Source organism: uncultured Nonlabens sp. (assembly GCF_947495285.1).
In the GTDB taxonomy this organism is placed as follows: Bacteria; Bacteroidota; Bacteroidia; order Flavobacteriales; family Flavobacteriaceae; genus Nonlabens.
In genome coordinates this window covers 1-115,343 of sequence record NZ_CANLXZ010000001.1, presented here as the reverse complement: position 1 = coordinate 115,343, position 115,343 = coordinate 1, and the positions used below count along the sequence as shown (strand labels likewise).

The window sequence follows — 115,343 nt, the reverse complement described above, 5'->3', positions numbered from 1 at the left end:
TTTTAAAAACCGCTTTATAGCGGTTTTTTTATGCCCTATTTTTAAATAAAAGTAAAACACACGCTAGCCATAAATAATTAGAGTTCCATACATAACGGCACTAACTCAATGTTTTATAAATAGCTATAAATAAAAAAAGCTCCTCATAACTGAAGAGCTTTTCTTTTGTGCGGATGACAGGAATCGAACCTGCACGCCGTGAAGCACTAGATCCTAAGTCTAGCATGTCTACCAGTTCCATCACATCCGCTTACTGGTGTCCCTATTTGGGACGGCAAATATACACTCTTTTTAACAATTACAAATTCTTTATTGAAAAAATTTTCAACCTTTCTTATCTTTACCTCAAACACAATAGAAAATGGATACCAAATCATACGTTGATAAACATAAAGATCGCTTTATAAATGAGCTTATAGAATTACTTAAAATCCCATCTATAAGTGCAGACCCTGCATATAAAGATGATGTAATAAAAACTAGCGAGGTGATAAAAAACGCTCTTCTAGAAGCAGGTTGTGACAAAGTAGAAATTTGTGAAACTCCAGGCTACCCTATAGTTTATGGAGAGAAAATAGTAGATCCTAACCTTCCTACAGTATTAGTCTACGGTCATTACGACGTGCAACCGCCAGATCCTATCAATCTATGGGATAGCCCACCATTTGAACCTGTAATTAAAAAAACAGATCTACATCCAGAAGGAGCTATTTTTGCCCGCGGTGCTTGCGACGATAAGGGACAAATGTACATGCACGTCAAGGCTATGGAATACATGACAGCAAATAATGAGCTCCCATGTAACGTTAAATTTATGATAGAAGGTGAAGAAGAAGTAGGTAGCGAGTCCCTAGGCTGGTTCTTAGAACGCAACAGAGAGAAACTTGCAAATGATGTGATCTTAATTTCAGACACTGGCATGATAGCAAAAGACGTACCTAGTATTACAACAGGACTGCGCGGCTTAAGCTACGTAGAAGTAGAGGTTACAGGACCTAATCGCGACCTACACTCTGGACTTTATGGAGGTGCCGTAGCAAACCCTATCAACATTCTTTGTGACATGATCTCGCAATTACAAGATGAGGATAACCGCATCACCATTCCTGGATTCTATGACAAAGTAAAAGAACTAAGCGCAGAGGAGCGTGCACAAATGGCCAAAGCTCCATTTTCTCAAGAAGCTTACAATAAAGCCCTAGACATCGCACAAGAACATGGTGAGAAAGGATATACCACTAATGAGCGCAACAGCATAAGACCTACACTAGATGTAAACGGTATTTGGGGTGGATATACTGGTGAAGGAGCTAAAACTGTAATTGCAAGTAAAGCCTATGCAAAAATCTCTATGCGCTTAGTACCAGATCAAGACTGGCATGAAATTACAGATCTTTTCAAAAAACATTTTGAAAGCATCGCTCCAGCAGGTATAAAAGTAAAAGTAACACCTCATCATGGCGGTACTGCTTATGTAACTCCTATAGACTCTTTGGGATATCGCGCAGCTAGCGCCGCTTATAAAGACACTTTTGGTAAGACTCCTATTCCACAACGCAGTGGTGGGTCCATTCCTATCGTAGCCCTATTTGAAAAAGAGTTGAACTCTAAATCCATTTTAATGGGATTCGGCCTGGATAGTGACGCTATTCACTCTCCTAACGAGCATTTTGGAATATGGAATTACTTAAAAGGAATCGAGACTATACCTCATTTCTACAAGCATTTCACTGCACTTAAAAGATAACCTCTTAATTTATTATTAATGATTTGAGTTGTTCTTTTTTAAAAAAATCCCATTCGTATCGAGTGGGATTTTTTTTTAAAGCTTTCGCTAAAGCGAGATTTAGCAATCATTTTTCTTTAATTATAATGCCTTATGAGTTCTAGTTATTAAAAATCTTATATCATAAATATCCATAGAATCGGTCGAAGATATTTTAACCGTTCCACCATTTGCCTCCCAGACACCATCAGTATACGCATTAAAGGAATGCAAGTAATGATGCTCTACACCACGTGCTTTTGTCATAACAAAGTCATTGGAATAAATTTCTCCAACAGCACCACCTACATCTATTGCTACTGTCACTCTTGCTTCAGATTGCGTATTAGGCCTTAACTTAAATTCAATAAGTATATTTATACCATCACCATTCTCACCTATAATTTTTTGATTAGAAGCATTAAAAAAAGTTGCAACATCTGCTGGCAATTGATTGTCTACTACACTACGGGCATCATTAGACAGGGTCACTTTATTAGGCGAGAGGCCGCCAGTTCCTCTAGCCGCTATAGTTAATGGGCGAGCCGAAGTATAGGTACCATCCTTATACTCTGCCCAACCTGTAGAAGAACTAGATGCACCACTTACTCCAAAGGAAACCCAAGCTACACCATTATAAAAAACAAAACTATTTAATGTTGTATCATAAACAATTAAGCCAGTCGCTGGGTTAACTATAGCTTCTTTTTGAGCAGTAGACATTCTCGGCATTAACAAACCTTTATCTGTTGAAGAAATATCTAACACAGCGCTGGTATCTGGTAAATTAGTATTTATTCCTACCTGTGCAAATGACACTACACAAAATAAAAATATCAATGAAGTAAAAATAGTTTTCATAATAAATGTATTTGATTCAAATATATACGTTTCTATGATACAGAACATCAATATATTGATCTTTTGTTAATTTATTTTACTTTTTACTGTATTTTGTCGATTTTAATAATCATTTTAATACACTTTATCGATTATAAAAATAATATACATGCCTAATTACTTATTAATACCGTTATCTGCGCCTCTGCTTTTTTAAAATCCATAGATATGGTTTAGCATAGAAATAATAACGTTTAAAAAAATCACTTATTAGGATACAAATATTGATAATCAATTGATTAAATACTATTTAATAATAGAGTTGAACAAACTCATGACTCAAATATATTTTCGCAAAAAAATGCTCTACACTTGTAGAATTAAAATATTGTTCTACATTTGTAGAGTTAGATTCTAAAAAAAGTAGAAATGAAATTATCAAAAACTGAAGAAGATCTTATGAGTCATTTATGGAAGCTAGAAAAAGCTTTTATGAAAGAACTGTTAGAAGAATATGAAGATCCTAAACCTGCAACTACAACTATTGCCACTCTTTTAAAACGTATGACAGACAAAGGTTTTGTAGGCTATGAACTATTTGGTAAAAGCCGTCAGTATAAACCACTGGTTAAGAAAAGTGATTATTTCTCTAAACACGTAAATGGGTTGATTAAGAACTTCTTTAATGATAGTGCTTCACAGTTTGCATCTTTCTTCACAAAGGAAACTGATCTAAGCAGAGAAGAACTGAAAGAATTGAGAGAAATCATAGATAAGCAAATTAATAACAAATAGTTATGGAACATTTTTTAATTAATTCCGCAGCCTGTTTATTTACATTATGGTTAGCTTATAAATTATTGCTGGAGAACACGTCATGGCACAATTTTAAAAGGTTCTATTTGATAGGTGCACTTATCATATCGTTGATCATACCTTTTATAGTTGTAAAAACTGTAGTTATACCTATGGAAGAGATTCCATTTGTAGATTATAGTTCTCTAGTACTAACAGAAACTATGGTAGATCAGCCTAGTTTTGAGATCAATTGGTTTTATGTATTCAGTGGTATTTACATTATAGGTGTTGCAATTATGCTGTGGCGTTTTGGCAAGAATTTGAGCTCTTTTAGAATCCAACAGGAAGATGAGATCAGTTCTTACAAAGCTTATCAACTTATCTTGCGCAATCAACTGACTATACCGCATTCCTTTCTCAAACGCATTTTCATTTCAAAGAAAGACCACGAGTCCAACAATATACCCACGGTTATTCTAGAACATGAAAAAGCACATTTAGATCAAATGCACTCACTAGACATACTATTTATTGAGTTGCTTTTAATTGTCCTATGGTTCAACCCATTGTTATACATCATTAGGTATTCCATAAAGCTGAATCATGAATTCCTTGCAGACAGCGCTGTTTTAAACCAGGGAATATCTACGGTATCCTATCAAGAGGTTTTATTAAGGCATGCTACCACTAGCTACCAGCAGGCTATGGCAAACACATTTACATTTCCTATCATCAAAAAAAGATTTAACATCATGAAAACACATACATCAAACACGAGTCTAGTCTTAAGAGGTCTAGCACTTATACCTATTCTAGCATTACTTATTATAAGTTGTGGTAAAGAAGAAACCGAATTTATAGAAGTAGAAGAAATTGTTATCGTAGAAGACGATTCAAACAAAAAGTACATTATAGTAGATCCTAACGATCCTGAAGGAAAAATCACTATAAACGGAGAGCCTCATTACTATAAAATCAATGGTGATCAAATCGATATTTATAATAAACTGGACGAACTTCAGGATTTTGAAAGTCAAGGTTATGAAATAAGAAGGACAGATGAAGAGATAGAAATCATTGAAATTCTTGAAAATGTAACTTCTAAAGACATTGAAGAGTATAATTTCCAGGCAAAAAAGCATCAAAAATTTATAGAAGAAAAAGGTCACGTAGTAGTTTTTGAAGAAGACACAAAACGCATGCAACTTATTTTTAATTCTATGAGTGAAGAACAACGTGCTCAAAATGAGCCGTGGCCTTATTTATATTGGGATAATGACATCACACCAGGTGATATTCCTCCTCCGCCGCCACCTGCTCCTGCAGACCCTGACAAGCAATTGGGCTATTTAAACGTGAATGGTAAACTTCATTATTATAAAGCAAACGATAATGGACGCATGGAATTCTATGATACTTGGGGTTTAAAAGTGGACATAACTGGTAAAGCAGTTGAATATCTAGATAATAAAAACATGCCACCACCGCCTCCACCCAGAACTCCTATGGACTACATAGAAAATGTAGGAAATAGAATGAATTACTATATCAATGACCTAAAAGTCACTAAGGAGAAGGCAAAGGAATTCATAGAAAAAAACGGAAACAACGGCGTGCAAATCATGCCAGTCAATGGAGTGAACAGTTTGAAGATGTTTTCTAAGAATCAAAGAGTTGGTGCAAAGAGTAATTCTTGGAAAGACGTAGAGAAGCATTTGAAAGCAGGGATTGTAGATAGTCCAGAAAAACCAGCACAGCTGTCAAAAGATTATTCTTCAAGAAAGACTTTTCTATTGTCTGCATCACGTCAACAAGAGCCTGTGAAATTTGAAATAGATGGTAAAAAAGCAGATCTTCAAGAAGTAGAATCGTTAATTAAGAAATATAACAACGTTCCTTTTAGTATCTCTACCCAAAACGGTAATGAGCATACATTTAGTTATTCAACTAATAATCATATGGAAATGTCAGAAGAGACTTTGAATAATATGTATTCGTTATTATTTGAAACCATTGATCCTGATAAAAATTCTAAGCAGTTTATCGTTTCTCAACCTGGCGAATAAACTTAATTTCAGTTAAAGTTTTCGTTTCTAAACGGTAACAATACACAATTTCAAACGTTTATAAAAGACAACCCTTTTATAAACGTTTTTTTATGCAATCTTTTTTTATCTTTTGTAGTGGTGCTGATGCTGAGTTACTGGACCAGTGCAGCGCTGGCGAGCGTAATAAGTATGCCGGTATAGGCGCAACGGTTTTCTTTACTGCACTTATGGCATTTTTTGCGGCCAGTTATGCGCTATTTACCGTTTTTGATAATTACTGGATAGCAGGTGCTTTTGGTTTGGTTTGGGGTTTATTGATCTTTAATCTCGATCGTTATATTGTTTCTACACTTAAGAAAAGTGATCGTAAAATCAATGAGTTGTGGCAGGCGGCACCGCGTATTGTTTTGGCACTTATTATTGCTGTTGTGATTTCAAAACCTCTGGAATTAAAGATTTTTGAGAAAGAAATCGATCAGGTTCTTCTGGAAGAGAAAAATGCGATGACCTTAAATAATCAAGAGCAAGTTGCTAGTTTATTTGCTGTTGAGGAGTCCGCTTTCGCGAAAGCGATACAAGAATTAAAATATGAAATTACCACAAAAGAAGTCCAAGTAGAAGCCCTATACTCCACGTATATCGCAGAAGCCGAAGGAACATCTGGAACTAACAAGCTAGGAAAAGGCCCGGTTTACAAAGAAAAACGAGAAAAGCATGATGCTGCACTAGAAGAACTTAAAGAACTAAAAGCTTTAAATGCCGATAAAATAGCGGCCATAGAATTACAACTAGCCGACTTAAAAACTAAAGAAACTTTACAGCTGGCCGCATCGCAGCCTATTATAGAAAACGTAGACGGACTTATGGCGCGTATTGAAGCCTTAAAAAAATTGCCATTTATAACCTCATTCTTTATCTTCTTACTTTTTCTAGCGATAGAAACATCTCCTATTATTGCCAAATTATTATCGGCCAGAGGAGAATACGATTACAAATATGCAGAGCGAGAAGACCTCGTTATATCATGGGTAACACAACAAAGGCAACAGCAAACCATACTTACACAAACTGATAAAGAATTAAATAACAGAGTCTATAAAGACATCGCAGACGAGGACGAACTGTATACCTACAAAAAGAAAATAGCTAGAGAGCTCATGCAAAAACAAGCCGATGCTTTTTATAAAAAACAGAATGGGATTTTAGGGTAAAATATTGAGGATTAACGATATCTGATTTTTGATTTGTCATTCTGCTACAGAGCGGAATCGCTATAAATAAATCTCGATTCCTGAATCTCATTTCTTGAATCTCATTTCTTGAATCTTCTTTGGAATTGAGCTTCTTACACAATCCATCCATTCTCACGAGCGTGAGTAACGGCTTCTTTAGATTCTTTTACTAATAACATAGGACATATGGTAAAACCGTCGGCTATGGATTTTACTCTCAACATTTTCTTTTTGTGATCTACAGACCTTAAATAAATAGCCATAATGCGGTCAGGAAATTGTTGTGCGACATCTTTGTAATAATCTGCATCGTGCTCACCACTATCACCTATAAGAATAAACTTCATATGTGGATAGTGTTTCAATATGTTGATGAGTTCGTGCTCTTTATGAGGTCGTTTTAATTTGGGCGTTCTATCCCATGGTGTAGGAAAATCTCGCAATAAAATAGGGCCTTTAGGAAATCCATGAAAGTCAAGAAATTTCTCTAAGTATTTATATAAATTCCATGGACTATTACTTAAATAAAACATAGGATTTTGATCATTACTTGACGAGCCTCTATGCAATAATTGATAAAAACTAGCAGCACCTTTTAAGGCTAAACGACGGTCATAATTCTTAAAAAAGGTATTAAAAGCCACACGCATTTTAAGAAAGCTGGTCACACCAGTATGCATTATAGTATCGTCTATATCACTTATAACACCATAAGCCGCAGTTTCTAGGGGTATTAATGACTCTCCAGAGAATTTATTTATTTTGAGTCGTTTTTGTCGTTTCGCTTTCGCGAAAGCGGAATTATCTTCATCAAAACTAACCGTAAAGGATAAGTACCCTTCTTTATCTGTTAAGGCATCAAGGTCTATATCCGTTTTTATATTAAATAGAAAATAGCCTTCATGATCTGCTTTTACTTCAAAAAACTTACCGTTAGGCAAGGTTAATTTTACCTGAGCGTTTCTTATCTCGTCTGTAGCAAAAGTACGCCAGGTATTACGCAGCGTCTGGTACAAAGTCTGTTGCTCATAATGTTTTAATGGCTGGTCTTCTAGGGCGCGACCACGTATATATAAATGGTTTGCACCACTATATGTACGATAAATATCGAGAATCCAAGGATCACGTTTAAAAATTGCCATATTGTGAAATTAATCGTTTTATGCCGACTGTCTTAAAAGAACGCTGGTTATAAAAGTTTAAAAACTTACCTGTTTACCTGTTGCTCCTTAATTGCCTTAAGGCATACCATATGGCCATTAAGAATAAAAAGCCGAACCAGATAAAACTTCGGTTTTGTTCACCGTCAGCGATTTTATAACCTAAGATACACAGACTTAAGACACACATAACAATAAGTAATTTGTAAAACCAGTTAGGGATCATTTTCATTAATTGATTAACGTGTAATTTCTACAATCTATTTTAAAAATGCAAGTGTTCTCTGTAATTCTTACCTATTCCTTAGATAATTACATAAAACACCATAAAAACAGAATGTAATTATAAAAAGTAAGTAAGATGAGAATACTATCTACAAAAGAAGGTTTTCTTGTACTTAAATACCTGATTTTTAAATTATCTAGTTAAAACGATAGAACCAAATAGACCCTGCATTTCACATAGTTCTCGTATAAATTACATCATAATTCTTAATAGACTTTATTTAAGAAAACAGGTTAATTGGTTTACCCTGGGATAACCTTTCCTTATCGGGCAGGATCTCCATATTATCCCAAAGACCAGTACCTAGAGTAGTTGCATATTCATAAGGCAGTTCATTTTTTTTCATCTCATGAATCGCTGTTAAATAATCATAAGACAGCTGGATGTGTTCAAATTCAAAACCGCTAGAATCATCTATAACCATCGCCCAGGTTTTGATTTTACCATTATTTGCAGGCATTCCTATAACTCCAGGATTAAGCCATATTTGACTTCCCTTTTGATCTACAAATGGCAACCCACAATGTCCCGCCACAATCACGCTAGCGTCTAGTGCCATCATGCTAGAATGCTTCTCTATCCATGGAGTAGATTTAAAAACAAAGTGTGAGACGTTCTCATAACTGCCATGTACCACACCTATTTTCTTTCCTGCATAGTTAAATATAATATGGTCTGGAATAGTATTAAAAAATTCTAACGAGCTTTTAGATAGATTCGCTTTCGCGAAAGCGTACCATATCTCACTAAATCCATCACAACGAGATCCTTGAGTAAAATCACAACCACAGTCGTCTTGATCATCTCGCAACTGAATTTCTACATTACCTAAAATACTATGTGCGCCCCATGTTTTAAACAAATTTAATGTCTCTTTAGGCTGCCCACAATAACCGATAATATCGCCAGTACAAATGCAGTTTTCTGGTGGGATATCATGCTGTTGAGCAATTTGCATCAAGCTCTGTAACGCTTGCAAATTGCTATACACACCGCCGAAAAGCAGCATTTTTCCTTTTTTATTTCCTAGATCTAAAATCTTTTTATCCATGCCGGTATTAAAAATAAAAGGAAACTAATTAATATTCCATAAATGTTAATCCATAAGAGAACTGAGTATCTTCCTGAGGTAAAAATCAAGCTTTCTGGCAACCAGCCCAGAACGAGTAAAGTACCAAAAACTAGCCCACAAGTTACCGATAGAAAATAACTTACTCTAGGTACTTTCATTTTCCATAAAACAAATACTGGTGTTAAACCTATAACCATAGTACCACTTATGGTAGTGGCACTTAATATTTCTGCATCAAGGAATACAGGAATAGTACCTAGAACTGCGACAAGAATCATCATGATTCTACCGAATGAAACTGTTTTCCCTAAATTTAAATCGATCGTTAGCATTTTTGAAAAGCTAGAAAAAGTACTATCTAAAGTACTTGCTGCGCTGGTAATCATAATAAAATTGATAATGAGTAACAAAACTACTCCTAACTTTTTTGCTACCTCAACTGCTGCCTGACCTTGTAATCCTGATTGTTGTGCATACACACCTACCAGACTAAATAAAACAATACATATACCGCCTAAAACTGCTGCCCAAAGATAACTTTTGCGCATAGTTTTAGCATCGGTTATAAAACCGCGATCTGTTAATACTGGATCATGAAACGGATAACTAAAACTTTGTAAAATTGCGGCAAAAAACAGGTTCAATCCTAATTCCATGGACCAAGTACCGCTAGTCATCATTCTACCTACATCTGTAGATGGCTGGGCAAAAATGACTCCTAGAATGATCATTAATAATATAGAAAACAAAACCATCTGAATGACATCGGTAAAAATCGAACTGCTTAATCCTCCTTTTAAAGTATAGGCTAGTGTCATTACTGTAAACACAATTATCGCAGCATAATAAGCTGTAGTTCCCATTTCTCCAAAGTAGGTCCCGATAACCATCGTATTAGACCAGACTTCATTGAACAGTCTAAAACTAATAAGAATAGAAAATAAACCTACGGCTCGTTTACCATATTTATCGGTTAAAAAATGATGGATACTGGTATAGTTACCTTGTGTTCTTAATTGATATATAATAATTCCTGCTACTGCAAAGGAGAGATAATAACCAGCATAAGCGACGCCACCGACTAGACCAAATTCTAACCCTAAGTTAGCTGCATTAGTAATACTTTTTGCAAAAATCCAAGAGATAATCAAACTTCCTGTAAGCATGACCATATTAGGTTGCTTGCCGCGATGCTGTGCCTTAAAGAATGTACCAACATCTTTTGCATACGGCGCCAGTATGAAAAATATCACACTACTCGCTATTATGATTAACCATTGTAAGGTTGATGTCTGGGTTAGGAAATCCACTTTAAGTTTAAGTTTAAGTTTAAGTTTAAGTTTAAGAAAATGTCAATTCGAGCGCAGTCGAGAATGATTTTTTAAATTACTTATTCAATGTTTATCACACAATTTCATTTGTTAATTTTGAGTTTCGGCACTTAATACAGAATCTAATTTAATTGTCATTCTGCCGCAGGGCGCAATCGGTTTCTACCTTTATCGATTTGTAACCAGATGCTTTTTTAAAAGAGTAAAAATCAAAAAACATTCATTACAAGTCCTGAATCTTGAATCTCGACATGTATTTGTTCTCGACTCTCGCTCGAACTGACATCATTTTTCAAATCAATCTTTATGCTTAAAACCTGTGAGGTTGCCTAAAAAGGTTCTTTTTTTAATTTCAAACTTCTAAAAAGGTCAAAACCTCACAGGTTGGTTCTTTGCTTTTAACTTTCTCGACTCTCGCTCAAATAGGTGTTTTATTTTAATTTGAAAACCGCATTTCGCTTGCCTCAATGCTCACTCTTTTAAATTCGAGTTCAAGTTCTTATTGATTTTTAGTTTTGTTTTTATTTTTTCCTACTCATCCCACCATACTGGCGCGTTAATACTATTAACATTAGTTGCTCCAGCAGCAACATTATAATTATCAGTATTAAGAGATGCCTCCTCTGCAGGATAAGGCATTCTTACTGGGATTAAGTTGTTATTTAAACTTGCTTGAAGTGTTTTTAATACAGGAAAACCTGTACGACGGTATTCAATCCATCCTTCATAACCGTTGATCATGCTTGAGAGCCACTTTTGTGTAATGATCTGTTCTATAGGATCATTACCATTTGCTCCATAAGCGGCTTCTGTATTCAGATAGTTTGCTGGTAAGGTGGTATTCCAATATTCGTGAGCTTGTGTCACTCCTGTTTCATATAGCGTTTGAGCAGATGCTGAGATAAGACCTCTTTCGGCTGCCTCAGCAAGTAGAAAGTTAGTTTCCCACGCGGTCATGTAATTAGCATCTAGCATACCTGTATTTTCTCTAAAAATAGTTCCTGCTTGAGAGAAATCTCCAAAATCTGGTGTACTAGATGATGCATCTATACCATTGAGAATTCCATTAAAATCTTCGCCATTGCCATTATTAACTCTAGGTCTAAAAAGAACGTTGATACGTGCGTCGTTTAAACCTTCTAGTATTTCTTCCATCGTCTCACTCATAGCAAAGTTTCCAAAATCTCCAGCTCTCAATCGCGCCATACGGAAATTATTTGGCTCATTATCTGAGAAGTTAAACACTGCATTTTGTGAGTTTGTACTGATGTAATTCTGGTCATCAAACAAGTTCTGTAAACGTGCATTGACGTTTTCTCTTGCTGATATACGCATTAACGCTTTTATCTTCAAACTGTTTGCAAATCGTACCCAACCATCCAGATCACCGTTAAAAAGAACATCGCCTTCTAATGCAATCGCACCAGTATAATTTTCTATTGCAGCAATTCCTTGATCAAGATTATCTAAAATCCCTCCAGGTTGTAAATACACATCTTCTTGAAGATCATATTTAGGCTGTACTATACCGTCCAGACCTCTGAAAGCCTCAGAATAAGGAACGTCCCCAAAAATATCAGTCAACGCTGCACTCATATATGCTTTGTAAATCAAGGCAGGACCTTCATAAACAGCAAATGCTGGCGTCTCTCTTGACTGAGTGATGATTAATTCATTATCTCTCAAGTTTCTGTAAAAGATAGGCCATGGATTACCACCTAATTGCGGACTTTTTAAATCATGCCTACCGAATAGGTTAAAATCAAAAGCTGTCATGTGCTGGCTCAGCAAGCCACCAGCGACAAAGCCTTCATAAGACATTTCTTCTCCATAATTATAAATTACCTGCCTTAGTAAAAAGCTAGGTTGCACGCTTACTGGCGCATTAGGGTTGGTATTTATTTCTTCAAAATCAGCGGTGCAGGAAATGATCACTACGCTTATAAAAGCTAGAAGTAATAGACTGTATTTTGTTAAGTTTTTCATTTTTATATTGTTTAAATGCTTGGTTGAGCGATAGTCGAAACCTCTTTATAGATTCTCGATCATTAATCGTTCTCGACTCTCGCTCGAACTGGCATTAATTTTATTATTCTCTGTTGTTTGATGGTTGTTCTGCTTTCGCGAAAGCGGAACACGTATCCATCTTTTAAAAGTTAATTCCAGCCTTGATACCAAAACTTCTCGTTGAGGCGTAAGACATGTCTTCTACACCACTTACAAAACCTTGACCTTGAACGGCAAGCTGCTCTGGATCAAAATGTGGAATCTCGCTTATTGCGAAAAGGTTTCTTCCTATTAAAGACACTCGCATTTCAGCACCATTATTAAATAGTCCCAAAGCGCCTTCGTTTAAATTAAAACTGTAACCTATAGAGAACTGACGTAATTTTAAATAACTCGCGTCATACGTATTGTTCTCTTCTTCATTACGGTTATAGAAATCTCTGTAATAGGTTTCAGGCGATAGTGCGATAGTGTTTTGAACAAAATTTGGATTTTCTGCTGTACCAGTATTAATTACGCCATCGATAGTGATATTTTGAGATCTGTTTGCGGTTTCTTCTAACTGTCCACCTACACCAGCAAGTGCAAGAGTTCTAGAAACGATGATTCCACCATGTCTCCAGTCTAATAAAAATGAAGCATCCCAATTCTTGTATGTAAAAGAATTATTGAATCCCATTGTAAAATCTGCATTATAATTTCCTAATTTCTTAAGCTCAGGATCTGATATAAAACGTCCTTGATCGTTTAAAACAAAATCTCCATTTTCATTTCTCAAATAACCAGTTCCATAAAGGTCACCAACACGACCACCTTCTTCTACCTGATGCCACACGGTTTGATTCTGACTGTCATAAACTCTGGAGTAAGCAAGAGTTAATCTTCCTTCATCTTGTGGTAATTCTTCCACAATTGCTCTACTACTTGCAAAGTTTACGGTAGAACTCCATTCAAAGTCCTGAGTCCTCACTGGAATCGTGTTTAAAACGATCTCCACACCTTGCGTTCTAACAGCTCCTGCATTTACAACCTGCTGACTGAAACCTGATGCAATACCTATAGGCAATGAAAGTATTTGATCCTTAGTTAAAGCATTATAATAAGTGAAATCTAAATTCACACGTTGTTTTAAGAAACGAACGTCAAAACCTATCTCCACACTAGAAGTAGTTTCTGGTCTTAAGTTTTGATTAGGTATAAAATCTTGATTACTGAAAGTAGGCTGTGAGTTTACATTAGTCTGTGAGATAAAAGTTCCTTGCGTCTGGTATGGGTTTGTGTCATTTCCTACTTGTGCATAACTGGCTCTGATTTTTGCAAAATCAATTGCTTTAGGTAAGTCTACCATATTGCTCAATATAAAACTTGAAGAAACTGAAGGATAGAAAAAGGAAGTATTATCTGCCGTGAAAGGTGTTGCGAGTGCGCTGGACCAGTCGTTACGTGCCGTTACGTCTAGGTATATAAAATTTTTGTATCCTGCTTTTGCAAATGCGTATAAACTATTAATCCTTTTCTCACTTCTAAATCCAAAACTCTCGATAGGACTCGCCGCATTATTTAATGAAAAGATTCCCGGCAGCGCAAGACTTGTTGTTTGTGACTGAGAAGTAGAGGCATTTTGTGACAATCTATTTCCACCTACACTCGCGTCAAATTTCACATCACCAAATTGCTTTTTATAATTAAGTAAGAAGTCTGTGTTGATCTCTCTGTAAAACACATCATGCTCTGCATAAGCTCCATTTCTAAAACGGTTTGTAGAAAAATTACGTTTAAAACGACGTTTCTCACTACTGTAATCCATTCCTGTGCGCACAGTTGCAGTAAGCTCTGGTGTTAGCTGTCGCGAAAGCGAGATATTACCAAACAATCGATCACGACCAAAACTGTTCGTGTTTTCATTTAATATAAAAAACGGATTATCAAAGAAAGAATAGTTAAATGAGTATTGCTGCGATCCTTCAAGACCTGGCTGCCAGTAATCTCTCAGGCTATCTATATTTAAAGAACGTGGACCCCATGCGACAAGCGAGTAGTTTACGTTTTCACTTCCATAACCATTAGATGGACGGTTACCAGATGCACTATTCACATAGTTGATACTGGATCGTATGGTAGTTTTATCGCCAGGCATGAAATTGAGCTTTGCTGCCACCGTCTGACGATCTAAGTCTACGCCTGGAATTATACTCTCACTACGTAAATCTGTAAAACTTAAACGGTAATCACCTTTTTCAAAACCGTTAGACACAGCAATGTTATTAATAGATGTATAACCGGTATTATAAAAATCCTTAAGATTATCTGGATTACTTCTAAACTCTGTAGGTGTAATAGGTAATCCACTGTATAAAGAAGTGTCCCCACCGCGTACTACTGTTCCATCTGGTAAGGTCACAGGACTATCAAATTGCGGTATCAAAATGCCTTGATCTAATCGTGGGCCCCAAGAATAGGTGATAAAATCACTGGTTCCACCACCTAAACCATCGACATATTCAAAAACGCCACCTTGCCCTTGACCGAATTCATTTTGAAATTCTGGAAGTTTAAATGCGCTATCTACAAAGAAACTTGTGTTATAAGAAACACCCATTCCTTTTTGCTTTCTACCAGATTTTGTTTCAATAATAATCGCACCATTTGCTGCACGAGTTCCATAAAGTGCTGCTGCTGCTGGACCTTTAAGAACAGAAACACTAGCGATGTCGTCTTGATTTATTTCACCAGCTCCATTACCAAAATCTACTTCTTGAAAACCAGCTGCAGCCTCATTAGTAAAATTAAAAACCGTATTGTTATTTACAGGCGTTCCATCTACAATAAATAGCGGATTGTTATTAGAAAAACTCGCCTCACCACGTATCGTGATTTTAGAAGAAGATCCTACACCAGTTGCTCCAGGCGTTACGGATATTCCTGCAACTTTAGCTTGTAAATTATCTACAAAGTTGACTGCCTTTACTTCTTGAATTTGTTCTGTATCCAGAGTTTGTACTGCATATCCTAACTCGCGTTCTTGTCTTTTTACACCTAGTGCTGTTACTACTATTGCGTCTAGAGCATCTCCTTCTTCTAGGACTATGTTTAATGCCTCTCCCGCAACTACTGGTGCGGTAAAAGTCTGATATCCTATATAAGAAAAGACTAGTATCGCATTATCATTTACTATAATGGAATAAGTTCCATCGGTTTGTGTAGTGGTACCGTTCTGTATACCGCGTTCTGATACATTTGCAAAAGCAATAGGCTCACCTGCGCTATCAGTTACAGTTCCTGTAATTGTAATTTGTGCTGCTCCTAAGTAACTGCATAGGAGTAGCATGAATAGTGTAATTCTTTTCATGGAAAATTTTAAAAATATGGAAATCAAATGGCTTTATGCCGCTACTTTAAAGTTTAGGCAGCTACTGGTGATCCTTTATTTAAATGCTGTTTCAAAGAGATAGAAACAGTTTGATGTGTGTATAATTTGTAGATATTCAGCTTATGCAAAAGCGTACTAATCAATAATCTAATTAATCTATTGCGAGCATCTTTACCTGCAAGAAAGTTTTCTAGATCTTCTTGTGTATCAATATCGGCAAGTGGCTGTAATACCTTTAATTCACGGTTTTGTGCTGCAATGAAATCATGAAAAGCAATCGCAAGAAGAGAAGACTGCCATGGTAAAGCTTTAAAAGCTGCCACATCAAAGTTATCTTTTTGTAAACCTATTAAATAAAGACCTCCATCAAAGGATTTCCCTTTTACCGCTTTGCCTTTATTTAAAGCAATTGCAGCAGCATTAATAAGTTGAGCGGTAAGTAAAGGCGTGTCGTTACCTAGACAAATAACAGATGTGTACCCTTTATTAAAAACATCTTGAACAGAATTTGAAAAGCGTTCTCCAAATCCTAAACCGCGCTGTTCGTTCTCTGTAAAATGATAATAGTCTATTCCAGTTTCTTCTACTGTTTTACGCACATTTTGATTAAGCACATCCATAAGGTCGCTGTTGTGAGCAAGCGGTTTATGCAATGCGTCTTGCTTTGCTGTTTGTGCAAAGAGAAGAATAGCTGTATTTGAATACTGTTTTTTGATAGCTACTTTGTTATTTTTGAGAATTTAGCAACATCCACCACCATCGTAATGAAAGGTAGATTCACTGAAGTAGATATCATCACGCCCTAAATCTTTGAGTGCTTGAGCTGTTTTATCACAAACGGCTAGTGGCTGATTTTGTACTAACACATGACCATTACCGTCATCAAACTGACGGTCTTCTCCATAATAAATGGCCGCTTTTCCTGTAAATATACAAGGGCCATCTTCTGGCATAGGATCTTTTATTGCAGCAACTTCAATGGATTCTATATAAATTAACTCTTCTGTAGGATAATGTTTAGGATCTAAAATACGGTATGGCTTTCTAGCTCTTATTTCGATAGTTCCAAAACCGACATCAGTTAATGCTTTTACATATTTATTTATAGGTAACGAACCGCTTAAACACAATGCTCTTAGACGATCATCATTTCTTAAGGTGTCATTCATTTCCTGCTCACAAGTAGGATCGCTCATTACCAGACGACCGTGTGGTTTTAAAACTCGGTACATTTCTTCAATGGCTTTCTTTAAGTCTTCTTCTTTAAAAATGTTAAAAAGGCAGTTTTGAGCTGCTACATCTATAGAATTATCCTCTACCGGTAAATGAAGTGCATCACCTTTGTAGAGTTCTACAAACTCACTTTTAAACCAATCGTTCTCGTCCTCAGCAATTTTAAAATTTTTACGGGAAGCTTCTAACATTTCTGGAACTACATCGACACCTACTACGCCACCTTTTTGTCGAGAGAAATATGCAAATTGTAATAACTCCATGCCGCCACCTACTCCTACATAAAGTGTGCGTGGACTGTTCCCCAAATCACGAGCATGAACCGTAGAACCACAACCGTAATTCATCTCTTGCATGATTTTAGGAATTTTGAGACCTGGTAATTCCCAAACCGGATTTGTGGTACAACACAAACCTACATCTGGAACTAATGCGGCATCTCTATATAATTCTTCTGTGGCATTTAAGTAACTCATATATTTTTTTTACAATCTCGCTTTAGCGTAATCATTAATTACAATAAATTATTCTGATTTTATGCGGTAACCCCTTGACAACTGCTTCCTGCTCCAGCCGTACAGCCATAACAATGTTGTGAAATCTGTATATTACGATCGTTTAATAGATCTTCATTATAATCTTTAATATGCTGGATTTTGTTATCTACTTTCAAATCTAACATCTGGTTAAAATCACAATCATACAACCAGCCATCCCAAGAAATAGAAATCGTATTCTTACACATAACTCCTTCAACTGCTGCTGGGTTATAGGCTTCTACAAGGGCATACATGTAGTCCTCATAATTCTCACTAGCTACTAAGTAATCTAGAAAACGAGCAATAGGTAAATTTGTAATAGCAAATAAACTATGAAAGTGAATCCCAAAATCTTCTAATAGGGCAGCTTTCATTTCTTTTTCCATACTTGCTTGATCACCTGGCAGGTAAGCCCCACTAGGATTATAAACTAAATCTAGTCTAAGGTCACTGTCTGGCATACCATAACCGCGTTCATTGAGTTCTTGTAACGCTTTAATCGATTTATCAAAAACACCATCGCCACGTTGTTTATCTGTTTTACCTTTGGTCCAATGTGGCATTGAAGAGACGACGTGAATATTGTGTTTCTTAAAGAAGTCTGGCAGGCTGTAGTACTTAGGATTTGCTCTAATAATAGTTAAATTAGAACGTACAATAAAATCTTTTATTCCAGCCTCAGCAGCTTGTTCTACAAACCATCTGAAATCTGGATTCATCTCTGGCGCTCCACCAGTAAGATCTAAGGTGTGGGCTCCTGTTGTTTTTATTACATCAAGAATTTGTCCCATTGTCTCACGCGTCATGATCTCCTTACGATCTGGACCAGCATCTACATGACAGTGTGCACAAACTTGATTACACATATAACCTACGTTTACCTGCAGAATCTCTAAGGTGTTAGGTCTCAATGGTAATTCACCTATTTCTTTGATCTTTTTTGCAAACGATGGTAACTCACCACTAGCAAATGGTTCTCCATTGAGAATTTCCATTTGTTTATTAATATTTGCTAAGTCACTTTCTCTTTTCTTAAGAGAGGTTTTTGTGTTTACCGCCATTGTAATGGTGTGTTTTATCTTTTAATTTAGATACATAAAAAATGTACCTAAGGCATTGCATATATAGTTAAAATTTCTCACAAAATTGTCACCTAATAAGAATGAGATTTTCTACAAACCCTAAATATAGCGGTTTATGGCAAGAAGAAATTCTAAGGTAATCTCCTACCATTACTGGTTTACAAGGCTAGAAGAATCTACATCGCGTGCCGAATTACAGATTATCAAAAAAATATTTACGAATAATAAATCCTAGATAAATCGTTAAAACTAATTTCTAATATATACCACTTCTATGCTTTTGCTCAAGCAAAAACGTAAGCTGCTACATTTCTAATTTGTTAACTTTATTCATCATTTGAACACCATGCACTAATGTAGCGCCTCCTTGAATAGCACCAGCAACATGAACTGCTTCCATCATTTCTTCTTTGGTAATCCCTCTTTTTAAACCATCACTTGTATAAGCATCAATGCAATAAGGACAATGAACCGTATGAGAAACTGCTAACGCAATTAGAGATTTTTCTCTTGCAGTTAATGCGCCTTCTTCAAAAACTTTACCGTAATAATCAAAGAATTTTTCTCCTAATTCTTCACTCCACTCTGTTATTTTACCGAATTTTTTCAAATCCTTTGGGTCGTAATATGTCTTTTGCATTTTGCTGGTTTTAATGAAACGTGAAATTACTATTTACTTATCAAATAAATTATTAAAAAGTACCAAATGATTTAATAGCTTATATAAAAAGCACTACTACAGGTAAATAAAGGACTTTAAAAACTTCATGCACTCCTTTTTTTATTTATCTAATCTCAAAATACGATATCCATATGGAGTAAAATCAAGTGAATCTCCTTCTTTAAAATTAACACTACCACCGCGTATAACATCAGTTAATTTACCAGACATACCCTTTATATGTATAATCTCTATCTGTGCAGATAAATTTGCGATAAAATAAACAACATCTCCACTTTTCTCTCTCTTAATAGCATAAACACTATTATCTTTATTTGTTTCTAATCGTGTATAACTGGCAGCGTTTTTACCACCATTAAGTGCGGCATTAGTATTTTTTAACTCACCTAATTTTTTCAAAAGATCCCAAGTATTACCTTTAATTTTAGGAATTGTATCTTTTTCAAAGAATTTTAATCGGTAATCCATATCGTATTCTTGACCAGAATAAATTAATGGCATTCCAGGAATCATGTAAGAAAAGGCCAGCATGGTTTCTGCTTTGTTGCCCATACGTTCTTTTACCGACCCATTCCAGGAGTTCTCATCATGATTAGTAATGAAATTCATCAAAATATCGTCTTCTTGATAATCATTCTCGTTACGACTCATGTATTCATCCCATTTTTCAACACTAGTTTCTCCTGTGGCCAGTTGATTCATTAAATGGTGACCTTCCCAGTTGTATCCCATATCAAAGGCTTCTTTAAAAAGATCTTTCTTTTCACTTTCTGCTAGCATAAAAAGTGATTTTTGACTTTCTAGTTTCTTTGTTGCATAATTCCAAAACTCTGTAGGCACTTCATGAGCTACATCACAACGGAAACCATCAACATCATACTCTTTCACCCAGTGACTCATAGCTCCTGTCATGGCTTCCCATAAATCAGTATTATCATAATTCAAATCTGCAGTGTCCGTCCAGTCTGTTCCAGCTGGATGCATCATTTTTCCGTTAGCGTCTTTAGTATAGAAATCTGGATGAGCATCGATCCATACATTATCCCACCCAGTATGGTTTGCGACCCAATCAAGAATGACATATAATCCATTATCATGAGCCGTTTTTATGAGGTTCTTTAAATCTTCTGGAGTTCCTAGATCTGGATTCACCTCTTTATAGTCTGCAACCGCATAGTAACTGCCTAAATATTTCTCTCTTTCTTTAGGGTCCTCAATATCCTCTACCATTAAGTCCGATTTTGCTTTTCTATTCTTTTCTGAAATAGGAAAAACAGGCATTAACCAGATTACCTTAACACCTAGCTCTTTAAGTTCTGGAATATCTTTGGTAAACTCATTGAATGTCCCTTCTGGAGAATACTGTCTTATGTTTGCCTCATAAATCACAGCATTTTCTAAGTCTTGATCCTGGATAGGAGAGTATTCTTTAACCACGCTATTTTCTGCAAGTATGGGTTCTTTGTCCTCTTTCTTACAGGCTAATAATATGGTAATGGCGAGTAATCCTAAAATATATTTTTTCATTTAACTTGTATTTTATAGGTAGTTGATTCTCTTGGTCTTATGCTCCGCTCTTAAAAGTCGGATTTCTATATCTTATTTTGAAATTTTATTTTGAATGATTACAAAATTACCAGGTCGTATCTGAATATTCTTATCAGTTATTATGGCATTTATTGCGGTTCCGCTTTCGCGAAAGCGTGCATTATTCAATCCCAAATTAAGTATTAAAGAATTCTCATTAAAAAACACCTTTGTACTCTCATTAAAATAATGACGTTCTATACCTAACAAACCGTTCTCCTCCATAATGACCTGTGTCGCACCATAGATTAAGGACATGGAATTGCGTCTGAGATGAACTAATTCCTGAACTAATTCTCGCAAGTTTTGTTCCCGAGTAGAAAGGTCGTTAAACTTCATCATCCTGCGATTATCAGGATCATTTGCCCCTATAGAACCGTACTCATCACCGTAGTATATAACCGGCACACCTGGCATGGTCATATTGAATGCTTGCAGCATACCTAGTCTATCAAATGCAGTAGAATCACTCATGACTATTTCTCGAGTCCAGCCAGCTTTCTTTGCATCTTCATTAAATTTTACATCGCCACTTGCATAGCTTATGAATCTAGCACGATCTTGATTTCCTGAGATATTACCCATTAAATGGTGGTGACCGTAATATTCTAGACCTTTTTTAAGAGTCTCGGTGAGGTTTGAGTAGCTTCCATCCGCTACTGCAAAAGCGGAAACAGCAGCATCATATTGATTAAAATCAAACTGTGCATCAAGCATTCCTGTACTCACATAGCTTCTTATCAGATCATAAGAACCATATGTTTCTCCTATCTGATAAATAGGTCTATCGGTATTATTGCGTACTTTTTGAGTCAGTGTTCTCCAGTATTCTTCGGGCACATGCTTCGTAGCATCATGACGGAAACCGTCTAGCTTATACTCAGTAACCCAGTACAGAGCGCTATCGGTCATTTTTTCTACTACTTCTGGTTGTGTGAAATCTAATGTAGGTAAAAAGATGTCAAACCAGGTGGTTAATCGATGGTCGTCCCATCGCTCTGTATTTAAACTTCCATCTTCTAGATACAAATCTGTAGCCCATTCTGGATGTTGCTTGTATAATGGATGTTCTTCATGAACGTGATTTGCTACATAATCTAGAATCACGTTCATATCGCGCTTATGAGCCTCTTCAATGATTTCTTTTAAAATCTTCTCATCTCCAAATCTGTAGTCTACTTGAGTATTTGAAATAGGCCAGTAACCGTGATAACCGCTAAATTTTGTTTTAGGCTCTGGCCACAGACCATAAGCACCTTCTGGGTTTTGAGTAATAGGCGATAACCATACCGTGTTGATTCCTAATTCTTCAAAATAACCGTCTTTTATCTTTGCCAAAACACCTGCTAGATCACCACCCATATAATTGGCTTTAGGTAAAATTTCTGGATCGTTTACAGGTTTTGTATTGCTTTTATCACCATCAAGAAAACGATCTACCATCATAAAGTACAACACCTGATTATGAAAATCATTTCTAGCAAGTTGCGATGGGTCTTTTACCACCTGACCATTTTGTACCGGAATCAATAAATCGTTAGTACGACCATTTTTATCACTTGCATAAACTCTAACGAGTTGTGTTGTTGAAATACGATTTGAAAAATCTTTTTCTGGTAGGTTTACCGTGTAGGTATTATCATTTTTGCTTTTTACAGCTTCTACGAGTTGGTTTTCGTACAGAACAACTACGTTTTCTAAACTTCCTGATGTTTTAAAAGTGAATCCTTTGTCTAATATTTCTCCGTAGGACAGTTGTGCTGGATTTGCTTTACGGCTTACATCTAATAAACGATTAAAGCCACCCATTCCATTGCTTATTGCATCTGGTTCATTTCCTGTTAGTTGTTCTTCTTGATTCCCTTCTATAAATATGTATTGAAATTTACCTTGTGAAACTGTTGCGTTATAAACAATCTTACCGTCCACTACTTCCATAATTTCTGGCTTCCAATTAGTAAACTCTCCTTTAATTTTTACATTTTTAAACCTTCCTTTATATGGAATTTGAATTTGTTTGCTGTTACTCTTATAAACTGGGATGTCATTTCTGATTCCGTCTGTCCATAACGTTATATGACATAGGAACGGTGCATCATCTTTAAGTATAAAAGATTTCATGTTTTCATCAGGAGTTTTATTCTCTACAAAACGGATACCCCTAGAAAAAGTTATAGTATCCAGATTTGATTCCTTTGACAAATAATCAGAAACTAAAAACTCTGTTTTATTAAGACCAGAAGAAGCATAAATAGGTGTTGTCATCACCTCTATAACACTAGTTCTAGTATCTAGGGTAGTTTTTTCTTTGTCGTTATTATCGCAACTTATTGTAAGAATTGCGATATATAGGAGGAGTAGTTTTTTCATTTCACTTTATTTAATATTTATTGCATCGCAAACACCCTTTGTCCTGTAGATATTCTCCTCAATGGAAAACTTTAAACTAACAACTCTATATAATTTACCTCACAAGTATTGTAAACCTGTGAGGTAAATTAGTGAATCACCCGACGCAATTACACTCTAGTACTAGCTTCAAGGCCTAGGCATTTGCCATTTGAGGCTGTAAAGTAATGTGCTCGCCATTAAGGATAATATCTTGAGCTTTTTCACCTTCTAGGCTTACTTGTGCACCAGTTTTAGTTACTTGTACGTCGAGAATCTGATTTCTAAAGTTGATTTTAAAACTGAAACCATTCCATTGCTCAGGTAGTTTAGTAGTAAAACTAGGCTTATTATCAATGATTTGTAAACCACCGAAACCTTCTACAATACTCATCCAGGTTCCAGCCATACTGGTAATGTGGCAACCTTCTTCTACCTCTTTATTATAGTCGTCTAGATCTAGCCTTGATGTTCTTAAATAAAAATCATATGCCTGATCCATACGGTCTAACTTTGCTGCCTGTATACTGTGAACACATGGAGAAAGTGAGCTTTCATGAACGGTTAATGGTTCGTAAAAATCAAAATGTTTTTCTAATTGTTCTTTTGTAAAATGATCTTCAAAGAAATAGAAACCTTGTAATACGTCTGCTTGTTTAATGTAACAACTTCTTAGAATACGATCCCAAGACCATTTCTGGTTGATAGGTCTGTGAACTGGAGAAAGATCGTTTACTGGAATGATTTCTTTATCTAAGAATCCATCTTGTTGTAAATAAATGCCTAGTTCTTCATCAAAAGGTTCATACATATTATTAGCAACGTCTAACCATGCAGTGACCTCACGATCTGTAAGGTTAGTTTTTGCTATAATTCTATCGTAATCTAATTTATGATTCTCTTTTACTTTATTGATATTATCTACTGCATAGTTGATACACCATTTTGCTAGGTAGTTCGTATACCAGTTATTATTAACGTTATTCTCATACTCATTAGGACCGGTTACACCTAGTATCATGTATTTTTTTGCATGTTGAGAGAAGGTCGCACGTTGATGCCAGAATTTTGCAATAGCGATGATCACTTCAAGTCCCATTTCTGGAATGTAGCTGTAATCTCCTGTATATCTAACGTAGTTATAAATGGCAAAAACCATCGCGCCGTTGCGGTGTATTTCTTCAAAGGTGATTTCCCACTCGTTGTGAGATTCTTCTCCATTCATGGTAACCATAGGATATAGAGCAGCTCCAGAAGAAAATCCTAGTTTCCCAGCATTTTCAACGGCCTTGTCTAGCTGCTCATATCTATATCTTAATAAATTACGTGCTACCTGTTGATCTTTGGTAGCCATGTAGAATGGTATACAATAAGCCTCTGTATCCCAATAGGTAGAACCTCCATATTTCTCTCCTGTAAATCCTTTAGGACCTATGTTAAGACGAGAATCTTTACCTGAGTATGTTTGATTCAATTGAAAGATATTAAAACGTATGCCTTGCTGTGCTTTAGGATCACCGTCTATAGTAATATCTGCCATGGCCCAAATTTGCGCCCATGAATTTGCCTGCAATTTAAGCAAACTTTCATAACCTAGCTCTGTTGCTTTCTGTAAAACTGATTTTGCTGCAGAAAAAAGTTCAGAATGTTCATGATTAAGGCTAGAAGTATACCCAGCATACTTTCTTAGGGTTACGCTTTCGCCTTGAGCGATATCACAAGCCGCTTTATGTCGTATGACGGTATCATTTTTATCAAAGTGCTGTGCATATTGCACGTGCTCTCCATTAATAATGAGCTCAGATTGCATGAAGGTACCAACATAGAAGTTAGTCTTATTAGTACGGCTGCGCACAAATGCCTGATGCTCATCTGTAATGAGTTCTTCTACTTCCCAGAAAGCGTCATCCCAATTAGTATCTTCATTAGTAATTCCCGCATCCACGTAGGGTTGAAAAGATAATTTCATATCACCTTTTACCGCAGTTACTTGATAGTTAATCACGGCTAGTTCATCTATTTCTAGACTCATGAATCTTCTTGCGACTACTTTTATGACCTTGTTTTGAGAAAGATGCGCTGTAAAAGATCGCTCGTACCAGCCTTCTTTCATATTCAACTCGCGACGATAGTCTGTCACCTCCTGAATTGTGGCTAAGTCTAATTCCTCTCCATCTATAAAAACGTCTATACCTATAAAGTTAGGTGCGTTTAATACTTTGGCAAAATATTCTGGATATCCATTCTTCCACCAGCCTACTCTAGTCTTATCTGGATAATAAACTCCGGCAACGTAACTTCCTTGAAACGTATCACCTGAATATTTTTCTTCAAAATTTGCTCTTTGTCCCATTGCACCGTTACCGATGGAAAATAGGCTTTCGCTGGACTCAACTTGTGATGGCCTCCATCCTTCTTCAATTACAGACCACGCGTTTGGTATAATATACTCTTGATTCATTTCTTCTTACTTAATAATGTATTGATATAATTTTGTGGCATATCTGTAAAGTGTGCAAAAACCTCGTCTGCTGCTTTTAATATGGAGGACTCTCCTAGTCCTATGGATATCATTCCTGCAGTATTTGCTGCTTGTACCCCTGCCACACTGTCCTCAAAAACGATACTGTTTTGTGCAACATAGCCTAATTGATCACAAGCACTTAAAAAGACTTCGGGATCTGGTTTTGCTTTAGTGACATTAGTTCCATCTACTATTACATCAAATAGATCATAAATACCTAGTTTCTTTAAAATAGGACGGGCATTTTTACTAGCACTACCTAAGGCTATAGGCTGTTCTTGTTTCTTTAATTCTAGAAGAAAGTCGTGTACACCAGGCATTATGTCTGACGTGTCTAAGGTTTTTATAAGATCTAGATATTCCGTGTTTTTCTGATCCATTTTGGATTGAAAAACATCTGGAGAGATTTTTTTATTTCCCCACTCCAGAATTTTCTTTAAAGAATTTACTCTAGAAACTCCTTTAAGTTGTTCGTTTTCTTCTTCTGTAAAATTGATATCTAGAGATGTTGCAAGACGCTGCCATGCGATAAAGTGAAATTTTGCAGTGTCTACTATAACACCATCTAGGTCAAATATGAAAGCTTTTTTAATCATCTAATTCTTGAATTTGATAAGTGATAGCGTTTTTATCGGTTATTAAGAAATTACTTACACCTGCTAGAACTAGTGCTATACCTGCAACAGTCATGGCATGAATAGCACCATCACCTAATAAACTAGAGGTCCAATTAACACCACCTAAAGCGGCAATAATTTGAGGAATTACAATAAACATATTAAAGATACCCATCATTAATCCCATCTGTTTAGGATTAACACTACTGGACAACATCGCATAGGGCATGGATAAAATACTACCCCATGCTATACCTATTAAGGTGAACGATAATATTAACATAGTAGGGTCTGTGATGTAATTCATCATTAAAAATCCTAATCCACCAGCGATAAGACATGTCATGTGGACATATTTTCTATTAATTCTTCTACGAGAAGTATATAAGGTAAGTAGTAATGCAAACACCATAGAAGAGAGACCATAGATTCCCATATAACCACCCACGCTATTTGCAGCTTTTTGATATGCGGTATTTTGTGTATCAAAAGCAGCCGACTCTATCGCGTCTGACATATCAAACATACTAGCAATAGGTGCAGGTGCCTCAAAAACAGACTCTGTTAATGCTGGTGTTGCAAGGCTCCACATCGTAAAAAAAGCAAACCAAGAGAAAAACTGTACCACACCTAGTTTAATCATAGTGGGTGGTATGAGAGAATAAGACTTTGAAATACTTTCCATCATCCCTGCGTCATCATTTTCAGTCTCTCCATTGTATTTTTCCATCTCTTGAGGCGAGTATTCTTTTGTTTTAAAAACCGTCCATAAAATGGTAATTAAAAACACAAAAGCCCCTATTGCAAAGGCAACTTTTACAGATGGCGGTATAACTCCTGCAGGCGCTTCGTCAGAAACACCTAACATAGATACTAGCGCAGGCAGTGAACTAGCAATAAATGTACCGATACCTATTATGAGGGTTTGCATTACAAAACCATAGGAACGTTGAGAATCTGGCAACTTATCTGCAACTAGAGCTCTAAATGGCTCCATAGAAATATTAATAGACGCATCTAGGATCCATAAAAAGCCTGCTGCCATCCATAAAGCAGATGAGTACGGGACAAAAAACAAAGCAATAGAGCTAAGAATAGCACCTACTAGGAAATAAGGTCTTCTTCTACCTAATCGAGAAGACCAGGTTCTATCACTTAAAAAACCTATAATAGGTTGAACCAACAGACCGGTTAACGGTGCCGCTATCCACAGTAGCGGGATTTCATCCTTTACTGCACCAAGGGTTTGAAAAATACGTGACATGAATCCGCCTTGTAGGGCGAAACCAAACTGAATACCGAGAAATCCGAAACTCATGTTCCAGATATCCCAGAAACCTAACTTAGGTTTTTGCATATCGTTATCTTTTTTTTAATGACGATAAGCCTTATGACTTATCAAAACTTATTGTGTACGAAGAAGGTAAGTTTCGATCCTATGTTAAAAGTTAATCTCTTAACAAGATGGTAAATTTATATAATTAAGGTGTCGATTCTCTCTCTACTAGAGAAGTTTTTACGATAACGGTTTCGTAACTTTCATTATCAAGATGCTTAGACTCTAACTTTTCAATCAGTTTTGCAGCAGCGATACCGCCCATCTCTTCTCCTTGTTGACCTATGGTCGTTAATGTAGGACTAGCATATTTAGATAAAATACCGTCTGTAAATGCCACTATCGCAACGTCTTTTGGGATATTTTTACCAGCTTTTTGTAGCGCCTTACTAGCTGTAACGGCAAATAACTCATTTACCGCGACTAAAGAGTCAAAATCATTTTCTAATACAAAATCTTCTATTGCATCCTCGCAATTATCAATATCCTCTATTTTTAAAAACTGATGATTTTCTACGTCAAAGCCACGCTGTTGTAATGCTTCTTTAAAACCTTGAGAGCGTAACCTACCTACATTCACATAGTCAACCGTACTTATGATACCTAGCTTATTCCTACCTTTTCTCAATAAGAACTCAGCTGCTTCATGACCTGCAGCCACATCGTCTATGACTACCTTATCACATGGTATATCATTACACACACGGTCGAACATGACTATAGGCATACCCTGATTAGTCACTTCTCTCAAATGATGAAAATCTTGTTTTTCCATCGTTTCCTTAGACAGACTCATAATAAAGCCATCTATACTACCATTAGCTAGCATTTCCATATTTACCACTTCCTTATCAAAACTCTCACCAGATAATGTAATAATAACCTGGTAACCTTTTTTGTTTGCCACACGTTCCACTCCCGAAATGACCGTTGCAAAAAAATAATGAACTATTTCTGGAATAATAACACCTATTTTTTTTGTTTTCTGATTTTTGAGGCTTAACGCAATACTATTAGGTTTATAATTGAATTTTTTAGCATAATTTTTGATCCTATCTCGAGTCTCTATACTTATTTCATGAGAATCTCTTAAGGCCTTCGACACTGTTGATACAGAAACTTTTAAGTCCTTTGAAATTTTTTTTAACGTAATTTTTTGAGGCATTATAATTTATATTAGGAGCAATTAACTGTTTCGCTTTCGCGAAAGTGAAGATAATATAAATAAATAATAAACGAGTATCGAAAACGTTTTCGTAGAATATTGTTACGAAAACGTTTTCATAACCTTTAGTTTACATAATTTAGCCGTCGTGTAAGAAGAAGACATTATTAATTTTTAACTAAATCAAAAAAATGAATCAAAAATTAAAAACAGTTCTACTGTTATTTTTACTACCATTTTTTGCATTTGCGCAAAGCGTCATTACTGGTACAGTACTAGAATCTAACGGTCTACCAGCCTTAGGAGCAACTGTATCTGTAAAAGGCACATCAAATGGTACATCGACAGACTTTGATGGAAAGTACACATTAAATAATGTACCTAGCGATGCCGTAATCCTATTTTCTTTTGTGGGCTATACTACACAAGAGATCCCATTTAATGGACAAAGCTCTATTAATGTGACACTAGTAGAAGACGCATCAGAACTAGACACCATCGTTCTTATAGGTTATGGTAGCACTACAAAAGCTAATGTTACCGCAGCTCAAACTACAATAAAAACTAAAGAGTTTAACAAAGGTGCCATCACTTCTCCTGGAGAATTGATATCTGGAAAAGTTGCCGGTGTACAGGTGACCGCTGCATCTGGTCGTCCTGGTGATGGACCGACTATCAGAGTACGTCCAGGATCAACGTTAGGAGGAAATCAAGATGCGCTTTATGTAGTTGATGGCGTACCGCTAGATCAACGTAACGCGAGTCTTAACTCTATTAATCCTGCTGACATTGAATCTTTTACAATATTAAAAGATGCGAGTGCAACTGCTATTTATGGTAACAGAGCCTCTAATGGTGTTGTTCTTATAACAACTAAGAAAGCTAAAATGAGTAGCGATCTTAAATTGAAATATGACGTTCAATTTGCTGTGAACCAAGTTCAAAATTATGCTGAAGTACTAACGGCAGATGAATTTAGACAGTTAGTAGCAGATCAAGGAAGAGACGTTTCTATTTTAGGAGATGCAAACACTGACTGGCAAAATGAAATCTATCGCAACGGTACTAGAGCTATTCATAACTTTACTGCTGAGAAAGGATATGAAAATACTTCTATCAGAGCTTCTCTAGGCTATACAAATGAGCATGGAACCTTAATAAGATCTGGTTATGAAAGAGCTACATTAGGATTAAACATAAGACAAAATTTCTTAGATGGAGATCTTAAACTAGCTCTTACATCGCAGTTAGCTCAAGAAGAGTTAAGAAGAGCAGACGAAGGAGCTGTAGGTTCTGCCGTTGTATTTGATCCGACCCAGCCTGTTTTTAATAACACAGGAGCATTTGGAGGCTTTTTTGAATATACTGAAGGAGGTTTACCGACTACCAATGTACCACGTAATCCACTAGGTTTATTAAACAGTTTAGATTCTCAGTTAGATAATAAACAAGCAAGATTTAATCTTAATGCTATCTACAACATTAAACAAGTGGAAGGTTTAAAGTTTACCGGTAATGCTGGTATCGATTACAATGAATTTGATGCTTATTCAATAAGAGATTTTAATTCTGGAGCAGGCGCTAGAGGGAATAACCGTGACTTTGATTTTGGATTTAGAAGAAATCAATTAGTTGATGGACGTTTTGAATACAAAAAATCTTTAGAAGCACTAAGTACTGATATGGATCTTGCTTTAGGAGGAAGTTATCAAGATTTCACCAGAGAAAGTAGCGGTCGTGAGTCGCGAAACAATCAATTACAAGACAAAAACCTTGCTATAGACGACTCTTCATTGGTGACTGCTTTTGCAAGAGCATCTTTTGACATCAATAATCTATTAGTTGTTTCAGGAAGTGCCTCTCGTAACGGTAGCTCAAGATTCTCAGAAAATAACAGATGGGCAAATTTTTATGGTGCAAGTGCCGCAATAAAATTAACTAATACTAATTTTGTCCAAAACAGCGGTTTCTTATCTCAATTGAAATTAAGAGGAGGTTTTGGTCAAACAGGTCAGCAAGATATCGATGCTTCATTTGCATTCTTATCAGTTTTCACTCCAGGTCAACCACAAGCGGCAGTCCTATTCGGTAATGAATTTGTTACCACTATACGTCCAGAAGGCTCCATAGACTTAAAATGGGAAACAACAGATCAGTGGAATGCTGGTATAGACTTAGGATTCTTTGAAGATCGTATTACAGGTAGTGTAGACGCTTTCTATAGAGAAACTAAAGACTTACTACTATTTGCACCACTACCTGCAGGTGCATTAGAAAATGGTAGTCTACAGAATGCTGGTTCTACTTTGAGCCGAGGAATTGAAGCAAGCATTTCTACAAAAATCATTCAGGGAGAGAATATAAACTGGACCTTATCTGCAAATGCCACGGTACAAGAGATAGAAATTACTGATCTCGCTGGTGCAGACAACTCGCCTCGACAGGTAGGTGGTATTTCTGGAGGAACTGGTAATACTATTCAGGAATGGGCAGTAGGTTCTGACCCTACTACTTTTCATGTTTTCCGTCAAGTATATGATCAAGAAGGTAATCCTTTAGATGGCGTTTATGTAGATACTAACGGAGATAATGTGATTAATGATGCTGATAGAGTAAGGTACAAAAAAGCAAATCATGATGTTTACTTTGGTTTCACCTCTAACTTTAACTACAAGAATTTTGATATGAACTTTACTCTTAGAGGAGCTGCTGGTGGTTACAACTATAATAACGTGGCTTCTAATGGAGCAAACTTATCACAGATATTCAACTCTCTTAATCCAGATGTATACAACAATACTCCTGTTAGCTTCTTAGATACACAATTTACTAATCAGGAATTCTTTTCTGATTACTATATTCAAAAAGCAGACTTTATTAAATTAGATAACATATCGTTAGGTTATACTTTCCCTGGCGACAAAGTTGATGTAAGAGCCTCCATTACAGGAACTAATTTATTTACCATTACCGATTATGATGGTGTAGATCCTGAAGTGTTTGGTGGAATAGATAATAACCTTTTCCCTCGTAACAGAGGTCTGATCTTTGGATTAGGATTTAATTTTTAAAAAACAAAAATATGAAAATGTACAAATCAATAATCTTTTTGTTTTTCGGCCTTATTGTTTTTACAGCGTGTGAAGATGCGCTTACGGTAGAACCTAGAGATAACCGAGTTACAGAAGCAGAATTATTTCAAGACCCAGCCACTTATCGTGGTATTATTGCAAAGGCGTATGCTGGGCTTACCGTAGGTGGGCAAGCTAGTGGTGATGGAGATGCAGACATTTCAGGAATAGACGGTGGATTTTCTAACTACCTAAGAATATACTGGAACATGCAAGAACTTACAACTGACGAGGCAATCATTGCATGGAATGATGGAACAATAAAAGATCTTCATGGTCATGTATGGACAGACGGTAATGAGTTTATCAACGCTATGTTTGCAAGAGTAAATTATCAAATAGCTGTTTGTAATGAGTTTTTAGAGCTTAGCACAAATGCAAAACTAGATGAATATAATATTCCTGCTGATGTAAGAGCAGATGTTGCTAACTATAGAGCAGAAGCTAGATTCTTAAGAGCCTATTCTTATTACCATGGAATGGATCTTTTTGGAAAAATGCCATTCAGATTAGAAGGTTATGATCCAACAACTCTTCCGGAAGTAAGGTCTAGAACTGAACTTTTTGAATTCATCGAGGCAGAATTACTTGCTATTGAAAATGATATGGTTGCACCTCGTATGAACGAATATGGTAGAGCTGACCAAGCTGCGTTATGGATGGTTCTTGCAAAAATTTATCTAAATGCTGAAGTATATACAGGAACAGAAAGAAATACAGATGCTATCACTCAATTGAATAAAGTGATAAATGCTGGCTATACCATTCCTTCAGTTCCATACGCATATAGTTTCCAAGCTGATAATGATCGCAATGGTGCTGAAAGTGAGTTCATCTGGACGTTGAACTTTGATGGTTTAAACACACAAACCTTCGGTGGAACTACTTACTTAACCCATGCACCAGTAGGTGGAGAAATGGATCCTGCAGAATTTGGTATCAACGGTGGTTGGGGTGGAATAAGAACAACGCCACAATTTGTAGAGTTATTCCCGGGAGAAGAAAACTCTGCCGACACTAGGGAGACTTTCTTTACCGATGAACAAGAAAAGTCTATTGCAGATGTAGGTCGCTTTAAAGATGGATATGCTATTCAAAAGTTTAAAAATGTGAATGTAGATGGAAGTGCAGGTACAGATACTGTAGGTGACTTTGTAGACATAGATTTTCCAATTTTCCGTCTAGCAGATGCTTACTTGATGTATGCAGAGGCCGTAGTTAGAGGAGGTGCTGGTGGAGATATCAATACTGCCCAAGGTTACATTAACGAATTACGCGAGAGAGCTTATGGAGACAGTAATGGAAACATTACCGCAGGACAAATAGATCTTTCTTTCATACTGGATGAAAGAGCAAGAGAATTACATTGGGAAACACATAGACGTCAGGATCTTATAAGATTCGGTCAGTTTACCACTTCTAAGGTCTGGGAATGGAAAGGAAATGTTCAAAGTGGTACCACCACACCTGCATTCAGGAACATTCTTCCTATTCCAGCACAAGAATTAAATCTTAATCCTAATCTACAACCACAAAACCCTGGTTACTAATCTTATAAATAATCTAAAATGAAAAAGTTTTCTATATTAATGTTATCATTTATTGCTATTATAGCAATGGTATCATGTGATGACAATGACAGCGAAGAATTCACGATCAACACTAATACATCTGGAGATATTGCTCTTGTTCCTGGCAGCAATTCTTTTGAAGTAACTGAAAGTAATGGTGACGACCTGGCCGAGCGCTTTACCTGGAACCCAGTAGCTCTAGAAGTACCTACTCAAATTAATTATGTACTACAGTTAGACGCAGAGGCTGGTGATTTTTCTGCTCCACAAGTACTTGGAGCTACTACAGAAACTAATGTGGCTGTAACTTATGAAACTTTAAATAATGCTGTAAGTCAATTAGGTGGTGAAAATGGTATTGCTTCTAATTATAAAATTAGAGTTGTTGCCTCTGTTACAGATCCTGCAGTAGATTCTATAATTTCAAATGAAGTACTAGCGATCATAACGCCATTCACTGCTTACCCATTTACAGATCTTTATTTTGTGGGAGCTGCAACGGCACCAGGATGGAATAATGACAGTGACAACCCTGCTCTTTTTAGAGATCCAGCAAGTGACAATACATTCTACTATACTGGTTATTTTGAAGGTGATGCTTTTAAGATTTTAACTTCTCCAGGTTTCTGGCAACCACAGTACGGTGCAAATGGATCGGACGTAGGTCTTAACGACGGTGATGGTGACGACCCAGGAACATTCTCTATTCCAACTGCAGGATACTATGATTTTGTAATAGATATTACAGGAGTAACAAATACAGATGCAGGAAGCTCAAGTTTTTCCATTACAGAAAACACAGCTGCTGCTGCAGCGCCTACTTATACAACCATAGGATACATAGGTGATAGTACACCTGGTGGATGGGATGCAGACACTGATATGGTACAATCCTCATTTGATCCTCACCAGTGGAGCGCTAGAGACGTAACGCTTGTTGCAGGTGAAATGAAATTTAGAGCAGAAAACGACTGGACTACTAACTGGGGTTCTGACACAGAATTAACTGGACAATCAGAGTTGAATGGTGCAAACATTCCTATCTCTCCAGGCGTATATGACATCTTTTTCAATGATTTAGATGGCCGTTATATCTTGATTCCAGTACAATAAACATCGATTAACAAATAAAGGGCTTTAAACAGCCCTTTTTTTTGCTTTAAACTTAAGCTATGAAAAACTATACTCTGGCTTTGATGGCCTTTATGAGTTTCGCTTTCGCGAAAGCGCAAGTAACAACAACTCCATCAACACCTACACAAACAGATCAAGTAATATTAAACTTTGACGCTACTGGTACAGCATTAGAAGATGAGACCGGAACTCTATATGCCTATACCGGTGTAACCATAAATGGGCAAAGATGGCAAAATATTATCGTACCCACCTTTAACGATAATAATGGCGCGCCGCAATTCACCTATACTGGTACTGGTAATATCTATACACTAGATCTAGGTACAAGCATCAATCAATTTTATAGTGTAGCACCAGGAGATGTCGTTTCAGAAATATCACTAGTGGTTAGAAATGCCGATGCTACATTACAAACCACTCCAGATATATACCTTGATGTTTTTTTACCAGGATTAAATACAACGATCACCTTCCCACAAGATGGTGCTGTCTTTAACCTCAACCAGAGCATTACCATAACAGGTGATAGTTCTCAAAATGCAAATTTAGATTTAAGCGTCAACTCTACGAGTATAGCGACTACCACTGCTAGTACTATAAGCAGTCCATACACATTTAGCACATCTGGCTCTTATGACATTACGATAAATGCATCTAACAATACAGAGTCATCTAGCGCTAGTGTTAGCGTCTTTGTGCCTGGTACTACACAAAACTTACCACGTCCAGCAGGGTTAAAAAATGGAGTTAATGAAAACGTAGACGGTAGTGTTACCTTTTTACTGGCCGCACCACTTAAAAACGATGTGCTTCTACTAGGTAGTTTCAACAACTGGAATCTAGACACTACATATCAAATGAATAAGGATGGTGATTATTTTTGGATTACTTTACCTGCAACAGCATTTACTGCTAACACTGCGTTTATGTATCAGTACCTAGTTGATTTTGATATCAAAATAGCAGATCCTTACAGCCAGCTTATTCTGGACCCTGGAAGTGATCAATTTATCGTACCAGGAAACTATCCCAACCTACCTGCCTATCCTACTAACCAGACTACTGGCGATATTACCCTTTATACCTATCAAAAAACACCTTACAACTGGAATGTAACTAACTTCACAAAACCACAGAAAGAAAATTTAGTGATTTATGAGTTACTAGTAAGAGACTTTTCTGAACAGGACAGCTACCAGCAAGTCATTGATCGTATAGATTATTTAGAAACACTAGGAGTTAATGCTATAGAATTGATGCCTATCAATGAATTTGAAGGAGCAGACAGCTGGGGTTATAATCCTAAATTTCATGGTGCTCTAGATAAAACATATGGTACTACAGATAAGTTTAAAGAACTAGTAGATTTATGTCATTCTAAAGGAATTGCGATCATTATAGATGTAGTGTACAACCACGCTTTTAGTCAGAGTCCTCTATGTCAAATGTGGTGGGATGATGCTAACTTTAGACCAGCCACAAACAATCCTTACATGAACCCTACGGCACGTCATGATTTTAATGTAGGTTTTGACATGAATCACGAGAGCACTTTTACACGTGATTATGTAAAGCAAACTCTTCAGTTTCTAATAGAAGAGTATAAAATCGATGGATTCAGATTTGATTTATCAAAAGGTTTTACACAAAACAATACCCTAGGAAATGAACCTGCATGGAATGCGTATGATCAATCTAGAATAGATATTCTTAACGACTATCGCAATACCATATGGAATGAATATGGTAACGATGTTTATATGATACTAGAACATCTAGGAGATAATAGTGAAGAAACTGTACTGGCTAATGCTGGATTCATGCTATGGGGAAAAATGACAGATCAGTACAACCAGAACTCTATGGGATTTAGTAGCAATACAAATATTAGCGGCTCTTATTTTGGTTCACGTAATTTTAATGATCAACACTTAGTAGCCTATGCAGAAAGTCATGACGAGCAGCGCTTAATGTACAAAAACTTACAATTCGGTAATAACGCAAACACATCCTACGATGTAAGAACCTTACCTATTGCTCTAGAGAGACAAGAAGCTATCGCAGCCATGTTATACAGTATCCCAGGCCCTAAAATGTTATGGCAATTTGGAGAATTAGGTTATGAACAGGACATAAACCTTAATGGACGCACTGGTCGCAAACCTATTCCATGGACATTAGGTTATGATACTGACCCTAACCGTATGGCTTTATATAATGTGACAGCTACAATGATTAACTTAAAAACACTATATCCACAAACATTTAACTCTGTGGATAACGACCTAGATGTATCTGGAATAGTAAAAAGAATCAATCTTAATGGAACTGAATTTGATGCAGTTGTAGTAGCTAACTTTGGGATTACGGCTCAAAACGTAAATCCTAATTTCTCGCAAACTGGTACATGGTATGACTACTTCGGTAATAATACAGCTGTAAATATTACTAATACTACGGCATTGATTAACCTGCAACCAGGAGAGTACAAACTTTTTACGACTCAGCTATTACAAAATCCGCTGAGTAATGAAGATTTAATTCTCAATCGAGAATCTATAAAATTATATCCTAATCCGGCAGCAAATACATTTAAACTTTCTAAAGAAGCAGAATTAGTGCAAGTTTATAATACCTATGGTCAGCTTATTACTACTTTTAAAGGTACAAGAGATGTCTATAACATTAGCGCTTTAAAGCAAGGAATGTATGTTGTAAAAATCACGAACAAAAATAACACACAGGTAGAAAAATTAATAAAGATGTAATTCAGATCATCTTTCTAATCTTAAAAAAATATGATGTTTACAAAAAGAGGTGAACTATTAAATAAAAGGAGGTTCTTTTTTACTTTACTGAAGAGCATTGAATTGTTTACTATTTAAATTTTTAAATAATTATTTTCAGTCACCTTTATACTCTTTTCATAACACAATTAATTATATAAAGGCAGATGTCTATGTATACCAGGAGACTTTAATTTTATGATGACTTAGTAATAAGAACACACCTGTTACACTACCTTAACAGTACGTAATAAATTATGAAAAAAAATCTCTTAATCGTTTTATGACCTCTATACTGCGGCACTTACTAAAAATGAAAATTAAGACCATTTAAGTAAACACTAACTAGTTGATCGAGAACCATTATGACTTATAAGAGAATAGCGCAAATCGCCACCGTTGTATGGCTCAAAATAAAATACAATGGCAATTATGGAAGTAGATAAGTAAAGAAGGATGGTAACTAATCATTAAAAAAAGCGTGAATAATAACGCCTGACTATTAAAAAAAGCAGGCGTTATTTTATTTAAAAAGTTGTCTTTCTAAGAGGAAGGTAGTCATAACTACATCAAAGTTTTGTTGAATATCTACCGGCATGTATTTAATTCTATTTTGACCACAACGAACTCTTAATTTTTCAAAATATTCTTTTATTGCTTTTTGATAATCGGCTCTTACATTATCTGCATAAAGATTGATATGTTCTCCGGTTTCAACATCTGTATATCGTGTAGGCTTGTTAGAAAAATCAAAGTTGACCTCAGTAGCACTATCATAAGTATGAAAAAGCACCACATCATGTTTATTATACTTTAAATGCCTGAGCGCTTCAAAGAGCTCGTCCTCATGTCTATCGCTCTGAAACATATCAGTAAACAGTAAAATAAGAGACCTGCGTTTTATATTCTCTGCTATCTCGTGTAAATATTTATAGGTATCTGTAGTATGTGCACTAGGTTTTTCACTACTTACCCTAGTAAGCTGATCTAACAACATGTTGTGATGCCTCTCGCTACCTTTTTCTGGTGCATAATATTCATACTCATTTGCATAAATACTCATTCCGACTGCGTCCCTTTGCTTTTTAAGTACATTCATAATACTTGCCGCTGCAAGTGCTGTAAAACCTATCTTATTGAGGGATCCTAAGGCTTGTTTTTTAGATATAGGATAGTGCATGGAAGGACTATTATCTATGATAAGATGACAGCGCAGGTTGGTCTCTTCGTCGTATCGTTTTGTGTAGAGCTTATCTGTTTTTGCAAACAACTTCCAGTCTATATGACGCGTACTTTCTCCGGGATTATAAATTTTATGCTCTGCAAACTCTGCACTAAAACCATGAAAAGGCGATTTATGCATTCCACTTATGTATCCTTCTACCACCTGACTAGCTAGTAATTGTAAGTTTTTAAAGCCTGTGGTTTTATTGAGTTCCTTTTGTACATCCATAGTGTGAAGATAAGGAAACCATAATTATCTTAAATAATGATACTGCTGGTTTAATTTAGGAGCTTTATTTTATTCCGCTTTCGCGAAAGCGAATCCTAAAAAGGTATCCTTGTAGAGATGTTACTGATAGATTTCAACAACCCTTTTACCTCGATTTTTCCCTTCTTACAAATCAATCAATGCTTGTGGAATAGAATCAAAACCTTCTACAACCGTTTCTTCCTTTACCAGTGTCCCTTTATATAATCATTGAGATAACTGGGTCACACCTTCTAGGAAATGCTCCTGCTAATTGCTAATTTTATTTTCAAGGTAGCGCAAAATACCATAGAAAAGTATTAGGGAAATATTAAAATGATTGAACTTTTAAACAAGACTATGTTCCTTAATTCTATTCAAAAAAGAGCAAAAAAAATCCTGCTCGTACGAGCAGGATTTTATATCTTATATTCTGAATACTAGTTCAAAAGAGAATCTAGAGCATCTGTATAAGCATCTTTAGGAGCAACTCCTACCTGACGGCCTACTACTTCTCCATTCTGAAAAACTAAAACAGTAGGAATGTTACGTACACCATATTTAGCAGCAAATTCTTGATTTGCATCTACATCCATTTTACCTACTACAGCTTTATCAGCATACTCTGTAGAGACCTCATCGATTATAGGTCCTACCATACGACATGGTCCACACCATGCAGCCCAAAAGTCAACCAGTACTGGTTTATCACTTTTTAAAACTGTTTCTTCAAAATTTGCATCTGTTATTTCTAGTGCCATGTTATTTTCTTTAAATAATTTTATACAAATTTAAACAAAACTGACACCATACGCACAACTCTAGTATTGTAGTTACTTATATTGATATTTCAGTTTTTAATGCTTACTATATAATAAATACGTTAATCTCTCAAGAAAACATCAATTCACCCCATAGGTTATGTCGTTATCATCTAGCAACTGCAACAGTTGTGCAGTAACGTTTACCTTTTGTAATCTAGCAGACATATCAATAGAAATCTTTTCTTCATGATCTTTTAAATTAAAAAGAAGTCTGTGATCTCCTTGATGTTTATCTAATACGTCTTTTAATAGAGCAATGCGTTCCTCTAGTATCTCACTAACATGAAATTCTATAGTAAGTTTCTTTGCTGCTTGTGCCATGACATCTTGCAATTGTGCCATCTGAACAAATAAAATACGTGGGTCGCGCGGCTTACCAGTATTCTTATCTATCCAGCCTTGTTGTATTTTAACCTTGGCGTGTAAGAAACTATTAGGTACTAAAAAGTGTCTGAATTTTAAGTAATCCTCACCGAACATTCTGAATTCAAAGGAGTCCTCATAGTCCTCCATGGTAAAAATACCCCAGGGTTTATTTGCTTTACTCATCATATGACGTGCCTCAGATATTATCCCACAAAAGGTGAGTTCTCTATTTACTAGAGGAGTGAGGTCTTTCATGGCAGCGAGGTTTGCGTTACAAAAGAATTTCATCTCTCGTTTATAATCATCTAGTGGATGACCAGATATGTAAATACCTACTACTTCTCGTTCTCTTTTCAGCTTCTCCATCGTTCCCCAATCCTCACAAACAGGCAATTGCGGTTCTGGAATTTGTACCTCACTAGCCTCACCAAAAAGGCTTACTTGTGCACTATTCTCATTTTCTTGAAACTTCTGTGCATACTTCACTACTTGTTCTAAGAATATCTGTCCATTATCAAATTCATGAAAAAATTGAGCCCGATTCTCTCCACCTAATCCGTCAAAACCACCGCTTAGGGCTAGTGCTTCAAAAGATTTTTTATTTGCAGCACGCAAGTCTATACGTTTTGCCATATCAAAGATGCTCTTATAATATCCATCTTTTCTATTTTCTATAATAGTCATGACCGCACCATGACCTAAACCTTTTACGGCTCCCATCCCAAAACGTATCGCTCCTTTTGAGTTTACCGTAAATTTATAATTAGATTCATTTACATCGGGACCTAATACATCGAGTCCCATGCGGCGGCACTCGTCCATAAACTTAGTGACATCCTTTATCTGGTTCATGTTATTAGATAAAGTTGCTGCCATAAACTCTGCGCCATAATTTGCTTTTAGATAGGCTGTTTGATAGGCTATCCATGCATAACAGGTAGAGTGAGATTTGTTAAAGGCATAAGATGCAAAGGCTTCCCAGTCTTTCCATACTTTTTCCAATACCGTACGGTCATGCCCATTTCCTTCTCCAGCATCTAGAAATTTAGGTTTCATCTTTTGTAGGGTTGCCATTTGCTTTTTACCCATTGCTTTTCTCAAAACATCAGCATCACCTTTTGAAAAGTTAGCTAGTTTTTGAGATAGTAGCATTACCTGCTCTTGGTACACAGTAATACCATAAGTTTCTTTAAGGTATTCTTCCATGGCATCTAGATCATAAACGATCTCTTTGCGACCATGTTTACGATCAATAAATTCTGGAATGTATTCTAGTGGACCAGGTCTGTACAACGCATTCATGGCAATAAGATCGGCAAATTGAGTGGGTTTTAACTCTCTCATATATTTTTGCATTCCCAAACTTTCATATTGAAAAATGGCGGTAGTCTCTCCACGCTGGAAGAGCTCATAAGTCTTCTCGTCATCTAGCGGTATAGATTCTATATCTAGTTCTATTCCATGACGTTCTTTTATAATGGCAACGGTATCTTTAATCTGGCTCAGGGTTTTTAATCCCAAGAAATCCATTTTAAGTAACCCAGCACTTTCTACGACCTCGTTATCAAATTGAGTCACATAAAGATCTGAATTTTTTGCTGTAGCTACAGGTACAAAATTAGTAAGATCATCTGGTGTAATGATCACACCACAGGCGTGTACACCGGTATTTCTCACACAACCTTCTAGAATTCTAGCTTTCTGTATAGTTTCTGCGATAAGATCATTTCCCTCTGCAATACTTCTTAATTCGCGCACCATATCAGCATCATCCCCACGGAATTTGCTACCTATCTCATTATCTTCTAGGGCAAACATTTTCTTCAACTTAGCAAAATCAGGAATTAATTTTGCCACACGGTCTGCGTCTTGTAGCGGTAAGTCTAGCGCTCGTGCTGTATCTCTAATAGATGACTTTGCAGCCATCGTACCATACGTGATAATTTGTGCTACTTGTGACGCTCCATATTTCTCAATAACGTAGTCCATAACTTTATAACGGTTCTCATCATCAAAATCTATATCAATATCGGGCATGGATACACGATCTGGATTTAGGAAACGCTCAAAAAGCAAATCGTAATGTATAGGGTCTACATTTGTAATCCATAAACAATAGGCTACCACACTACCTGCGGCACTACCACGACCAGGTCCTACAGCCACATCCATATCTCTGGCTGCTTTTATAAAATCCCAAGTAATCAAGAAATAACCAGGATAACCAGTCTTTTTAATCGTGTCTAGCTCAAATTCTAGTCGCTCTTCTATTTCTGGAGTGATCTCACCATAACGTATTTTTGCACCTTCATAAGTGAGGTGTCTTAAATAGTTATTCTCACCATTCTTAGTATTATGAGTCGCATCATTTTCATCTACAAATTCTATGGGTATATCAAAGGCAGGTAACAGTACATCTCTTGCTAGCTCATATGCTTCTACTTTATCTACTACTTCTTGTACATTAAGTATCGCCTCAGGTAGATCTTTAAAGAGTTCTTTCATCTCTGGAGCAGACTTGTAATAATACTCCTGATTAGGTAATCCATAACGGTAACCACGACCGCGACCTATAGGTGTTGCTTGTTTTTCATTATCCTTTACACAAAGTAAAATATCATGCGCATTTGCATCTTCTTTGTGTATGTAATATGTATTATTAGTCGCTACTATTTTTACATCGTGTTTACGAGCAAAGCTTACTAACACCTCATTTGCACGGTTTTCATCTTCTTGACCATGGCGCATTACCTCTATATAAAGGTCCTCACCAAAGTGTTTTTTCCACCACAGTAGCGCTTCTTCGGCCTGGTTCTCTCCTAAGTTCAAAATCTTAGAAGGTACCTCTCCATACATGTTTCCTGTTAAAACAATTAGGTCTTGCCTATATTCTTCTACCAGTTTTTTATCTATACGCGGCATGTAGTAAAACCCATCTGTGTAGGCTTTACTTGCCATTTTTGCTAGATTGTGATATCCGTTTTTGTTTTTGGCTAGAATCACTATCTGGTATCCGTTATCCTTGTGTGTGCGATCATACATATCTTCACACACTTGAAATTCACAACCTATTATAGGTTTTATAGGTTCCTTTTCTTCTCCTTCATCAGCATCGGCCAGGGTAGCGTTATGTGTTTTTACAGCACGTACAAAATGAAACGCTCCCATCATGTTTGCATGGTCTGTCATGGTAACGGCATTCATATTATTTGCCGCAGCAGCTGTAACTAGATCTTTTACACTAGCAGTACATTGCAATATAGAAAACTGACTATGACTGTGTAAATGTGCAAAACTCGCATCTCTTAATTCATTTAAGTTCTCTTTGATTTCTGCCTTAGAAATCTCTGGACTATCGTTAGACTTTAATCTTTCTGAAGCTTTTTTAAGATTAACATGCTTTATTCCTACTGGTGCGATGGTTGTGGGGTTGCTTTCGCGAAAGCGTAAAAAATATCCATCTTCAAAACCTAGTTGTTCTAGCGAGAACTGTTCTTTTCTAAGTAATTCTAAGAAACAACGCGTTGTTGCCTCTACATCTGCAGTGGCGTTGTGGGCCTCTCCAAAGGGTTGATCAAATAGAAACTGGTGCAACTCTGTAAGGGTAGGTAACTTAAATTTACCGTATCGCCCACCGGGAATCTGACATAAATTTGCCGTGTGCTCTGTACAAGTATCTAGAACAGGTAGCTCTTGTAAATCGTTACCTATTTGAGTACGTTCAAATTCTGCTCCTGTTACATTAAGGTCAAATTTTAAATTCTGACCTACTATGAATTTTGTTTTACTAAGTGCAATATTAAACTTCTCTAACATCTCCACTAGAGGAATACCGTCTTTTTGAGCAAGTGCTGTAGAGATCCCATGTATACGCTCTGCATCATAAGGGATGTCAAAACCGTCTGGCTGTATCAAGTAATCTTGAGCCTCTATAAGGTTACCCATCTGGTCATGTAACTGCCATGCTATCTGTATAACCCTAGGCCAGTTATCTACATCTGTAAAAGGTGCGTCCCAGCGTTTAGGTAATCCAGTGGTTTCTGTGTCAAAAATTAAGTACATAAGCGAGTGTTCTAAATGATGAGATTACCTCTTTAAAAGGAATAGAAAAATTTATATATAAAACTGATTATCAATATAATGAAATCTGTAATCTAATTATTTTTCGGATTTTAAATATAGACCTTTGAGTTGCTTTTTAAAAATAGAGTTATAAACAATCTTAGTTAAAATTATAGCGATAAGAAAACTCTATAGACTACTGAAAAACAAATCTCCTTTTACTACAAGGTTACAATTATCACAATCTAGAAATAACTGGTGATATAAATGAAATGAAATCGAGAGGCTCTCGTGAATTAAAAAATCGCTATTTGCAATGTTCAAAAACAGTAAGTCCTTTTAAAATTAAAAACCCTTACTGCTTCTTATAACATCACGAACTTAATATTCAACTTTAAAATTTTATCATGAAAACAAATTTTTTATTTTCACTATTAGTTACAGTAGTATGTACATCTACTGTATTTTCCCAGGGACTAGTGGATGGTTTTTTTAATCCTAAGGGCGATCTGTCTGTTACAGCTAGCTATACGCGCAGCACTTTTGACACATTCTATGTCGGGAAAGTAAAAGCAGACCCTATACCTGCTCATAATGAAATAGAACAAGATTTATATAATCTCTATGCAAAGTATTCTATCACAGATAACCTTACTGTTATCGCAAACGTACCCTATATAAACGCTCAAGGAAATGGTGTTGCAGATCCTGTAAATGGTACGACAGAGCAATCTGATTTTCAAGATATAAGTTTATACGGTAAGTACAGAGCCTTCAGTACAAAAATAGGTAAAACAAGACTAGATGGTCTAGGTGCTGTAGGTGTTACATTACCTAGTGGTTATGAGCCTAATGGAATATTATCTCTAGGTTCTGGTGCAGTAACGAGTAACTTACATCTAGGTGCTCACTTACAAGCAGACTCTGGTTTATTTGCTACGGCAGTTGCAGGATACAGTCTACGTGGTAATGCTGACGATAACATAGGTGTGAATGGTGGTAACGATCTAGATGTACCAGATGCTTTATTATTTATGGGTAAAATAGGGTATTCTAACGCACTTTTTTATGTAGAAGCATGGATGGATTACCAGTCCTCAACAGACGGTAGAGATATTTCTGACGCAGATTTTGGTGGTAGATTTCCAGAGACAGAAGTAGATTACACACGTATAGGTGTCACTGCTTATGTACCTGTACTTCCATCATTAGGATTAAGCGCTGGATATGGAACGCTAGTCGACGGCCGCAATGTAGGAGATTCTAATTATTTTAATCTAGGAGTGACCTATTCGCTTTCAGTCGGTTCTAAGAAAGTAAAATAATTAGTTAGTTCTATTTTATAGAAGAGAACTCTTACATGAAAATCACTTCTATAAACTCTAAAAAATAGGACATAAAAAAGCTCGATCTTAAAAGATCGAGCTTTTACTATTTTACTCCTATTCTACTAGGCTATTTCTTCCATGGCGCTTACTCTAGTTAGTGCATTTTGAATAGTATCCCTATGCTTTATCAACATATTCTTTGTAGATGGCGGTAAGGTAGTCTCTGTAATGATTTGATTATATTCTTCTACAGCGGTTTTCTCACCCCTTACAGCTTCTTCTAAAATTGCTTCTTCATTATTTGAAGTAAAAGTAGACTTTAAATTCATCCAGGTGCGATGTGCATCTCCTTTTAAACTCGTTCCTTTTTCAGGACTCTCACCATAACTTTTAATTTCTTCTTTTAATTCATGTCCAAAATTGTAACGTTCTTCCTGTTGACTTGAGAAAAAACCTTTTAACCTACTGCTATTCACCTGCTCTGTTGCCAGTTTATATCCAGCCTCTGCATCATAGTTTTTAGTTAGTAAATCATTTAATTTTTGGGATACTTCTTTTGTGTAGTTCATAATATTTGTTTGTATGGTTAATAATTAATTACACCACAAACATATAACAATGAAGTAGTTACAAACGACCGATTAAGACAGATTTAAAAAAAGCTTAGTAGAGATTTAAGATTACCCTACTTTATCTCGCTTTTATGTTAAGAGATTTAAGGTTTCTAATCCAGAATTAAATAAGCACATCTATTAAAACCTATACTTAACATTGAGTAATAAGTAACGAGGCAATAATCGATAAGAAACGGTAGAAGAAGAAACATCGTTTATAGAACTGGTTCTAAATCGCTCTGTATTAGTTAAGTTTCTTGCCGTAAATGAAAAGGAAAGAGGACTGTCCTTTATATTGTATCGCGCATCGAGATCGAGAAAATAATAAGTGTTATCTCCATCATTAATATTACCGAAAAAATAACGCTCTGATTTTACTTGCATATCAAACTGCTCACTAAAAACAAAAGATAGATCTAAAAAAGAGTTGTTATCTACAAAAGAGTTATTAAAACCAGAGGATTCTACCTCGCTCCATGCCCAAGTAGTACCTATATGATAATTAAAAATACCGTCAAAGGCAGATCGCATTTCTAGACCTAGATTATAGTTAGCACTTTCTACTTCTCGCAAGCTAGAGTTATTGAGTATATTTTTAAAATCGCTTTCTGAATAACCTGCTTTCAACTTAAGATTAGAACTCAACGCGCCAAAATAATAATCCATACCTGCATTTACATTTAAATTCTCACGGTCTTCAATGACTATTTTTTTAGTTTGTGAAAAGTTGGGTTGCAATAAAGAATTTGTAGAAAAATAATCATGATCTGTTCTATAACTAGCATTTAAACTAGCAAAAAATTGATCGCTCCAGTTGCCTAATTGGTAATTAAAATTAAGACTACTTGCTTCTAACTGGTTAAAATCACCTGTTCCTTTATTTAAAGAACGGAAACTGGTTAACACGTACTGATCATACACATCTAGAATACCAGCATTAGTCGTATTGTGCGATGCTCCTATTCCTATTCTGTTTTTTCTATTAATCTTATAACTTACATCTAGTCTAGGGTTCATAAAAAACGGCTGCTCGCTATCACTGGCTCCAGACTGTTCTAAGTTATTAAATAGTTGGTGTGCACCTACCGCACCAGTTAATTTTAAATCTTCCCATTTATAGAGGTATTTTGCTTTTGCATAGAGATCATTGACACTATATCTGGTATCATTTTCATAACCTGGTAGTGGAGATTGAATATTTCCGCTTTCGCGAAAGCGTAACTCATTTCCTAATCTATCCTCACGGTATTCATTACCTAATTGCATCTCTAGCAAGTGACCGTTTTTTTTACGGTCTAGATAATGAGCGTTAAAACCTGCATAGGTCATGCTGTTTTCTATATTCTGAAAAACAGACTGCGGTTGCGGGCTCGTATTAAACAAATCTTGAAAAAAGTACTGGTTCACATCATAATTTTGAGGCGATTTCTCGTCTATAAATCTACCTGTGAGCAATAGAACACGTTGCTCATCAAAACGATTTGTATAGGTCGTGATGTGATCCAGTCGCTGCGTGGCAGTAGTTAGTGCCTCTACGGTAGAGACATCATTAAACTGCAGGTTAGAACCTGCGTCGTTAGTGCGATCGCTATAAGAAGTGACCGATTCTATACTAGAGGTTTTGGACATGTCATAATTGAGCTGGAATTTTCCAAAACCTGTAAAATACCTGTTGCGCAGCAAATAATCTTCTGTATTTGTAAAGTTGGTATTATTTCCAAAAAAGCTGCTCGTACTGTTTCTAAAAAAGTCCTTTTCATCCCAATTAAAAAAGCCCAAGGTTTTAATTTTTAGTTTCTCCGTAGGATTAAAAATCGCATTTAAAGAAAGTAACTCTGCATTATTAAAATTAGAACGGCTGGCTTTAAAATTATAGAGTCCTGCTTCTAGGCTTTGTAAATTGCTTACTTGCTTGCCATCGCCCACACGACCAGGTTCACCATAGCGCATAGGACTTATAAGATTACCTATATCACCAGTGGCGTCCTGACCTGTAGAGTTTGCATTACCGAGAAAATAAAATTTATTCTTTTTACCAAAACTCATCAAATTAAAACGTGCTTGATAAAAAGAATCTCCTTCTAGATCTTGCCCTAACTCTATATTACCGAACCACTGCCGTTTTGCGTCTTCATCTAAGGTGAGGTTAAGGGCAACTTTATCACTTTCTTCTACACCTTTGAGTAGTTTATTATTAGAATAATGTTTTAATACTTCTATTTTGTTAAGAGGTTTTGCAGGCATATTTTTGGTAAGGATTTTATAGCCTTTTTCAAAAAAGTCATCACCTTCTACCATCACTTTTTCTACCTCTTGGTTTCCTATTTTAATAGTACCGTCTGTTTCTACGGTAAGACCAGGTATTTTTTTGAGCAGGTCTTCTACCACTTCTTCATTGCCTTGCATAAAGGCTTTGGCATCTATAATAATCGTATCTTTTTTAATACGTATGGGCAGGTCTGCGTTAATGATCACTTCATTGAGTTCTAGTTGCTGCTCTACCATGGAGATATTAATGGTTTGAGGCGTTTCTAGATCTTTAATAGTAACGGGAATAGTTTGCGCCGCATAAGAAAGAGAAGAAAAAGTAAGTAAATGCGCGCCAGTTTGCTCTGGTTTTATTTTATAAAAACCTAGCTTATCAGTTTGTGTAAAAGCAACAATACTACTGTCTTGAACTGTTTTAAGAATCACAGTTGCAAAGGCCACTGGTTCTTTCTTTTCATTTACTGCTATACCAGATATTTGTGCAGTGGAAATAAAGGAAGTGAAAAATAGAAAAAGACAGATTAGGGTCTTTTTATTTTGTCGGTTAATTAAAAAAGTTATTGTCAAGATGTCAAAATATTATTTTTCTTCGAAGTATTCTAATTCCTCACCGCAATCTTTACAGTTTTTATCTATTTGAAGAGGAGCGGCACCTTGTGGAAGCCTACTTGAAAGTTTGGCTATAAATTCCTCTTGTAATTTAATTTTAGTTTCAATAAAAACTGGAACTGACATAGCAGTACTTAAATCTTCTTCCGAAAAATCAGTAACCTTCATCTGAGAATCGCTATTCACACTAATATTTTTCACATTTATTTGAAAATAATTTTTATCGTCGTGTGCCTGCAATATTAAACCACTTAAACCATGTAATTTCCATGGACCAAAGACAACTGGTATTTCGGTTGTATACCACACCGTGTACTTTCTACCTCTAAAATTAGTAGTTGCTTTCTGGCATTTATATTCCCCTATTGATTTAATTTCATTACTTAGTTCCCACTTTAACTTAAAATCTTCTTTTACAAATAGGTGCTTATTCAAAATAACTTCACTAAAGAAGAATCCTTTATCTGTAGAATTAAAATAGAATTGAGGCTTTTTATTATCCCTTGTGGCATAGAAGGTCGTACCATCTTCTTCTTTTGTTTGACTTTTTTCTAAATTTGCTTTTACTTTTTCCTCATAGTATGATTTTTCTGAATCAAAATATAAATTGTAACTTTTTAAATAGTTAGCAGATTCTATTCTTTGTTCGTAAACTATTTTGCCTTGGACATTTTTTTGACCGAACATCATAATTGAATTACAAGCAAATATTACGAGAAAAAAAATATTTAAATTTTTCATAATTAAATAAATTAAAAACATCACCAAAATATTTTTTTCGGTGATGTTAATTAAGAAATGTTGAACTTAAGCTATCTTCTTAATCTCTACAGTTCCTTTTCCATTACATGGAACATCAATCCATTCGGTACAAGTTCTAGTAGTCTCTGACGTTTGAAAACAAGCCCTTGCTTGACAAGTTTCCAATCCATTTTGATCTACAATTGTTTGAAATTCATAAAAAACCTCTAATGATGTTTCACCTTCCGCTTGTTCCATTGGACTTGTAAAACTCATTAAACCTAATGAAGCTACAACTGTTAAAGCTAATAACAATTTTCTCATAATAAAATGTTTTAATTGATTAATATGAGTACGAAGAAACTAAGAAACTAAGAAACTAAGAAAAATCCTAATTTTTTTTGAGTAATCTTATTATCATTAGTTAAATTAAATGTAAAAGTCTGTAACGCTGCTTTCTTTACAGTTATATAAAATACTGGTTTATCAGTTTGTGTAAAAGCAACAATAGTGCTGTCTTGAGCTGTTTTAAGAATCACAGTTGCAAAGGCTACTGGTTCTTTCTTTTCATTTACTGCTATACCAGATATTTGAGCAGTGGAAATAAAGGAGGTGAAAAATAGAAAAAGACAGATTAGGGTCTTTTTCTTAAATTTTGATAAGTTTTTAAATTTATTTTTTTTCATCTTCTATTTCCCATTCATAAACTGTTTCTATACCTAATCTTTTTCTTTTTGGTATGGTTGTAATAGTTCCCTTTGGCAATTTTGATAAAACTCTTGCTCTCAGTTTTTTCATATCTAAATCAACTAATTCATGATATTTTTTTAAACCCACATCCTTAGTCATCCTTGTTATTTTTGGGATCTCATAATTTGAATTCGTTGTAATTCTTTTCACACTCCATAAATAATACTTGTTCCTATCTGCTATTTGCATAATCAAACCTGGAAGACCATTAAATTTCCATGGACCATGAATAGTTGCTATATCTTGTGTAAACCATGCTGTATAAACTCTACCTCTAAAACTTGTTGTCGCCTTCTGGCATTTATAGTTTTGTATTGTCTTATAATCGTCATACAAAGTCCAATGATAAATAGGCAATTTTTCATTTACCATAAAATAATCTTTTCCGTCGTAGGATTCAAAACTACTTAAACTATTACGTTTGGTGTTTTTAAAGATATATTTATCATCAACACCACCTAACATAATGTTTCCGTTAGACATAGAACTGTCCTCAGAGTCATTTAAATTCTGTCGTACATAGTAAACGGAAGAATCCTGCTCAATTCTTAATAACGATTCAAAAGTATCATTTAACAGAGAGTCATAATAATCATATTTAACTGTAAGAGTATTCGATGAATTTTGGGATAAACCTGCAAAAGATACTAGTAATATCAATAACGAAATCAATTTCATATTAAATAAGTTAGAAAGACTTGTAAAAGAGCATTTCACAAGTCTTTACATTAATTACTATAGGTTACCTTTAATAAATGCCGCTAATGTGCGCTTACCCATTTCCGTGCAAACCTCTGGTGTATTTGCCGGTAATGAAATAGAGTAAACAACTTCACCAGTCCTTCTATTAACAATCTCTATGTTACAAGTTCCAAAATCTTCCAATTTAAAAGACTCAAAACCTACTAAACTTTCAGAAGATCTTCCTACAGAAAACCCACTACTCAACATAAATACTCCAGCAAGTGCTGCAAAAACTAATTTTCTCATAATAAAATATTTTAATTGATTAATATGAGCACTAAGAAACTAAGAAACTAAGAAACTAAGAAACTAAGAAACTAAGAAACTAAGAAACTAAGAAACTAAGAAACTAAGAAAAATCCTAATTTTTTTTGAGTAATCTTATTATCATTAGTTAAATTAAATATAAAAGTCTGTAACGCTGCTTTCTTTACAGTTATATACATACTGGTTTATCAATTTGAGTAAAAGCCACAATACTACTGTCTTGAACTGTTTTAAAAATCACAGTTGCAAAGGCTACTGGTTCTTTCTTTTCATTTACTGCTATACCAGATATTTGTGCAGTGGAAATAAAGGAGGTGAAAAATAGAAAAAGACTGATTAGGGTCTTTTTCTTTTGTCGGTTAATTAAAAAAGTTATTGTCAAGATGTCGAAATATTATTTTTCTTCGAAGTATTCTAATTCCTCACCGCAATCTTTACAGTTTTTATCTATTTGAAGAGGAGCGGCACCTTGTGGAAGCCTGCTTGAAAGTTTGGCTATAAATTCTTCTTGTAATTTAATTTTAGTTTCAATAAAAACTGGAACTGACATAGCAGTACTTAAATCTTCTTCCGAAAAATCAGTAACCTTCATCTGAGAATCGCTATTCACACTAATATTTTTCACATTTATTTGAAAATAATTTTTATCGTCGTGTGCCTGCAATATTAAACCACTTAAACCATGTAATTTCCATGGACCAAAGACAACTGGTATTTCGGTTGTATACCACACCGTGTATTTTCTACCTCTAAAATTAGTAGTTGCTTTCTGGCATTTATATTCCCCTATTGATTTAATTTCATTACTTAGTTCCCACTTTAACTTAAAATCTTCTTTTACAAATAGGTGCTTATTCAAAATAACTTCACTAAAGAAGAATCCTTTATCTGTAGAATTAAAATAGAATTGAGGCTTTTTATTATCCCTTGTGGCATAGAAGGTCGTACCATCTTCTTCTTTTGTTTCACTTTTTTCTAAATTTGCTTTTACTTTTTCCTCATAGTATGATTTTTCTGAATCAAAATATAAATTGTAACTTTTTAAATAGTTAGCAGATTCTATTCTTTGTTCGTAAACTATTTTGCCTTGGACATTTTTTTGACCGAACATCATAATTGAATTACAAGCAAATATTACGAGAAAAAAAATATTTAAATTTTTCATAATTAAATAAATTAAAAACATCACCAAAATATTTTTTTCGGTGATGTTAATTAAGAAATGTTGAACTTAAGCTATCTTCTTAATCTCTAAAGTTCCTTTTCCATTACATGGAACATCAATCCATTCGGTACAAGTTCTAGTAGTCTCTGACGTTTGAAAACAAGCCCTTGCTTGACAAGTTTCCAATCCATTTTGATCTACAATTGTTTGAAATTCATAAAAAACCTCTAATGATGTTTCACCTTCCGCTTGTTCCATTGGACTTGTAAAACTCATTAAACCTAATGAAGCTACAACTGTTAAAGCTAATAACAATTTTCTCATAATAAAATGTTTTAATTGATTAATATGAGTACGAAGAAACTAAGAAACTAAGAAACTAAGAAACTAAGAAAAATCCTAATTTTTTTTGAGTAATCTTATTATCGTTAGTTAAATTAAATGTAAAAGTCTGCAACGCTGCTCGCTTTACAGTTATATAAAATACTGGTTTATCAGTTTGTGTAAAAGCAACAATACTGCTGTCTTGAACTGTTTTAAGAATCACAGTTGCAAAGGCCACTGGTTCTTTCTTTTCATTTACTGCTATACCAGATATTTGTGCAGTGGAAATAAAGGAGGTGAAAAATAGAAAAAGACCTGTTGGGGTCTTTTTGATTTTGGATTCAGTCGGCAAAACCGTAAAAATAATTTAAAACAAAAATTTATTTGAAATTAATTTCCAAGTTATTATCCTTAATACTATTTGTTTTGACTCTTGCACCTCTAGGTAGTTTAGCCTTAATTCTATCAATATAATTTTTTACAGCGTTCTCTTTATACTTAACATATTGATCGAAAGTAATTTTTTTTCCAATTTTAGGAACTGATAAAGGCTCAAATTCATCTAAATATTTTAATTCTGAAAGCGTGAAACTAATACTTAGGTCTAGTGTAGAAGCTTGTATAATTAAGCCAGGTAAACCTTGAAATTTCCATGGTCCAAACATAGTTGGAATATCCAGGGAATACCAAACTTCATAAAACCTACCTCTAAAATCTAGTTTGGCTTTTTTGCAATTAAAGGATCCTATTTTCTTTTGCTCATTGGTAAGTATCCAATTTAATTTAGGAGTTTGCTCAGTGACAACTACTGGAATTAGAGAACCATCATTGTAAACAAAATCTCTAAAAACAATCTGTTTTCCGTTATTATAATATTGTTTACCTATGCTATCATTTGACTCGATTCTGAAACTATAAGAATTTTCTTCTTCATTATAACCATCAGTTTTTCCTATTGCTTTATGTTCAATAAATTCTGAAAAAGAATCGTCAGGGCTTATTAACAAATTTATTTTTTGGTCTTTATTATTCTTAAAATTTAAAAAATGATAAGTCACAAATAGTTGATTGTCATTTTGGCCTTTACTAATTAATCCAATAAATGAGAAAAATAAAATTAGAATTGTAGTTTTCAATATAATAAATTTTAAAAGGTGAAACCTTTCACGGTTCCACCTTTAATAAAATAATTTAGTCTTTTAATTAAATAATCTAGTCTTGCATTACTAAAACGGCAGCAGCCACTTTAGCTTTAAGAATGCCGCAGCCTAAGTAGGTAACATCTTCTATTGTAATCTCTAATTCAACTTCAACACCGTCAAATGTTCCGCTAATCGTTACTGTGCAGTCCATAACATCTGAACTCTCGATTTGAAAAACGGATTGATCACGTTTTTGGTAATCTAGAATTTCCAAATCTAATGAGTTCTTGGAAAGAACTTCTTTATTAATTGTAGTTGCAAAAGATACGGTGCTAAAAATACAAAATGCTAATGTTAATAGTAAACTTTTCATATATGATTATTTAAACTTATTTATTTGCAGCGATTTCTTTAACCATTGCTATTGAATCTTTAATACAACTTCCAGAATCGCTAGTAAACGTAATATCAAGATCAATTTCCTTTCCATCTATTGTTCCTTTAACGACTAAATGACATTCTTTAATTAATTCAACCTTTTCCATGTCTATTGAATTCGAGTCAGTCGTTAATGTAATAGAAGAATCGTTGAAAGTAGAAAACCCACTACTCAACATAAATACTCCAGCAAGTGATGCAAAAACTAATTTTCTCATAATAAAATGTTTTAATTGATTAATATGAGTACGAATAAACTAAGAAACTAAGAAACTAAGAAAAATCCTAATTTTTTGTGAGTAATCTTATTATCGTTAGTTAAATTAAATGTAAAAGTCTGCAACGCTACTCTCTTTACAGTTATATAAAAACTGGTTTATCAGTTTGTGTAAAAGCCACAATACTAATGCCTTGTGCCGTTTTAAGAATTACAACAACAGGTTCTTGCTGCGCATAAGTTACCGTAACAGATATTTGAGAATTAAGAGTGCTGCAGGTGAAAAATAGAAAAAGACCTGTTGAGGTCTTTTTCATTGAATACGTAATAAGTTTAGACTTACTTTTTTTCATTTTGAGTTTCCCATTCAAAAATAAGTTCCTGTACGTTAGAATCGAATCGATTTAGTTTTTTACCTGACTCAATTCGTGCTCCTTTGGGTAATCTCGACTTTAATATTTCTAAATATTTACTAACTTCTATTTCTTCCTTTATTGAAACGAAAGCCTTTATATCAAGTTTTTCTCCACAAGATTTAAAAGTCCTTTTATTTTCATTCTTTTTTAAATCAATGCTTACAGCTTCATAAGATACGTAGAAATCAGCTTCATATAAATGTAATATTATACCTGGTAAACCGTGAAATTTCCAAGGCCCAACTTTTTCTTTATAATGAGTAAACCATGCTATATATTTCCTGCCTCTAAATTCAGTCATAGCCTTATGACACAATAGGTTACCAATTAACTTTTGATCTTCCATTAATGTCCATTTATGATCTATGGTATTATCTAGTACTAAATAAGAATCATGTGCAATATTTGATTGAATCCATAACTCATTCCTATTAGTTTGTGTCTTAATCCAATTTTTACATCGTAGATTTAAATCAACTTCCTTTTTATTGTTATTAACTTCAAGTTTTGTCTTATAACTAGGAACGTAAAAAGAAACAGAGTCATTAAAATAAAGAATAGATTGAGCAATAATATGAGTTGAATTTGAGAAGGAAACCTGATATTTTATTGTTTTGTAATCCTTTATCTCTTGCGCATTTGATGAACAAAAAAGAATGAGAGCGAGAATGCTTATTTGTAGCTTCAAATTAACCTATATTATCTTAACCTGATCACAGTTAACTCAGTTCCACCACATGCATCATAACTGTCAGGATGGCTTACCCAACCTTCCCAAAGTCTAGTGCTGTTTCCTTCAAAATCAACTACTGTGAGGCTAGTCCAAACTCTGCATGTAAACATTTCAAGATTTGATTCATAGATCATTACGGTTTCCCCTTGAACTTTTTCTAATAATTCAAAATCATTACCTTCTACTAACGAGTTATCGCTCAAATCATCAAAAGATGAAAACCCATTACTCATCATAAATACTCCAGCCAGTGCTGCAAAAACTAATTTTTTAATAATAAAATGTTTTAATTGATTAATATGAGTACGAAGAAACTAAGAAACTAAGAAACTAAGAAAAATCCTAATTTTTTTGTGAGTAAAACTAATTTTTGACCCTTGATTTATACTTATTGTCAATAAAGATATTAAAAAACTATTGAAATATTTTAAGAATAGGTAAGTGAATTTTTAATCATTCCGCTTTCGCGAAAGCGAAACTATAGAACATAAAAAAGCCCAATCATAGGATTAGGCTTTTAAACGTTTTAGTTATAGTAGTAAAAATTATGAACCGCACATTTCACAGTCGTCACCATTACTAGCGGCGTCTTTTGCACGTTGCAGGATTAATTTATATTCATCGGCAGTCATTTCTTCATTATCTGTAATCACATTAGCATTCACGACTTGTTGCTTTTGATTGATCACATTTGCAGCAGCTGTAGAACTATCTTCTACAACTAAGGATTGAGACTGCTCTGGAGCTGGTTGTGACGCTTGCTGTTGGGCTCTTAGCGTACTCGCTGCTTGTGCAGGCGCTGTTGTATTAAGAACAGAAGTATCTACAGGTGCAGTAGCTGCTTTCTTTTCCTTTTTTACTGTAAATTTAATTGCATCAACGGCTGCCTTTGTCCTTAGGTAATACATTCCTGTTTTTAAACCACTTTTCCAGGCATAGAAGTGCATAGAGGTAAGCTTAGAAGTAGTCACGTTTTCCATGAAGAGGTTTAAGGATTGCGACTGGTCGATAAAGAAACCTCTATCGCGAGACATATCTATAATGTCTTTCATTTTTAATTCCCATACTGTTCTATAAAGCTCCTTAATGTTTGCTGGAATACCTTCTATAGCCTGTATAGAACCGTTATTTCTCATGATGGCATTCTTCAAATTATCATCCCAAAGTCCTAGATCAACAAGGTCTTTAAGTAAGTGTTTGTTTACTACAATAAATTCGCCAGAGAGTGTTCTACGTGTGTAAATATTTGATGTATAAGGCTCAAATGCCTCATTATTCCCCAGAATTTGAGAGGTACTTGCGGTAGGCATAGGTGCTACTAGTAGTGAATTTCTCACACCGTGTTCCATTACCTTAGTTCTTAGGTCTGCCCAGTTCCATCTACCGCTTAGATCTGTATCGTTTACATTCCACATGTTGTACTGAAATTCTCCTTTTGACATAGGTGAACCGGCAAATGTAGAATATGGACCTTCTTCTTGTGCCATTTCCATGGAGGCCTCGCAAGCTGCAAAGTATAGGGTCTCAAAGATCTCTGAGTTTAATTTCTTTGCCTGGTCGCTGGTAAATGGAAGACGTAACATGATAAAAGCATCTGCTAGACCTTGAATACCTAATCCTACTGGTCTGTGACGCATGTTAGAATTTTTTGCCTCTACCACTGGGTAATAGTTGCGATCGATAACTTTATTAAGGTTGCGAGTGACTCTTTTTGTTACTTTATATAATGCTTTATGATCAAAGGCACCATTTTTAATGAACATAGGTAATGCAATAGAGGCTAGGTTACATACTGCTACCTCATCTGGAGATGTGTACTCCATGATCTCTGTACACAGGTTTGAAGACCTTATGGTACCTAAATTCTTTTGATTAGACTTTGTATTTGCCGCATCTTTATATAACATATATGGTGTACCGGTCTCAATTTGAGACTCTAGTATCTTATCCCATAATTCACGAGCCTGAATGGTTTTGCGACCTTTTCCTTCTTGTTCATATTTAGTATAAAGTGCTTCAAACTGGTCTCCATGTAGGTTATAAAGATCTGGGCACTCGTGTGGACACATTAATGTCCATGTATCGTTAGTCTCTACTCTTTTCATAAAAAGATCAGAAATCCACATGGCATAGAACAAGTCGCGTGCTCGCATTTCTTCTTTACCGTGGTTCTTTTTAAGATCGAGGAAATCAAAGATATCTGCGTGCCATGGCTCCATATAAATAGCAAAAGAACCTTTACGTTTTCCTCCACCTTGATCTACATAACGCGCTGTGTCATTATAAACTTTAAGCATAGGTACAATACCATTTGATGTACCGTTAGTACCACCTATGTAAGAACCTCTTGCGCGTATGTTGTGAATAGATAATCCTATACCGCCAGCACTTTGAGAAATCTTTGCTGTTTGCTTTAAGGTATCATAAATTCCTTCTATACTATCATCTTGCATGGTTAATAAGAAACAAGAGGACATTTGAGGTTTAGGCGTACCTGCATTAAATAAGGTAGGTGTTGCGTGTGTAAAGAACTTTTTGGACATTAGTTCATAGGTCTCTATCGCAGCGTCTAAATCGTCGGTATGAATACCTACAGAGACACGCATTAACATATGTTGCGGACGCTCTGCAATTTTACCGTTAATTTTTAATAAATAACTACGTTCTAATGTTTTAAACCCAAAGTAATCGTACCCAAAATCACGATTATAGATAATAGCCGAGTTCAAACGGTCTGCATTATCTTGTATTACTTTATACACCTCGTCAGAGATCATAGGTGCAGCCTTTTCGGTACGTGGGTTTACGTATTGATATAGGTCTGTTACTACGTCAGTAAAGGTTTTTTTTGTATTCTTATGCAAGTTAGAAACAGAGACACGCGCGGCAAGACGTGCATAATCTGGATGTGCAGTGGTCATGGTTGCTGCAGTCTCTGCAGCTAGATTATCAAGTTCACTAGTAGTAACACCGTCATACAAACCATCGATTACACGCATAGCTACTTTTACTGGGTCTACATGATTACTTAAACCGTAACATAATTTACGCACTCTTGCTGTGATTTTATCAAACATCACTGGCTCTTTGTGACCGTCTCTTTTTACTACAAACATATTGAACTTTTTTATTTGGGTTAAGAGATAAGAATTCTAGTCCCTTTCTCTTGTAATTGGGTTAACATAAGTGAAAATATCTTGATATATTTTCAGTAATCTATAATGGGGCGACTGTTACCGTTTTAAGTCGTAACGTTATTGCGGTCTAGAAATCAGCATCTAAAGAAAAAGAATCCATAGAATCCTTATCATCTTTAGTACTATTCATAACACCAGCCTTCTGGTACTCACCTACTCTTTTTTCAAAGAAATTGGTCTTACCTTCCATACCTATAAGATCCATAAAATCAAACGGATTAGTCACATTGTAAACTGGCTCACATTCTAATTCTACAAGTAAACGGTCTGTTACAAACTCTAGGTATTGAGTCATTAATTTTGCATTCATACCTATTAAGCTGGCAGGTAATGATTCTGTAATGAACTCGCGTTCTATATTTAGAGCGTCCACGATAATTTCTGTGATACGTTCTTTAGGCACTTTGTTAACAAGGTGATGATTGTGCAGGTGTACTGCAAAATCGCAGTGCATACCCTCGTCACGAGATATCAATTCATTAGAAAAAGTAAGACCTGGCATTAAACCGCGCTTCTTTAACCAGTAAATAGAGCAAAAAGCACCAGAGAAGAAAATACCTTCTACTGCTGCAAAGGCAATAAGACGCTCTGCAAATGATGGACTATCTATCCATTTCATCGCCCACTCTGCTTTTAATTTAATTGCAGGAAAATTTTCTATAGCTCTAAAAAGCTGGTCTTTTTCTGTGTCGTCTTTTACATATGTATCAATGAGAAGAGAATAGGTCTCTGAGTGTATGTTTTCCATCATAATCTGGAAACCATAGAAAAACTTAGCTTCAGAATACTGGACTTCATTTACAAAGTTCTCTGCTAGATTCTCATTTACAATACCATCACTTGCCGCAAAAAAAGCAAGAATGTGTTTTATGAAATAACGCTCATCAGAATTAAGAGAGTGTTCCCAGTCGGTAATATCAACTTGCAAATCGATTTCCTCTGCCGTCCAGATACACGCCTGCTGCTTTTTATACCATTCCCATAAATCATCATGTTGAATAGGAAAAATAACAAATCTATCTGGATTCTCTTGTAATATAGGTTCTGGAGTCGTCTGCATATGGCCTTTATTTATCTCGTTAAATTCTTAAAACTTAAGGGTTACAAAGATGGCTCAATTTTGAGGCGATATGAAAGCTTTAACATTTGCCTTTTTCACAAGTTTTCAACATCGAACTATTGTTAATTATTTAACTCAAAAATTTGATTTACAAGTGTTTAACATTTTATTTCGATGAGTGGTTTTTCACCCAATTTAAAAATGTTAAATCACTTATTTTATCACTACTGAGCCGTGATTTAAGGATTTTTCCTACGTGCATTTAGCCTTTTTTTGTAAGAAGTTATTCACGGTTTCATAAAAGTAGATCTATGGAAAAACGCTCTTTAAAAACGCAGATTTTGAATTAAGACTTTAAAAATCCTTTGCGATTTCTTCTAATTCTGAATACCATTCCTGACCAAATTTTCTGGTAAGCGGCTCTTTCAAGAATTTATAAACTGGCACGCCTAATTCTTTACCTAATGTACATGCGTCGTCACAAATATCCCATTTGTGATAATTTACAGCTTTAAAATCTGTATATTCCTGTATACGCACAGGATACAAATGACAAGATATAGGTTTGTAAAAAGTAGTTTTACCATCTCTATAAGCAGACTCTATACCGCATAATGCTGTACCATCCTCTTTAAAAGTCGCATAAACACACTCTTCATTATTAACAAGAGGAGTTTCTAACTCTCCATTCTCACGTTCTATCCATGTGCCTTGCTCTTCTATAACCGCTATACCTTCTGGACGCAAATAGGGCTTTATTTTCTCATATTCACGATCTAGTATATCTAGCTCCTTTTGTTCTAGAGGGGCGCCGGCCTCTCCTGCTACACAACAAATTCCCTTGCATGCTGTGAGATTACATACAAAGTCTTTTTCTAGAAGATCGTCTGACACAATGGTTTTTCCCAACTGGAACATAAGGTAGATATTTAGATTGCAAAGATAGGTTTTGTGCCTAAATCTTAGTTTTAATATAATTTCCTAAATATCAAGTATTTAGAAAACCATCTACATACTACTAAATTGCTTCTATTTACAGCTTATTATAAAATATAGCCATGCTTGTCGTTGTATCGCTTTCGCGAAAGCGATACCTATAACCAGAACTAGACCTAATTACATTAACAAAAAAGTCAAACATAATCAATACTACATTTATGGATCAATCATAAGTCCTACTTATCTACCAGCAAGAATCTATTCATTAGGATCAAGGGCATACCTAACTGGAATGAGACGGCAATAAACGAGCTATTTCTTTCTAATTTACCTCGCATATTATTAGTTAGAACAAGTGTCCTGTTTTATATAGATAGAACTCACGTTAAATAAATATTTAATAGGATTTCTAATTCATTTATATTTGCAGCACACACAACTATGTCATGAAATACAATCGCATTTTATTAAAACTATCTGGTGAGGCCTTAATGGGTGAGCGTCAGTACGGTATAGACCCTAAACGCCTTGCAGAATATGCAGAGGAAATTAAAGAAGTTACCGACCTAGGTATAGAGGTAGCAATAGTTATAGGTGGTGGTAACATCTTTAGAGGTGTCGCTGGTGCAAGTAATGGAATGGATCGTGTACAAGGTGACCACATGGGAATGCTAGCAACCGTAATTAATGGTCTTGCACTGCAAAGCGCTCTAGAAGATGCCGGTGTACCGACTCGATTACAGACCGCGATTAAGATCAATGAAGTAGCAGAGCCTTTTATACGTCGCAAGGCGATGAGACATTTAGAGAAGGGACGCGTGGTAATTTTCGGTGGTGGAACAGGTAATCCCTATTTCACTACAGACAGTGCTGCTGTGCTTAGAGCTATAGAAATAGAGGCAGACGTTATTCTTAAAGGTACTCGTGTAGATGGAATTTACACAGCAGACCCAGAAAAAGATGCCTCAGCAACTAAATTTGATTTCATAACCTTTGACGATGTGTTGAGCAAAGGTCTTAAAGTAATGGATACTACGGCATTTACTTTGAGTCAAGAAAATGAATTACCTATCATTGTTTTTGACATGAACACAAATGGCAACTTAATTAAGCTATTAAGTGGTGAAAATATAGGAACTAAAGTACAACTTTAAAAACGGCAATATATTTGCACAGCATATTATAAAAATACTAGTGATGACTGAAGAAATTAATTTTATACTAGATAGCGCCAAAGAAAACATGGATAACGCTATCACACACTTAGAAAAAGAACTTTTAAGTATACGTGCAGGAAAAGCATCTCCTGCCATGTTAAGCACTGTGATGGTAGACTACTATGGCAGCCAGACACCATTATCACAGGTAGCAAACGTGTCTACTCCAGACGCTCGCACCTTATCCATACAACCATGGGAGAAAGGTATGATTACCGAAATTGAAAAAGGAATCATGTATGCAAATCTAGGTTTAAACCCTATGAATAATGGAGAGAGCGTTATTATAAACGTACCTGCTCTAACAGAAGAAAGACGTAGAGATCTTGCAAAACAAGCAAAGGCCGAAGGTGAAGAAGCAAAAATAGGGGTACGTAACGACCGCAAGGTGGCTATGAATGATCTTAAGAAACTCGATATTTCTGAGGATTTACTTAAAAATGCTGAAGACGATGTGCAAAATTTAACTAACACGTATGTCGCTAAAATAGACGCACATCTAGTAGTTAAAGAACAAGAAATCATGAAAGTATAATAGATTGCTGTCTATTTAACAACAAGCCAGTGTCACGACTGGCTTTTTTTATACTCACAATATTCTACTGAGTACGTAGTTTTATAATTGCGCTTGTTCTATTTTTAAATTTTCTAAGCAAATCATTTTTATGAAGTTAGTTATTGGTATTTTTATTTTGCTGTCATGTACTGGTATGTTTGCGCAACAGCAAAGTAGCAGAGAGGCCGAAATTTTAATAACCAAGGTATTAATCTCTTCAAAAAAAAATGACCCTACCCATAAACTTAACTTCTACAAGTACGATGCTTATGAGAACCTTAAGGTTTCTGGAGACCCAGAGGCTCTTACCGGACCTGGGTATAAAAAAACAGAATTAAGAAAAACACTTAAGAAAACCGGTGTCTTCTTTGCCGAAAAAACATCACAACATATATATGATGATATAGAAGGATACAAAGAAATTATCACTGGAGCAAACATGCCTGGATTTAAAAAACCAGTCTACCCTATTTATAATATCGATTTTCAATCAGAAAATATATACGATAACACCTACATTATATTTGATCAGGAGTTTATAAGTCCGCTTAATAAGAAGGCCCCTTCTTTATATGATTTTAAAATAGACAAAGACACTATAATTAATAACAGACTTGTTTCTAAGATTATCTTTACTCCTAGATATAAAAAAGAAGCTCAATTATTTTACGGCTCCTTATATATAGATCATGAGACTAATGGTGTAGCAAAGGCTGTTTTCAAGAAAGCAGGCGATCTTAACATTATCGCATACCATGATTTTATTTATGACACTAACACATCTCTATGGTTAAATAGCTCTAGAAAACTTTATGTAAGAAAAGAGAAAACCAGAAAAGAATTAGAAATACTAGGTGCAAGACTAGAAGTAGGTATAGAAAAAAAAGTAGGTGATGATCAAAACGCTTCTGAAGAACTGTATTTAATTATAGAAGCCATAAACTCCAATTTTAAAACCAATAAAGAAACTAATTATGGTAGAAAGGGTCTTAAAATAGAAGTACAAGACAGCGCTATAACACAAAAAGAACAGTACTGGGATAAGTATCGTGGTGATGACGCCTTCTCTACCACAGAGCTGGCTGAGTTCATGGATCTAGACAGCATAGTCGCAGCGTCTAAAATCACACGCAAGTTAGAAACTCTAGATAAATTTAAGGTTGGTTATTTTCCTGTCAGCTTCTTTGATATAGATTTAAAATACTTAGTTAAATTCAATGATTATGAAGCTTTTAGAATAGGTATAGGCGGCCAGACTAATGAAAAATTAAGTGAGAAATTCAGAATTAATGGATACCTAGCCTATGGTACTAAGGATGCAGTTTTTAAACATAAAATAGGAATAGGCTACCGCATTAATAAAGAAAAGAATACCTGGTTAAACATCTATAAACAAGATGATATTAACGAGTTTGCTGCAGAGAGTTTTCTAACCGACGCAAGAGTCTACTCTCTATTTGAACCCAGATTAATTAATATACCTACCTTTTACTTGTATAAGCAATACGGTATGTCATTACAACAACGGTTATTTCCATCTGTGATTAGTGAGGTCTCGCTTTCGCGAAAGCGAATCACTCAAACAACAAATTACCAGTTTAATCCAACAGGAGACCCTTTTTCTGAATATATATTATCAGAACTTTCTCTAGGCGCGAGATGGAGTCCTGTCAGTGAGTTTATGCGCACACCGCAAGGTTATCAAGAAATAACAAAAGGTTACCCTATTTTAAGCGGGCAAATTACACAAGGAATAAAAGGTCTTGCTGGTAGTGATTTTAACTACCTTAAAGTATCTGGAAAAGCAGAGTACACCATTAAAAGACCTAACAAAACAAGTACAGACTTTATGCTAGAAGGACATTATAGCGCGGGAAAAATTCCATTAACGCACTTATATCATGCCTACCCTAACGCACCTAATAAAGATGAGATCTTACAGCGTTTTTCTGTAGCAGGTAGACGCAGTTTTGAAACCATGTATTTTAATGAGTTTTTCTCTGATAAACTTTTAATAGGACAGTTAAAACACAGGTTTGCCCCATTTAAAATATTCTCTTTTTTACAGCCAGAACTAGTATTGATATCAAAAGCTGCATGGGGTGATCTAGATAACGAGCAACGACATGAAAACATAAACTTTAACACCCTAGAAAAAGGATATTTAGAAAGTGGTTTTGAATTGAATAAACTCATCTTTGGGTTCGGTTTAAGTGCTAGTTATCGCTATGGAGCCTATCATTTACCTGATTTTGCAGATAACCTTGCTCTCAAGTTTACATTCTACCTAGAACTATAACGCGCTCCAAAGCATATTAAGTCCTCATTCCTTATTTAATTACGTGTTTTAAAAGTACCTTTGCACGCCTTAAATTGAGCCATGCAAAAGTTATTTAGTTTTGGATTTTGGAACAGTATCGCTAGACTTATACTGCGCAATAGAGAAGTTATTCTAGCTATAATAGTTATCGCAACTATTGCGCTAGCCTCGCAATGGAAATACATGCAGTTTACTCATACAGAGGCTAACTTACTACCTGATGACCACCCTGTAAATGAAGAGTACAATGAATTTCTAGAAAAATTTGGTGAAGAAGGCAATCTTATCATATTAGGTATAGAAAACAAAAATCTAGATAATTATCAACGATTCAATGCCTGGAATAAAATAGCAGACTCTCTAGCTACATTTAAAGAAGTAGAATTAGTACTCTCTACCTCTAACCTGCCTAATCTTACTAAAAATAGCGATAACACAAAGTTTATAGTAGAGCCTTTTCTTAAAAAACCTCTTAACAGTGATGCTGAACTAGCTGCATTTAAAAAGAAACTTTTTAACGATTTACCTTTCTATAAGAACCTCATCTATTCAGAAAATGATAGCGTTATACGTACCGCTGTTTATCTTAAAAAAGACATCGTAAATACTGTCCTGCGCAAAGATTTTATAATTGACAAATTTCAACCAATTATAGATCAATACTCTGGCGAGAATCAACTAGATATTAAAGTATCTGGAATGCCTTATATAAGAACCCTAAACGCTCAAAATATAGTAGATGAGATAGGAATGTTCTTACTGGCAGCACTAGCCATCACGTCTGGTATTTTCTTCTTTTTCTTTAGATCCTGGCGCGCTACTTTTATTTCTATAGTCACCGTAGTTATAGGTGTAATGTGGGCTTTTGGTATCCTAGGCTGGATAGGCTATGAAATTACTGTGCTTACCGCATTAATACCACCACTTATTATTGTTATCGGGATTCCCAACTGTATATTCTTAATCAATAAGTACCAGCAAGAAATCAAAAAACACGGTAATCAGGCAAAGTCTTTACAGCGTGTTATTACTAAAGTAGGTAACGCCACTTTAATGACTAACCTAACCACAGCCAGTGGTTTTGCTACTTTCATTTTCACAGAAAGTAAATTGCTAGTAGAATTTGGTGTAGTAGCGAGCATATGTATTATCGCCATATTTTTACTTAGCCTAATGATTATACCTATCGTTTACAGTTACCTCTCCATTCCTAAGGAGCGACACTTAAAACACCTAGGTAAAACGTGGATCAACAAATTTGTAGACTGGAATGAACGCATGGTAAAAAGACAGCGCATTCCTATTTACATAACAAGCGTGGTAGTTCTTATTATGAGTTTTATAGGAATATACCAGATTAAAGTCTCTGGTAGTCTTATAGAAGACATGCCTAAAAGTATGCAGTTCTATAAAGACATTAAGTTTTTTGAAAAAAGCTTTGACGGTATCATGCCATTAGAAATTTTAGTGCACAGTAAAAACGAAAAAGTAACTTCTTTAAAAACACTAAAAAGACTTAACAAGCTAGAAGAACATATAATAGAAACACCAGGATTATCGAGACCTATGTCTATCGTGTCTGCCGTAAAATTCAGCAAACAGGCACATTATGGTGGCGATCCAGAGTACTTTGATCTACCATCTACTTATGACGCAGTTACTATGTCTAAGCTGGTAAAGAAAAGCTCTAACGACATTTCTTTAATGAAAAGCTTTGTAGACAGTACAGGACAAAATGCTCGCATCACCACATTCATGAAAGATATGGGGACAGATCGCATGGAACGTGTAGAAGAAAACCTAAGAGAAAAAATTAAAACCATATTTCCAGAAGAACGTTATGAAGTAACCCTAACCGGTAAAGCCCTCGTTTTCCAAAAAGGGACCAACTATCTTATCAATAATCTTATTCTATCTCTATCACTAGCTATAGTACTTATAGCCGTATTCATGGCATGGATGTTCAAATCCCTACGCATGATTTTTGTATCACTCGTTCCTAACTTGTTGCCATTATTAATTACTGCTGGACTTATGGGCTACCTAGGCGTACCTATTAAACCATCTACTATACTTGTATTCTCCATCGCATTTGGAATATCAGTGGACGACACGATTCACTTTCTAGCAAAATACCGTCAGGAACTCATCGCAAACGATTGGAAGATTAAAAAGTCAGTTTATGGCGCCTTAAAAGAAACCGGTGTGAGTATGTTTTACACATCCATCGTTTTGTTCTTTGGCTTCTTAACCTTTACCGCATCCAGCTTTGGCGGTACCGTAGCGCTAGGTGCTTTGGTAAGTGCTACTTTACTTTTTGCAATGGCAGCAAACTTATTATTATTACCTAGTATGTTGCTTTCATTAGAAAAAAGTATTGCAAATGAGCGCACCATTAAAAAACCAGCGATTCCATTAATCGCACAAGATACAGATGGTACAGATGGTACAGAAGAGTAGGATTTTAGTTCCGCTTTCGCGAAAGCGAGATAAACACCAACACCATCATATTTACAATCATTATTAATTGTGCTTACGGCTCATAAAATTTATATTTGCCGCTACTTAATTTTTTTAAGAAACTAATGAAAAGAATAGCAGCAATACTCCAGTCTGATCCTAGTATGATCGAGATTACAGTAAAAGGATGGGTACGTAGTTTTAGAAACGATAGATTTATAGCGCTTAACGATGGGTCTACCATTCATAATTTACAGGCAGTAATAGAGCCAGAAAATTATGATCGTGATCTTCTAGATCAAATTAATGTTGCGGCAGCAGTCGCTGTGACAGGTACACTTACAGAGAGTGAAGGTTCTGGGCAGCGCATAGAATTGCAGGCTACTAAGGTAGAGATACTTGCCACTGCAGACCCTGAAGAGGTGAAGAAAACTATATTATCCCCTAAGAAGCATAATCTAGAAACGTTAAGAGAACAAGCACATTTACGTGTGCGTACGAACACCTTCGGCGCAGTGATGCGTGTGAGAGCAGCACTATCTTTTGCGGTACACAAATATTTCCAAGAACAAGGATTTTATCAAGCGCATACACCTATAATTACAGGTAGTGATGCAGAAGGAGCTGGAGAAATGTTTAGAATCTCCACACTAGATCCTAAAAACCCACCACTGGATGAAGAAGGAAACATTGATTACAAGCAAGACTTCTTTGAAAAAGAATCTAACCTTACTGTTTCTGGTCAGTTAGAGGCTGAAACTTATGCAATGGGATTAGGTCAGGTTTACACCTTCGGTCCTACTTTTAGAGCAGAAAACTCCAACACGTCTCGTCACCTTGCAGAATTCTGGATGATAGAGCCTGAGGTTGCATTTAACGATCTAGATGCTAATATGGATCTTGCTGAAGATTTTCTTAAATCAGTTATCGATTATGCATTAGAAAATTGCTCTGATGATATCGATTTCCTTGAAAACAGATTAGAGCAAGAAGACAAACAAAAGCCTGCTGCAGAGCGCAGTCCAATGCCACTGCGTGAAAAGCTGGAGTTTATAGGTAAGAATAACTTTAAACGTGTTTCTTATACAGAGGCTATCGATATTCTTAGAAATTCTAAGCCTAATAAAAAGAAGAAATTTAAATATCCTATTAATGAATGGGGTGCAGACTTACAGTCAGAGCACGAGCGTTATCTGGTAGAAAAGCATTTTGAATGCCCAGTAATTCTTTTTGATTATCCTGCAAAAATTAAAGCATTCTACATGCGCCTTAATGATAAGGATGCAAACGGAAATGAAACGGTAAGAGCCATGGACATCCTTTTTCCTGGAATAGGTGAAATGGTAGGTGGGTCACAACGTGAGGAACGTTATGATGTCTTAAAACAGAAAATGACCGACATGGAAATCTCTGAAGAGGAATTAGGATGGTATCTAGAGATGCGCAAATTCGGTAGTGTGGTACATAGTGGTTTCGGACTAGGATTTGAGCGTCTGGTCATGTTTGTAACCGGTATGGGTAACATAAGAGATGTAATTCCTTATCCACGTACTCCTGGAAATGCTGAATTTTAAATAGCACGTACATTTATTAAAGTCCCGATTTCCAAATTAGAAATCGGGACTTTATAGTTAAAACAAGTATTCAAAATTTACCTAATCCATGATTACTTATAATTTTAACAACTTTAGCACTTATCAAATAGGCTTTTAGTATTTTTACATAGTTAGAAAACAAACATGCTTAAACAGTCTTTAAATTTTAAATTATCTCAGAAATTATCTCCTCAACAAATACAGTTGATGAAGTTGATACAATTGCCCACACAGGCTTTTGAACAACGTGTAAAATCTGAACTAGAAGAAAACCCTGCACTAGATAGCGGTAAGGAAAAATCTGAAGACGAGTACGACGAGTATTCTAATCAAGATGACTATGACCAGGGTAATGAAACTGTAGAGACCGACATCAATGTAGAAGATTACTTAAGTGATGACGATATTCCCGAATACCGAACAAAAGTAAATAACTACAGTGCTGATGATGACGATAAAAGTGTCCCATATGCAGCTGGTAAGTCATTTACACAAACTCTGGTAGAACAATTAAATACTAGAAGACTAAATGAACAACATAGAGCTATAGCAGAGTTTCTAGTAGGTAGTATAGACGGTAGTGGTTATATAAGAAGGTCCATAGAAGACATTACCGATGATCTTGCGTTTACTATGAATATTTATACCGATGTGGACGAGGTAGAAAAAGTTCTAGACGTAGTGCATGATTTAGATCCTGCAGGTGTAGGAGCTAGAAATCTGCAAGAATGCTTATTACTGCAATTAAAACGCAAAACAAAATCGACCAGTATAGAACTAGCCATTAAGCTGATTAGAGATTACTTTGACGCATTTAGTAAAAAACATTATTCTAAAATAATGACTAAATACGATATCACTGAAGAAGAATTGCGTGATGCGATAGATAATATTGAACATTTAAATCCCAAGCCGGGAGGATCTTATACTGGTGGAAGCACGAGAATCGTGGAACAAGTAGTACCAGATTTTAACATAAGAATCAAAGATGGTATCCTTGAATTAACTCTTAATGGTCGTAATGCTCCAGAATTACATGTTTCTAGAGATTACTCTAACATGTTACGTGGTTATAAAGAAGCAAAAGAAAAGACAAAATCTCAAAAGGATGCAGTTATGTTTATTAAACAGAAGCTGGATGGAGCAAAGTGGTTTATAGACGCGATTAAACAACGTCAGGAGACACTTTTTATCACTATGTCTACGATTATGCATTATCAAGAGGAGTACTTTCTTACAGGCGATGAACGCAACCTTAAACCTATGATCTTAAAAGACATTGCAGATAAAATCAACATGGATGTATCTACCGTTTCAAGAGTTGCAAATTCTAAATATGTCGACACACCATATGGGACTAAATTGATTAAAGAATTCTTCTCAGAGTCTATGACTAATTCTGATGGTGAAGAAGTTTCTACAAGAGAGATAAAGAAAATTCTAGAAACGGTTATAGGTGAAGAAGACAAGAAAAAACCTCTTACTGATCAAAAACTAGCTGAATTACTAAAGGAAAAAGGATACCCTATCGCACGTAGAACTGTTGCAAAATACAGAGAACAACTAGATCTACCGGTTGCAAGATTGAGAAAAGAAATCTAGATTTTTATGAAGTGGTTTCTCAAACTATGGAGCTATGTAGTAAATCCTTTATTCATTCCTTCTCTAGTGTCTATATGGTACTACAACATAAGTTACTACAGCAATGCTGATAGTGTAAAGTTACAACTGTATTTAATTGTTATCCTTACCGCCGCTATTCCTTTATTTATCTACGGCATTCTTAAAATCTTAGGCATTGTTAAAAGTGTTCATCTATCTACTACTAGAGAGAGGATAACACCGTTAATTGTTTATGCTATTTTATTGATCATGTTATTAAGGAGCACTTTTGTAAACGGTTTAAACATACCTTTATATAACTTTTTCCTAGGCACTTTAATTGCTACGCTAGTAGCAACTATACTGGTAACTATTAAATATAAGATAAGCCTTCATTTAATGGCTACAGGCGGCACTTTGGGCTTTTTAATAATGCTATCTTATACATCGGGAATTAATCTACTGAAAGAGATTGCTGTTCTAGGTATTATTTGCGGACTCACTGCTACGTCAAGATTAAGCATGAAGGCACATAACGATCACCAACTTATATTTGGATTTCTATTAGGACTAGTTAGTCAGATACTAGCATTTAGCTATCTAACAAATTAACTCGAGCCTACTAAAGTTATAATAAGTAGAATTCAATTCCGAATTTAATAGGTTGTAGATTTAAACGCTCTGCACCGATTAGCGCATTATCATCAAATAAAGTATTAAGATCGTAATGAACAAATGCGTTGAAACTACCATGACCTAAGGTCAAAGTAGCTGCATATCTAATTCTATTCAACTCTGGAATAGAGGTTTTCTTAACCGAAGAAACATCATCTTTAAAGCTTGCTCTATGAGTGAACAGGTAAGATAACTTCACACCGCTATATATACGCCAAAATGTAGTATTAGTTACAGTAGAAGTACGCCATCTAAATTGTATAGGCATTTCTATTAAATTGGTATAAAAGCGATTTCTATCTACACTGCCCTCATCTTCAAGAATACTAAAAACTGTTCCTCCCGAAGAGTCTTCTCCTATGAACAAATTAGAATTATAGGAATTTGTGGAAAAACCCAGACCTACGCCTATAGCAACATTACGTCTTTTATTTAATGGCATATCTCTAACAAAACCTACACGTAGACCTCCAGAGAATCCATTTTGAGAAAAAGAATCTGGCTCATTATTAATAAGGTTAAAAGATAAAGCTACATAAAATTGATCTTCTCTGTAAAGCGAGTCAACCACAGTAGGAATAGCATTTTCAGAACGTTTAGAATTTTGGGCACTTATTCCATTTAAACCAGATAAAAACAATATAGCCAAAAAAGGAATTCTCATAACAAATTAAATTAAACAGTAAAGTTAAAGCAAAAAAATAGCCACTCTAAAAAAGAGTGGCTATTAATATAAAATTAAAGAACTAAATATTAATTCTTCAAGTTTTTTAAAGGATCACCTTCTACTGAAGTATAACTAATCTTAAGAGCATAAGCATCTCTTAATTCTTGCTTTACGTCAGTTAGAATACCAACCTGTGAATTCTGATCTACTTTTAAAGAAACAGTCATCGCATCCTTATCATCTTCGTCCATAAGATTTCTCTTAGTATTAACAAAGGTTTGAACATCACTAACTGGTGCAATCTTATCTCCTAATTGAACAACTTCAGTAATACCAAAGGTCTTTTGAAAATTAGGATTAGGTTTACCTATGTAAATAGTAACCACCTTCTTCTTCTCTGCTAGCTTCTCAACTTGATTAGCTTGTGGTAATTTGTTTTCAATTTGTAGTTCATCATCTCTCATTACAGTCGCAACCATAAAGAAGAATAATAACATGAAAACAATATCAGGAAGAGATGCTGTAGAAACAGCTGGCAATTCACCACTCTTTTTTTTCTTAAACTTAGACATAATTATTCTCTGTTTTGAGGTTCAGCTTCAGAAAGGTTTCTAGGAAACAATTCTCTCACTTTATCAATTTTACCCTTTAGCTCTTCATATTCTGGAGATTCCACCTCTGTAGCAGGCCAGTCAGACAATCTTTTTGTCATAGAACCATAAGTCTCATTATAAAGACGTTGTCCCTCTCTATCTCTAAGAATAGCATAAGCTCTTACGAGCTCATTAGTCACCGCTAGATACATCTTATAAGATGCCTGTCTATCATTCACTAAAGAAATAATTGCTTTCTTAGGATTATCAGAAGATTCTGGATCCTTTGCACCTCTACAGTACGTACAAGCATTTCTTGCTTCTGTACCTCCACCGTTATCTAAAAACTTAACAGCAGCTGCTGTCAGGTCTTTGATATCCATGTCAGCATCTTCTACGAGTAGACGATTCTCAGCATTCACAATTACTTGAAAAATATTCTTTTCCTTAATTAATGGAGGCTTCACATCCTCGGGAAGAGGTGGTGGCAATTTACTTGCGATACCACTATCCACTTCAATCGTGGTAGTAACCAGGAAGAAGATCAATAGTAGGAATGCGATGTCTGCCATCGATCCCGCGTTTACTTCTGGTGCAGATCTTCTAGCCATAATTTATTTTTTTATAAGTTTACTTACTCCAGACCATACTATTGTCCCAACAGCAACTACTCCTAATATGTAAAACATATACAAAGAAGCACCTATCCATTGAGAAGTTCCAGCAGTTAACAGCTCTCCATCTTCTAATTCTATAACATTACCAGACGCATCTAAAACGCTATCATCTGCAAGAACGAAATAAGATACCAATGCAACAACTGCAAGAAGTCCCACAGAAATCAATGATTTCTTTAAAACCTCGGCACTAGAAAAAAGTCCTTTGAAAACAAAGATTATCACTATAACAGCAATAAGAGCTAACGAAATATAAGCCAAATAGATTAATGGCGATACGGTAACAGCCTGGCTGCCTTCCGTATTTAGTTCAATTGCTTCATCACCCAAAGCTAGCGTATAGAAAAAGAATCCCATCGCTATAAGGCTCAAAAGAAGAACTAGGTATTTTAATACTTTATGTAAAACCATGATTTATTTTTGTAATGGTTAATTACTTACCGTTCTTATAGTCTACAAGAATATCGATAAGAGTAATAGAAGCGTCTTCCATATCATTTACAATACTATCGATTTTGGAAACGATATAATTATAAAAAATTTGAAGTATAATCGCTACGATAAGACCAAATACTGTTGTAAGAAGTGCTACTTTAATACCACCAGCTACAAGAGATGGCTCCATAGTACCTGCTTCTTCAATACTGTTAAATGATCCGATCATACCTATTACCGTACCCATAAAACCTAACATAGGTGCAAGAGCGATAAATAAAGATACCCAAGATACATTCTTTTCTAATTGACCCATTTGAACACCACCATAAGCTACAACAGCTTTTTCAGCAGCTTCAATACTCTCATCTGCTCTATCAAGTCCTTGATAATAGATAGATGCTACAGGTCCTTTTGTGTTACGACACACATCCTTAGCAGCTTCTATACCACCACTTTTTAAAGCTTGCTCTACATCAGCAGCAAGTTTCTTAGAATTTGTTGTAGAAAGATTTAAATAAATTATTCTTTCTATAGCAACTGCAAGTCCTAATATAAGACATACTAATACGATGGCCATGAATCCAGGGCCTCCATCAATAAAGTTTTTCTTTAAAACTTGGTGGAAAGACTCTGTCTTAATTACCTCTGGAGCTTCTTGAATTAATGCAGACGCTGAAGCAACACCAGTAACACATAATGTCATGGCTGCCGTGAATAAAATTGAAAGTGATCGTTTCATTTGATTTATTTGATTTATTTGTATTTTTAGATTTTAAGGAAGTAAATATATAGTTTCTTGAGCTAAAATCACACAACTAACGTTAATCTATAATAAAAAAACATATTACACACCCAGCAATGACCATTTCAACATTATTAAAAACAAGTGGAAACAACAAGGTTTTCAGAAACTTAGGGGTATTAAACACGTATGATGTTATCTAAATGTTAATATTTAGAATTTTAATAAAAATGAAGATTGTTACAAATCTTGTTACAGTATTAAACTTAAAAAGTCTCTTAAAAGTGATAAACACTAATAAAAGACTTTTTTTTGTACCTCAGGCCGGAATCGAACCGGCACGCCGTAAAGCATTGGATTTTGAATCCAACGTGTCTACCAATTCCACCACTGAGGCATTAAACAATTGGAGCGGCAAAAGTAATACATTAAAATTATTTTTAAATACAAATTGGCTCTTATTTAGAGAGCCTTCTCTAAAATAATAAGTACATTTGCAGCCTTAAAATCAAGACCTAAAGGATTTTAATATGAACTACCCTTTAAACAACGCTAAATTATTCGGCTGTCGCCAGAGCATGGACCTTGCTATTGCTATAGCAGACAAGTACGGCGCAACTTTAGGTAAGGTAAACTTCTCAACATTTAGTGATGGAGAATTCCAGCCTTCTTTTGAAGAATCTATAAGAGGCCGTCGCGTCTTTATTATAGGATCTACACAACCTAGTAGTGATCATTTAATGGAAATGCTATTAATGATGGATGCTGCAAAACGCGCAAGCGCAAGACACATCACAGCTGTAATACCATATTTCGGCTGGGCACGACAAGATCGTAAAGATAAACCTCGTGTACCTATAGGAGCAAAAATGATCGCAAAGATTCTAGAGTCTGCAGGAGCAACTCGTATTGTAACGATGGACCTACATGCAGATCAGATACAAGGCTTTTTTGAAAAACCAGTGGACCACCTATTTGCAAGTTCTTTATTCATACCTTATTTAAAGAGTCTTAATTTAAGTGATCTTACCATAGCGTCTCCTGACATGGGTGGATCAAAGCGTGCTTATGCATATGCTAAAGTATTAGAAAGCGATGTAGTTGTATGTTACAAACAACGCCAGAAAGCAAATGTAATCTCCCACATGGAGCTTATAGGTGATGTGACTGGAAAAAATGTAGTCTTAGTGGATGACATGGTGGACACAGCAGGAACACTTACTAAAGCCGCAGATGTTATGATGGAAAGAGGCGCAAAAAGTGTAAGAGCAATTTGTACTCACGCAATTTTATCAGGTAAAGCATACGACCGTATAGAAGACTCTCAATTATTAGAATTAATCGTTACAGACTCAATCCCATTAAAGCAAGAAAGTAGTAAGATAAGAGTATTATCTTGCGCCTCTCTATTTGCAGGCGTTATGCAAAGCGTGCAAAACAACGAGTCTATTAGTGACAACTTTATAATGTAATTTCATTAACTAAATATATATAACATGAAATCAATCACGATCTTAGGATCTAAAAGAGAAAGCGTGGGTAAAAAGGCAACTAAAGCCCTACGTAATGCTGGATTGGTACCTTGCGTAATTTACGGAGGAGACGAAGCAATACATTTCTCAGCAGAAGAAAAAGCGTTCAAAAAACTTATCTACACTCCAGATGCACACACTGTAGTTATCGATTTAGGAAAAGACGGACAGTTCAACGCAATCGCTCAAGATATGCAATGGCACCCAGTAAAAGAATTACTTTTACACGCAGATTTTTATCAAATATTTGATGATAAAGCTGTTACTATGGAAGTACCTGTTGTTCTTGAAGGATCTTCAAGAGGTGTACTTAATGGTGGTGTTTTACGTCGTAACAACCGTAAATTAAAAGTAAAAGCGTTACCAGCTAACCTACCAGATTATATCACAATCGATATTTCTCCAATGAAAATCGGTGCTAAGAAATATGTACGTGATTTAAGAGTAGATGAGTATGAAATCATGCACCAGGACTCTGTAGTTGTTTGTATGATTAAAACATCTCGTACCGCTGTTGCAGATGATGATGATGAAGAAGATGTTCCTTCTACTGAAACAAGTGATGAAGCTGCGGCTAAACAGGATTAATCGCTTTTCTATACTTTTACAAGCTGCAAGATTTATTTCTTGCAGCTTTTTTATTTTTACAGCATGTTTAAATGGTTACAAAACATATGGAATAGTGAGTCCTAAATCACTATAATCTTAAAGGAAAAAGACCCCATGAAAAAATTCTTAATTGTAGGCTTAGGTAATCCAGGCGCAAAATACACAGAGACTAGACATAATATAGGCTTTAAAGTACTAGAGGAAATTGCCATCTTAAAAGAGGCTAGTTTTGAAACCTTAAAACTAGGAGACGTCGCCTCCATTAAACATAAAGGTAAGAGCGTTATCCTGCTCAAACCCAATACCTTCATGAATTTAAGCGGCAAAGCGGTTAAATACTACATGAAACAAGAAGATATCGATATAGAGAACATACTTGTTATTACAGACGACTTGAACCTACCATTCGGCACGCTGCGCATGAAGGCAAAAGGAACCGATGGCGGTCATAACGGTTTAAAAGACACTCAGATCACACTTAACACACCTAAATATCCACGTTTACGTTTCGGCATTTCTAATACTTTTTCAAGTGGCAGACAGGTTGATTATGTACTTGGAGAATGGAACAAAGAAGAACAAAAAGAACTTCCTGAACGCCTGAGCACTACCGCAGAGATGGCGCTATCCTTCACCCATGCAGGACTAGCTAACACCATGAATCAATACAATGGTAAATAACTAGACTATTAATAAAAGATGGATACGTACTACGCTTTCGCGAAAGCGTAACAGCAACCAACATCACATCCATTAAAAGGCTCTTAAAAAACATAAGAATATGCGCAGATTATTTTAATTTGCAAATTCTCAAAAGAAAACCCTGAATTGAATACCTACGATAATATTGATAAATATAAAGCTGTAAAAAGCGCTGTGGTAACTATAGGAACATTTGATGGCGTGCATCAAGGACACCAGAAAATCTTACAACGTGTGGTTAAGAAAGCTGAAGAATACAACCTAACAAGCCTTCTACTCACGTTTTTTCCCCATCCTAGAATGGTTCTACAGCCAGATTATGATCTTAAATTGATTAACTCAATTACCGAGCGTGTCCATCTAGTCGCAAATCAAGGAATAGAAAATATAGTTATACATCCTTTTTCTAAAGAATTTTCTAGAAAAACCGCTATAGATTATGTAAAAGATATTCTAGTAGATAAATTAAAGGCAAAAGTAGTAGTGATAGGATATGATCACCGATTCGGCATTAACCGATCTGCTAGTATTGAACAACTTATAGAATATTCTAAAGAATATGATTTTGAGGTTATAGAAATTTCAAAAAAAGAAGTAGAAGAAGTTGCTGTAAGCAGCACTAAGATAAGAAGTGCTCTAGAAAACGGCTCGATAGAGATAACTAACAAATATCTCAACTGCAATTTTAGTATACGCGGCACTGTCGTTACTGGAAAACAAGTGGGCCGCACAATAGGCTATCCTACCGCAAATTTAATAGTTAAAGAACCCTATAAGCTTATTCCTGCGACAGGAGTCTACATCACGAGTTCTATTATTAACGGCACTCGTGTGTATGGCATGACTAATATAGGTATAAATCCTACTGTCTCTAATGAAGCTATCCAAACTATAGAAACATATTACCTAGATTTTAATGAAGACCTTTATGGTAAGAATTTAGAACTATTCTTTCATAAAAGATTAAGAAAAGAAGAGAAATTTAACCATCTAGAGGACCTAGTAAAAGCAATGCAACTAGATGAACAAAAAACCAGAGCCTATGCACAGCAAGTGGGATAGATGGCTTTTTACACAGGTAGATAACTCTGCGTTAGTCCTTTTTAGAATAATTTTTGGTTTACTTATCGCTTGTGAGGCATTTGGTTCCATTGCCTTAGGTGCTGTGAAAAGGTTATTTATAGAGCCCGATTTTACTTTTACTTTTATAGGGTTTGAATTTCTCGAACCTCTACCTGGTAGCTGGATGTATGTACTGTACTCTGTTATGGGAACAGCTGGTTTACTAGTTATGGTAGGTTACAAATATCGTATAGCAATGATATTTTATGCTGTAAGCTGGGCCTATGTTTACTTATTGCAAAAAAGTAGTTACAATAACCATTGCTACTTATTAATGTTACTCAATTTTATAATGATCTTTTTACCTGCAAACAGATCAGTATCCATAGATGCGAGATTAGACGCCGGTTATAGAAAAGAACATATGTCCAGGTGGATTTATGTATTTATTATCGCATTTATATGGATCGTTTATAGCTATGCAAGTATCGCAAAGTTCTACCCAGACTGGTTAGACGGTAGTTTTGCAAAATACTTAATGAGCACAAGAGGTAAGTCGTTTGACATTTTACAACACGGCTGGTCACATCAGGCGATATTGTATTTTGGTTTATTTTTTGATCTATTGATCGTACCATTATTGCTATGGAAAAAAACAAGATGGATAGCCATTATCGCTTCTATCTTCTTCCACATTTTTAATAGTATTGTTTTTCAAATAGGCATTTTCCCTTATCTAGCATTATCCTTTTTACTGTTCTTTTTCTCTACCGAAGTATTGCACAAAAGATTAGTTAGAAAAAAAGCCTACTATGCAGCGAGCAAAGTTATTGTACCTAAAACAAAACCTGTCATCCTTTTTTGTACCATCACGTTTTTAATCCTCATGTTTTTACTACCCTTAAGACATTGGGTCATAAAAGACGATGTATTATGGACAGAAGAAGGACACCGACTAAGCTGGCGCATGATGTTGCGCAGTAGGTCTGGATACGGTATATTCTATGTGGTAGATAAAGAGAATGGTAAAAAAACACCTGTACACTTAAACCAGTATTTAAGTAAGAAGCAACAACGCTCTGTACAATCTAAACCTGACTTTATATGGCAGTTTGCACAAAAACTAGAAGAAATCTATGCTAGAGAAGGCAAAGAAATAGAGGTCTATGCTGATATCAAGGTTTCTATAAATGGAAGGCCTAGAAAACAACTTACTGATCCCACGGTAGATCTTACACAAGAAAAATGGAGCCACTTTAAACACCATTCATGGATCATGCCTTCCTCCCTTTATGAAGAAAATAAAACCTTAAAAAACTAAGCAACTGTTCCTGTCGTTATGTTAACGATTATTGCTAATTTTACCAACATACTTTAAATAAGATCACATGCTACAAATAGCAGAAATACGTGAAAACAAAGACGCGTTTGCAATCGCATTGCAAAAGAGAAACATCGATGCACTTTCTTTATTAGAAAGCGCTATTGCTGTAGATGAAAACAGACGTAACCTGCAAGGGCAACTAGATGAAATTCTTGCAAAAAGCAATAAACTTTCTAAAGAAATAGGAGATTTATTTAAATCTGGAAAAGGTGCTGAGGCAAATGAATTGAAATCGCAAACATCTGGTTTAAAAGAATCATCCAAAGAAATAGGTGAACAATTAAATACTGCTGTAGAAGAATTACAAAACATTTTATACACCATTCCTAACATACCGCAGGACAGCGTTCCTGCTGGTAACAGTGACGAAGATAACGAGGTCATCTCTCAACATGGAGAAATACCCACTTTACATGACGGTGCAAAACCACACTGGGAACTAGTAAAAGATCATGATATCATAGACTTTGAACTAGGTAATAAAATCACCGGCGCTGGATTCCCTGTTTATAAGAAGAAAGGTGCTCGTTTACAACGCGCGTTAATTAACTATTTTCTAGATAAAAATACCGCTGCAGGATATGAAGAGATGCAAGTACCGCATCTTGTAAATGAAGCTAGTGGTTATGGAACAGGGCAGTTACCAGATAAAGAAGGACAGATGTACCACGTAGGTGTGGACGACCTTTATTTAATCCCGACTGGAGAGGTACCTATAACTAATATGTATAGAGACCGTATTTTGGACCATAAAGATTTTCCTATTAAAATGACTGGTTATACGCCATGTTTCCGTCGTGAGGCTGGTAGTTATGGTAGTGATGTAAGAGGTCTTAACCGTTTGCACCAGTTTGATAAAGTAGAGATTTTACGTATCGAGCATCCAGAAAATAGTGATAAAGCACTAGAACACATGGTGTCACATGTACAGGAAATACTAGAAGAGCTAGAGTTACCTTATCGCATTTTACGCCTTTGTGGTGGTGATCTAGGCTTTACCTCTACTCTAACTTATGATTTTGAGGTATATAGCACAGCCCAGGATAAATGGCTAGAGGTAAGTAGTGTTTCTAACTTTAAAACCTTTCAGGCAAATCGTTTAAAATTGCGTTATAGAACAGGAGAAAAAGGAACAGAACTAGCACATACCTTGAATGGAAGTTCACTAGCATTACCACGTATTCTTGCCAGTATTCTAGAAAACTTTCAAGTAGAAAGTGGTATAAAAATCCCTAAAGTATTGATTCCTTATTGTGGTTTTGATATGATAGATTAACTTTATGACCTTATGCGTTACCTTTTTATAGTTTTCACAGCGTTTTTTTACACCTGCAGTTTTGCTCAAGACTCTAAGCTTGCCGAAAACTACATGGATCAAGGTGAATATAACAAGGCCTTAAAAATCTATCAAAAAATATACGCAAAAAATAAGCGCAATCCCAGAAATGTGTTTGCGCTTATTGAAGTATACCAGCAGCTAGAACGTTACTCTAGTGTAGATTCTATTATAGATATAGCACAAGAAAAAACACCTCGTAAAGAACAATTTTACATAGAGCGTGGCTATAATGCGACTTTACAAGGCAACGACAGTATCGCAACTAATTATTATCAAAAAGCGATTGATGTCATAGACTCTTTACCTAAACTCACCTATCAAATAGCCCATAGATTTCAAAAACGCAATGAGCTAGAAGAAGCTATATGGTCCTATGAAAAAGGAATGGCTCTCGACGATAAACTTAATTACAATTATCAACTAGCTAAATTATATGGGGAACAAGGAGATCTAGAAAAGATGTTCGACACTAACGTGACCTTAATAGAGCAAAATGCTGTTTACCGCTCTAGAGCACAAGCCGTTTTTGCTCAATATGTTACAGATAACGCAGACAGTGAAGGTAATAAGCTTTTAAGGAAAGTGCTTTTATTGCGCCTGCGAGAAAATCCAGACCCTATTTATAATCAATTACTATCTTGGTTATTTGTGCAACAAAAGGATTTTAAAAAAGCTTTTATTCAAGAAAAAGCTATTTATAAACGTGAAGAATCCAATATGGATAATCTCAAAAACCTTGTAGTCACGGCTATAGATGAAAATGATCTAGAAGCTGCAGAGGACATTCTTGATTACATGATTGCAGAGACACAATCTATAAGTACTAAATACATCGCTCAAAGTTTAAAAATTAAATTACGTGCAGACGCCGCAACCGCTCAAGAGTTTGAATCGATTAAATTAGGTTATGAAAACCTACTCAACCTATATGGTAGGGACAAAGAAACTTTTAAACTACAACTGGACTATGCAAATTTTCTAGCTTTTAAAATTAACGAGCCTCAGACCGCTAGCGATTTATTAATAGCTCTAGAAAAAACTAATTTAAGTAAATTTCAAAAAGCAGATGTAAAAATACTTCTTGCCGATATACTCGTTCTACAAGAGCAATTTAACAGAGCACTTATATTTTACAGTCAGGTGCAAAATGACTTACCTAACGACCTGCGTGCTCAAGAATCTCAATTTAAAGTAGCACGTACCAGCTATTATCAGGGTGATTTCCCTTGGAGTCTGACTCAATTAAAAGTATTGCGCAGCGCTGCTAGTAAATTAATTGCAAACGACGCTATGGAATTAAGTCTGACTATTGCAGACCATTCTGTAGAAGACACGACGTTTGTTGCGTTAAAAGCTTTCGCGAAAGCGGAATTAAAACAATACCAGAATAAAAGATCTGAGGCCTTAACACTTTACGATCAATTACTGCTAGATCACAAAGGAGACCCTATAGAAGATGAAGCCCTATTAAAACAAGCACAGCTTTATGAAATAGACAGCAATTTTGAAAAAGCTAGAGCTAACTACCAGCTTATAATCGATAATTACAACGACGGCATTCTAGCAGACGACGCTATTTATAGACTAGGTCTATTATATCAAGAACAACTAGAAAACCCACTAAAAGCAAAGGAGCTTTTTGAAAAAATAATATTTTCACACCCAGACAGCATTCACTTTGTAGATGCCCGCAGACGTTATCGTAGATTGCGTGGTGATGAAAACGAAAAAGCTTTTTAAGTATAAAAATCAAATAGATTTATGATCATATATAATGTCACTTATAACATGCATTCATCATTAGAACCAGAATGGATACCATGGATTAGAGAACATATTGCCCAAGTTCTAGGAACAGGATTATTTATGGACGCTAGATTTACAAGAGTTCTCGTTGAGGATAAGGATGGTCACAGTACTTTTTCTATCCAGTATAAAGCAAACAGTAAAGAAGCATTATTAGATTACTATGAAAATCATGCTGCAGCATTGAGAAAAGAAGGCATCCGTAAATTTGGAGAACAGGTTCTCTCCTTTAGAACAGAGCTAGAGTTAATAGATGAATATAACGTGCGTAGAAACTAAAGGCAGTTGTTGAAATCCATTAAAAACATATTCAAACAGAAAAACATTGGCAAAATATAAACCTAAATACACATCTCAAGACAAAGGTGTTACTGCAAAGAAACACTTAGGACAGCACTTTCTTAAAGATGACACTGTTGCTGTGCGTATTGCCGACTGTTTAACATATAAAGGATACGATCAAGTACTAGAAATAGGACCAGGAACCGGTGTACTTACTAAACATGTCCTGAGAAAAAACATTAAAGTCACTGCTCTAGAACTGGACAGTGAGTCTGTAGAATATTTAACCACCAGTTTTCCTATAGAACATGCTGGCCTGGTAAACGATAAAACATTTGCCGTAATAGAAGCAGATTTCCTTAAGAAAGATCTGTCAGATATTTATGGAGATCGCTCCTATGCCATTATAGGTAATTTCCCTTACAACATAAGTACACAAATTGTATTTAAAACTATCGAGAACAGAGAGCACATTCCAGAATTCGGTGGTATGTTTCAAAAAGAAGTAGCACAACGTATTTGCGCACCACACGGTTCAAAAACCTATGGTATTCTATCTGTTCTTGCACAGGCCTACTATCATGCAGAGTATATTTTTACTGTTGGTCCAGAGGTGTTTAACCCACCACCTAGAGTGGACAGTGGTGTATTGCTTTTAACACGTAAAGAAGATTATGATCAACTACCATGTTCTTATGCAAAGTTGCGTCAGGTAGTAAAACTAGCTTTTCAACAACGTCGCAAGACCTTAAGAAATTCATTAAAAACAATGAATTTACCAGACGGCATGCGAGAAAAAGAGATCTTCAACCTACGTCCAGAACAGATAAGTGTACCCATGTTTGTAGAATTAGTTCAAGAAATTGAGGCACTAGAGTCATAATTCCTACAAATTTGTAAAAAACAACACCTACTCCTATTCAAAAATTTATCTTTGCTCGCTTAAGTAAAAATCATGCCATTTAACATCACTAAAGACTTTCTAGAAGAAGTAAAATCACTTATTGAAGTCAGTGATAGTAAAAAGCTAGAATACATTCTAGAAGAACTACACTTTGCAGACATAGCAGAGATTATAGATGAACTTAATCTAGAAGATGCCGTCTTTATAGTAAAATTACTAGATTCTGAAAAAACGTCTGAAGCTCTCATGGAGCTAGACGAGGCACAAAGAGACCGCATTCTTAACGCATTATCTCCTAAAGAAATCGCTGGAGAACTAGAAGAAATGGATACCGATGATGCGGCAGATATTCTTAATGAACTATCTGAAGACGTAGCACAATCTGTAATCAATGAGCTCCTAGACGAGCAACATGCTGAGGACATAGTAGATCTATTGCGCTATGAAGAAAACAGTGCCGGTGGACTTATGGCCAAAGAATTAGTCCGAGTTAATGAGAACTGGAGCGTTACTGGCTGTGTAAGTGAAATGCGTGCACAAGCAGAAAATGTAACACGTGTGCACTCTATATATGTAGTAGACAACCATAATAAACTGAAAGGAAGACTATCTTTAAAAGATCTACTAACTAGTAAGGAAGACACACCTATAAAAGACGTTTATATTCCCAAAGTAGATTTTGTAACTGTAAACACCCCAGGAGAAGAAGTGTCACGCATTATGCGTAAGTATGACCTAGAAGCCATACCTGTTGTTGATGAGTTAGACCGACTAGTAGGTCGCATTACCATAGATGATATTGTAGATTTTATTACAGAAGAAGCTGAAAAAGATTACCAACTAGCCAGTGGTATATCACAAGACGTAGAGGCTAACGATAGCATCTGGGAACTGACTAAAGCACGACTACCCTGGCTCGTTCTAGGACTTCTAGGTGGTATAGGTGCTGCAGCTATTATGGGTGGTTTTGAAGACATATTTGAAAAACACGCTGTTCTATTTTTCTTTACTCCATTAATCGCTGCGATGGCAGGTAATGTAGGCGTACAGTCTAGCGCAATTATCGTACAAGGTATTGCAAACGACGACCTTAAAGGAAGTATAGGTAACCGATTAATTAAAGAAGTTCTTCTCGCGATGTTAAATGGAGTCATACTCGCTATACTTTTATTTGCTTATACATTTGCTACTAAGGGTGAGATGTTCACATCTATAGCCATATCCACATCACTTTTTGTTGTTATTATAGTTGCCGGTCTAGTAGGCACATTTGTACCGCTTGCATTGCATAAAAGAGGGATAGACCCAGCACTAGCAACTGGCCCATTTATCACTACCAGTAATGACATATTTGGAATTCTCATCTATTTTATGATTGCAAAGGCTATAATAGGTATCTAGATTATAGATTTTTATTGCGCTATTGCGAAAACGAGACCCAAAAGATCAAAAAGTATTTCTAGCATAAGATTAAGTAAAAAGTAGCATCCATTACTTATCTTCACTTTATGAAAACGGCAACTGTAAAAGAATTAAAAGAAGAACTTAAATTCAGGTCTGAAGATGACCTGATGAAGATAATCTTGCGCCTTTCTAGATTTAAAAAAGAAAACAAAGAACTACTCTCCTATTTGCTTTTTGAATCTAATGATGAAGATGATTATGTAGTAAATGTAAAAACATTAATGGACACTATGTTTACAGCACTTAACACTTCTAACAATTATCGCCTACAAAAAGGTGTGCGCAAAATACTGCGGGAAGCAAAAAAATATGTACGCTATTCTGGTAGTAAAGAAACAGAGGTTGCTGTGCTTATACATTTCTGTCGTTTAATGCGCGAGACACACCCACAGGTCATGCGCAGTAAAACCATGAGAGATTTAATGGCTAGACAAATTATATTAATACGAACTCGTATCTCCACCTTGCATGAAGATCTTCAATACGACTTTGAAAGGGAACTAAATATGGTAGAAGTTTGATAATCTATCGCGAGACACTTGATGTCAAACCTTATTTTAATTGCCTTGATCTTAATTAATAACTTCTTATGAAAATACTCCACCTGGATAGTAACCATGATATTCTAGCAAAAAAGCTAGAAGAGGCTGGATTTGAAAATCACTATGACTTTACTTCTTCAAAGAAAGAAATCATGAAAGTTATCGATACCTATGATGGCATTATAGTACGCAGTCGTTTCCCCATAGATCGTGAATTTTTAAGTGCTGCAACACATTTGAAATGCATAGGCCGCGTAGGTGCTGGACTAGAAAACATAGATCTAGATTATACGGCAGCTAACAACATCACATGTTATAACGCACCAGAGGGAAATAGAAATGCCGTAGGAGAACACGCTCTAGGTATGTTACTCTCTTTATTTAATCACTTAAACAAAGGAGATAAAGAGGTACGCTCTGGTTTATGGCATAGAGAAGAAAATCGTGGTGTAGAACTGGATGGTAAAACGGTAGGCCTTATAGGTTATGGTAATATGGGAAAAGCATTTGCAAAAAAACTCTCTGGCTTTGACTGTAACGTAATTTGCTATGACATTAAGCAAAATGTAGGAGATAAGAATTGCAAGCAGGTCACTCTTAAAGAATTACAAGAACAGTCAGACGTGTTAAGTTTACATACACCTCAAACACCACTTACTGTAAATATGATAGACGCAGCTTTTATGGCTGCTTTTAAAAAGCCTTTTTATTTAATTAATACCGCTAGAGGTAAATCTGTGGTTACGGTAGATCTAGTAGCTGGATTAAAAACAAATAAAATTCTAGCTGCAGGGTTAGATGTATTAGAGTATGAGAAGGGTTCTTTTGAATCTCTTTTTCGCGACAGTGAAATACCTCAAGCATTTAAAGAACTGCTAGAAATGGAAAATGTTCTTTTAAGTCCGCATGTGGCAGGGTGGACTGTAGAGTCTAAGTATAAACTAGCAGAAGTTATAGCCGATAAAATAATAGCAAATCACAAGACAGCTTAAAAATTAACAAGAACAGATGGTATGTTTTTTAAACCTATGGATACAGAATTAACTTAAGCATGGTAAGAAAAGTATGTAATCCTACCGATAGACTATCATAGATGCACACTCTAGAAGGCAAATAATGTCTATCTAATTAAAAAACGACTAACATAGGAATAAAGCAATTACTCTAAGTCTGGAAAACAAGAATTCATTATTAATAAGCAAGCTGAGAGAAAACGATGTTGAAATAACAGGTGATATTCTAGAATTTGATTACGGGAAGTTTTGCTAGATTATAGAATGTGATGGTCGTAAAGTAAAACGTTGGAAACTGATCCATGAGCATCTATTTGAAAAATAACATACATTTACACAAACTAATCAAAAAAAAAAAACATGAGTACAGAAGGTAACGATAGTTCAAAAAACAGTTTTGATGACGCAGCAGAGTCTGCAAAGGAAGCTTTTAATCAAGCATCTCAAGGAGCAAGAGAAAGCGCAAAGGACTTTCAACAAAGTTTTAATCAAACTATGAATAATCAGGAGAACAAGAAAATGCTTGCTGGAATATTAGGGATTCTACTTGGAGGTTTTGGAATACATAAATTTATATTAGGATACAATCAAGAAGGGATTATACTAGCTGCTATCACACTAGTTGGTCTCATAACCTCATGTTTTTTTGTAGGCATGTTATTTGTTTGGGTTCCAGGAGTTATAGGACTTATAGAGGGTATTATTTACCTTACAAAATCAGATGAAGAGTTTTATCAAACCTATCAAGTAGGTAAAAAAGGCTGGTTTTAAAAATTGTTGATTAACAGATAAGTAAGGTCTTAAATGTTAAGTTTAAGGCCTTTTTTTGTATGCTCGAATTAATGGTCATAACTTTGCCTTAACATTACAACTACCAGAGGTTATAATGTTCAATACATGGCTTTAAAAATATTAGTTCTTAGTACCACTAACTCTACATTAGGACCTATGGCTCAGGGTTTTTTAGACTATTACAGTTCCAATAAGACCAAAGTAGTTAGTGCTGGTTTAAAACCTTTACCTATAAACAAGATGACCCTTAAGGTTATGGATTCTCTAGGTATACCTGTAGAAAAATCTAGAAAGAGTTTTGAGGATATAGAAGAAATCACCTTTGATTACATCTTTACTTTTTCTAGAAAAGCAAATGAACTAGCTGTTAAAACTGCCAAAAAAGCTCAAATATTTCATTTAGAAATGGATAGCCTAGACACAATTAAAGGTAGTGAAAAGGAAATAAAGAAGTCTTTTAAGGCTAGCCGTAAAGAATTACAAAATTACTGTATAGAGTTTACAGAAAATCACCTGCAAAATAAAATAAAGAAAGTATAAATTACTTTAATTCGTAATCTAAAGGCAGCATCCCAGACACCTTTAAATAAGATATAAAACCGCCTATTTTAAGTACATGGTAGTTAATTACATTACCAGGTTCAGAAACGATTAATTTAGGTTCTTCTAAATATATCGCAGATTGAAAATTTTTAGAGTCCATTATATCGTACTGGCTCTCTCTAAAATCTAGGATGTAACTATTACCATGTTTCCTACTTCTAATATGGTTATCAAAATCCACCTTTTTTCTTTTAAAGAACAACTTATATCCTTCTTTTTCAAATTCTCCTGAAGCCATTAATTTAAACAATCGCACCTCTGAGACTTTATAAGCTCGCCTGCGGTGGCGTTTTACCCAGCCTTTATTAGCTTTACTCTCATCTAGCTCCTTAAAAAAGGCACTACCTACAAAGAAAGAAGATACCATTCTATGAGTAGGAGCTTCAAAATCGCCCATGATTTGTACATTCTCTAAGCTTATACTTTCAAACGTAATCTCAAAATCGGTTAAATCATATGTTACCAGATAATTTAAATCTCTATTTTCTATCCGTATAGGTTCTTGAGCAAAAGCTATCATTTTACCAGTAGATGGATTAAACCTCATCTTAATTTTATCGAGATTAAGAATAGAACATTGTTTTGCAATTAATGTGGTTCCTAAAAATTGCTTTACAAAATATTTCTCTTTCTTCTCTCTACTCCACGGATCTGGATTAAGAAATACAGCTGGTAATTCTCCTACTTTGGGTTGTAATCTTATGTTAGAAAAATCTGTATGTAGAGGGTCTTTAAAAGATTGAGAGACATAACCTAATAAACTTATTGTAAAAGTACTTTGAGTATTAACATAATAAGGAATTTCAAAATTTCCATCAAAATCAGTGATGGTACCTTTTGATGTTCCAGAAAAATAAACGTTTACCGACTCAAGAGCCTCATGAGTCACAGCGTCATAAACGGTTCCTTTTATTTGCTGTGCACTAAGAGAAAGTGGTAAAATTAAAAACAATAAAAATTTGAAAGTCAAAATATAATTCAGTTTAAGATTCATCTTCTATTTTATCCTCATCCTGTTTAGAAAAATACTTAGTCTCCATCTCTGCCTGAAATTCTTCTAAGACTGGTTTTACAGTGCTCTCTGGTAAATCTGCTATACGTATATACATCAATCCATCTACTGCATTATTAAATAAGGGATCTACGTTAAATGCTACGACTTTTGCATTTTGTTTTACATACTTCTTTATTAATACTGGTAATCTTAACTCGTTAGGCTCTAGCTCGTCTATGATTTTGTCAAATTTATTAAGATCGGCCGCGCTCTCGTCAAATATAAAATCCTTATCGGCATCTTGCAACTTTACTTTGAACTCCTTTTTTGGTGTAATGTACTGTGCCACATAAGGGTCATAGTAATTACTTTTCATAAACTCTATCATCAATGATTTAGAAAAATTAGAAAACTTATTACTAATACTTACACCACCTATTAAATATTTATGTTCTGGAAATCTAAGAGTACAGTGTACGATTCCTTTCCATAAAAGGAATAAAGGCATAGGTTTTAACTGGTATTCTTTTATAATAAATGCACGTCCCATTTCTATGGACTCGCTCATCATTTTATACAACTCTGGTTCAAATTTAAATAACTCATTAAGATAAAAACCTTCTAGTCCATAAGCTTTACTTATCTCACTACCCATACCCATGCGGTATGCACCTGCTATACGGTTTGCATCGCGATCCCATAAAAACATTTGATGATAGTACTCATCATATAGATCTAGATCTGTAGCATTATTAGTCCCTTCTCCTATGGCTCTAAATGTAATTTCTCTCAGCCTACCTAATTCCTTAAGAATGTTAGGTATATCCTTTTTTCTAGCTAAGAAAACTTCGTAATTCTTAGATTCCAGTAGTCTTTTCTCGCCATTTTTACGCAATTTTTCCACCTCTTTGATCATCGCATTTTGATCTATCGTATCAATGATTTTTTTAGGCGTTTTAGGCAGTTTAATAGTCTTAGGAATATCGGTTAACTTCTTTGTTTGCTTATCATATGCCTTAGAGAGCATATACGTTTTCTTGCGTAAAAAGTCTGTAAAATTTTCTAGAGTAATGTGTTCTTTTTGTGCTTTAACAGAAATAGGGTTTCCTATTCTCACTTTAATCACGCGTCGTTTTTGTGATAAAACTTCTGACGGTAATTTTGCGGTTCTAAAAATGGAAGATAATTTTGCGAGTCTGTAAAATAACCGACTGTTTTTTGCATGAAAATAGATAGGAATAACAGGCACTCCAGCTCTTTGAACTAATTTCATAGCGCTTTCTTCCCACTTTTTATCTACCATAAGTTTACCGTCTTTATAAGTAGAAACCTCACCTGCAGGAAAAATTCCCAGCGGTAAATCATTTTTTAAATGCCTTATGGCCTGCATAAAACCAGCTGTACTAGACTTTGCATCCTTATGATCTTCAAATGGGTTTACTGGCATTATATAAGGCTTTAATGGCTCTATACGGTGCAATAAAAAATTTGCTATTATTTTATAATCTGGCCTACGTTCTAAAAGAAGTTTTAAAAGTAGAATACCATCTACTCCACCTAGTGGGTGATTAGAAATAGTTATAAACCCACCAGTTTTAGGAATACGTCTTAAATCTTCTTCGGGAATTTCAAATTCAATTTGTAAATCTTCTATAAGTGCATTTAAAAACACCGTAGAACTTTTATCCTTGTGTCTATTGTACAACTTATTAAGAGTAGATATGCGCAATAACTTCATAAGTGACCAGCCACCTAGAGTTCCTAGAAAGCCGTACTTATCTATTTGGATAGCTTTGGCTACCTCTTTTGCATTAACAATTCCCATAAAAGTTGGTTAGTAAAGTAATAAGTCTACAAATATAAGATAAATGTAAACCGACTATTCCTTAACGATCAACTGAAGTGTTTCTTGCGCACGCTGTTTGAGTAAAACTTCTTTATCTGACTCTATTATTTCTACAGAATCTCCGTCGTAGTGTCTTACAGTATAAAGCGATACACCTTCTACATAACTAACTTTATAACGCGATTCTAGGTCACTAACTAGGTCATTAATTTTATGATATTTATCTTCTAGGCAAATAGAAAAACTAATTGCACTATTTTGCAACAGCCCTACCTGCATTTTATGAACGCTTAATTCTTGAAAAATATCAGATATGTTATTCTCTCCTATAAAACTGAAGTTTCTAGAAGAAATCTTAAGAAAAATCATTTCTTTTTTCACAATGTAACAAGGTATTAAAGGCTCTATAGTCTCAACAGACGTAATTACTGTACCTTCATTTGTAGGGTTTATAAAAGATTTTACATAAAGTGGTATTTTCTTACTTTGTAATGGTTGTAATGTTTTAGGGTGTATCACAGACGCACCGTAGAAGGCTAATTCTACCGCCTCGTTATAAGGTACTTTATTAAGTAAAACGGTGTTTTTAAAAACTCTAGGATCTGCATTGAGAACACCAGGGACATCTTTCCATATAGTCACGTTTTTTGCATTAAGACAGTAGGCAAGAATAGCAGCTGTATAATCACTACCTTCTCTACCCAGCGTGGTAGTAAAACCATTATCATCTGACCCTATAAAACCTTGAGTTATAAATAACTGCCCCTTACAGGATTGAGATATTAACTTTTCACTTTCTTTCCAGTCCACACCAGCATCACGGTATTTATGGTCTGTTTTTATCAATTGCCTGGCGTCTTTCCATACCATAGGAATACCGCAAGCATTCATAAAAGCAGCAACTATTCTTGTAGAAAGCAACTCTCCATGACACACGACTTGATCGTATAGAAAACTATAATTTTTACTCTTGTTGCGCAGCATTTCACCTTTAAGAGATTCTATAATCGATTTGATGTCTTTTTTAATTCCGCTTTCGCGAAAGCGTGACAACCATAAATCTTGCATACATGATACTGGCAACTGTAGATCTTCTATAATTTTTAAATGTCGGTTATGTAAATCGTCAATAAGAGAAAGATATCTAGTATCATTATTTTGATAAGTCGCAATAATAGTCTCTAGAGCATTAGTAGTTTTTCCCATTGCAGACACCACTATACCTAAATCCTCTATACCTGTAGTTTGTAATACATTTAAAACGTTGCGCACTAATGAGGCATCTTTAACAGACGCACCACCAAATTTAAATATCCTCATCTATTTATTAATATAAGCTTTTAATGATTTTTTATCCATTTGAGCTAGGTACCATTCTTTATCTATAGTAGCTCCAGACTTTTCATAAAATTCTATAGCGTTAGTATTCCAGTCTAAGACTACCCATTCCACACGTCCTGCATGTTGATCATAAGCATAGCGCATTACCTTATCATACAGCGCTTTACCTAGACCTTTACCTCTCATTTTTTCTGTAACAATTAAATCTTCTAGATGAATGGTTTTACCCTTCCAGGTTGAGAAACGTGGATAACACAAACTTATCCCTTCTATCTGGCCTTTATGTAAACCTACAAAACATTTAAATAAACTAGATTCACCTAGCCCATTCTCTTCTAGATCTTTTATAGTAATATCTACCGCATCGGGCTCTTTTTCAAAAACAGCAAGCTCTGTAATAAGCTCAAGGACTCTAGGGAAATCTTCTTTTACTGCCTCTCTTACTTCAATCATAAGGTAATTTTTATGTAAATATAAATGACGAATTTTAAAGAAATCTAAAAACTATCTTATACAACGTTGTAGTGACAGGGTTTTTATTAAGATATTTGCACAACTTATCAAATTATGGCTACAAAGAATCAATCCTTAGGAGAATTTATAATTGAAAACCAAAACGACTTTCAATACAGTAGTGGAGAACTTTCTAGACTAATAAACTCTATAAGGCTTGCTGCAAAAATGGTAAACCATGAGGTCAACAAAGCTGGTCTGGTAGATATAACCGGTAGCGCTGGAGAAATCAATACTCAAGGTGAAGACCAGCAAAAACTAGACGTATTTGCAAACGACACATTTATAAGAACCCTAACTAATAGACAAATAGTTTGCGGTATCGCTAGTGAAGAAAATGATGATTTTATCACCATTGAAGGACAGCGCAATGATCACGGTAATAAATACGTAGTTGCGATGGACCCTCTGGACGGTAGTTCTAACATAGATGTAAACGTATCTGTAGGTACTATTTTTTCCATTTACAGAAGAATCACTCCAGTAGGAACACCAGTACAATTAGAAGATTTTTTACAACCTGGTAATATGCAGGTTGCGGCAGGATATATAATCTATGGTACTTCTACCATGTTAGTTTACACTACTGGTAACGGCGTTAATGGTTTTACACTTAACCCATCACTAGGTACTTACTACCTATCACACCCTAACATAACTATTCCAGAAAATGGAAATATCTATAGTGTGAATGAAGGTAACTACAGTCATTTCCCTCAAGGAGTTAAAGATTACATCAAATACTGCCAGACCGAAGAAGGTGACAGACCATATACCAGTAGATATATAGGTAGTCTAGTAAGTGATATACACCGCAATATGATTAAGGGCGGTATCTATATGTACCCTAGAAGCTCCAAAGCAAAAGAAGGAAAACTAAGATTGCTTTATGAATGTAATCCCATGGCTTTTATAACAGAGCAAGCTGGCGGTAGTGCAAGCGATGGACATGAAAGAATTCTAGATCTTAAACCTACCGAATTACACCAGAGAGTCCCATTCTTTTGCGGTAGTAAAAATATGGTTTCCAAAGCAGAGGAATTTATGACTAAATATCCTCGATAATTTTACTTAAATTAGCGTATTAATTTTAACCATATGCCCCATAATAAATCACAAGCAGAAGAACCAGCCATAGCCATAGATAGCAGTTCTAAACTTGAAGCGATAAAGAATCTCATTTTTGGAGAAAACATACAACAGTATGACTATGAATTTGATCTTTTAAAGAAAGATCTTTTAAATAAACGTCAAGAACTGAACGAGATGATAGAAACCACTCGTGAAGAATTGAATAAAAGCATAGATAGTTTATCTACAGACTTAAATATTCGCATTACAGATTTAGAGACTAAACTGGAAGATAGACTGGAGAGCATAGAAGATGATAAAACCAGTCGCTCTACATTAGGTGATGCATTAATTGAGCTAGGTAAAAAGATAAAAGCTTAAAGGTGAATGATAAATCAGGATGATAAGCTAGACTTATTACGTACTCTTTTACTTACTGATGATAGACAGCTTACTGAAAGTATCTCTAATAAAATTTCTATTCTAGAAGAAACCATTAGAGAGAGAGAGAAACTTTCTGAAAAAGTAACACCCATCATAAAAGAAGAGCTAGAAAAATACACCCTGAATATTCCTAAAACAATAGGCCCTTTACTAGCAAATAGTCTTAAGATTCAAATAGAAGAATCAAAGGATGAAGTGGTAGAAGCATTATACCCTATACTGGGTAAAATGATAAAAAAATACATCTCTAATGAGATAAAGATGCTATCAGAAAGCATTGATAAATCTACCAAAGAAGCTTTTTCTAGTAAAGGAATAAAGAGAAAATTTATGGCGCTATTTAGTGGCGTCAAAGAAAATGACATGATTATAAGTGCTCTGGCCAAAGTACACGTGGAACAAATATTTGTTATAGAAAAAGGGTCTGGCATACTCTTAGGTAGCTACCAGACTAAAGAAACTGTAGATGAAGACATGATAAGCGGCATGCTTACCGCCATCAAAGCATTTGTTGAAGATGCCTTTAAAGAAACCCATCACGATCTTCAGTCTATTGAATACGATCTCTATGAAATACACCTACACAGTTTTCATAAATTCTACATTGCATCTGCAGTAAGTGGGACATTTACAGAAAGATTAGAAAACGAATTAGAAAATTTTAATTTTGAAATTAGTGAAGATATAAGTAAAAAAAGTATCTTACACGATAGAGATGCTCTAGAGGCTTTATTACTAGATCGATTTAAAACATACAAATTCACAGAGGAATAAATAAATGACATCAAAAAAAATAGTTATAGTAGGGAGTTTTGGCGTAGGTAAAACATCTCTTATACGTCGTTTTGTAGACGAGACTTTTTCTGAAGATTACAAAGTTACTATAGGTGTGCATATACTTAAGAAAACTGTAGATATACAAAAAAAACTAGTAAACCTTATTATCTGGGATACAGAAGGTACTGACGACATAGAAGAAATAAGAAAAGCATATCTCTTAGGTACTCACGGCTTTATCTACGTTACAGATATTACTAGACCTAAAACATATGAGAATCTAGAGGCTCATAAAACATACCTGAATGAACAATTCGGTAATGTGCCTATAATCGCTGTAGGAAACAAAACAGATTTACTTGCCAAAGGTAGCATTGCTAAAACCAAAGAGGACATGAACTTCTTAGACTTACTCATAAGCGCAAAAGAAGGAAACAACGTGCAAAGACTGTTTGAAAGAATGGCAAAAATGCTGATCGCATGATAACAGATAAAAGCAATAACGACTCTACCGTAAAAAAACAATTTATAGAAATTGATGATCAAGGTCTAATTAAAAAGTCCGACCAGAATTCAATAAATTTTACTGAAGGAACAAAAATCATAGATGTTCATCCTTTTTTTGAATCTGTTATCACTTATTTTAATCACAAATCTGATCACATAAAATTAGATTGTATTAACATGTTCGATCATTCTTATGATATTGAGGTAATCACTAATAAGGATAATACCGGTGTTATTATTTTAAAAGATCGCACAGATTTTTATGATCGTATTCAAAAGATCGCACAAAAACGTAATGAGTCCCTTATATTTAATGAAGTTCTTGAATTAAAAAATAAAATGCTTCATGAAAAAGAAGTGTTTAAAAATAAGTTTATTCAAAACTTTGCACACGAGGTTAGAAGTCCACTTACTTTAATAAGTGCTTTTTCTTCTCTATTACTTAAAGGAGAACTGAATCTAGATCAGACTAAATTAGTAGAGGCTGTTAATGAACAAAGCGATAAGCTGAAAAAATTAATGGACGATATTATAGAACTATCTCAACTTAAAAAAGGAAAGCCGCAGATAGAAAACACTCCTTTCTCCTTTCTAGAATTAATAGAAAGCATTCAACTTAATTTTAGTTCAAAAATTAGTATCTCCAGTAATATTTTTGAGGTAAGCGTTTCAAAAGACGTACCTGAGTACTTAATAGGTGATAAAAGAAGAATAGAACAAATTATAAGTAATCTTATTGAAAATGCTTTGTTATACAATTGCGGTAATAAGATTAAATTAGAAATTTTAGAAAACAATAGAAGAGCTGGTAAATCTAGTTTAAGATTTGTTGTGCATCATCAAGGACTCGTCCCAGAAGATTTAGAGAACAGACACTTATTTAAAGATATAGAAAAAATAGAGCCAGAAGGACTATCTTTTTCTATAGTAAGAGAGCTGGTAGACTTAATGGGCGGTAGTATTTCTATTAAAAAAATAGGAGACAACAGCACACAGCAAATTATAAATATAAGAGTCGCTTTTCCTCTACACGATGTAGAAATACCGGTCAAAGAAAAACTACCAGCACAACAGTATAACTTTACAGATAAAGTAAAAGTTCTTATCGCAGACCAGAATAGCACAACACAATACACCGCATTAAAAGTTCTTGTGAGTACAGGTAACTTTGATACGGTAGTGTATAAAGATCCTAGAGAACTTTTAGAAGCAGTAGAAAAGCATGAATACGATCTTATTCTAATATCCTCTAGTATCTCTCAAATGGATGCTGTAGAATTAATAGGTATTATTAAAGAATTTGCAAATGATAAGAATAAAAGTATTCCTATAATCGCACTAACCGTACGCACAAGCAAAGAAGACATTGCAGCCTACCGCAAGGCTGGATTTAAGGACGTAGTAAAAAAGCCTTATAAAGATGATGAATTGTTAAATACCATCTATAAAAGGCTTAATGTTAAAAAATTCCTTTAAAAAAAGGAAGTTATCTATCTTTATTTAAAAGGTATCTATAATCTTCAAGATTAAGATGCCCATTAAATATTTGAATAGAACGCTCTACTAGATAATCTGCATCCTCCTCATTATAACCTAAAGCAGTAGCGTATTTTCTCAACAGGTGATACTCAGCCTCATCCATATGGTGGTCAGCAAAAACTACTTTAAAAAGATCATGCAACCACTGGATACGCTCCTCTGATGTGTTAGGAGGTGTTACAGGATAAGCTTTAGGATTTTCTAATATCTTATCATAGCTAGCGTCAGAGATATCAAGAATCGACTTAAACCGATTCAAAACTACTTTTTCTTCCTCACGCATTCCAGAAACTTGGGCTAGGTTTACCAAAGTTGCAAAATGACTTTTATTTCTGGCACTTTGACCAGATTCAAATAAACTTGAAAACGACATAATCTTTATTTAATTAATGCAAATATAAGGATAGCTCATATAGAACTTTCTAATTTTTTAAGGTGAGACAGCATTTCTACAACCATATTATCCAGGTCATACTCATGCTTCCAGTTCCAGTCATCTCTTGCTGCGCTATCATCTATAGAACCAGGCCAGCTATCTGCAATTTCTTGTCTGAAATCTGGATGATATTCTATAGTAAATTCAGGAAGATGCTTCTTTATCTCCTCTGCAATAGAAGCAGGAGTAAAACTCATACCTGATAAATTATAAGAAGAGCGCTCCTTAATATCCTTTAAGGGAGCACGCATAATTTCTATAGTAGCTCTTACCGCATCTTCCATGTACATCATAGGTAATTGAGTATCATGATTAAGAAAACAATCATAAGAACCGTCTTTAACAGCTTTATGAAAAATATCTACTGCATAATCTGTAGTACCACCACCAGGTACTGTTTTCCAGGAAACAAGACCAGGGTATCTAATAGACCTTACATCCACACCATACTTGTTAAAATAGTATTCACACCATCTTTCTCCAGTTTGCTTACTTATACCATAAACCGTAGTAGGCTCCATAATAGTATGTTGACCTGTATTTTGCTTAGGAGTACTAGGTCCGAAAACAGCAATACTAGAAGGCCAGAAAACCTTATCCACTTTACCTTCCTTTGCAATATCCAGTACGTGCATTAAAGAATCCATATTAAGACTCCATGCCTTTTTAGGAAATTTCTCTCCCGTAGCACTTAACATGGCAGCCATTAAATACACCTCATTAATTTCATAATAAAGGCATATATCTTCTATCTGGCTTTTATTCATAGCATCTAGCGTCTCAAAAGGTCCAGAAGACATTAACCCATCAGTTCCTTCACGTATATCACTAGCAATCACCTGCTCACCTCCATAAATCTCCCTCAATCGCATGGTAAGCTCTGTACCTATTTGCCCGCAGGCACCTATTACTAATACTTTAGTCGGCATTTGAATATTTTTTCACAAAGATAAGAAGACATTAAATAGGCTATTCTTAGAATTTATCTAATTATGATAAATATCTCGCTTTCGCGAAAGCGGAATACACATAAACCAATAGTTTAAATAAATTTAAGACATAAAATCAACATACCTTTAAATAAATTATGAATACCACTATTTAATTAACAGTTTATCACTTGTGAAGCCGATTCTAGAGATGGTAAGCGATTATAATTTTGTATCAATAAATTAAAAAAGTATCAGAAAAAACAATACTTGCTGTAATATTTACAGTGCAGCCTTAACTACACACAAAGAGAGTAACAAAGAAAAAACGGCAGCCATTCATAAGGATCTTATAAATACCGTAGAAACCTAAAGAAAACAGAATTAATGATGCAGGAAACGCAATGCACAAAACCGTTTCTTACACAAAAGAGCAAGCTACTCAAATGGTAAAGGATCTTGAGAATACTATACAGGTTAAGGATAATTTATTATTTAAACCAGAAGTTGCGTTTATGGGTTGAATCTAGCATATTTGCAATTCATCGTTATCTATATATGCGTTTATCAATTTTATTTTTCTGGTTAATAATTGCCTGTAAACCTGAACCTGCAGATGTACCTACAAGTGAAGATCAAATTGATTATTCTACTATGAATTTAAGTGTTACAAAAATGGCGCTGGTAGGCAAGGCACAAAAAGAAGCTCTTAAATGGGTGGACTACCAGAATTTAATTACTGGATTAGAAAATTATGATCATTCCATAACGACGACTAATGAGCTTATAGAGCATCTAGACAAAATGATAGCGCTTAAGGATGGTGCATTTTATGACCAGACTATACTATCTCGCATACTGGTTTTAAAAACGAGATTAAGTATTTATAAATCTTACTTAGGTTACCGCATTAAAACTACTGAAGATTTACAAAGAAAATACAATGATATAATTACGGCACTAGACCAGCTTACCGATCAAATGAACTGGTTTAAAAATGAATTTGAATCTAACAACAAAGAAACTCTAGAAGACTTAAAAGCAATTCTAGATCCTGATCAAGTTTAATTATAAACTTCTCTTAATCCATCGATATTAAGGCTTATGTCATGTAACTTTATAACATGAGTAAAGCATTATTACAATTTACCAATAAAGGTATCTATTGCAAGCCTGCAGGTATTTATCTAGACCCATGGCAGCCTGTAGAAAAGGCGCTAATTACACACGGTCATGCAGACCATTCTAGATGGGGTCATAAAAAATACATTACTCAATATAAGAACGTCCCTATAATAAGCCACCGACTGGGTGACATAAATGTATCTGGTGTAGCTTATAATGAAAGTTTTTCTATTAATAATGTGAAATTTTCTTTTCATCCCGCCGGCCATATTCCAGGATCTTCTCAAATAAGGGTAGAGCATAAAGGAGAAGTCTGGGTATTTACTGGAGATTATAAAACAGAGGACGACGGCATTTCTACAGTCTATGAACCTATAGTATGTAATACTTTTATTACAGAGTGCACATTTGGTTTACCTGCTTTTAAATGGAGACCACAACAACAGGTTATGGAAGATATAAATGTATGGTGCGCACAAAATCATGTAGAAAAGAAAACCTCCATTCTATTTGCCTACTCACTAGGTAAAGCACAACGTATTATAAAACATCTAGATACCTCACAAATGAAAATTTACTGTCACGGTGCCGTATTTAAAATGACCGAGGTATTAAGAGAGCAAATCAGCTTTCCTCCTACGCACTTAATAACTAGAGAAACTACCAAAGAAGAAATTGCCGGCAATATAGTTATCGCTCCACCTAGTGCCCATGGTAGTGCATGGATGAAAAAAATGGTGCCTTATGTTACTGCTAGCGCTAGTGGATGGATGACTTTTAGAGGGGCACGTCGTAGAAGAGCCATTGATAAAGGTTTTGTACTCTCTGATCACTGTGATTGGGATGGCTTACTCAATAGTATAGAAGCAACAAATTGTGAAAACGTAATAACCACTCATGGATATCAAGATATTTTTGCGCGGTTTTTAAGAGAAGAAAAAGGATTAAATGCAATAAGTGAGCGTACACAATATGAAGGAGAAAATGCCGAATTAAATACAAGTGAAGAGAACAACACAAAGGACACGACACAAAACTTAGCTAAGAAAGAAATAACAGATTCTCCCCTATCTTCTAATTCAAGTACAGAATCATGAAGCAGTTTGCAGAACTTATAAGAACCATAGATGGTACTAATAAAACTAATCTTAAAGTCGCAGCGCTTACCGAGTATTTTAAGATCGCCAGCGACGAGGATAAATTATGGACCATCGCCATTCTATCGCATAGAAGACCCAAACGCCCTGTAAACACAACTTTAATGAGAGAGTGGGCGACACAAATAAGCGGTATCCCCATGTGGCTCTTTGAAGAAAGCTATCACATAGTAGGTGATCTAGCAGAAACCATCGCTCTAATTCTCCCTACTGCAAATGAGTCTAGTGATAAAAGTCTATCTCAAATAATAGCAGAGATCATAGACTTAAAATCTAAGGACGAAGAAGAGAAAAGAGAATATCTACAGAATAACTGGTTGCAACTTAACTATTACGAGCGTTTTGTGTTCAATAAAATTCTCACTGGCGGTTTTAGAATAGGGGTTTCTCAAAAGTTAATGACCAGAGCGCTAGCTAATGCCACTGGAATAGATAAAGATATTCTTGCTCATAAACTTATGGGTAGCTGGACAGGAGAAAACACGACTTTTCATAAACTTATTTTTGAAGAGAATGAAGTTGCTATGCGTGGTAAACCGTATCCTTTTTATCTTGCATATGCTATAGAAGGTGAAGTAAGCGATCTAGGTGACGTAAATAAATGGAGTGCAGAGCATAAATGGGATGGTATAAGATCGCAAACTATCATACGTGCAAATGAGCTATTTGTATGGTCGCGTGGTGAAGAATTAGTAACCGATAAATACCCAGAGTTTCAGAAATTTATTGATGTAATTCCTAATGGTACGGTGATCGATGGAGAGATACTACCATTTAAAGATGGCGTTATTATGAATTTTAACGATTTACAGACCAGGATAGGTCGCAAAACCGTCGGTAAAAAACTATTGAATGATGTCCCTGTGGTTATTGTAGCTTATGATTTATTAGAATGGCAAGGAAAAGATTTAAGAGAAATGCCTTTTATAGAGAGAAGATCCCTGCTCGATAAGTTCGTTCTAGACCTCAACAAAAAAGAAGAAAAATTATTACAAAAAGATAAGACACCTTTACTTCTATCAGAAACTATGAATTTTGACTCTTGGGAAGATATGGCTATAGAGCGAGATCTCGCAAGAGAGAAAAGATCTGAAGGGTTGATGATTAAAAGAAAAGATAGTCCTTATCTAGTAGGACGTAAAAAAGGCGACTGGTGGAAATGGAAAACAGATCCTTTTTCTATAGATGCTGTTCTCACCTATGCCATGCGCGGCCATGGTAGAAGGGCAAATTTATTTACAGACTACACATTTGGATTATGGCAAGATGGAGAGCTGGTAACATTTGCAAAGGCCTACTCTGGACTAACTGATACTGAATTTAGAAAAATAGATGCGTGGATTAAAAAAAACACCTTAGAGCGATTCGGCCCAGTGCGATCAGTAACACCGCATCATGTTTTTGAAATCGCTTTTGAAGGTATTGCTCCTAGTAAAAGACACAAATCTGGTGTCGCAACGCGTTTTCCTAGAATAGTGAGATGGAGACATGATAAACCTATGAAAGAAGCAAATACATTAGATGATTTAAAAGCTTTGATACCATAAAATGAATGAGTAGACATTAAAAAAAGGTGGAGTAAAACCCACCCTTTTATTTTTAAAACCGACCATATGATGTAGATTTTTTTCTTCTAACTCACACGGCCCATCAAATCCTTAGAGAATTTCTTGAGTTCGTTTTTACTCTCATCACTTATAGAAAGTGTTTCTATAATGCAAAGCGCCTCATTAGTATAAAATTTAATAGCGTCTAGGGTTGCTGCAGCGCCACCACTTGTTTCAAAAAACACCTTTACAGTTTCTTTCTTTTCTTCTATTTGATCTTCATTTAATTTTTCTTGATCGATAGCAAACCATTCTTTTAATTCTCCAACACAATCTTCATTTTCTATACTACGCAGGTACAGATAGGTTTTTTTATTTTCTCTTATATCGCCACCTACTTCTTTACCAAATGTTGCCGGATCACCAAATGCATCTAGATAATCATCCATTAATTGAAAAGCCAGGCCTAAATGAATACCGTAATTATAAATAAGCTGTTGCTCTTCTTCTTTAACTCCAGCTATAATAGCACCCATTTGCAAAGCACAACCCACTAGAACAGATGTTTTTAACTTAATCATATGCAAGTATTCTGGAACAGTAACATCGTCACGAGTTTCAAAATCTACATCATACTGCTGTCCTTCACACACCTCTAGTGCTGTTTTAGAAAACACTTTATGTAGCTGGAAAAACTGCTCCTTATCATAGCCTTCAAATAATCGATAAGCCATTATCAACATAGCATCACCAGAAAGAATACCTGTATTAAGATTCCATTTTTTATGTACCGTTTCCTGTCCTCGTCTCAGGTCTGCAGCGTCCATAATGTCATCATGTAATAATGTAAAGTTATGAAACACCTCTACCGCTAGCGCAGCGTCTAGACTGTCATTAACTGGTGCTCCATACATTTTTGCACTCATCATAGTTAGTAAAGGTCTTATTCTTTTACCTCCTAGAGTTAGTATATAATGAACTGGATTATAAAGACCTGCGGGCTCATTTTCTGTTATTCTGTTTTTAAGGTGATCTAAAAACGTAATTCGTAAGTGTTCTAATTCATTCATGCGGTAAAAATAATCTATGAACAGTTCTATTTTATAAGAAATATGAACTGTCTTGTTAAAAAATTGCAAAACTTAGGAAACTCCTAGAGTGTCGTTAGTTTCCAGAACGTACCTTTGCACCCTTTATTAAATAAATGAGCGAGACAAAAATAAACATAATAGAAACCTCACTAGACCTATTCCTGACCTTAGGCTTTAAAAGTGTGACTATGGATGAGATCGCCTCTAGATTAGGGATGAGTAAAAAGACTCTATATGCGCACTTTAAAACAAAAGCACAACTGGTAGAAGAGTCATCTCTACACTTGTGCAATCACATATGCAGTGGTGTAGATGATATAATAGAAGGCGAGACAGAAAATGCGATTGAAGAGCTGTATACCATTAAACGTTATGTAATGGAACATTTAAAGGGTGATGAAAGCTCCCCTATCTATCAACTACATAAATACTATCCAGAGGTACATAAAAAAATTACTGAGGTGCAATTTGATCACATGGAAAATTGCATTAAAAAGAACGTTACCAGAGGTATAAAAAAAGGATTATATCGTGATAACATAGATGTAGATTTCATTGCCCGCATTTACTATGTAGGTATTCAAGGAATAAAAAATTTAAACATTTTCCCTACTAGTAAACACCCTACCGCAGCATTACATGACCAGTACTTAGAATACCACCTCAGAGGAATTGTAACTCCTTTGGGACGTAAAATTTTAAATAAAATAACTAATACAAACCACGATTAAATGAATTATAGATCGATATACATTTGGGCTTTTTGTGTTCTCGCTTTCGCGAAAGCGTACTCACAAGAAGTTACCACAATAGATTCTAACCGGTTTACTCTAGAACAAGCTATTGCACATGGACTGGAAAACAACTACCAAGCTATCAATGCAAAAAGAAATATTGCCAAAGCATTAAAGCAAAAATGGGAAACTACTGCAACTGGATTACCGCAAGTTAATGCAGGTGTGGATTACAGCTATAATATTAAGACGCCAGTGTTAGTGCTACCAGCACAATTCATAGACCCTAGTGCAACACCAGGAAGTTTTACGGCGTTTCCTGCAGCACCCAGACAAAGTGCAAAACTTAATGCCACATTAACTCAATTAATTTTTGACGGTTCTTATATCGTTGCATTAGAAGCATCAAAAACATTTTTGGACTTTTCAAAAAACGCAAATAATAAAACAAAACTTGAGGTAAGAAAGGGAATAATTAATGCTTACGGCGGTGTGCTTCTTACTCAAGAAAACATAAACATTATAGAACGTAATTTAGAGACTCTGACTAAAAATTTAAATGAAATTACAAAAATATTTGAGAACGGTCTGGCCGAAGAAGAAGATGTTGAGCAATTAAAAATAACTAAGTCTCAACTAGAAAACCAACTGAAAAGTGCAAGACGTCAGGAAGACATTGCTATGGACATGCTCAAACTAGCTTTAGGTATTGATTTACAAAAATCTGTTTATCTAGAAGAAGATCTTGCTTCTCTAGCTTTAAAAAATATGGACCCTGCGATTAATAAAAACACGTTAGAGTTAGAAAAAAACACTGATTTTCAAATCGCAATAAATTTTACCGAACAGCGTAGACTTGAATACAAGCTAGAACGCGCAAAGGCATTACCTACTTTAGGTGGTTTTGTGAATTATGGAATTCAATCTTTTGGAGAAGACTTTGTGTTTTTTGATGGAGATAACCCATGGTTCGGTCAGTCTGTTGCTGGCTTAAGTTTATCTGTCCCTATTTTTAGTTCGCTAGGAAGACAGGCAAAAACAGCTCGTGCAAAAATAGCATGGGAACAGGCCATTACAGATCTAGATCGTACCACAGAAGAGATAAGATTAAATTATCAGACCTCTCTTAACAATTATCAAATTGCTATAGATAATTATAGCACTAGTAGAGATAATTTAAGACTCGCAGAGCGTATTGAGAATAAGAACTTAATCAAATTTAGAGAAGGTCTTGCCACTAGCTTTGACTTAAGACAGGCGCAAACTCAACTTTATAGTACACAAACTACTTATCTACAAAGTATGTATGATGTAATCAAAGAAAAAGCAAATCTTGAGACTATTCTCAATACACCAGAATTTACTACACAAAAATAAAACCACCACACAGAATTATATATCATGAAAAAATTAAGCATACTATTTATAGGCCTTTTTATTCTCACCTCATGTGGTGATAAAGAACCCACCATAGACGAGTTGATCGCTGCTGGAGACACAAAGGTTATCTCTCAAAAGAAAACAGAGTTACTTAATGAAAAAAAAGAACTAGAGTCTGAGATTAAAGCCATTGAAAAATATCTAGATAAAAAAATAGTTAAGAAAGATGGTGCTCTAGTAAGTATAGCAACTATTAAAGATACTTTGTACAATCACTACATAGAATTACAAGGTAATGTAGATACTAAACAAAACATCACTTTAATGCCAGAGATGGGTGGTATATTAACTAACGTTTATGTAAAAGAAGGAGAGCGTGTTTCTAAGGGACAGCGCCTAGCTAGAATAGATGATGGTGGTATTGCTCAAAATATTGAGCAAATGAAAGTACAAGCACAACTGGCTAAAACTACCTATGAACGTCAGGAAAGACTATGGAATCAAAAGATAGGCTCTGAAATTCAATATTTACAAGCAAAGGCTGGATATGAATCTCAACAAAATGCGATTAGATCCATGCAACAAAAACTAGCTAAAACGATAATAACAGCTCCATTCTCAGGGATAATTGACGACGTGATCACAGAGCAAGGTAACACAGTATCTCCAGGAATGACACCGCTCATTAGAATTGTGAACCTTAAAGACATGTATATCGATGTAGAAGTGCCAGAAAACTACATCTCTTCTATTCAAAAAGGAACTGAGGTAATGGTAGAATTCCCTATGTTAGGTAAGAAGGTTAATAGCAAAGTACGCCAGACCAGCTCTTTTATAAATCCTTCTAACCGATCTTTTAAAATTGAAATCCCTGTAGATAATAAAGAGGGTAATATCAAACCTAATCTAACTGCTAGATTAAAGATTAATGACTACACAAATAATGACGCTATTCTAATACCTCTTGCAGTTATAAGTGAAAATCAAAATGGAGATCAATACATCATGATAGCCGCAGACTTAAAAGATGGTGATACATACAATACGGCTGTTGCAAAAAGAAGACTTATTACCACAGGTAAACCTAGCGCAAATATGATAGAGATTACGAGCGGTCTGGAAAAAGGAGATAAAATTATAATTGAAGGTGCACGTAGTGTAAAAGAAGACCAACAAATAAGAATAAAAAAAGCCTAAGTCATGGGAAAGAAAAGTGAAAAAGAGTTTGGATTCTCCTCATGGGCGATCAATAACCCTACGGTAATATGGATTCTTATAGGTCTTGTACTGGTTCTAGGAGTTCAGGGGTATTTTTCTATGCCTCGAGAGGATTTTCCAGAGGTTAAAGAAACTAAAATTTATATCTCTAGTGTTTACCCTGGTAACACTGCCGAAGATATAGAAAGATTAATAACAGATCCACTAGAAGACAGATTAAAGAATATATCTGGTGTTGCAGAGGTTCTTTCTACATCTCAAGAAGACTATTCTATCATAACTGTAGAATTTGAAGAAGGATCTCTATTAGGCAGTAGTATTACTGTAGAGGCGGCAAAACAGAAGGTTAAAGATGAGCTAGATGTAGAAACGTCAAATGAAGACTGGCCTACCTTTAATGGTGCTAAGATTGAACCTAATGTATTTGACCTCAAAATGAGTGAAGAGGTACCTATCATGAATATTAACCTGCGTGGTGATTATACGGTTAGAGAACTTAAAGTATTTGCTGAATATTTAGAAGACGAGATAGAAAGTCTACAAGAAATTAAGGAAGCAAGTATAAGGGGTGCACAAGAGTTAGAGGTAGAAGTTGCAGTAGACATTTATAAAATGACTGCTGCAAAGGTAAGTTTTGATAACGTTATTAATGCAGTACGTGGTGGGAACGCTACTATGAGTGCTGGTAACATTAAAACAGAAAATCAAAGACGTACTATTAGAATCTTAGGTGAAATTACACAACCAGATCAATTAAAACGTTTTGTTGTTAAAAATGAAAACGGACCTATATATCTCAAAGATATTGCTGAGGTAAGCTTTAAAGAAGAAGATAAAACTACCTACGCTAGAGAATCTGGAGATGCTGTCGTCATGATAGATATCAAGAAGTCATCTGGTAAGAACATGATTACCGCTTCAGAAAGTATTAGAGAGATAGTAAAAGCGTCTCAAGAAAACGGGAGAATTCCTGAAAATATAGAAATTACGATCACTAATGATGGTGCAAACCGTACTCTTAATAAAGTGGATGATCTAGTAAACAACATCATTTTTGGTGTTATTCTAGTGGTAACGGTTTTGATGTTTTTCTTAGGCTTTAGAAACGCTCTTTTTGTTGGGTTTGCTATTCCTATGTCTATGTTAATGAGTTTTATTATCCTAAATTTATTAGGTTATACATTAAACACGATGATTCTTTTTGCCATGATTATGGGACTGGGAATGCTGGTTGATAACGGTATAGTTGTAGTAGAAAACGTCTATCGTTTAATGGACGAAGAAGGTATGTCGCGCATTAAAGCGGCAAAAATAGGAATCGGTGAGATAGCCGTACCCATTATTATATCTACTCTTACCACGGTAGCCGCCTTTGTACCTATAGGTTTATGGCCTGGTGTAATGGGAGAATTTATGAAGTACTTCCCTATCACGCTTTCTGTAGTACTAGGTAGTTCTCTAGTGGTTGCTATTCTCTTTAACTCTATGTTAGTTTCAAAATATATGAGTATAGACGAGAAAGTAATACCGGTAAAAAAACTGTTACTTATCACAGCTGTAATGGGTGGAATAGGTTTGCTTATTTTACTTTTTGGTGGTGCTTTGAGAGGCCTAGGATCTGTAATGGTAGTAACCGTTATTCTACTATGGCTATATAAATATTTTATTAAAAAATCGACACTATTCTTTCAACGTAGCATATTAAAATGGCTAGATAATATCTATGAACGTTTTTTAAGATTTGCCTTAAGAGGTAAGAAACCATATTTCTTTACTGCTGGAATGGTAGTTATGTTTTTTGGCGTGCTGTTCATGTATTTCGGCTGGTCTGTAGGTACTGGCCGTACTAAGGTAGAGTTCTTCCCAGAAAATAAACCTAACCAGATTATGGTTTACATAGAATATCCTCAAGGTACATCTATTGCCAAAACTAATAGAACAACCCAAGATATTGAGAACATCGTTTATGATGTGATTAATGAAGAGATGTATATAGAAGATGGTGAGAACTTCTTAGTAGAAAGTGCCGTCTCGCAAGTAGGTGAAGGTGCTGGAAACCCTCAAACTGATGGTGGTAGTAGTGCAGAGATGCCTAACAAGGGTAAAATAACTGCATCCATGCGAGAATACAAATACCGCAATGGTGCAGATAGTGAGATTTTACGTAAAAAGATTCAAGAAGCTATACAAGGTAAATTCCCTGGTATTGCGATAAGTGTAGAAAAAGATGCAGCAGGGCCACCAGCCGGATATCCTATAAACGTAGAACTACAAGGTGATGATTATGAAGAACTAATTGTCACCGCAGAGCGTATGGTGAAATTCTTAAATGAAAAAAACATAGCTCCCGTAGACGAGCTTAAGATAGACGTAAATAAGAGCAAGCCTGCGGTACAAGTAAAAGTAGATCGTGAAAAAGCAGGAGAATTAGGTATAAGCGCCAGTCAGGTAGGTATGCAGTTACGTAGATCTATTTTTGGAGAGAAAGCAGGTGTTTATAAAAAGGACGGTGAGGATTATGATATCTACGTGCGTTTTAATGAAGAGAATCGATATGACCGCAGTTCCCTATTTAATCAGCGCATAACCTATAGAGATATGACCACTGCTCAGGTTCTAGAAATACCAGTAAACGCTGTTACAACGCAAGAAAATGTATCTGGATTTAGTGCCATTAAACATAAAAATAACAAGCGAGTTGTTACCATTTATAGTGCTTTAAAACCTGGATTCAGTGACGCAGGAGCAGCAGTTGCACAAATCCAAAACGAGATGTTAGATTTTGAGGGTTTATCTGACACTATTAAAATAGATTACACAGGACAGTTAGAAGAACAAAATAAGCAGCAAGCGTTCTTAATGACTGCACTTATGGTAGGTCTAGCATTGATCTTCTTTATTTTAATATTCCAGTTCGGTGGTATTTCAAAACCTACTATTATCATGATTTCTATATTCCTTAGTTTCATAGGTGTATTCTTAGGTCTCATGGTTACAGGATGGCCATTTGTTATTATGATGACCATGATGGGGATTATATCTCTAGCAGGTATTGTTGTAAATAACAGTGTGGTGCTTATCGATTATGTAGATATCTTAAAACTACGTAAAAGAGAAGAGCTAGGTATAGAAGATGATAAGTACCTTATAAGCAAAGAAGACTCTTATAATGCGATAGTACAAGCAGGTAAAGCACGTTTACGTCCTGTATTACTTACAGCCATTACTACCGTACTAGGTCTTATACCACTAGCAATAGGTTTTAACATAGATTTCTTCAGCCTTTTTAGTGAGGCAGACGCAAAAATTTACATGGGTGGAGATAATGTCATCTTTTGGGGACCACTTGCATGGACCGTAATCTTCGGATTATTATTTGCTACGTTCTTAACCTTAATTATAGTCCCAGTTTTATTGTACCTAGTACATAGATTAAAATTGAGAATTTTAAGATATAAGAATCCTGAACTTGTTGAAATCAATAAGTCTTAATCTGCTAGCACATTAGACTAAAATAAATCAATAACTGTAAGAGTTATTAAATTATAAAGGAAAAGGTGTTTACCGCAAGGTAAGCACCTTTTTTAATGCGTAAAGAAAACCTTTAAACATCTTATAGTTAAATACTTACATATACTACCACTAGATAACAACGTAGTAAGCTCAATGTAATAATAAGCCTTTATTTAAAGGATAGTCGGTAGGGTTATTCCGCTTTCGCGAAAGCGAGAATACAACAACACTATTAAAAAGGCTCAAAAGAGTCTCATTATTAAACATAAAAAAACCGACTCTAATAAGTCGGTTTTTATACTCAGTAAATAGGACTTACTAATTATCTGATATAGATTTAGAAGCATCATATTCTAGATAATACTGCTCTGCTATTTGAATAGTTTCATTCATCAGGTCTCGAGTTTCTAACAATAGACTGAAATAAAGTGTGGTGTTCTTTGGAGACTCCTCATCATCCTTAGTACGTTTTACCTGCTTGTTTATTTTCTCATCCACTAGAGTAATCAGCTCTCTTTGTTCTAAGATAATATCTCCTAGATTGCTGAAGTCCTTTGTAGCAAACGTATCTTCTGTTTCATTAAATATTTCATGAATACGCAAGATGATTTCCTTTAAGTCTTTAATCTGATTAAATTTAAGACTCTTATGATTGTTACTTATGTGAGTGTTACTCGCTTTAGAAATATAATCTAGTGATTGAGATACGTCTTGAAGGTTACCTAAAACATCTATATAGAATTTACTGGCTCCTAGGTTGTTCTCATCAAGGTTCTTGATAAAGAAGAAAATATTATTACGTAGGTCATCTATCTCGGCACTTAACTTTTTACTTTCCTTTTTAGAAGCTTTTAATATAGTAAGATCTTGTGCGATAAGTCCATCTAGTGTATTTTTATAGATACGCTTAGAACGTTTAAAGACTGTGGCTACATTAACAGAGCTCTCGTCTATGATACCTTGTATGGTTTTGCTTTCTGCTTTTTGAAGTTGGTCTGTCACCTTCTGTTCTTGTTGTGATTTTTTATGTCCTATAAAACTGCGTAAAATCAACAATACTGCAACGGTAACTAGAGCTACCACCGCATACATACCGCCTAAATAAATAAGGTAGGCAAAACCTGCAGCGGCTATAAATGCACTGAATGCTGTAAAAAACCATCCACCTATTACATTAAGTACACCAGCGATTCTATACACCGCACTTTCTGTACCCCACGCTCTATCTGCTAGAGATGTTCCCATGGCTACCATAAAAGTTACATAAGTAGTAGAAAGTGGTAATTTATAAGATGTCGCAATCGAGATTAATACACTAGCAACCATTAAATTTACAGATGCTCGCACGTAGTCAAATGCTGGTTTATCTGCATGTTTAGGTACCACCGCAGGCACAGGTAGTTTTTCAAATCTAGAAGAAATAAAATGTGACGCAGTATCTGGTAATAAACGTTGCACTCCACCTGCAGCGACTATAGAATATCGCACTAAAATTCTAGCTAAAAAGTTAGATTTAAAGCGTTCTGTACCAGAATCTTGTCTCGCTAGATCTACAGATGTTTTTACAACCGCTTGCGCTTTTGAAGAAAACCATAGTGTTGCCACCATTATTAAACCTGCTGCTACTAGTAATAATTTATTAGAAGGTAGCTTACCACTTAAAAAGCTCATTTTAATTTCACTAGCTTTAAGACCAGTTCCCTCAGCAAATTCCCATGCTTGATATGCACCGATAGGCACACCTATAAAGTTTACTAGATCATTACCTGCAAATGCCATGGCTAGACCAAATGTTCCCAGAATAATAATCAGCTTATAAACGTCCCATTTAATTAAGAATACATAAATAAAACTAAATGCCGTCCAGAATAAAAAGGTAACTCCTACAAATGTATAGACATCTGTACCACCTATAAACTCAGTCACCACTCCTAGATCTGCTCCTTTAAGTCCTTTAAAAATGATAAAGTAAAACAGGCTAGTAAGAGACACACCGCCAAAAAGTGCTGCAAGAAAAGGAGGTCTTCCTTCATAATCAAAGGTAAGTAGCAATCTAGAAAAGAACTGTACCAGTCCACCTATAATAAAGGCTACGACTACAGATAGTAATATACCAAGAATAATTTCTATAGCCGTATCTGACGCGATGTATTTACCTAAATCTAGAAGTGATTCTGCATCATTTGCATTGATCTTAATTACAGACATACATACTGCAGCACCTAGTAGTTCAAATACAATAGATACCGTGGTAGAAGTAGGTAAACCTATACTATTAAAGAAATCGAGCAGTAGAATATCAGTAATCATGACCGCCATAAAGATGATCATGACCTCATCAAAAAAGAATTCTCCAGGGACAAAGATACCTTTACGAGCAACCTCCATCATACCACTAGAAGACATCGCCCCAAAGGCTATACCTATACTAGCGATAATCATAATGGTTTTAAAGTTAATCGCTTTAGAACCTATGGCACTATTTAAAAAGTTAACAGCATCGTTACTTACTCCTACTACCAGGTCGGTAATAGCCAGTCCAGCAAGGATGATAAGCATGTATATATAAATATCTGACATTGTGTTATTTTATTCAACTTGCAAAAATCGGCTATACCGATAGATTAAATGTTATGCTACTGTTATGATTATGGTTACCGCTTTCGCGAAAGCGGAATAATTAAAATCCGATACAACAAAAAAAGACCGCTCGATGGAGCAGTCTTTTTAGAAGTACATAAATTAACATATCGGCAACAATAACTTCATTCTAAAAATTATCAAATAAGAGAAAACAATATTAAGTTTATAACCAACTTATACATAATATTATGAAACGAATTACCAAGAATTTATTATTTTACTTTATGTTTATCTTTATTTTCAGTTGTAGCGATGATTCAGCTGAAATAATTGAACAAAATGAAAAAACGAATAGGGATGTTAAAACGATTTTGAACGATGCAAAAACCTTTGACGACCTTCTTTTGGGAGGTGTAACTTTCGAAGAACTGCAAAATAATCCTGATTTTAAATTAGCCAACTTATTCAAAAATCAATTAAAAGAATTGAATAATACATCAACCGATAACAATTTAAAAAATCAAAGTATCGATGGTATCAATATAACCAAAAGTTCTTATCCTTCGGCTGTTTTGCTCAAATATGAAGGTAACTTTCTAAACCCTTTTATGAACCAAAACATTGAATTAAACAGTAATTTTGACATAGGTTGGGACGATCTATTATGCACGTTTTGTTCTAACTATACTCCATCAATTGTAAATGTCTATGCCTATGAACAAGAAACTAATTCTTACATCCCTATTGAACTAAATTATGATATTGTTACTCGACAATTGCCTAGTACGCCAAACGTTTATTATGGAAATATTGATTGGGAATTTTCTATTGCCAATGGAATATCGTTAGGAAACACATATAATATCATTTATTTTGATGCCTTAAATGGAAAATTAGGGCAAACAGAAATTAGAAATATAAATATAACAACTCCTTCAGCATATTTGGATTGCGATAGTTTCAATTTATCATATGAACTTGACGGAGATTATAGAATAAGACTTACAATCGATAATAACGGAACTTGTACAGCTAACTCTTTATATAGTTTGAATTGGGGTGATGGAAATCCTCCATCTACGTCCTCTACTTTACAAAATTGGAATATTTCAACTCCAGTCAAACAATATCCTTATATAAATCAAGTGTATAATATTCAAGTTACCAAAACCGTTGACGGCATTTCATTTACTAAAAATATACAAGCGCGAGCTAAAAGAGACTAATAGAGTCATCGTGAATTTAAATAAGCTGTTTAATTAATTTTAGGCAGCTTTTCTTTTTCGAATAGTTGACCTTTTATTTATCACCTTTAAGCTTTAATAAAGAAAATTCTTATTGAGTTAGTCATTTAATTGCCGTATATTAACGCCTTTAAAACATTGAATATGCAGCAAATAGAAGGTCAAGATATATTAAACTTTATAAAAGAACTACCCAATGATGATGCCTGTAAAGCTTATTTAGCAAAAATAAAATGGCAGGATGGCTTTACTTGCAGTAAATGTGGGCACACAAAAGGCTGTGAAAAATCAGGTTATAATTATCACTGCTACGCATGTCATCATGTGGAAAGTGCAACGGCAAACACATTGTTTCATAAGGTCAAATTTGGTTTACAAAAAGCTTTTTGTGTTGCTTTTGAAATGAGTACCAGTAG

Annotated in this window: 96 protein-coding genes and 2 tRNA genes; 44 read left to right on the top strand and 54 right to left on the bottom strand. The window is 35.2% G+C overall.

What is annotated here, in order from left to right; genetic code table 11:
• Nucleotides 1-168 precede the first annotated feature (168 nt).
• Nucleotides 169-250, bottom strand: a tRNA-Leu gene (locus Q0838_RS00490).
• Nucleotides 251-361: 111 nt separating this feature from the next.
• Between Q0838_RS00490 and Q0838_RS00485 the strand changes: the two genes are divergently transcribed.
• Complete coding sequence (locus Q0838_RS00485) at nucleotides 362-1,747, top strand: dipeptidase (RefSeq protein WP_298950096.1); 1,386 nt, start codon at nucleotides 362-364, stop codon at nucleotides 1,745-1,747.
• A 120-nt stretch (nucleotides 1,748-1,867) separates the two neighbouring features.
• On the opposite strand, the gene Q0838_RS00480 is transcribed toward Q0838_RS00485, so the two are convergent.
• The gene (locus Q0838_RS00480) at nucleotides 1,868-2,626 is read right to left on the bottom strand and encodes a hypothetical protein (RefSeq protein ID WP_298950095.1); all 759 of its coding nucleotides are present in this window, start codon (nucleotides 2,624-2,626) and stop codon (nucleotides 1,868-1,870) included.
• 408 nt (nucleotides 2,627-3,034) lie between these two features.
• On the opposite strand from Q0838_RS00480, the gene Q0838_RS00475 reads away from it, so the two are divergent.
• From Q0838_RS00475 to Q0838_RS00465, 3 genes are all read left to right on the top strand, one after another.
• Complete coding sequence (locus Q0838_RS00475; RefSeq protein WP_298950094.1) at nucleotides 3,035-3,400, top strand: BlaI/MecI/CopY family transcriptional regulator; 366 nt, start codon at nucleotides 3,035-3,037, stop codon at nucleotides 3,398-3,400.
• A 2-nt stretch (nucleotides 3,401-3,402) separates the two neighbouring features.
• Complete coding sequence (locus tag Q0838_RS00470) at nucleotides 3,403-5,469, top strand: M56 family metallopeptidase (RefSeq protein WP_298950093.1); 2,067 nt, start codon at nucleotides 3,403-3,405, stop codon at nucleotides 5,467-5,469.
• 92 nt (nucleotides 5,470-5,561) lie between these two features.
• On the top strand, nucleotides 5,562-6,662 hold the full coding sequence (locus Q0838_RS00465; protein ID WP_298950092.1) for a DUF4407 domain-containing protein: 1,101 nt from the start codon (nucleotides 5,562-5,564) through the stop codon (nucleotides 6,660-6,662).
• Between the two features lie 134 nt (nucleotides 6,663-6,796).
• Here the strand turns inward: Q0838_RS00465 and Q0838_RS00460 are convergent, their stop codons facing one another.
• The 15 genes from Q0838_RS00460 to Q0838_RS00390 form a co-directional block, all read right to left on the bottom strand.
• Nucleotides 6,797-7,825 (bottom strand): App1 family protein, encoded by a 1,029-nt coding sequence (locus tag Q0838_RS00460; protein ID WP_298950091.1) that lies wholly within the window; start codon nucleotides 7,823-7,825, stop codon nucleotides 6,797-6,799.
• A 524-nt stretch (nucleotides 7,826-8,349) separates the two neighbouring features.
• The gene (locus Q0838_RS00455) at nucleotides 8,350-9,180 is read right to left on the bottom strand and encodes a metallophosphoesterase family protein (protein WP_298950089.1); all 831 of its coding nucleotides are present in this window, start codon (nucleotides 9,178-9,180) and stop codon (nucleotides 8,350-8,352) included.
• Nucleotides 9,162-10,511, bottom strand: a complete 1,350-nt coding sequence (locus Q0838_RS00450; RefSeq protein WP_298950087.1) for a sodium:solute symporter — start codon at nucleotides 10,509-10,511, stop codon at nucleotides 9,162-9,164. Before Q0838_RS00450 ends, Q0838_RS00455 begins: the two co-directional genes overlap by 19 nt.
• A 552-nt stretch (nucleotides 10,512-11,063) precedes the next feature.
• Nucleotides 11,064-12,518: a SusD/RagB family nutrient-binding outer membrane lipoprotein gene (locus Q0838_RS00445; RefSeq protein WP_298950085.1), complete on the bottom strand. Its 1,455-nt coding sequence runs from the start codon at nucleotides 12,516-12,518 to the stop codon at nucleotides 11,064-11,066.
• 163 nt (nucleotides 12,519-12,681) lie between these two features.
• The gene (locus Q0838_RS00440; protein WP_298950083.1) at nucleotides 12,682-15,888 is read right to left on the bottom strand and encodes a SusC/RagA family TonB-linked outer membrane protein; all 3,207 of its coding nucleotides are present in this window, start codon (nucleotides 15,886-15,888) and stop codon (nucleotides 12,682-12,684) included.
• Between the two features lie 53 nt (nucleotides 15,889-15,941).
• On the bottom strand, nucleotides 15,942-16,562 hold the full coding sequence (locus tag Q0838_RS00435; RefSeq protein ID WP_298950081.1) for a DUF2064 domain-containing protein: 621 nt from the start codon (nucleotides 16,560-16,562) through the stop codon (nucleotides 15,942-15,944).
• Between the two features lie 87 nt (nucleotides 16,563-16,649).
• Complete coding sequence (arsM, locus tag Q0838_RS00430; RefSeq protein ID WP_298950079.1) at nucleotides 16,650-17,618, bottom strand: arsenosugar biosynthesis arsenite methyltransferase ArsM; 969 nt, start codon at nucleotides 17,616-17,618, stop codon at nucleotides 16,650-16,652.
• 59 nt (nucleotides 17,619-17,677) lie between these two features.
• Complete coding sequence (gene arsS, locus Q0838_RS00425) at nucleotides 17,678-18,742, bottom strand: arsenosugar biosynthesis radical SAM (seleno)protein ArsS (RefSeq protein WP_298950077.1); 1,065 nt, start codon at nucleotides 18,740-18,742, stop codon at nucleotides 17,678-17,680.
• A gap of 325 nt (nucleotides 18,743-19,067) precedes the next feature.
• Nucleotides 19,068-19,403 (bottom strand): arsenosugar biosynthesis-associated peroxidase-like protein, encoded by a 336-nt coding sequence (locus tag Q0838_RS00420; protein WP_015361600.1) that lies wholly within the window; start codon nucleotides 19,401-19,403, stop codon nucleotides 19,068-19,070.
• 141 nt (nucleotides 19,404-19,544) lie between these two features.
• The gene (locus Q0838_RS00415; RefSeq protein ID WP_298950067.1) at nucleotides 19,545-20,972 is read right to left on the bottom strand and encodes an alpha-amylase family glycosyl hydrolase; all 1,428 of its coding nucleotides are present in this window, start codon (nucleotides 20,970-20,972) and stop codon (nucleotides 19,545-19,547) included.
• 72 nt (nucleotides 20,973-21,044) lie between these two features.
• Nucleotides 21,045-23,402 (bottom strand): alpha-amylase family glycosyl hydrolase, encoded by a 2,358-nt coding sequence (locus tag Q0838_RS00410; protein ID WP_298950064.1) that lies wholly within the window; start codon nucleotides 23,400-23,402, stop codon nucleotides 21,045-21,047.
• Between the two features lie 175 nt (nucleotides 23,403-23,577).
• Nucleotides 23,578-25,881 (bottom strand): glycoside hydrolase family 65 protein, encoded by a 2,304-nt coding sequence (locus tag Q0838_RS00405; RefSeq protein WP_298950062.1) that lies wholly within the window; start codon nucleotides 25,879-25,881, stop codon nucleotides 23,578-23,580.
• Nucleotides 25,878-26,540: a beta-phosphoglucomutase gene (pgmB, locus tag Q0838_RS00400; RefSeq protein ID WP_298950059.1), complete on the bottom strand. Its 663-nt coding sequence runs from the start codon at nucleotides 26,538-26,540 to the stop codon at nucleotides 25,878-25,880. Before pgmB ends, Q0838_RS00405 begins: the two co-directional genes overlap by 4 nt.
• Nucleotides 26,533-27,918, bottom strand: coding sequence for an MFS transporter (locus tag Q0838_RS00395; RefSeq protein WP_298950055.1), 1,386 nt, complete (start codon nucleotides 27,916-27,918; stop codon nucleotides 26,533-26,535). The genes pgmB and Q0838_RS00395 overlap by 8 nt, the downstream gene beginning before the upstream one ends.
• A gap of 124 nt (nucleotides 27,919-28,042) precedes the next feature.
• Entirely contained in the window at nucleotides 28,043-29,062 is a 1,020-nt protein-coding gene (locus Q0838_RS00390; protein ID WP_298950052.1) for a LacI family DNA-binding transcriptional regulator, read from the bottom strand.
• Between the two features lie 191 nt (nucleotides 29,063-29,253).
• Here Q0838_RS00390 and Q0838_RS00385 point away from each other — a divergent pair, with 191 nt between their 5' ends.
• Genes Q0838_RS00385 through Q0838_RS00370 form a run of 4 tightly spaced genes read left to right on the top strand, consistent with a single transcriptional unit; the run spans nucleotide 29,254 to nucleotide 37,669 of the window.
• A complete protein-coding gene (locus tag Q0838_RS00385; protein WP_298950049.1) occupies nucleotides 29,254-32,133 on the top strand; it encodes a SusC/RagA family TonB-linked outer membrane protein in 2,880 nt (959 codons plus the stop codon).
• A gap of 17 nt (nucleotides 32,134-32,150) precedes the next feature.
• A complete protein-coding gene (locus tag Q0838_RS00380; RefSeq protein WP_366941996.1) occupies nucleotides 32,151-33,743 on the top strand; it encodes a RagB/SusD family nutrient uptake outer membrane protein in 1,593 nt (530 codons plus the stop codon).
• 18 nt (nucleotides 33,744-33,761) lie between these two features.
• Nucleotides 33,762-34,877 carry a SusF/SusE family outer membrane protein gene (locus Q0838_RS00375; protein WP_298950043.1) on the top strand — a complete coding sequence of 372 codons (1,116 nt, stop codon included), beginning with the start codon at nucleotides 33,762-33,764 and terminating at the stop codon, nucleotides 34,875-34,877.
• A 59-nt stretch (nucleotides 34,878-34,936) separates the two neighbouring features.
• Nucleotides 34,937-37,669: an alpha-amylase family glycosyl hydrolase gene (locus tag Q0838_RS00370; protein WP_298950040.1), complete on the top strand. Its 2,733-nt coding sequence runs from the start codon at nucleotides 34,937-34,939 to the stop codon at nucleotides 37,667-37,669.
• 541 nt (nucleotides 37,670-38,210) lie between these two features.
• Here the strand turns inward: Q0838_RS00370 and Q0838_RS00365 are convergent.
• From Q0838_RS00365 to dnaE, 3 genes are all read right to left on the bottom strand, one after another.
• Complete coding sequence (locus Q0838_RS00365; RefSeq protein ID WP_298950037.1) at nucleotides 38,211-39,140, bottom strand: DUF58 domain-containing protein; 930 nt, start codon at nucleotides 39,138-39,140, stop codon at nucleotides 38,211-38,213.
• Between the two features lie 458 nt (nucleotides 39,141-39,598).
• On the bottom strand, nucleotides 39,599-39,919 hold the full coding sequence (gene trxA, locus Q0838_RS00360) for a thioredoxin (RefSeq protein ID WP_298950034.1): 321 nt from the start codon (nucleotides 39,917-39,919) through the stop codon (nucleotides 39,599-39,601).
• 141 nt (nucleotides 39,920-40,060) lie between these two features.
• Nucleotides 40,061-44,410, bottom strand: coding sequence for a DNA polymerase III subunit alpha (dnaE, locus tag Q0838_RS00355; protein WP_298950031.1), 4,350 nt, complete (start codon nucleotides 44,408-44,410; stop codon nucleotides 40,061-40,063).
• Between the two features lie 407 nt (nucleotides 44,411-44,817).
• Between dnaE and Q0838_RS00350 the strand changes: the two genes are divergently transcribed.
• The gene (locus tag Q0838_RS00350) at nucleotides 44,818-45,735 is read left to right on the top strand and encodes a hypothetical protein (RefSeq protein WP_298950028.1); all 918 of its coding nucleotides are present in this window, start codon (nucleotides 44,818-44,820) and stop codon (nucleotides 45,733-45,735) included.
• 125 nt (nucleotides 45,736-45,860) lie between these two features.
• Here the strand turns inward: Q0838_RS00350 and Q0838_RS00345 are convergent, their stop codons facing one another.
• From Q0838_RS00345 to Q0838_RS00250, 20 genes are all read right to left on the bottom strand, one after another.
• Nucleotides 45,861-46,307 (bottom strand): PA2169 family four-helix-bundle protein, encoded by a 447-nt coding sequence (locus Q0838_RS00345; protein WP_298950025.1) that lies wholly within the window; start codon nucleotides 46,305-46,307, stop codon nucleotides 45,861-45,863.
• A gap of 183 nt (nucleotides 46,308-46,490) precedes the next feature.
• Nucleotides 46,491-49,187, bottom strand: coding sequence for a carboxypeptidase-like regulatory domain-containing protein (locus Q0838_RS00340; RefSeq protein WP_298950022.1), 2,697 nt, complete (start codon nucleotides 49,185-49,187; stop codon nucleotides 46,491-46,493).
• Between the two features lie 12 nt (nucleotides 49,188-49,199).
• The gene (locus Q0838_RS00335; RefSeq protein WP_298950019.1) at nucleotides 49,200-49,970 is read right to left on the bottom strand and encodes a GLPGLI family protein; all 771 of its coding nucleotides are present in this window, start codon (nucleotides 49,968-49,970) and stop codon (nucleotides 49,200-49,202) included.
• A 66-nt stretch (nucleotides 49,971-50,036) separates the two neighbouring features.
• Nucleotides 50,037-50,294 carry a hypothetical protein gene (locus Q0838_RS00330; RefSeq protein WP_298950016.1) on the bottom strand — a complete coding sequence of 86 codons (258 nt, stop codon included), beginning with the start codon at nucleotides 50,292-50,294 and terminating at the stop codon, nucleotides 50,037-50,039.
• 47 nt (nucleotides 50,295-50,341) lie between these two features.
• Nucleotides 50,342-50,656: a hypothetical protein gene (locus Q0838_RS00325; RefSeq protein WP_298950013.1), complete on the bottom strand. Its 315-nt coding sequence runs from the start codon at nucleotides 50,654-50,656 to the stop codon at nucleotides 50,342-50,344.
• Nucleotides 50,643-51,398 (bottom strand): GLPGLI family protein, encoded by a 756-nt coding sequence (locus Q0838_RS00320; protein WP_298950012.1) that lies wholly within the window; start codon nucleotides 51,396-51,398, stop codon nucleotides 50,643-50,645. Before Q0838_RS00320 ends, Q0838_RS00325 begins: the two co-directional genes overlap by 14 nt.
• A 57-nt stretch (nucleotides 51,399-51,455) precedes the next feature.
• Nucleotides 51,456-51,710: a hypothetical protein gene (locus Q0838_RS00315; protein ID WP_298950010.1), complete on the bottom strand. Its 255-nt coding sequence runs from the start codon at nucleotides 51,708-51,710 to the stop codon at nucleotides 51,456-51,458.
• Between the two features lie 190 nt (nucleotides 51,711-51,900).
• Nucleotides 51,901-52,113: a hypothetical protein gene (locus Q0838_RS00310; protein ID WP_298950006.1), complete on the bottom strand. Its 213-nt coding sequence runs from the start codon at nucleotides 52,111-52,113 to the stop codon at nucleotides 51,901-51,903.
• A 12-nt stretch (nucleotides 52,114-52,125) separates the two neighbouring features.
• Nucleotides 52,126-52,896: a GLPGLI family protein gene (locus tag Q0838_RS00305; protein WP_298950003.1), complete on the bottom strand. Its 771-nt coding sequence runs from the start codon at nucleotides 52,894-52,896 to the stop codon at nucleotides 52,126-52,128.
• Nucleotides 52,897-52,962: 66 nt separating this feature from the next.
• Nucleotides 52,963-53,220, bottom strand: a complete 258-nt coding sequence (locus Q0838_RS00300; RefSeq protein ID WP_298950000.1) for a hypothetical protein — start codon at nucleotides 53,218-53,220, stop codon at nucleotides 52,963-52,965.
• A gap of 55 nt (nucleotides 53,221-53,275) precedes the next feature.
• Entirely contained in the window at nucleotides 53,276-53,572 is a 297-nt protein-coding gene (locus tag Q0838_RS00295; protein ID WP_298949997.1) for a hypothetical protein, read from the bottom strand.
• Nucleotides 53,573-53,600: 28 nt separating this feature from the next.
• Complete coding sequence (locus Q0838_RS00290) at nucleotides 53,601-54,356, bottom strand: GLPGLI family protein (RefSeq protein WP_298949994.1); 756 nt, start codon at nucleotides 54,354-54,356, stop codon at nucleotides 53,601-53,603.
• Between the two features lie 76 nt (nucleotides 54,357-54,432).
• Complete coding sequence (locus Q0838_RS00285) at nucleotides 54,433-54,735, bottom strand: hypothetical protein (protein ID WP_298949991.1); 303 nt, start codon at nucleotides 54,733-54,735, stop codon at nucleotides 54,433-54,435.
• A 16-nt stretch (nucleotides 54,736-54,751) separates the two neighbouring features.
• Nucleotides 54,752-55,018: a hypothetical protein gene (locus tag Q0838_RS00280; protein ID WP_298949988.1), complete on the bottom strand. Its 267-nt coding sequence runs from the start codon at nucleotides 55,016-55,018 to the stop codon at nucleotides 54,752-54,754.
• A gap of 142 nt (nucleotides 55,019-55,160) precedes the next feature.
• Entirely contained in the window at nucleotides 55,161-55,334 is a 174-nt protein-coding gene (locus Q0838_RS00275; protein ID WP_298949985.1) for a hypothetical protein, read from the bottom strand.
• Nucleotides 55,335-55,356: 22 nt separating this feature from the next.
• Nucleotides 55,357-56,121 carry a GLPGLI family protein gene (locus Q0838_RS00270; protein ID WP_298949983.1) on the bottom strand — a complete coding sequence of 255 codons (765 nt, stop codon included), beginning with the start codon at nucleotides 56,119-56,121 and terminating at the stop codon, nucleotides 55,357-55,359.
• A gap of 11 nt (nucleotides 56,122-56,132) precedes the next feature.
• A complete protein-coding gene (locus tag Q0838_RS00265) occupies nucleotides 56,133-56,399 on the bottom strand; it encodes a hypothetical protein (protein ID WP_298949980.1) in 267 nt (88 codons plus the stop codon).
• A gap of 312 nt (nucleotides 56,400-56,711) precedes the next feature.
• Nucleotides 56,712-59,282: a ribonucleoside-diphosphate reductase subunit alpha gene (locus tag Q0838_RS00260; RefSeq protein WP_298949977.1), complete on the bottom strand. Its 2,571-nt coding sequence runs from the start codon at nucleotides 59,280-59,282 to the stop codon at nucleotides 56,712-56,714.
• Between the two features lie 148 nt (nucleotides 59,283-59,430).
• On the bottom strand, nucleotides 59,431-60,423 hold the full coding sequence (locus tag Q0838_RS00255; RefSeq protein WP_298949974.1) for a ribonucleotide-diphosphate reductase subunit beta: 993 nt from the start codon (nucleotides 60,421-60,423) through the stop codon (nucleotides 59,431-59,433).
• A gap of 354 nt (nucleotides 60,424-60,777) precedes the next feature.
• Nucleotides 60,778-61,341: a DUF3109 family protein gene (locus Q0838_RS00250; RefSeq protein WP_298949971.1), complete on the bottom strand. Its 564-nt coding sequence runs from the start codon at nucleotides 61,339-61,341 to the stop codon at nucleotides 60,778-60,780.
• Nucleotides 61,342-61,808: 467 nt separating this feature from the next.
• On the opposite strand from Q0838_RS00250, the gene pyrH reads away from it, so the two are divergent.
• The 7 genes from pyrH (at nucleotide 61,809) to Q0838_RS00215 (ending at nucleotide 71,724) form a co-directional block, all read left to right on the top strand.
• Nucleotides 61,809-62,516: a UMP kinase gene (gene pyrH / locus Q0838_RS00245; RefSeq protein WP_298949969.1), complete on the top strand. Its 708-nt coding sequence runs from the start codon at nucleotides 61,809-61,811 to the stop codon at nucleotides 62,514-62,516.
• A gap of 43 nt (nucleotides 62,517-62,559) precedes the next feature.
• Nucleotides 62,560-63,114 (top strand): ribosome recycling factor, encoded by a 555-nt coding sequence (gene frr / locus Q0838_RS00240; protein ID WP_298949966.1) that lies wholly within the window; start codon nucleotides 62,560-62,562, stop codon nucleotides 63,112-63,114.
• A 130-nt stretch (nucleotides 63,115-63,244) separates the two neighbouring features.
• Complete coding sequence (locus Q0838_RS00235) at nucleotides 63,245-65,434, top strand: DUF5686 family protein (RefSeq protein ID WP_298949963.1); 2,190 nt, start codon at nucleotides 63,245-63,247, stop codon at nucleotides 65,432-65,434.
• An 81-nt stretch (nucleotides 65,435-65,515) separates the two neighbouring features.
• Nucleotides 65,516-67,915 carry an efflux RND transporter permease subunit gene (locus tag Q0838_RS00230; protein WP_298949960.1) on the top strand — a complete coding sequence of 800 codons (2,400 nt, stop codon included), beginning with the start codon at nucleotides 65,516-65,518 and terminating at the stop codon, nucleotides 67,913-67,915.
• A 125-nt stretch (nucleotides 67,916-68,040) separates the two neighbouring features.
• Nucleotides 68,041-69,489, top strand: coding sequence for an asparagine--tRNA ligase (asnS, locus tag Q0838_RS00225; protein ID WP_298949957.1), 1,449 nt, complete (start codon nucleotides 68,041-68,043; stop codon nucleotides 69,487-69,489).
• 165 nt (nucleotides 69,490-69,654) lie between these two features.
• On the top strand, nucleotides 69,655-71,112 hold the full coding sequence (gene rpoN, locus Q0838_RS00220) for an RNA polymerase factor sigma-54 (protein ID WP_298949954.1): 1,458 nt from the start codon (nucleotides 69,655-69,657) through the stop codon (nucleotides 71,110-71,112).
• Nucleotides 71,113-71,118: 6 nt separating this feature from the next.
• Nucleotides 71,119-71,724 (top strand): hypothetical protein, encoded by a 606-nt coding sequence (locus Q0838_RS00215; RefSeq protein WP_298949951.1) that lies wholly within the window; start codon nucleotides 71,119-71,121, stop codon nucleotides 71,722-71,724.
• A 16-nt stretch (nucleotides 71,725-71,740) separates the two neighbouring features.
• On the opposite strand, the gene Q0838_RS00210 is transcribed toward Q0838_RS00215, so the two are convergent.
• From Q0838_RS00210 to Q0838_RS00185, 6 genes are all read right to left on the bottom strand, one after another.
• Nucleotides 71,741-72,451, bottom strand: coding sequence for a porin family protein (locus Q0838_RS00210; protein WP_298949948.1), 711 nt, complete (start codon nucleotides 72,449-72,451; stop codon nucleotides 71,741-71,743).
• Nucleotides 72,452-72,540: 89 nt separating this feature from the next.
• On the bottom strand, nucleotides 72,541-73,026 hold the full coding sequence (locus Q0838_RS00205; protein ID WP_298949947.1) for a biopolymer transporter ExbD: 486 nt from the start codon (nucleotides 73,024-73,026) through the stop codon (nucleotides 72,541-72,543).
• Nucleotides 73,027-73,028: 2 nt separating this feature from the next.
• Nucleotides 73,029-73,658, bottom strand: coding sequence for a biopolymer transporter ExbD (locus Q0838_RS00200; protein ID WP_298949944.1), 630 nt, complete (start codon nucleotides 73,656-73,658; stop codon nucleotides 73,029-73,031).
• A gap of 3 nt (nucleotides 73,659-73,661) precedes the next feature.
• Nucleotides 73,662-74,135 carry a hypothetical protein gene (locus Q0838_RS00195; RefSeq protein ID WP_298949941.1) on the bottom strand — a complete coding sequence of 158 codons (474 nt, stop codon included), beginning with the start codon at nucleotides 74,133-74,135 and terminating at the stop codon, nucleotides 73,662-73,664.
• Nucleotides 74,136-74,157: 22 nt separating this feature from the next.
• Entirely contained in the window at nucleotides 74,158-74,901 is a 744-nt protein-coding gene (locus Q0838_RS00190) for a MotA/TolQ/ExbB proton channel family protein (RefSeq protein WP_298949937.1), read from the bottom strand.
• A gap of 318 nt (nucleotides 74,902-75,219) precedes the next feature.
• Nucleotides 75,220-75,301 (bottom strand) — tRNA-Leu (locus Q0838_RS00185).
• A gap of 133 nt (nucleotides 75,302-75,434) precedes the next feature.
• On the opposite strand from Q0838_RS00185, the gene Q0838_RS00180 reads away from it, so the two are divergent.
• The 14 genes from Q0838_RS00180 to Q0838_RS00115 all read left to right on the top strand — a co-directional run bounded on the left by Q0838_RS00180 (nucleotide 75,435) and on the right by Q0838_RS00115 (nucleotide 88,875).
• A complete protein-coding gene (locus Q0838_RS00180) occupies nucleotides 75,435-76,376 on the top strand; it encodes a ribose-phosphate pyrophosphokinase (RefSeq protein WP_298949934.1) in 942 nt (313 codons plus the stop codon).
• A gap of 24 nt (nucleotides 76,377-76,400) precedes the next feature.
• Complete coding sequence (locus tag Q0838_RS00175; protein ID WP_298949931.1) at nucleotides 76,401-77,024, top strand: 50S ribosomal protein L25/general stress protein Ctc; 624 nt, start codon at nucleotides 76,401-76,403, stop codon at nucleotides 77,022-77,024.
• Between the two features lie 135 nt (nucleotides 77,025-77,159).
• Nucleotides 77,160-77,726, top strand: a complete 567-nt coding sequence (gene pth / locus Q0838_RS00170) for an aminoacyl-tRNA hydrolase (protein WP_298949928.1) — start codon at nucleotides 77,160-77,162, stop codon at nucleotides 77,724-77,726.
• A gap of 147 nt (nucleotides 77,727-77,873) precedes the next feature.
• Complete coding sequence (locus Q0838_RS00165; protein WP_298949925.1) at nucleotides 77,874-78,809, top strand: bifunctional riboflavin kinase/FAD synthetase; 936 nt, start codon at nucleotides 77,874-77,876, stop codon at nucleotides 78,807-78,809.
• Nucleotides 78,769-80,130 (top strand): HTTM domain-containing protein, encoded by a 1,362-nt coding sequence (locus Q0838_RS00160; protein WP_298949923.1) that lies wholly within the window; start codon nucleotides 78,769-78,771, stop codon nucleotides 80,128-80,130. The genes Q0838_RS00165 and Q0838_RS00160 overlap by 41 nt, the downstream gene beginning before the upstream one ends.
• 67 nt (nucleotides 80,131-80,197) lie before the next feature.
• The gene (gene serS / locus Q0838_RS00155; RefSeq protein WP_298949921.1) at nucleotides 80,198-81,469 is read left to right on the top strand and encodes a serine--tRNA ligase; all 1,272 of its coding nucleotides are present in this window, start codon (nucleotides 80,198-80,200) and stop codon (nucleotides 81,467-81,469) included.
• Between the two features lie 12 nt (nucleotides 81,470-81,481).
• Nucleotides 81,482-83,272 (top strand): tetratricopeptide repeat protein, encoded by a 1,791-nt coding sequence (locus Q0838_RS00150; protein ID WP_298949919.1) that lies wholly within the window; start codon nucleotides 81,482-81,484, stop codon nucleotides 83,270-83,272.
• Nucleotides 83,273-83,293: 21 nt separating this feature from the next.
• Nucleotides 83,294-83,617: a DUF4286 family protein gene (locus Q0838_RS00145; protein WP_298949916.1), complete on the top strand. Its 324-nt coding sequence runs from the start codon at nucleotides 83,294-83,296 to the stop codon at nucleotides 83,615-83,617.
• Nucleotides 83,618-83,663: 46 nt separating this feature from the next.
• Complete coding sequence (gene rsmA, locus Q0838_RS00140; protein WP_298949914.1) at nucleotides 83,664-84,503, top strand: 16S rRNA (adenine(1518)-N(6)/adenine(1519)-N(6))-dimethyltransferase RsmA; 840 nt, start codon at nucleotides 83,664-83,666, stop codon at nucleotides 84,501-84,503.
• 72 nt (nucleotides 84,504-84,575) lie between these two features.
• Nucleotides 84,576-85,925: a magnesium transporter gene (gene mgtE / locus Q0838_RS00135; RefSeq protein ID WP_298949912.1), complete on the top strand. Its 1,350-nt coding sequence runs from the start codon at nucleotides 84,576-84,578 to the stop codon at nucleotides 85,923-85,925.
• Between the two features lie 107 nt (nucleotides 85,926-86,032).
• Nucleotides 86,033-86,509 carry a hypothetical protein gene (locus Q0838_RS00130; protein WP_298949910.1) on the top strand — a complete coding sequence of 159 codons (477 nt, stop codon included), beginning with the start codon at nucleotides 86,033-86,035 and terminating at the stop codon, nucleotides 86,507-86,509.
• 68 nt (nucleotides 86,510-86,577) lie between these two features.
• Nucleotides 86,578-87,522 (top strand): 2-hydroxyacid dehydrogenase, encoded by a 945-nt coding sequence (locus Q0838_RS00125; RefSeq protein WP_298949907.1) that lies wholly within the window; start codon nucleotides 86,578-86,580, stop codon nucleotides 87,520-87,522.
• A 381-nt stretch (nucleotides 87,523-87,903) separates the two neighbouring features.
• Complete coding sequence (locus tag Q0838_RS00120; protein WP_298949904.1) at nucleotides 87,904-88,314, top strand: TM2 domain-containing protein; 411 nt, start codon at nucleotides 87,904-87,906, stop codon at nucleotides 88,312-88,314.
• 126 nt (nucleotides 88,315-88,440) lie between these two features.
• Nucleotides 88,441-88,875, top strand: coding sequence for a hypothetical protein (locus Q0838_RS00115; RefSeq protein WP_298949902.1), 435 nt, complete (start codon nucleotides 88,441-88,443; stop codon nucleotides 88,873-88,875).
• A 1-nt stretch (nucleotide 88,876) separates the two neighbouring features.
• On the opposite strand, the gene Q0838_RS00110 is transcribed toward Q0838_RS00115, so the two are convergent.
• From Q0838_RS00110 to Q0838_RS00095, 4 genes are read right to left on the bottom strand one after another with little or no spacing between them, the layout of a single operon-like run.
• The gene (locus Q0838_RS00110) at nucleotides 88,877-89,908 is read right to left on the bottom strand and encodes a carboxypeptidase-like regulatory domain-containing protein (RefSeq protein ID WP_298949899.1); all 1,032 of its coding nucleotides are present in this window, start codon (nucleotides 89,906-89,908) and stop codon (nucleotides 88,877-88,879) included.
• Between the two features lie 13 nt (nucleotides 89,909-89,921).
• Nucleotides 89,922-91,757 carry a lysophospholipid acyltransferase family protein gene (locus Q0838_RS00105; RefSeq protein ID WP_298949896.1) on the bottom strand — a complete coding sequence of 612 codons (1,836 nt, stop codon included), beginning with the start codon at nucleotides 91,755-91,757 and terminating at the stop codon, nucleotides 89,922-89,924.
• Nucleotides 91,758-91,811: 54 nt separating this feature from the next.
• A complete protein-coding gene (locus Q0838_RS00100; protein WP_298949893.1) occupies nucleotides 91,812-93,098 on the bottom strand; it encodes an aspartate kinase in 1,287 nt (428 codons plus the stop codon).
• Nucleotides 93,099-93,572, bottom strand: coding sequence for a GNAT family N-acetyltransferase (locus Q0838_RS00095; protein WP_298949890.1), 474 nt, complete (start codon nucleotides 93,570-93,572; stop codon nucleotides 93,099-93,101). It abuts the gene before it with no gap.
• Between the two features lie 114 nt (nucleotides 93,573-93,686).
• Between Q0838_RS00095 and fbp the strand changes: the two genes are divergently transcribed.
• From fbp to Q0838_RS00070, 5 genes are read left to right on the top strand one after another with little or no spacing between them, the layout of a single operon-like run.
• Nucleotides 93,687-94,697, top strand: a complete 1,011-nt coding sequence (gene fbp, locus Q0838_RS00090) for a class 1 fructose-bisphosphatase (RefSeq protein WP_298949887.1) — start codon at nucleotides 93,687-93,689, stop codon at nucleotides 94,695-94,697.
• A 33-nt stretch (nucleotides 94,698-94,730) separates the two neighbouring features.
• Nucleotides 94,731-95,084 (top strand): fructose 1,6-bisphosphatase, encoded by a 354-nt coding sequence (locus tag Q0838_RS00085; RefSeq protein ID WP_298949885.1) that lies wholly within the window; start codon nucleotides 94,731-94,733, stop codon nucleotides 95,082-95,084.
• Between the two features lie 6 nt (nucleotides 95,085-95,090).
• Nucleotides 95,091-95,921: a cell envelope biogenesis protein OmpA gene (locus Q0838_RS00080; RefSeq protein ID WP_298949882.1), complete on the top strand. Its 831-nt coding sequence runs from the start codon at nucleotides 95,091-95,093 to the stop codon at nucleotides 95,919-95,921.
• Between the two features lie 4 nt (nucleotides 95,922-95,925).
• Complete coding sequence (locus Q0838_RS00075; protein ID WP_298949879.1) at nucleotides 95,926-96,408, top strand: Rab family GTPase; 483 nt, start codon at nucleotides 95,926-95,928, stop codon at nucleotides 96,406-96,408.
• Entirely contained in the window at nucleotides 96,405-97,907 is a 1,503-nt protein-coding gene (locus tag Q0838_RS00070; protein WP_298949874.1) for a hybrid sensor histidine kinase/response regulator, read from the top strand. The genes Q0838_RS00075 and Q0838_RS00070 overlap by 4 nt, the downstream gene beginning before the upstream one ends.
• Nucleotides 97,908-97,917: 10 nt before the next feature.
• Here Q0838_RS00070 and Q0838_RS00065 read toward each other — a convergent pair whose 3' ends face one another.
• Both Q0838_RS00065 and Q0838_RS00060 read right to left on the bottom strand, forming a co-directional pair.
• The gene (locus tag Q0838_RS00065) at nucleotides 97,918-98,343 is read right to left on the bottom strand and encodes a TerB family tellurite resistance protein (protein WP_298949870.1); all 426 of its coding nucleotides are present in this window, start codon (nucleotides 98,341-98,343) and stop codon (nucleotides 97,918-97,920) included.
• A 35-nt stretch (nucleotides 98,344-98,378) separates the two neighbouring features.
• Nucleotides 98,379-99,335, bottom strand: coding sequence for an NAD-dependent epimerase/dehydratase family protein (locus Q0838_RS00060; RefSeq protein WP_298949867.1), 957 nt, complete (start codon nucleotides 99,333-99,335; stop codon nucleotides 98,379-98,381).
• A 558-nt stretch (nucleotides 99,336-99,893) separates the two neighbouring features.
• Between Q0838_RS00060 and Q0838_RS00055 the strand changes: the two genes are divergently transcribed.
• The 3 genes from Q0838_RS00055 to Q0838_RS00045 are packed head-to-tail and all read left to right on the top strand — an operon-like array spanning nucleotide 99,894 to nucleotide 103,164.
• A complete protein-coding gene (locus Q0838_RS00055) occupies nucleotides 99,894-100,403 on the top strand; it encodes a hypothetical protein (RefSeq protein ID WP_298949865.1) in 510 nt (169 codons plus the stop codon).
• A 56-nt stretch (nucleotides 100,404-100,459) separates the two neighbouring features.
• A complete protein-coding gene (locus Q0838_RS00050; RefSeq protein WP_298949862.1) occupies nucleotides 100,460-101,557 on the top strand; it encodes a ligase-associated DNA damage response exonuclease in 1,098 nt (365 codons plus the stop codon).
• Complete coding sequence (locus Q0838_RS00045; RefSeq protein WP_298949859.1) at nucleotides 101,554-103,164, top strand: ATP-dependent DNA ligase; 1,611 nt, start codon at nucleotides 101,554-101,556, stop codon at nucleotides 103,162-103,164. The genes Q0838_RS00050 and Q0838_RS00045 overlap by 4 nt, the downstream gene beginning before the upstream one ends.
• 86 nt (nucleotides 103,165-103,250) lie before the next feature.
• Here the strand turns inward: Q0838_RS00045 and Q0838_RS00040 are convergent, their stop codons facing one another.
• On the bottom strand, nucleotides 103,251-104,234 hold the full coding sequence (locus Q0838_RS00040; RefSeq protein ID WP_298949856.1) for a polyprenyl synthetase family protein: 984 nt from the start codon (nucleotides 104,232-104,234) through the stop codon (nucleotides 103,251-103,253).
• Nucleotides 104,235-104,368: 134 nt separating this feature from the next.
• Between Q0838_RS00040 and Q0838_RS00035 the strand changes: the two genes are divergently transcribed.
• Genes Q0838_RS00035 through Q0838_RS00020 form a run of 4 tightly spaced genes read left to right on the top strand, consistent with a single transcriptional unit; the run spans nucleotide 104,369 to nucleotide 111,079 of the window.
• Nucleotides 104,369-104,986 carry a TetR/AcrR family transcriptional regulator gene (locus Q0838_RS00035; RefSeq protein ID WP_298949854.1) on the top strand — a complete coding sequence of 206 codons (618 nt, stop codon included), beginning with the start codon at nucleotides 104,369-104,371 and terminating at the stop codon, nucleotides 104,984-104,986.
• Entirely contained in the window at nucleotides 104,987-106,366 is a 1,380-nt protein-coding gene (locus Q0838_RS00030) for a TolC family protein (RefSeq protein WP_298949852.1), read from the top strand. It abuts the gene before it with no gap.
• A gap of 24 nt (nucleotides 106,367-106,390) precedes the next feature.
• A complete protein-coding gene (locus tag Q0838_RS00025) occupies nucleotides 106,391-107,566 on the top strand; it encodes an efflux RND transporter periplasmic adaptor subunit (RefSeq protein WP_298949849.1) in 1,176 nt (391 codons plus the stop codon).
• 3 nt (nucleotides 107,567-107,569) lie between these two features.
• Complete coding sequence (locus Q0838_RS00020; protein ID WP_298949846.1) at nucleotides 107,570-111,079, top strand: efflux RND transporter permease subunit; 3,510 nt, start codon at nucleotides 107,570-107,572, stop codon at nucleotides 111,077-111,079.
• Between the two features lie 339 nt (nucleotides 111,080-111,418).
• Here the strand turns inward: Q0838_RS00020 and Q0838_RS00015 are convergent, their stop codons facing one another.
• Nucleotides 111,419-113,680, bottom strand: coding sequence for an inorganic phosphate transporter (locus Q0838_RS00015; protein WP_298949844.1), 2,262 nt, complete (start codon nucleotides 113,678-113,680; stop codon nucleotides 111,419-111,421).
• A 251-nt stretch (nucleotides 113,681-113,931) separates the two neighbouring features.
• Between Q0838_RS00015 and Q0838_RS00010 the strand changes: the two genes are divergently transcribed.
• On the top strand, nucleotides 113,932-114,909 hold the full coding sequence (locus Q0838_RS00010; RefSeq protein ID WP_298949841.1) for a hypothetical protein: 978 nt from the start codon (nucleotides 113,932-113,934) through the stop codon (nucleotides 114,907-114,909).
• Between the two features lie 162 nt (nucleotides 114,910-115,071).
• A partial coding sequence (locus Q0838_RS00005) for a transposase (RefSeq protein WP_298949838.1) occupies nucleotides 115,072-115,343 on the top strand: 272 nt, incomplete at its 3' end.

Excerpts from the sequence above, each read along its gene's own strand:
- Q0838_RS00485 (WP_298950096.1), top strand. The coding sequence starts at position 362 with ATGGATACCAAATCATACGTTGATAAACATAAAGATCGCTTTATAAAT.
- Q0838_RS00480 (WP_298950095.1), bottom strand. The coding sequence starts at position 2,626 with ATGAAAACTATTTTTACTTCATTGATATTTTTATTTTGTGTAGTGTCA.
- Q0838_RS00475 (WP_298950094.1), top strand. The coding sequence starts at position 3,035 with ATGAAATTATCAAAAACTGAAGAAGATCTTATGAGTCATTTATGGAAG.
- Q0838_RS00470 (WP_298950093.1), top strand. The coding sequence starts at position 3,403 with ATGGAACATTTTTTAATTAATTCCGCAGCCTGTTTATTTACATTATGG.
- Q0838_RS00465 (WP_298950092.1), top strand. The coding sequence starts at position 5,562 with ATGCAATCTTTTTTTATCTTTTGTAGTGGTGCTGATGCTGAGTTACTG.
- Q0838_RS00460 (WP_298950091.1), bottom strand. The coding sequence starts at position 7,825 with ATGGCAATTTTTAAACGTGATCCTTGGATTCTCGATATTTATCGTACA.
- Q0838_RS00455 (WP_298950089.1), bottom strand. The coding sequence starts at position 9,180 with ATGGATAAAAAGATTTTAGATCTAGGAAATAAAAAAGGAAAAATGCTG.
- Q0838_RS00445 (WP_298950085.1), bottom strand. The coding sequence starts at position 12,518 with ATGAAAAACTTAACAAAATACAGTCTATTACTTCTAGCTTTTATAAGC.
- Q0838_RS00440 (WP_298950083.1), bottom strand. The coding sequence starts at position 15,888 with ATGAAAAGAATTACACTATTCATGCTACTCCTATGCAGTTACTTAGGA.
- arsM (WP_298950079.1), bottom strand. The coding sequence starts at position 17,618 with ATGAGTTACTTAAATGCCACAGAAGAATTATATAGAGATGCCGCATTA.
- arsS (WP_298950077.1), bottom strand. The coding sequence starts at position 18,742 with ATGGCGGTAAACACAAAAACCTCTCTTAAGAAAAGAGAAAGTGACTTA.
- Q0838_RS00420 (WP_015361600.1), bottom strand. The coding sequence starts at position 19,403 with ATGCAAAAGACATATTACGACCCAAAGGATTTGAAAAAATTCGGTAAA.
- Q0838_RS00415 (WP_298950067.1), bottom strand. The coding sequence starts at position 20,972 with ATGAAAAAATATATTTTAGGATTACTCGCCATTACCATATTATTAGCC.
- Q0838_RS00410 (WP_298950064.1), bottom strand. The coding sequence starts at position 23,402 with ATGAAAAAACTACTCCTCCTATATATCGCAATTCTTACAATAAGTTGC.
- Q0838_RS00405 (WP_298950062.1), bottom strand. The coding sequence starts at position 25,881 with ATGAATCAAGAGTATATTATACCAAACGCGTGGTCTGTAATTGAAGAA.
- pgmB (WP_298950059.1), bottom strand. The coding sequence starts at position 26,540 with ATGATTAAAAAAGCTTTCATATTTGACCTAGATGGTGTTATAGTAGAC.
- Q0838_RS00395 (WP_298950055.1), bottom strand. The coding sequence starts at position 27,918 with ATGCAAAAACCTAAGTTAGGTTTCTGGGATATCTGGAACATGAGTTTC.
- Q0838_RS00390 (WP_298950052.1), bottom strand. The coding sequence starts at position 29,062 with ATGCCTCAAAAAATTACGTTAAAAAAAATTTCAAAGGACTTAAAAGTT.
- Q0838_RS00385 (WP_298950049.1), top strand. The coding sequence starts at position 29,254 with ATGAATCAAAAATTAAAAACAGTTCTACTGTTATTTTTACTACCATTT.
- Q0838_RS00380 (WP_366941996.1), top strand. The coding sequence starts at position 32,151 with ATGTACAAATCAATAATCTTTTTGTTTTTCGGCCTTATTGTTTTTACA.
- Q0838_RS00375 (WP_298950043.1), top strand. The coding sequence starts at position 33,762 with ATGAAAAAGTTTTCTATATTAATGTTATCATTTATTGCTATTATAGCA.
- Q0838_RS00370 (WP_298950040.1), top strand. The coding sequence starts at position 34,937 with ATGAAAAACTATACTCTGGCTTTGATGGCCTTTATGAGTTTCGCTTTC.
- Q0838_RS00365 (WP_298950037.1), bottom strand. The coding sequence starts at position 39,140 with ATGGATGTACAAAAGGAACTCAATAAAACCACAGGCTTTAAAAACTTA.
- trxA (WP_298950034.1), bottom strand. The coding sequence starts at position 39,919 with ATGGCACTAGAAATAACAGATGCAAATTTTGAAGAAACAGTTTTAAAA.
- dnaE (WP_298950031.1), bottom strand. The coding sequence starts at position 44,410 with ATGTACTTAATTTTTGACACAGAAACCACTGGATTACCTAAACGCTGG.
- Q0838_RS00350 (WP_298950028.1), top strand. The coding sequence starts at position 44,818 with ATGAAAACAAATTTTTTATTTTCACTATTAGTTACAGTAGTATGTACA.
- Q0838_RS00345 (WP_298950025.1), bottom strand. The coding sequence starts at position 46,307 with ATGAACTACACAAAAGAAGTATCCCAAAAATTAAATGATTTACTAACT.
- Q0838_RS00335 (WP_298950019.1), bottom strand. The coding sequence starts at position 49,970 with ATGAAAAATTTAAATATTTTTTTTCTCGTAATATTTGCTTGTAATTCA.
- Q0838_RS00330 (WP_298950016.1), bottom strand. The coding sequence starts at position 50,294 with ATGAGAAAATTGTTATTAGCTTTAACAGTTGTAGCTTCATTAGGTTTA.
- Q0838_RS00325 (WP_298950013.1), bottom strand. The coding sequence starts at position 50,656 with ATGAAAAAAAATAAATTTAAAAACTTATCAAAATTTAAGAAAAAGACC.
- Q0838_RS00320 (WP_298950012.1), bottom strand. The coding sequence starts at position 51,398 with ATGAAATTGATTTCGTTATTGATATTACTAGTATCTTTTGCAGGTTTA.
- Q0838_RS00315 (WP_298950010.1), bottom strand. The coding sequence starts at position 51,710 with ATGAGAAAATTAGTTTTTGCAGCACTTGCTGGAGTATTTATGTTGAGT.
- Q0838_RS00305 (WP_298950003.1), bottom strand. The coding sequence starts at position 52,896 with ATGAAAAATTTAAATATTTTTTTTCTCGTAATATTTGCTTGTAATTCA.
- Q0838_RS00300 (WP_298950000.1), bottom strand. The coding sequence starts at position 53,220 with ATGAGAAAATTGTTATTAGCTTTAACAGTTGTAGCTTCATTAGGTTTA.
- Q0838_RS00285 (WP_298949991.1), bottom strand. The coding sequence starts at position 54,735 with ATGAAAAGTTTACTATTAACATTAGCATTTTGTATTTTTAGCACCGTA.
- Q0838_RS00280 (WP_298949988.1), bottom strand. The coding sequence starts at position 55,018 with ATGAGAAAATTAGTTTTTGCATCACTTGCTGGAGTATTTATGTTGAGT.
- Q0838_RS00275 (WP_298949985.1), bottom strand. The coding sequence starts at position 55,334 with ATGAAAAAGACCTCAACAGGTCTTTTTCTATTTTTCACCTGCAGCACT.
- Q0838_RS00265 (WP_298949980.1), bottom strand. The coding sequence starts at position 56,399 with ATGAGTAATGGGTTTTCATCTTTTGATGATTTGAGCGATAACTCGTTA.
- Q0838_RS00260 (WP_298949977.1), bottom strand. The coding sequence starts at position 59,282 with ATGTTTGTAGTAAAAAGAGACGGTCACAAAGAGCCAGTGATGTTTGAT.
- Q0838_RS00255 (WP_298949974.1), bottom strand. The coding sequence starts at position 60,423 with ATGCAGACGACTCCAGAACCTATATTACAAGAGAATCCAGATAGATTT.
- Q0838_RS00250 (WP_298949971.1), bottom strand. The coding sequence starts at position 61,341 with ATGTTCCAGTTGGGAAAAACCATTGTGTCAGACGATCTTCTAGAAAAA.
- pyrH (WP_298949969.1), top strand. The coding sequence starts at position 61,809 with ATGAAATACAATCGCATTTTATTAAAACTATCTGGTGAGGCCTTAATG.
- frr (WP_298949966.1), top strand. The coding sequence starts at position 62,560 with ATGACTGAAGAAATTAATTTTATACTAGATAGCGCCAAAGAAAACATG.
- Q0838_RS00235 (WP_298949963.1), top strand. The coding sequence starts at position 63,245 with ATGAAGTTAGTTATTGGTATTTTTATTTTGCTGTCATGTACTGGTATG.
- Q0838_RS00230 (WP_298949960.1), top strand. The coding sequence starts at position 65,516 with ATGCAAAAGTTATTTAGTTTTGGATTTTGGAACAGTATCGCTAGACTT.
- asnS (WP_298949957.1), top strand. The coding sequence starts at position 68,041 with ATGAAAAGAATAGCAGCAATACTCCAGTCTGATCCTAGTATGATCGAG.
- rpoN (WP_298949954.1), top strand. The coding sequence starts at position 69,655 with ATGCTTAAACAGTCTTTAAATTTTAAATTATCTCAGAAATTATCTCCT.
- Q0838_RS00215 (WP_298949951.1), top strand. The coding sequence starts at position 71,119 with ATGAAGTGGTTTCTCAAACTATGGAGCTATGTAGTAAATCCTTTATTC.
- Q0838_RS00210 (WP_298949948.1), bottom strand. The coding sequence starts at position 72,451 with ATGAGAATTCCTTTTTTGGCTATATTGTTTTTATCTGGTTTAAATGGA.
- Q0838_RS00205 (WP_298949947.1), bottom strand. The coding sequence starts at position 73,026 with ATGTCTAAGTTTAAGAAAAAAAAGAGTGGTGAATTGCCAGCTGTTTCT.
- Q0838_RS00200 (WP_298949944.1), bottom strand. The coding sequence starts at position 73,658 with ATGGCTAGAAGATCTGCACCAGAAGTAAACGCGGGATCGATGGCAGAC.
- Q0838_RS00195 (WP_298949941.1), bottom strand. The coding sequence starts at position 74,135 with ATGGTTTTACATAAAGTATTAAAATACCTAGTTCTTCTTTTGAGCCTT.
- Q0838_RS00190 (WP_298949937.1), bottom strand. The coding sequence starts at position 74,901 with ATGAAACGATCACTTTCAATTTTATTCACGGCAGCCATGACATTATGT.
- Q0838_RS00180 (WP_298949934.1), top strand. The coding sequence starts at position 75,435 with ATGAACTACCCTTTAAACAACGCTAAATTATTCGGCTGTCGCCAGAGC.
- Q0838_RS00175 (WP_298949931.1), top strand. The coding sequence starts at position 76,401 with ATGAAATCAATCACGATCTTAGGATCTAAAAGAGAAAGCGTGGGTAAA.
- pth (WP_298949928.1), top strand. The coding sequence starts at position 77,160 with ATGAAAAAATTCTTAATTGTAGGCTTAGGTAATCCAGGCGCAAAATAC.
- Q0838_RS00160 (WP_298949923.1), top strand. The coding sequence starts at position 78,769 with ATGAACAAAAAACCAGAGCCTATGCACAGCAAGTGGGATAGATGGCTT.
- serS (WP_298949921.1), top strand. The coding sequence starts at position 80,198 with ATGCTACAAATAGCAGAAATACGTGAAAACAAAGACGCGTTTGCAATC.
- Q0838_RS00150 (WP_298949919.1), top strand. The coding sequence starts at position 81,482 with ATGCGTTACCTTTTTATAGTTTTCACAGCGTTTTTTTACACCTGCAGT.
- Q0838_RS00145 (WP_298949916.1), top strand. The coding sequence starts at position 83,294 with ATGATCATATATAATGTCACTTATAACATGCATTCATCATTAGAACCA.
- mgtE (WP_298949912.1), top strand. The coding sequence starts at position 84,576 with ATGCCATTTAACATCACTAAAGACTTTCTAGAAGAAGTAAAATCACTT.
- Q0838_RS00130 (WP_298949910.1), top strand. The coding sequence starts at position 86,033 with ATGAAAACGGCAACTGTAAAAGAATTAAAAGAAGAACTTAAATTCAGG.
- Q0838_RS00125 (WP_298949907.1), top strand. The coding sequence starts at position 86,578 with ATGAAAATACTCCACCTGGATAGTAACCATGATATTCTAGCAAAAAAG.
- Q0838_RS00120 (WP_298949904.1), top strand. The coding sequence starts at position 87,904 with ATGAGTACAGAAGGTAACGATAGTTCAAAAAACAGTTTTGATGACGCA.
- Q0838_RS00115 (WP_298949902.1), top strand. The coding sequence starts at position 88,441 with ATGGCTTTAAAAATATTAGTTCTTAGTACCACTAACTCTACATTAGGA.
- Q0838_RS00105 (WP_298949896.1), bottom strand. The coding sequence starts at position 91,757 with ATGGGAATTGTTAATGCAAAAGAGGTAGCCAAAGCTATCCAAATAGAT.
- Q0838_RS00100 (WP_298949893.1), bottom strand. The coding sequence starts at position 93,098 with ATGAGGATATTTAAATTTGGTGGTGCGTCTGTTAAAGATGCCTCATTA.
- Q0838_RS00095 (WP_298949890.1), bottom strand. The coding sequence starts at position 93,572 with ATGATTGAAGTAAGAGAGGCAGTAAAAGAAGATTTCCCTAGAGTCCTT.
- fbp (WP_298949887.1), top strand. The coding sequence starts at position 93,687 with ATGGCTACAAAGAATCAATCCTTAGGAGAATTTATAATTGAAAACCAA.
- Q0838_RS00085 (WP_298949885.1), top strand. The coding sequence starts at position 94,731 with ATGCCCCATAATAAATCACAAGCAGAAGAACCAGCCATAGCCATAGAT.
- Q0838_RS00080 (WP_298949882.1), top strand. The coding sequence starts at position 95,091 with ATGATAAATCAGGATGATAAGCTAGACTTATTACGTACTCTTTTACTT.
- Q0838_RS00075 (WP_298949879.1), top strand. The coding sequence starts at position 95,926 with ATGACATCAAAAAAAATAGTTATAGTAGGGAGTTTTGGCGTAGGTAAA.
- Q0838_RS00070 (WP_298949874.1), top strand. The coding sequence starts at position 96,405 with ATGATAACAGATAAAAGCAATAACGACTCTACCGTAAAAAAACAATTT.
- Q0838_RS00065 (WP_298949870.1), bottom strand. The coding sequence starts at position 98,343 with ATGTCGTTTTCAAGTTTATTTGAATCTGGTCAAAGTGCCAGAAATAAA.
- Q0838_RS00060 (WP_298949867.1), bottom strand. The coding sequence starts at position 99,335 with ATGCCGACTAAAGTATTAGTAATAGGTGCCTGCGGGCAAATAGGTACA.
- Q0838_RS00055 (WP_298949865.1), top strand. The coding sequence starts at position 99,894 with ATGCGTTTATCAATTTTATTTTTCTGGTTAATAATTGCCTGTAAACCT.
- Q0838_RS00050 (WP_298949862.1), top strand. The coding sequence starts at position 100,460 with ATGAGTAAAGCATTATTACAATTTACCAATAAAGGTATCTATTGCAAG.
- Q0838_RS00045 (WP_298949859.1), top strand. The coding sequence starts at position 101,554 with ATGAAGCAGTTTGCAGAACTTATAAGAACCATAGATGGTACTAATAAA.
- Q0838_RS00040 (WP_298949856.1), bottom strand. The coding sequence starts at position 104,234 with ATGAATGAATTAGAACACTTACGAATTACGTTTTTAGATCACCTTAAA.
- Q0838_RS00035 (WP_298949854.1), top strand. The coding sequence starts at position 104,369 with ATGAGCGAGACAAAAATAAACATAATAGAAACCTCACTAGACCTATTC.
- Q0838_RS00030 (WP_298949852.1), top strand. The coding sequence starts at position 104,987 with ATGAATTATAGATCGATATACATTTGGGCTTTTTGTGTTCTCGCTTTC.
- Q0838_RS00025 (WP_298949849.1), top strand. The coding sequence starts at position 106,391 with ATGAAAAAATTAAGCATACTATTTATAGGCCTTTTTATTCTCACCTCA.
- Q0838_RS00020 (WP_298949846.1), top strand. The coding sequence starts at position 107,570 with ATGGGAAAGAAAAGTGAAAAAGAGTTTGGATTCTCCTCATGGGCGATC.
- Q0838_RS00015 (WP_298949844.1), bottom strand. The coding sequence starts at position 113,680 with ATGTCAGATATTTATATATACATGCTTATCATCCTTGCTGGACTGGCT.
- Q0838_RS00010 (WP_298949841.1), top strand. The coding sequence starts at position 113,932 with ATGAAACGAATTACCAAGAATTTATTATTTTACTTTATGTTTATCTTT.